Raw genomic sequence first — 115,343 nt, 5'->3', positions numbered from 1 at the left:
AATGAAGTGGCAGCTTATAAAGTAATGAAACATTTAATTAGGTTAGGGCATGAAAATATTGCGCTTATTAACTCAGATGAGAAGTTCTTATATGCGCGTCAACGTCGAAAAGGGTATGAACGAGCTTTAGAGGAGTTTGATTTACCTTTGAGGCAAGAGTACATATATAACACAAACAACTTGGATTTCCAGGATGGTGCACAAGCTATGAGGAAGTTGTTACAACTCGATGAAACACCTACAGCAGCTTTTGCTGTTTCAGACACACTAGCAATTGGTGCACTAAAAGAACTCAATGTGAAAGGTATGAACGTCCCAGGTGAGTTTGCGTTGGTTGGCTTTGATAATATTAGCTTTTCTAATATGACAAACCCCACGTTAACAACGGTAGCGCAACCTATGTATCAAATGGGAATAGCAGCTGCTAATATGCTAATTGACCAATTACAAGGGAAGCCAGTAGATAGTGTAATGTTAGATCATGAATTAATTATACGTGAGTCGACTCTAAATTGAGGAGGGGCTAAGTATGGGGCTGAAAGTAGGAATTGTAGGGTGCGGTTCAATAACGCGGTATAGGCACGCACCTGAGTATTATGCAAACCCATTAGTTGATGAAATAGTATTTTTTGATCGTAACCGACACCGAGCAGAAAGTCTGGCAAAAGAGTTTGAAGGCACTGTTGCTCATCGTTTCGAAGATCTAATTAATGATGAGACTATTGATGCTATTAGTGACTGTTCTTCGAATGAAGTTCACCATGTACATACAACTAAAGCCTTGTTAAGTGGCAAACATGTTTTATGCGAAAAACCTTTAGCTATTTCAAGTGAACATGCTAAAACAATTTTAGCTGCTCAAACGAAATCAGGTAAAAAATTAATGGTAGACCATAACCAACGTTTTACTAAGGTACACCAGAAAGCACGTGAAATTATTCTAAGTGGTGATTATGGTGACGTATTATCTTTTAAAACAACATTTGGTCATGGCGGGCCTGAGGATTGGGGTGTCACTAAGTCCAATGCTACATGGTTCTTTAAAAAAAGTCGTTCCCATTCAGGGGTAGTTGGAGATTTAGGAATCCATAAAATCGATTTAATTCATTACTTAATCGATGATGAGATAGAAGAAGTGAAGTCATTTGTTGGTTCCTTAGATAAAGTTGATGAAAATAACAAACCAATTGAAGTTTGCGACAACGCTGTATGTATCTTCAAGACGAAAAAAGGACGATTAGGCAACGGGAGTTTTTCATGGACTTATTATGGAGAAGAAGATAACTCAACGACGATTTATTTACAAAAAGGCATTTTGAAAATCTATCATGATCCAGAGAACCAATTAATTATAGAGCAGCCTGGTGGAGAGAAGATCAAATATGAACTTGAGCATATACAAACTAATGATAATCAAACTAATACAGGTGTAATCGACTCATTTGTCGACTGGATTGTATCGGGTGTTGAACCACCGGTCAGAGGGGAAGATGCATTAAGCTCTTTACAGATTGTTGAACATATAGTAAATGATTAGCTATAAAATGTAACGGTTTTCATTGGAGGTAATTGAAATGATTAATCAACTTGCTTTGAACACTAATACTTATCATGGTTTCTCACTTAATGAAGCACTTAAAGGGGCTTCAGAAGCTGGGTTTAAACAAGTAGAAATTGCAGCAGTGCGTGACCACACTGCACACGTGACAACAGATTTTACTGATGCTGATTTCAACGAAGTTCAATCCTTGTTAAGGAAGTATGATCTAACATGTGTTGGGATAAGTGGTCACAGCAATGTGATGTCTCAAGAAGGTGTAAAACAACTTGAGGAGAACATAGACTTAGCCAAAGTTTTTAACTGTGACTACGTCGTAACAGCAACAGGAGATTCACATGGAGACAGTGACGTTATTGATGATGTTTACAAACTAGTTAAAAATTTGGAACCTGTAGTTGAGAAGTGTGAGCGATTAAATAAAACGTTAGTAGTCGAAACTCATGGCAATAATTTTGCGACAGGAAAATCATTATTAAAGTTAGTGGAAGCATTTAACGATAGAATAAAAATTAATTATGATACGGCCAACGTGATTTTTTATGGTTATCAACAACCCTATGAGGATTTAAGTGAAAGTATTGAACATGTTGAATTTATTCATTTGAAAGATAAACAAGGTCCAGATTATGAATTTAACTTTCCGGCAATTGGTGATGGCTATTTAGATTACAATCGTTTATTCAACATTTTATCAAAAGCTAATTATAAGGGGCCGGTCAGCGTAGAGCTTGAGTTCACACCTGATGGTCCTGGTGGAATTGAAGATGTCAACAGTGCCGTAAAACGCTCCTATGACTATTTAAATCAATTGTTGAAATAAAAGGAGGGAGCCGATGTTAAACATCGCATTAGTTGGGTTAGGTTTTATTGGAGAAACACACTTACAAGCATACAACTCGGTTAAAGAAGCGAGAGTGCATACAGTTTGTACAACTCAGGTTACTAGTGAAAACAAAGTCAATAATTATAAAGTTGTTAAGGAGTTTGACTCTGTATTGGCTGACCCAGAAATAGACGTTGTAGACATCTGTCTTCCTACATTTCTTCATGAACAATATATCATAAGAGCTGCACGGGCCAAGAAGCACATTATTTGTGAGAAACCCTTAACTTTAACTGAAGAGTCAGTGAAAAGAATACTCCAAACTGTAAGTGATGAAGGAGTAAGACTTTTTGTTGGGCATGTTGTTCGTTTTTGGCCAGAATATCAAAAGTTAAAACATTACATTGACGAAGAAGTGCTGAGCAATGTTAATTGGTTCACTGCGAAAAGGTTAGGTCAGTTTCCTACCTGGAGTAATTGGTTTAAAGAACCTGAGAAAAGTGGCGGGGCATTATTTGACTTGCACATACATGATATCGATTTTGCTTACTATTTGTTCGGTAATGTGGAATCCGTTTACGCGATCGGTCAACAAAGTGAAGAAGGAGCATGGAGTCAAATGTTGACCAACATCCGTTTTAAAAATGGTGTTCAAGCAGCTATAGAATCCTCACACGAAATGCCAAATGGGTACCCATTCACAGCGGAGTATCGTGCACAGACTTCTAAACAAACTCTCTCCTATCAAATGAAAGCTGGTAGTAATATAGATGATTTGCAGAGTGCTTCACAAAGTTTTGACCTCTTTAATGATGAAGTAGTTAAACCTATTAGAGTCTCTAAACATGACCCTTTCACCTTAGAACTTCAATACTTCATAGATTGCATAAATGAAAATGCGAAAAACGAAGTTATTCCCTTGTCAGATGTAAAGTATGTGATTGGCTTAATTAATTCTATTAAGAAGTCTTTAGAAACTAAAGAAGTGGTTAGGTTGTAATGGTTGATATTAAAAATGTGGTCGAAGTCACATTGTTTAATATATGACTCACGATATGTGGGGGGCAATTAATAAACAGGAGGGTTCAATATGAGAAAGGTCGTTTATTTGTTGGCAGTACTCGTTCTTACTTCAATGTTTGTTTTAGTTGGTTGTGGAGAAGGAGATGAAAGTGGGGCTAGTGATGGCAATGGAGACTCTGATTCCGATGGTGAGAAACATAAAATTGGTATTTTAGCACCAGAAGTGACACACGGTTGGGTAGCGGCTGTTGCCTATCATGCGGAGCAACGTGCAGAGGAGCTTTCTGATCAAGTAGAATACCAGATTCAAACCAGTAGTGATGCAGGAGAAATGACTAGCCAGTTAGATGATCTAATGACTTGGGGTGCTGAAGCTATCGTTGCTTTCCCTCAATGGGAAGGGATGGAAGTTCCGATCCAAAATGCGTTAGATGAAGGTGTTGAGATCGTTAACTTTGATATTGTTATAGATGCTGATGGTGTTTACCGTGTGGCTGGAGACAATAAAGACATGGGTGTGCAAGGTGCACATTATATTGTAGATAAGATCGGTGACAATGGTCATGTAGTAGCTCTTGAAGTACCTTCTGCTGGTTCGGTTTCGGAATTAAGGATGGAAGGGTTTGAAGAAACAATTGCAGAAATAGCGCCAGATATGGAAATTAGCACTTATGCGTCAGAATTTACAAGAGAGGCTGGATTACAAGATTTCCAAGATATTTTAACTAGTAACAGTCATATTGATGCTGTATATTCATTGGATGATGAAACATCTGTAGGTGTTATTCAAGCAATTCAAGAATCCGGTCGTGATGACATACAAGTCGTGACTGGTGGCGGTGGTATGCAAGAGTATTTTGAGATGATGCCTGACTATGATGAGCTATGGGTTCAGTCAGCTTTATACAGCCCAGCAATGGTTCAAGATGCAGTTGATATGGCTGTTGATATCTTAAATGGAGAAGACGTGGTAGAGGACAAAATTATTCCTACAACTATCGTGGACCGTGAAAACTATGAAGAGTTCTTAGATGAGGATTCACCATACTAGATTGTTAGTTTATGTAAGCGTTTCGAATTAAAAGTATAGGAGAGATTATAGTTCACCTGTAATCTCTCCTTATCATTAATTATGGAAGTGATCTTATGCAGGTTGAAATGCTTAATGTTAATAAATCTTTTGGAAGTAACAAAGTCTTAGAAGATGTTTCAATTACAGTTAACGGTGGGGAAATCTATGCTTTACTTGGTGAGAATGGTGCCGGTAAATCCACCTTAATGAACATCTTAGGTGGAGTACTACCGCTGGACCGAGGCGAAATCTGTATTAATGGTGAAAGTGTGAGCTTTGAAAAACCAGCAGACTCTCAGAGTTCAGGGATTGCTTTTATTCACCAGGAGCTTAACTTAATTAATGATTTGCCAGTCTATGAAAACATGTTTATTGGTAGGGAACCGAAAAAGAGGTTTGGTCAGTTAGATCACAAAAAAATGATAAAAGAAACAGAGGACCTTTTCAAGAGAATGGATATTGACTTAGATCCTAAAGCGTTGGTGGGAGACCTTGATGCATCATATAAGCAGATAGTGGAAATTTGTCGAGCGATGTCAACGAATGCATCTATCATCATAATGGATGAGCCAACAACTTCATTGACAGACACAGAAATTAATCGTGTTTTTGGAATGATGAATACTTTACGTGAACAAGGGGTAGGGTTAATTTTCATTTCTCACAAATTAAAAGAGGTTAAGAGAATTTGTGATCGCTATGCTGTTTTACGTGATGGTGGATTAGTATCAGAAGGTTACGTTGAAGATGTTACGATCAATGATATTGCTAGGTTTATGGTTGGATATGATGTTAGAACTGAACCGCTTATACGTGAAAGACCCTTAGGAGAAGAAGTGTTACGTATTGAAAACCTTACATATGAGCAACAATTTAAAGATATTAACTTTTCAATCAAAGCGGGTGAAGTAGTGGGGTTTACAGGCCTTCTAGGGGATGGTAGAAGTGAACTTTTTCAATCGATTTTTGGTTCGAAAGGGGTAAGCTCTGGCGCCATATACGTTAATGATAAGAAAGTATCAACAAATAGCACAATGGATGCGATCAAAAATGGTATTGCTTACCTTCCACGAAACCGGAAGGAAAACGCCATTATTAGTGATATGGATATCCTTGAGAATAGTGCCATTGCTACATGGCCGCAGTACTCTAAGTTCGGAATTATAAATAAAGATATTCACAAACAACAATTTGAAAAACAACGAGACAAACTGAACATCAAAATGGATAAGTGGACAGATAATATTACTAAACTGTCAGGTGGGAACCAGCAAAAAGTTGTGCTTTCGAAATGGTTAAATACGGGTCCTAAAATACTAATTTTAGATAACCCAACTCAAGGTGTTGATGTAGGTGCTAAAGAGGATATATATGATATTATTTTAGACTTGGCTGACCAAAAGATTGCTGTTGTCGTTCTATCAAGTGAAGCCCAAGAAATTATTAGAGTTTGTGACCGAACAATGGTTATGTATCACGGGACAGTTCAAGGTGAATTAAAAGGGAAAGAAATGACTGACCATAACATCATGACTTTAGCGACAGGGGGAGAGTTAGAATTAGAAGGTGAGGGGAAACCGTTATGGAAGCAGGAGCAGTAAGTGTAAGGAGAGGCTTTGTCGAATGGTTTAAGGATAAGTGGCAAAATGACCCTTTGTTCAGTATCTTCATCGCTTTAATAATTATGGTTATATTACAAACGTTAACTCTTGGATTTGACTTTAACTCTTTTGGTGAATGGTTTCAGACGTGGGTTAATAACTGGATCAACATACTAAGAAATAACGCAGGAGTAGCTATTGTGGCTTTAGGTATGACGTTTGTAATCATGACGGGTGGAATTGATTTATCCGTAGGAGCGACTTTAGTTGCAACAGGTGCATTCGCCATGACTTTGATCGACATTGGCGAACGTGGTTTATTTGCAATGATAGGTATAACAGGAGTTCCTGCTATTATTTTCACTATGTTGTTAACCATGGCATTTGGTTATTTACTTGGTTCATTGATTGGTGTAACCGTGACAAAAGGATTGGTACCGCCATTTATTGCGACTTTAGGTGCTATGATGGTCTTCAGAAGTGTAACTCAGCACTTTATGCAGGGCTATAACCCTAGAGTTCCAACTGAGTTTTTGCAAATTGCTAGTTTAAAAATAGGTAATGTTATGATTATGCCAATTATATATTGGTTACTCATAGCGGCCATTATGTACTACGTTTCAAAAAGAACGACATTTGGAAGACAGATTATAGCTGTTGGCTCAAATGAAAAAGGTGCAAGGTTGTCTGGTATCAATGTAGATAAGGTGAAGTTACGTGTTTATGCTCTGATGGGACTACTAGTTTCTATAGCGGCAATTATTCAAGTATCTCGTGTAGGTTCAATGGACTTTGCTGGTGCTGGAAGAGGTTTAGAAATGGATGCTATTGCAGCTGCAGTTGTTGGTGGAACAAGTATGATGGGTGGAAGAGGTTTTATATTAGGAACTGTCTATGGTGTATTAATTATAGCTGTTCTTAACAATTTATTAAACTTATTTGGTGTCCCCCCATTATTAAGGGATGCGTTTAAAGGATTAATTGTCATTGCAGCAGTATTACTTCAACGTAAAAAGATTATTTAACTCTAACTCGTCGTTATGGCGAGTTTTTTTGTTTATTTTCACGTCAAATGGTTAATTCGTGTTAATACTTTGCTAAAATAAAGACATATGTAGAAAGATAAAGAGAAGTCCAACAAGTAAAAAGAGGTTATACATATGTTTAAAGATAACAAGCTCAAAACAATATTATTAATTATAGGGATCATATTTGTTGCTTTTAATTTAAGGCCATCAATTACAGCTGTTGGGCCGATTATTGGTGATATAAGGGCGGATATAGGGATCAGTAATAGTGTAGCGGGTTTACTAACTACATTGCCGTTACTCGCTTTTGCTGGATTATCTTTATTTGCCCCTAAGTTGTCTGCTCGTTACGGTAATGAGTGGACAATTTTCATTGGTTTAATTTTGCTTAGCATTGGAATCGTTATTCGTCCGACAGATGCTGTATCCTTATTGTTTATTGGAACTTTTTTAGTCGGCTCAGGTATTGCTATATGTAATGTTATTTTACCAAGTATCGTTAAGCATAAATTCGCTGCACAAGTTGGTCTAATGACTGGGGTGTATACGTTAGCAATGAGTGGAGCGGCGAGTATTGCTTCAGGTGTTAGTGTTCCAATAGCTCATGATTTGAATTTTGGATGGCAAGGAGCGTTGTTGTTTTGGGGAGCCATTACAATCGTTGCGATTATTTTTTGGATCCCACAACTTAAGCGAAATCAAAGTGACGCAAATAAACAAATAGCAAATCCGACAGGGAGCTTGGTTTGGTCATCTAAATTAGCTTGGCAAGTCACTATATTTATGGGCCTGCAGTCTTTTTTGTTTTACTGTTTAGTCACTTGGTTACCAGAGATTTTACATACTGGTGGTATGAGTTTAGCTCTATCAGGTTGGATGGTGTCAATTTTACAAATAGTAGGGTTACCATCAACGATGATTGCACCTTACTTAGCTGGCCGTTTAGTTAATCAAAAGCCAATTATGGTCGTCGTTGGTATTTTGTATTTGCCTGGTTTTATTTTACTTTTGATCGGTGGTCATTTATGGATCATTGTAACAAGTGTCGTATTATTAGGTGTTGCACAAGGGGCGACGATCGGCTTGTCCCTGACGTTTTTGAGCTTAAGAGCACGTAATGCAAAGCAAGCGGCTAATTTATCAGGCATGGCGCAATCAGTAGGTTATTTATTGGCGGCAGTTGGCCCGTTTGTGATTGGGTTTATGTTTGATTTAACAAACTCTTGGAATGGGCCGATCATAACTTTACTTATCGTATGTGTCGTCATGACGTTCTTTGGCATTAAGGCTAGTCGAAATGCTTATGTATAGAGGAAGGGGAAGGGTATGAGAAAGGAATTGAAAAATGTACTAGAAGTCATTCATTTAGCTGAGAAGTTAAAAAGCGAAATGCGTCATAGTTGGTTATCTGATGGAAGGCGAGAGAGTGTAGCTGAACATACGTGGCGGTTGTCGTTAATGGCCATTTTAATTGAGCCATTTTTAGAGCGAGAAGTTGATATGCTAAAATTGTTAAAGATGATTACAATTCATGATTTAGTAGAGATTGAAGCAGGCGATATCCCTGCCTTTGATACACTAACGAATGAAGAAATGAAAGCGGCTAAAGCACATAATGAACAAAAGGCGATTGAGAACTTTAGAACGAAACTAAATCATAAACTTGGCGAAGAAATTGAACAGCTATGGTATGAGTTTGAAGGGAAAGAAACATACGAAGCTAAAGTCGCCAATGCGCTAGATAAACTTGAAGCTCAAATTCAGCATAATGAAGCGGATCTAGATACATGGTTAGATATTGAGTACGAAATGAGTTACTTATTAGATCGACATGTTGGTTTTGATCAGGCTATGACAACGCTTAAAGACCTAATTGAAGAAGAAGCGGAACAAAAAATGACAGAAGCACATGTGGATGTTAATGAAATTAAAGCAAAGCTATAAGGAGAAAAGATGATGGATTCAAGTAAAGAATTAAGGTGGAAGCAACGATTTGATACATTTGAACAAAGCTTTCTAATGTTAGCTCAGTATAGTGAAGAAATTTTTGAAGACGATTTAGAAAAAGCAGGCTTTATTCATATGTTTGAAGTGGCGTTAGAGCATGGTTTAAATACAATCATTGATTATTTAGACGCAAAAAATGGAGTTGAAGTGTCTTCACATCGACAGGCTATAAAAGAGTCTGCTCAATATGAATTCATTGCAAATGAACAAGACTGGATGAAAGCATTAAATAGGCAAAACCTCACTCACTATATTCATACGAAGAAAGTCATTGAACAATTAGTTGTCGATATTCAAGGTCAATACTATGAGCAGTTAAAGCACTTTTATGTAACGTTAAAAGAAGAAAAAGCGTCATAAAAAAGAGTTGTTTTGAAAACTAATATGTTTCAAAACAACTCATGTTTTTCGTTTAGGAAATACAGTAATCATTTGATACAACAATACGTGCAATAGTATAAAAGGTAATGCTAATAACAGAAAAGAATCTAATTGAAACGCTCTTAGAATAATGGTTAACATAACAGGAATTGTCAGTGCGTAGGCTGTCATTTTCCAAAGTTGTTGAAAAGCAAGCTTACGTCTCATGAAAGATCTAGTTACATAAGCAATACCAGCGTGAAGTGACACACCTGCTACCATTAAAAAAGCTACTAAAAAAGGATAAATAATAATGAGTTGCGTAATAAATAAGTCAACAGGAATAGAACGTTCACCAATTATATAATTATACGTAATTCTAGTCGCATCAGGTAAACAAATTAAAAACATTAATACTAAAATGTAAATCATTGTATCCCGCATGCTTTCACGATTGAGAGAAAATAGAGCCTTCTTGCTCGGAAGCTTTAGGCTGCTTTTGAAAATTCTAACTAAACCCATGTTTTTCATCCTCTATTAGAAATCATTAAATGCTGCCAATTCTTCATCGATCGCTTTCTTAATCTTTTCTACGCATTGTTCAGGTGTTTTCCCGAAGATCCGTCTATTATTCACAAGGGCAAATGGGCGCACGGCACACATGCCACATTGATTTAAACATGTATTTTCAATAACGTCAGCTTCAGGGTATTCTGATTCAATAATCCCTTCAAGATCGACTTCAGTCATTAAGTTCCCATCACATATTTCAACTAAAACAATACCCATCTTAATACCTCCCAACTATATAGTGGGCCACTCCTCATTATATCGTCTTTTTTATTATTACCCAAAAGAAAAACTTAACAGTTATGTGGCGAAATAGTTGTCGATTAGTGTAGTATATTCATATATAAGTTTTTATAGGTATATCGAAGTGAACAAGTTTACCTATTATTTGTAACGGGTAATGGTAAAAAACCTTTTAAAAGGGGTTGTTAAATATGTCCAATAAAAGAGTACAACAATTAATTGAAGGTCAAAATTTCTATCATGTTTTTCAGCCGATTTATAATTTAATAGAAAACCGAATTATAGCCTATGAAGCGTTGTTCCGTTCACAGTTATTTGACGCACCTGAACAAGCATTTCGTTCAGCCGATTCGTATGATCAGTTATTTGAGTTAGACAAGTTATCGGTAACTAAGGCGGTCAAATACTTTTCTGACTATCGCTTAGAAGAAGACGAATTGTTATATATTAATGTCTTTCCTTCGACAGTTAGGCGATCAGAGTTTGTTCCTTTCATAATCGATTTAGTAGACAGTACAAGGTTGAATAAAGGTCAGGTCGTAATAGAATTAGTTGAACTAGAGGCTATCAAAACTTTGGATGATTTACATTATAATACGAGAAACTTAAAGGAGAACGGGTTTAAGTTTTCGATTGATGATGTTGGAAAAGGTTCCTCTTCTTTTCGGTTAATGATTGAATTAGAACCCCAAATTGTAAAGATGGATCAATATTTTACTAGGGAGTTACCTCATTCGACGTTAAAGCAAAAAATGATTGAGTCATTAGTTGGGTATTGCGATGAAACTGAAACGGATTTTATATTAGAGGGCATAGAAACGGTGCAGGAGTTGGATGTTGCCAAACAGCTTGGGGTACGAAAGGCCCAAGGTTTTTATTTAGGAAAGCCTGCACCGTTAAAAATAAAGATGTAGAGCTTTATGCTCTACATCTTTATTTTGATATCTCGTGTTAATAAGCGGTTAACGACTGTTAGTGCTATAATGAAAAATATTGTTACTAAGCTAGATAATAGTAACGGAAGGCTACCTAAATTTATACTTATACCGAAGATTTCAATCTCATCACCCCAGAACGCCCCTATCACCATTCCAGAAATGACAGCAATTAGAATGAACAATAAGCCACTAATCCAGTTGTAGCGGTAAAACCCAATTGTAATAAACCACCCAACCATGAAATAGAACAATATAATTAAAACATAACTCACAAACTCCTCTAATAAAGCAGAGCTAGAAAGGTTTGTGTATCCAAAATTGTAAGGAGTAAATGTATATAGTACCCACTCAATCGCTTCTAAGACTAAATAAATGCTTGGAATTGTCAAGGATAACCCAATGGCAGACATTAAAGTCCCATAATAGTAATCTCTTCTTGTAATACCACTTTGAACTAAGAAAGTTAGAAAGACATAAGTTGATAATAAGCCGACGATCAGCATAAATATTCTAGCTGGATTGGAAGTGAATGAGATGAACCCACTAAGTTCAGTTGAATCGAACCCTTCAATTAGGTCTCCAAACATATATAATCCGTACTTAACAATTACCGAACCAATAATTAACCATAAAGCCCATTTTAACTTTTCTGAATAGAGGTCTTTTGCAATTTCCCAGTGTCTACTCATCTTCATCCCCCTTTTCTTTCGTTAGATGTGTAAACAACTCTTGTAATGTGGCAGGGTTAAGCTGTAATCCGTCCTTTTTAGCTAATTCTCGATCTTGTTCTGTTAAGCTGCCATAAATAAGAGCAGATTTAGTCCCGCCCAATTTTTGTTCATGTATAACTTTATATCCTTGAATGAATTTATTAATGGAATTTTCGTTGCCCGTTATGTGAACCCCTTTCGAGATTAAATCTTCGTATTGTTCTTTAACGATTAACGAACCTTTATGGACCACTAAGACTTCATCAAATAGATGGTCCATTTCAGATACAAGGTGTGTTGAGAGTATTATAATTCGTGGATTTTCTCCTTGTTCTTTTAAGATTTCTTCATAGAAAATTTCTCGCGTTGGAACATCCATTCCTAGATACGATTCATCAAAAATGGTAATCGGTGAGCGGCTTGCTAAGCCTACTGTCACATTAAAAGCTGATTGCATCCCTTTGGATAAGTTTTTAACAGGTTTATTTAATGGAAGTTTAAATTTCTTAATTAGGTAATCAGCATACTCTTGATCAAAATATGGGCGGTACTTTTTAGTAGCTTCTAAAAGCTTTTTTACTTTTTCGGTCTCTTCACTATAATCTTGGTCATAAACAAAACTAATCTTTTGCATAGACTCCGGATTTTCAAAGACTGAAGCCTTATTAAGTTTGATTGTACCCTTTGTTTGTAATTGGAATGCGGCAATTAGCGATAGTATTGATGTTTTCCCTGCACCATTTCTTCCTAACAGACCGTATGTTTTGCCTTGTTCCAAAGTAAAAGTGAGGTCATCTATTGCTACAAAATCGTTATAAGTTAGGCCGACATTACGTACTTCTAACATATCCATTATTCATTACGCTCCTTTGTTTTCTTTATTAAATTGAATAACTCTTCTTCTGTAATGCGTAGTTTATGAGCTTCAGCGATCATGCCTTTAATGTAATCATCAACGAATGTTTCTTTCCTCTTTTGTACGAGTTTTTCCTTTGCTCCTTCATTGACGAACATGCCAACACCTCTTTTTTTGTATAAGATGCCTTCTTCTACAAGTTGGTTGACCCCTTTTGCTACGGTGAGGTGATTAACCTTATAGAAGTTTACGAGTTGATTGGTTGATGGAGCTTGATCATGCTCTAGCAGTTGGTTATCTAAAATTTGGTCCTCTATGATCTCGCGAATTTGTACAAATATTGGTTTATCGTTTTCAAATGCTGATGACAATAAAATCACCACCTTATGTTTAATGGTTATATAGCTATGTATATAAGTATATATCTTTAAGGTGGTTATGTGCAAGCGTATATTTTGTCAGTATTTGTTGCATTTTTTGTAAATTTATTTCGAAAGGCGTAGTTTTTTGTTGACATTTGTCCTACAAAAGGTTTAAAATTAGCCCTAGTTAAAATTTTTTGAATTTTGGGAGGGGTTTCAAGATGAAGAAATATCTTGCGTTTTTACTTGTAGCCATTATGGTTTTAGCAGCATGTAATGGTGATGACCAAGTAGAAGAACCAGAAGAGAATGAAGAAGAGACAGAAGAAACAGAAGGTGAGGAAAATGGTTCTGAAGAAGATGAAGAGGCTGCTTCAGAAGGTAGTGTAGAAGATATCGGCTTAGAAGCTGTGCGCACTTATAGTGAAGTAATCGGCGATATTTATGAGCCAGGTGCAGAAGCTGATTTCGGTTCTGTTGAAGAGGTTGCTGACTATTTAGTTGAGAATGCACCAATTTCTGAAAATCAAGCAAATGAAATTGCTGGTTTAGCATATGATGAAGATGGTACTTGGGCTGAGCTAGATCATGCATTAACGCTTGAAGAAGATGATGCATCAAGTTTCGATACTGTAGAGCTTATGGAAGGTAACATTCAAATTAGTAAAACAATTAGTGGTGATGTAGAAGAGAACCGTGGCCATTATGTTTATAACGTAAGAGATGTTGATGGTGAATGGTTATTTGATAACTTCCACTTCGGTTATTTAGATGGTGAACATCCTGATGATCAAGAAGAGGAAGAAGAAGAGGAAGAAGAGTAAGTAATGAAAAAGCTGTTCCTAAAGGGAACAGCTTTTTTATGGTTTGAAAGTTTGATTAACGATTCCTTTACCTTGTTGAACTTCCACTTCCGTCCAAGCCCCATTAATAAAAGTGATTTGAGGGGGCATGTGTCCACAGTCAATATCATAAGCGACTGGAACTCCACATTCAGCGGAAATCTCTTCGCACACATCTTCAGCTGCATAACCATCAACAGATGTGTTAGCATCACTTCGTCCAAATAAAATTCCACTACAATGGTCAAACCAACCAGCATAACGCATTTGTGTTAATGCCCTTTTTAAATCAGGTGTTGCAAGGTCACAGTTTTCTAAATACCAAATGATCGGTTCTTTATCGTCTAAGTATTTTTGTTTAAAGTGAGACACATCCCCGTATGGCGTTCCAACTAGGTGATGAATAACATCAATGCACCCACCAAGTAAACGCCCTTCCGCATGAAAGGAATCTCCATTAATGACTTTCCAGTTCGTTCTCTCAGTTAAATGGAAAATGTGGTCTGTTGGATTGTTGAAATCCCATTCTTTTTGGTATAGCTCGGAGCTGTATTGATTAATAGTTTCACCTTGCTTAGTCTTTAAGACGTCTTCCCATTTTGATGTGGTTGGATCGGAATATTTCCCGCGAATGTCTACAATGTTTGTGCCATGAGCTGTGGCAATACCAGTTTTAAGAGTGATTGATAAAAGTAATGCACTCGTATCTGAGTAACCTAATATCCACTTTTGAGGAATTCTACTAAAATCTATATGTTCTAGAACTTCAATTAAAAGCTCTCCACCCCAAGGCGGGATTATGGCATCAATAGACTCATCAAGAATCATTTCTTCAAACTCTTTAGCACGCTTAATAGCAGAAGCAGACTTTGACTTAGTTTGAGTCCAAGCTGTATCTCCAAAGGTTGTGCTGTACCCTTTTTGCTTCATACTTGCTTGTACTTCGTGTAGTAGATGGTGTAATGGCTCTGGAACACCAGAAGAAGGTGCAGTTACACCAATTGTAGCTTGATCAGGAAGATGTGGGTATTGGATCATTTTAGCGTCCCCCTTTTTGTTTTTAATATCATAACATAAATTAAAGTTTTATATAGGGGATTGTTTAGAAAAATGTTCCAGTTTAAGTAGGTATCATGTATAATGTTATTCACCGATATTTTTTCTTTGATGAAGGTAAAGATCTAAAGAATAACTCGAAGCTGGCCCAACATTTAATAGATGAATGGCGATTGCTAAGAGAGCTAAGTCAAATTCATACCCAGCAGAAGACCCATCCCCGAGAAACCCAGCACTTAGTTTGACTGAAACTAGAGCGCCGACTAACAGCAATATGAAAGCGCCTGAAAAAAAGCGTGTCTGAAATCCTATAATCAATGCAATTCCACCTAAGACTTCTAGCCAGGCCACTAAGTAAGCTAATACTCCAGGTAACCCTAAGCTGCTAAACCACATCGCAACTTGATCAAGACCTGTTTGGAACTTGTCCAATCCATGCACAAGAAAGATTAAACCTAACACAATTCTTAACATCATATTCGTTGTATTATGATTCATACTTGTCCCTCCAATCCTTTTGTTATAAGTGTATTCATGAAGGTGGGGTGAATATTATACTAGTTTATAAGTTTGGAGGTTATTATTATGGTTATTGAAGATCAGCTTTACGGTAGTTACGAATTAGAAAACGTATTACGAGACTTAATAGAAAGCAAGCCAGTGCAAAGGCTAAAAGGTATTCATCAAGGGGGAGCCAGTTATTTGGTGAATCCTAAGTGGAATGTTACGCGATATGAACATTCATTAGGCGTGATGTTACTAGTTAGAAAGCTTGGTGGTTCTTTAGAAGAACAGATTGCGGCACTTTTACATGATCTTTCTCATACAGCATTTTCTCATGTCGTTGATTATGTATTAGAACATGATGATGAAGATTACCATGAAAATATATACGAGCAGTTTGTTAAACACTCAGATATTCCAGTGATTTTAGAGAAGTATGGCTTTCATTTCGAAGAGATTTTGCTAGATGATTCGAGGTGGACTTTGCTAGAACAACCGGCACCTGAATTATGTGCAGATCGAGTCGATTATACGTTAAGAGATATGACACAATACGGGCACATTACGCTTCATGAATCTCACACGTTTTTAGAACACTTAACGGTAGTGGGTGGAAAGATGTATTTAAATGATCTAAGTGTAGCAGAGTGGTTTGTAGAAACGTACTACAAAGAAGTAATTGATTTTTTCATGGACCCTCTTAATATATATGGAAACGACCAGCTTGCAAAAGCATTAAAGCTTGCTCTGCAGAAAGAGATTATTAGTAGCGAAGATTTTTTGAAAGAAGATGAAGAGTTATTAGAACATGTTAGAAGTTCACGGGATTCAGAGGTTGTAAGTCTTATAGAAAAGTTGCAGCCTAGCGCTAACGTAATAAGTGATACAAAAAATTATGATATCCATAGAAAAGGCAAAGTTAGACTTATAGATCCGTCTATTTTTTACGAAGGGGAACTTATTAGAGCATCAAAACTGTCTAATAAAATTCAATTGATGAATAATGATGCATACAAAAAATCAATTACAGGAGCATACGTTAAAGTGCTTACAAAATAGAGGAGGAAAGTGAGTGGCTAGTATTGATCAAGGAAGGTATACAAATAATCAAGAACGTGAAGAAGTTGTTGTGTTTTTAATTGGCATGCATATTAAAAAGTGGTGGGCTATTCACAAATGGCTCCCTGTCTTATTAGCGATGCCTCCTATGTTAAAGGAGTTAACTCAACATAAAGAATTGGGTTGTTTAGCTTTTGAAAACTTTTGGCGTTTTAGAGAGACGTTATCAGTTCAGTATTGGAGGTCAGAAGAAGAGCTTTTAGCTTATTCAAGAAGTGAGGGGCACTTGAAGGCTTGGCAAAGATTTAATCAAAAAGCTCGAAATAATACTAGTGTTGGAATCTACCACGAAAATTATATTGTGACTGAAGGCAAGTTCGAATCAGCCTATGTCAATATGCCTCTCTTTGGTTTGGGTAAGGCGATTGGTAAAGAATCAATGGGTTCTAAAACAAATTCAGCTAAGCAAAGGATTGGTTTAAAATAATAGGAGGTTTTTGCAGTGTTAGTAAAAAATAAGATTAATAACTGTTTTATTCACCTTGTAGATTTTAAGTCTTCTAAAGAATGGTATAAACGCGTTTTTGGCTTTAAAGTAAAAAGCGAAGAGGATGACTTTTTAGAGTTTGACTTAGAGGGTACAACTTTAATTCTTTTGCCTGCGCAAGTGAAAGAGCTCAACCCATTACCATATTCAGTGTTTTTCTTTGAAACAAACGATATAGATCAGACGTATCAACAGTTAGTCGATATGGAAGTAGATGTCGATGACATAAGGGACTTCCCTGAAGGAATGAAGGGTTGTCATTTCTATGACCCAGAAGGAAACATTCTGTTAGCTTGTACGACACCAAATTAAGGAGTGTTAAATGAGTACACATATAAGAGTTAGAGCTGGAGCAATTATTATAGAAGATGAATCGATATTATTAGTAGAGTTTAATGATGAAACAGGTGTACACTTTAATTTTCCCGCGGGTGGTGTTGAGCCAAATGAATCGGTAGTTGAAGCAGTGAAAAGAGAAGCAATGGAAGAGGCCTCGGTTGATGTGGACGTTGGTTCATTAGCCTTTACTTATGAATACGCTCCACATTTATGTAACTATCGGTTTGGAGAATTGCATCAAGTTGGGATGTTTTTTAACTGTTCGATTAAAGAAGGTTCCTTTCCTAAGCTCCCAAAGGATCCTGATCCTTATCAAACGGATGTGAAATGGATTCCTTTAAAAGACTTACATAAAATAAGCTTATTTCCAAACATGAAACAACAATTATTAAGTTATGTAAATGACCCTAGTCGTGTGGCATTTATTGAAGAGCGTCTATTAGAAAAGAAGAACGTTTATTAGAAAAAAGTTAGCAGGTGTCGGAAAACGACACCTGCTTTTAATAGGCTAATTTCAATTAATTATCTGTTAGGTCCACCAGGTCCATGGCCATTACCGTTGCCCGGTCCGTTACCATTACCAGGACCGCCTGGGTTACCGTTACCTGGTCCACCAGGATTACCGTTACCCGGTCCACCTGGGTTACCGTTACCAGGACCTTGATCAGTTACAATCGTAATTTCACCATCAGCTTCAGCTGTGCTTTCGTTACCATAATCATCTACTGCGATGACTTGGATCACAGCACCGTCAGCTTCAATCCCTTGTGGAATTGTCCAATACCCAACGTAATGACCTTCCTCAGTTTCTTGCATAGGAAGTTCATTAGCATTTTGAACATTCGTTAGTGGCATATAAACCTTGAATGATGCGTCAAGGCCAGGCTCACTATCGAACGTAATCATGACTGTTTCACCAACTTCAACTGTTTGGTCTTCAGCTGGTGTTACATTTTCGATCTCAGGTGCTGTAAAGTTAACATCAACCGTTAACGACTCAACTGTTTCGTTACCAGCTTTGTCAGTTGCGACGACTTCGATGTTATTTTCACCTTCATCTAACATGATGCGGTGAGAATACTGGCCATCTTCAACTGAAGCGTCATCTCCGTTAACTTTTACAGTATTTAAGTTTTCATCTGAAACTTCACCTTCGACCGTTACAGTTTCAGTGTTTAATTTATCACCATCTTCTAGGTTATCAACTGTTAAATGAGGAGCTTCTGTATCAAGTGTTACTGTAACACTATCAGATTCGTTCACTAGCTCATCATTAAGATATGTGACAGCAGTTAATTCGTTATCGCCCTCAGAAAGTTCGATATCGAAGTCGAATAATCCATCATCTGCAACTTCTATTTGTCCTACTTCTTCACCATTGTTTTCAAGTGCAATGGTTGTTGTAGGTGAAGCATTACCTTCGACAGTCAGATCAGCTTCATTAGTATAGAAGTGTTCTGACGGTGAAGTGATTTCAGCTTCTTCAACCTCGTAAGCTACACGAGAACGGATCATGTAGTTACCTTCATCAGCTGGTGATTGAGACCATGTCCCATCAACTGATTGGAAACTTCTCTCCGCGTAAGGTCCGTCTTCATCTGTTGCTAGACCTGGAGCATTAGTGTTGTCAGTTGTTTGAACATAAACCATAAAGAAGTCACCTTCAACTTCAATGTTATGTTCGCGTAAATCAACAACTGTCCATTCATCAAGGCTTCGGATTGCTTCTGCTTCAACAGGGCCGGCAATTAGATCGCCTGGCATACCATCTTCACCAGCTTCCCAAACCTCTACTGCAAATTCAGTACCGCCTGGCTCAGGCCAGTCGTTATCATGGAACTGGAATACACCATCAGTAACAATCGCGCTGTCTTTGTCTTCAGGTAAAGACATTCTTACAGCCCATTTGTTGCCTGGGTCGAAGAAAGCACGAGCGTTTTCCGCTGTACCATCATCATATCCAATTTCTCCACCTGGGTAAGTGAATAATGGATCAAGCTCAATGTTAAGCTCTTGGTCTTGATCTAAAGATACTTCAACTTCTTTACTGCTGAAGTCAGGAGCGAAAATTCTTAACGTATAATCGCCTTCATAAGCAGTAAGTTCGTATTGACCGTTAGCGTCTGTCTCGACAGGGTCAATATTAGCATCTTCAATTAGTTGAATAGTAGCACCTTCAATAGGGTCACCAGAATTAGCACTTGTAACAGTACCATCTAATGTTGCTTCTGGTAGCTCTTCAAGTACAAAGTTAGCTGTAGCTGTTTCGTCCTCGTCTAAGTTAATAGATTGCTCATCTGAGTAAAAACCGTACGCTTCAGCTAAAACTGTAAATTCGCCAGAAGGATGAGTTAAAGAGTAACTACCGTCAACTGGACTCGTTGTGGTAGAACGTCCACTTTCTAACACTGATACTTGTGCATCTAGTGGAAGAAGTGAAGTTTCTTCTTCAACCATTGAGTCAGATTCTTTTGTCATAACTGGTTGAATTTCAGAAGGGTCCATTGGTTCACCTTCACGCTCATTTACATCAACGTCAATAGAGTGAGGTGTAATTGATAAGTCACCTTGTAAATCTAGTGACTCGTCAGATAATCCAACGTCATCAATGTACCAACCAGGGTAAGTGATGATAAAGTCGCTCGTCATGTTAAATCCGATATAAACACGTTCACCGGCATAATCTGATAAATCAACTTCAACAGGTTCCCAACCATCGTTAGAGCCTGTTAACTCTAACAGTTCAGTCCATTCTTCCATATCAGTTGAGATGAATACGTGAGCATAATCCCAACCACTTTCAATGTCATAGTAGTGTTGGAACTGCAAGTATGATTCACCTTCTGGAAGATCGATTGGTGGCATTACTAAAGTACCGTTTTCGTCGTTGTTATAATCACCAGAAAGGTTTGTTGCGTATACGTGATCTCCAGAGTATGCTTCACCTGGACCTGAAGTCGGTTCGCCATGCTCCCAAGATACGTTTTCGCCAAATGTATCCCAACCGACAGGGTCTGTTTCAAAGTCAGTGAAATATCCAACTGTAATACCACCAACAATTGAAATGGAGTATTCATCGCTTACGACTTCGTTCTCACCAAAGTCAACAACTGTAATTGAATAAGTTAAATCACCTTCAACTAAGTCTTCACCTGGGATTGTAGCAACGTACTCTCCAGATAAATGGTTACCAGACTGTTGTGAAGCTTCAACTGTATTCGTCTCACCGTCAGCATTTGTGTATTCAACTGACACTGACGTTACAGCTACATCGTCACTAGCATGAATTGTTAAGTCTAAATCCATGTCAGTGAATGCTTCTTCAGCTGGTACTTCATGTTCATATGTTGGAGGTTCAGTATCTTCACCTTCCATAGAAACATGACCTTCAATTGTACCTAATCCATCAGCAACTGCTGAAACAGCAGCATAAGCATCGATTAAGCCATGTCCAAATCCATTGTTAGGTGTTTCTGGATAGTCGTCGTTTGTAAGTGGGGTCGCTGTGTCCATAATGATGTCTTCTAAATCTTCAACGGCTAAGTTAGCGTTAGCTTGAAGAAGTAAAGCTACAAGGCCTGAAACTGCTGGTCCTGACATGGATGTACCATTCCATCCGCCTTCATATCCACCACCTGGAACTGCAGAGCGAATGTTAACACCAGGAGCTACAACTTCCGGCTTAATTTCATTATATGGTGAAGGGCCTTCTAAGGAGAAACTTGCAAGGTTGTTGTCGCTATCAGTTGCACCTGTAGCGAATGATTCAGGGTAGTTTGCTGGAACTGCAATTGAACCAGGTCCACCAGGGTTAGTAAGTGTTGTATTACCTGCAGAGAACTCAGGGAAAATACCAGCAGCTCTCCAAGCAATGACAACATCACGATACCATTCATCCAAACCAGGTCCGCCACCCCAAGAGTTGTTTACAACGTCTGGAGCTTTAGTAACGTCCCCACCAGGAGCTAGCATCCATTCACCAGCAGCTAAGATGTTGGCATCATTTCCTCCACCACTAGCATCAAAAGCTTTGGCTGCAATGTGTTTTGCTCCAGGTGCAACACCGACTTGGTTTGACCCATCCGGCTCAGCACCAACCATTGTACCTGCTACGTGAGTTCCGTGACCTTGGTCATCATAAGCTTCAGCTTGTCCGCCGACTGCATCAAAGAAGCTATATTGATGATCAACTTCACCTGTAGCTGCGTCATAGCCACGGTACTGTTCCATTAGTGCTGGGTGATCCCACTGAACACCAGTGTCAATAGCACCAACTACAACGCCAGCTCCGTCGATTCCCATGTCCCAAACGTCAGGGGCATTAACTTGCTCTATGTTCCATTCAACGTTTTGGATTTCAGAATCAACTGGCTCAGCTTCTGAATCAACTGTTACTTCGTTCAGTTGGCGCTCTTCGTTAGGAAGAAGCTTTTCAACTTCTGGAAATGCTGCAATTCTCTCAGCTATTTCTTTAGGAGCTGTAACAGCCATCCCGTTTACAATGTGATAAGAGTGGAAATTGTCTACATTACCATTTTCCATCTCTTGCTCTAAAAATGCTTTAACATTTTGTTGTGAAGTTTTTGAAACGTATTTAAGTTCATTGATTACAGCAGAGCGTTGTGTGTACTCTGCGCTTAATGCAGATAAGTTGTTGTCAGTAGCCTTTGCTTGAGATTCTTGAGCTACTTTCATAACATCTGCCACTTCATTGAACTTAACAAGGAAAGTGACGTGATCGTCCTCAGCAAACTCTGTGCTAAGTCGTTCACTAATCTTTTTTTCAGGGGCTTTGTCATGGAGAGCTTTTGATGCTGGTTGTGTCTGTGCGAAAGAAAAAGCGGGTGTCATAAGCGAGACAACCATGACAACTGAAACGATGATACTTAACCATCTAACCATAAAATCCTCCTCCCAATATTTAAAACTATTGTAGGATTCTGAGGTGGGGTGAAAATCAAAACGAGCCTCCTTTCATACGTTGAAATATTATCTGAATATTCTAGCTGTTAATTAAAGTTATTATCCAATCAACCTTGAAAAACCTCTAATTTATTTGATGTTTCTATAAAATGAACAGAACTAACTATGTGTAATTTGTCAGATGATGTAGACTGTGAATACAAGAGACTAGTATAAAAGATTGTAGACAAAAGAGTTCGTACTTTAACAATTGGATCCTTTTAAGTTAAAATAACAATGAATAGAAGGAGGGTTATAAGATGGCATTTGTAATTACAAGCCCTTGCGAAATGGAAAAGGCAGCTGAATGTGTCGATGTATGTCCGGTTGACTGTATAGAAGAGGGGGAAGATCAATTTTATATTGATCCTGATATATGTATTAATTGCGGTGCGTGTGTTTCTGTATGTCCAGTTGGCGCAATAGTTGAAGATTTAGAGATGCTTCCTGCAGATGAAAAGTATTTAGAGAAGGCAGAAGAATTCTTTAAGAATAAATAAAAGTTCTCTTCAATTTCGAAGAGAACTTTTCTGTTTAGAACATTGACATAATCCATCCAATAACAACAATCGCACCGATAATCATTAAAATGGTTCTAATCATAATGTTCACTCCTTGAAAGGCTTTGTACGTAAAATAACCTAAATGGATGAAGTTTAAACATTAGAGTGGTTATCTTGAATTCAAGATAATTGTTGTGGTATGATGAAGCTATCATTGTCGTATATAAAGGAGGCTTATAATAATGAAACATATATTTAAAAAAGGATCAGATCTATCTAATCCGACACTTTTACTATTACATGGAACTGGTGGGACGGAAGAAGATCTATTACCATTAGTTGATCATATCGACCCTGAAGTGAACGTTTTAAGTGTTCGAGGTAACGTTGAAGAGAATGGGATGCCACGATTCTTTAGACGTTTAGCAGAAGGTGTCTTTGATGAAGAGGACCTCATTTTTAGAACGAAAGAGTTATACGAGTTTCTAGATCAAGCTGCAAAAGACTATGGGTTTGATCGTGATAATATCATTGCAGTTGGGTATTCAAATGGTGCTAATATTGCTGGGAGCTTAATGTTCCATTATCAAGATGCGTTAAAAGCGGCAAGTTTACATCACCCAATGGTTCCTCGTCGTGGAGTCGAATTACCGGATTTGACAGGTAAAAAAGTCTTTATCGCTGCAGGGACAAATGATCCGATTTGCCCGGCCCAAGAATCTGAAGATCTTAAAGAATTGCTTGATGGGGCTGGGGCTAATGTTCAATTACACTGGGAAAACCAGGGACACCAATTAAACTTAGGTGAAGTTAAAGCAGCGGCTGATTGGTATAAAAGCTTATAATTATAAAGCCTGAAGCGGAATAGCTTCAGGCTTTTTTTAATCCATATGAGCAAATGGAAGGTCGGTATCAACTTCACCTTCAATTTTGCTAATGTTAAGGTCGCTTCCGTTTAACCATTTATCAAAGTTAATTTTGACGGGTTCTTTGTCACCGCCTAGAGCAAACCAAGCTTCGCGTTGTTTCGGTAAGTACGCAGACGTGTGAATAGTGCCAGCCCAGCTTTTGTATTTGTCAGAGAAGATACCGCGATCGCTGTCGTTCATTAATCTGAAGGCGTCATTTACACTCATGCTTGTTTTTCTTTGTGATTTAATGGCGTCCATTCGTTTATATGAGTCTTCTAAATGGTGACGGTTTTCTTTCGTTAAATGTTCGAAATGATTGGTACAGACGTTTGATTGGCGGACATGGACACCACGTGGGCTCGTTTCGACAACATACGTTTGACCATTTGGATCAAGTAATATGTAACTAAATGCATTGCGATGTGGAATGTCTTTTAACAATTGGACAGCTTCATCGACATTGGCACACGTATCTAAAATAATTCTACCAATCATATAGCAGACGAACCCATCCTTTGGGGTTTTCCGGTGTGTGAAGTTGTACGCCATAACTAAACCTTTTTCATTCATGCCATCCATACGTCCTGTAACACGTGAGGTAGGTCCTAATACAGCATAACCTCCGTCATTTGGTTGAAACAAACTGTACCTTCCTTCATAAGTTTGTGGCTGATAATCGTAATTTCGAATCATGTAATCTTCTTCAGTCATAATGGAGCAGCCAAATTTTTTAATTTCAGTACGGTAACCTCCGAAATCACGTAACACTTCTTCCATCGGTAGCTCTAAACCTTCACGCAACCCTTCTAACTCTTTCCACATGTTAGGGGCATACTGCATAAACTTGTCCTTAGCTTCATATACATCAATTGAAAAACGTGGTCTTCTTATTTTCCAATGTTTAAGGCGGTTTTGGATCGTTAACGTGCCTTTTAGTTGCTTTCCTTGTTCATAGCCAAAGTCATAATGGCCACCTCTAAATTGGATGATTTCACTATATATTTGCTTCATCTTAGTTCAATCCTTTTTAAAAATAGTTCTTATTATTATACAAGAAATGGTCGAAATAGGCGAAAGTTTGAACAAGTGGTTGATGAACTGAAATAAATTCAAGCCCTTAAAGTGAGTAAGGCCACTTTAAGGGCTTATTATTTTGCATGTATACGTCAAACTGTTTCCATAAAATCACTTAGTTTAGATAATTGAATAAAAGATAATGTTATTGTATAATACAGTGTTGATTTGTCTTATATAAAATAAACTATAAAATATATTAAAGCAAGGTGGTCAATATGTCTAATAAGGATTACAGAGTATTGCTTTATTACAAATACGTTCATATTGAAGATCCAGAAACGTTTCGTGATGAGCATTTACAATTCTGCCAAGACCTTGACTTAAAAGGTCGAATCATTGTCGCTGAAGAAGGTTTGAACGGAACTGTTTCAGGGACAGTTGAACAAACGAATCAATATATGGAAGCTCTTCAAGCTGATCCTCGTTTTGAAGATATGACATTCAAAATTGATGAAGCGGATGAACATGCATTTAAGAAAATGCACGTCCGTCATAAAGATGAAATCGTTAATTTAAGCTTAGGTGATGATGACATTAACCCTAATGAACAAACGGGTGAGTATTTAGATCCTAAAGATTTCTACGAAGAGATGAAAAAGGAAGATACAATCGTCTTAGATGCACGTAATGATTATGAGTATGATATAGGACATTTCCGTGGTGCGATTCGTCCAGATATTCGCAACTTCCGTGAGCTCCCTGAATGGATTAAAGATAATAAAGAGCTATTAGAAGGTAAGCGTGTGTTAACGTATTGCACAGGTGGAATTCGTTGTGAGAAGTTTTCAGGTTGGTTGAAAGAAGAAGGTTTTGATGATGTTGGTCAGCTACACGGTGGTATTGTCAGTTATGGTAAAGACCCTGAAGTTAAAGGTGAATTATGGGATGGACAATGTTATGTGTTTGATGAGCGAATTAGTGTACCAATCAACCAAGTGGAGCACAAAGTTGTAGGCCGTGACTATTTCACGGGTGAGCCTTGTGAACGTTATATTAATTGTGCGAACCCAGATTGTAACGAGCAAATTCTTTCTTCAGAAGAAAACGAACATTTCTTTTTAAGAAGTTGTTCACATGAATGCCGTGTACACCCTCGCAACCGTTATATTGAAGAACATGGTTTATCAGAAGAGGAAGTACAAGCGAAAATGGAAGCAATTGAAGGTTACGAAAAACAGAAAGTATAAATTTTGTTGACATAGTTATAAATGCCATGGTAATATGCATATAATTTAATATTAATAATTGAATAACAATTTTGACTCTTATCAAGAGTGGCAGAGGGACTGGCCCGATGAAGCCCGGCAACCTTCAAACAACGGTTTGAAAGGTGCTAATTCCTGCAAAGCATATGCTTTGGGAGATGAGAGAGACAAATAGCTTGAATATTTGACCTCTCTATCTCAAAGGTAGGGAGGTTTTTTGCGTTTTAAAAGTTATGTAAAGGAGGAGGTGATGACAATTAGCAACAATGAAAAGAAAGTTGTCATCCCTAATTTCACTTTAGAATCAGGTTTTACGTTTAAAGAAGTTGAGTTGGTTTATGAAAAGGCAGGAAACAAAGAAGGACCAGTAATTTTGGTGTGCCACGCTTTAACAGGAAACCATAAAACGATTGGTACAGACGAGGACCCTGGTTGGTGGCGTGGTTTAATCCATGAGGGCGGTTATGTTGATTTAAATCATTATCAAGTGATCACGTTTAACGTGTTAGGAGGGTGTGATGGTTCAACAGGGCCGAAGTCGATTGATCCTCAGACAGATGAACCGTTTGGGGCAACTTTTCCAAATGTCACGGTACGTGATTTAGTTGAGGTTCAATTTCTAGCGCTGAAAAAGTTAGGGGTTAATCATTTACGTGCTGTGATTGGCGGTTCTTTAGGTGGGATGCAAGTGTTGGAGTGGGGGTTGATGTATGCCAACTTTGTTGACGCGATGATCCCGATCGCTGTGACCCCTCAGTTTAGTGATTACGCTATAGCTTTTAACCACATTTCTGCAAAGGCGATTAAGCAAGACCCTAGTTGGCAGCGGGGTGAAGTCCCAGAAGAAGGATTAGGATTAGCGCGAGAAATTGGTATGATTACGTATCGCTCAGCACCTTTATTTCAGGAAAGGTTCAACCGAAAGAAAACAAATGGTGAATATGACGTTCAGTCTTACTTAGATTATCAAGCTGACAAAATCGTTGAACGTTTTGATGCGAATAGTTATTTAACATTGTTAAATGCAATGAATAACCATGATGTTGCCTGTGGAAGAGGGAGTTATGAAGCGGCATTAGAACAGTTAGAAGTGTCTGTTGTTGCTCTTGGTTTTCAACACGACTTACTGTACCCACCGCAAGAAATTAAGTTATTTGTTGATGACGTTAATATGCTAGGTGGTTCAGCTAACTATTATGAAGTTGAAACGATCTTTGGTCATGACGGGTTTTTAGTAGAGTTTGATAAGTGGGGGCACGTCATTGAAACAGCTTTAAAAAAGTTAACATTTAAAATTAATAAATAGGAGTGGTGAATGATGAGTCAAAAAGATTACCGTTTAGAGACAATTGGAGTACATGGTGGATTAGAGGCTGATCCGACTACAGGTGCAAGAGCGCTACCGATCTATCAAACGAACTCGTACAAATTTGATAGTACAGAACATGCAGCTAATTTATTTTCATTGCAAGAGGAAGGGTTTATATATTCTCGTATCGGTAACCCGACAGTTGGTGCTTTAGAAGAGCGTGTCGCACAGTTGGAAGGTGGAATTGGTGCCTTGGCGTTCTCAAGTGGTATGGCTGCGATCTCAGCTGCGATTTTTAACATCGCTGAGGCGGGTGATGAAATTGTTGCTGCATCAACGTTATATGGTGGAACTTATAACTTGTTTTCAACTACGTTACCGAAACATGGTATTACGACACATTTCGTTGACCCAACAAAACCAGACAATTTCCGCCAAGCGATTACACCAAAAACGAAAGCGGTTTTTGCTGAAACGATCGGAAACCCTGGCTTACACGTATTAGATATTGAACGAGTTGCAGAAATTGCTCATGAAGCAGGCGTGCCGTTAATTGTTGATAACACATTCCCATCACCATATTTGTTACGCCCTATAGAATATGGAGCGGATATCGTTGTTCATTCAGCGACAAAATGGTTAGGTGGTAATGGAACGACATTAGGTGGTGTGCTCGTTGATGCTGGTCAGTTCGATTGGAATTCCTCGAAATTCCCTGGCTTCACTCAACCTGACCCAAGCTATCACGGCATTGTTTATGCTGAAGCATTACCTGAAGCAGCATTCATTACGAAAGCACGTGTTCAAGTGTTACGTGACACAGGGGCTTCATTAAGTCCGTACAATGCGTTTCAAATAGCATTAGGTTTAGAGACGTTACACGTTCGTATGAAAGAGCACGTTGCAAATGCTCGTCGTATTGTTGAGTACCTAGAAAAACATCCAGGTGTAGAGTGGGTGTTGTACCCAGAAAAAGACGACCATCCTTCAAATGAGTTAGCGCAAAAGTATTTACCAAAAGGTGCTGGTTCGATTGTTGTATTCGGTATTAAAGGTGGTAAAGAAGCAGGTTCTGAAGTGATTAATCAAGTGGAATTGTGGTCTCATCTAGCTAACGTAGGAGATGCGAAAAGTTTAATTATTCACCCAGCGAGTACGACTCATCAACAGTTAAGTGAGGAAGAAGTGGCTCAAACAGGTGTGACTAATGATCTTATTCGCTTATCAGTTGGAATCGAAAATGTTGACGATCTAATTGAAGACTTAGAGCAAGCAATTAAAGCTGCAACTGGTGAGTCATCACAAGTCGAACATGTGAATTCATAAAAAGGAGGCAACAAATGGGTTCGGTTAACGTAGCTTTGTTAGGTTTCGGCACAGTAGGAAGTGGTGTGTATGAGTTAATTGAACGAGAGCAAGAAAGGTTGTCTGAATCGCTAAATGGCTCTGTTAATGTTGTCGCTGTTTTAGTTAAAGATGACTCGATTAAGCGAGATGTATCTAGCGATGTCTTAGTAACGTCTAATATTGATGATGTTTTAGCACAACCTGTTGATGTTATAGTCGATGCGATTGTTGGTGTTGAACCTGCCTTTACTTATTTGTGTAAGGCGATTGACCAAGGGTGTCATATCATTACAGCTAACAAAGAAATGTTCGCTTATAAAGGGTTTGAACTTAAAGAAAAAGCAAAAGAACAAGGTGTAGCTGTTCATTATGAAGCGACTGTTGCAGGTGGTGTGCCTGTCATTCGAACGCTCAGTCAGTTGGTTTCGGTAAATGAAGTGGTTCGTATTGAAGCAATTTTAAATGGAACATCTAACTATATTTTAAGTGAAATGAGAAATAAGCAGATTGATCTCAATACAGCCTTACAAGAAGCACAACGTCTAGGTTATGCAGAAGCTGATCCAACTAATGATATTGAAGGGTTCGATGCCTTTTATAAAGCTGTTATTTTAGCAGAGCTAGTAACAGAAGAGCGGGTTAGTTTTAATCAGGTTTTCCGTCAAGGTATTACAGGCTTAAGACAAGAAGATGTGGTTAACCAACAATTGAAAGGGCATCGCGCAAAACATATTGTTACTTTAACGATTAAGCAAGGAGAAGTAAATGGTGTCGTTGAACCTAAATGGGTTACGGCAAAGCACCCTTTATATGATGTAGAAGGGGTTAATAATGGTGTTGTCGTCACTAGTCAATACAATGGCCAACTTAAACTTGAAGGTCCAGGTGCAGGGAAGGGACCAACCGCTAGTGTAATTGTTGAAGACTTAGTTCACATTTATAAGCATGAACAAAAAATAGTCGTTCATTAGTTGCGAATGACAAGCGTTCTTCCTCATAGGATTTGTGTTAGAATAGTGAAGGATTTCCCTATGAGAAAGGACGTTTTCAATGAGCACAACATATAAAACACCACTTTCCCCTCAATATGACCCTTGGGAAGCATATATGGATGTTGAAGAACATGGTGAAATAGTGTTATCGAACATTGAATTTACAACGACTCATTTATGTAATATGCGTTGTCGTCACTGTGCAGTAGGTGACACGTTGATGAAAAAAGACCCAGATGCTTTGCCAATTGATCTATTACTTAAAAGGCTCGATGAAGTGCCACATCTTAGAACGTTAAGTATTACAGGTGGCGAACCGATGTTATCGAAAAAGTCAGTAGATGAATACGTTGTTCCTTTATTGAAATATGCACACGAACGAGGCGTACGAACGCAAATCAATTCTAACTTGACTTTACCATACAATCGTTACGAAGCGATTATTCCTTATTTGGACGTATTACACATTTCGCATAACTGGGGAACAGTAGAAGAGTTCGCAGAGACAGGTTTCGCATTAATGGACCGCAAACCTTCTTATGAAAACCGCGAAATGTATTTTCATAGAATGGTAGAAAACAGTCAGAAGTTATCAGAAGCGGGTGTCATGGTTTCAGCTGAAACGATGTTAAATAAACGTACTTTCCCTTACTTAGAAAAAATACATGACCATGTTCTTGAAATGGGATGTGCCCGTCATGAAATTCACCCGATGTACCCAGTAGACTTCGCTAGCGACTTGCAAACGTTGTCGCTTGATGAAATGCAAGAAGCGATTAACCGTCTGCTAGATCATCGTGACGAAAATGTATGGATGTTGTTTGGTACAATGCCGTTTTATCCTTGTAACAAGTCAGAGGAAGACTTGAAGCTTTTAAAGCGGTTAGACCGAGCCAACAATGTGACGGTCCGTAATGATCCAGATGGGCGCTCACGGTTAAATGTTAATATATTTACGGGTGATGTGACAGTTACAGACTTTGGAGATGAGCCTTCTTTAGGTAATGTTCAAGATACTAAACTTCTAGATTCATATCATCAATGGTTAGACACAAAGACAGCTCAATCTTTAAATTGTCATTGCCCGATCGCTAAATGTTTAGGTCCTAATGTGTTAGTGAAAAACACGTATTATCAAGAAGTTGACTTTCAACAACGTCAAGCAAAAATAGAAATAGTAAAACGTTAAAACTCGGTCTAAGTGGCCGAGTTTTTTATAATATAAATTTGATAATTCTGATTATTTAAAATAGCATTGTACATTTCGACATTAAACAGTAAGATAAGAGTTATTATTCATAAAATTGTCACGAAAGAGAAAGGGGCAACAGGAAATGAAGTTAATCGTCAAATTAATTGCTGGTATTATACTAGGTATTGTTGTTGGGCTTATAGGAATTGAGTGGTTAACAAGGTCGTTAATTACATTTAGTGACTTATTTGGACAGTTTATTGAATTCATGATTCCATTAATTATATTGTTCTTTATTGCATCAGGTGTATCAAAGCTTGGACAGGGTTCTGGTAGGCTAGTAGGTTTAACAGTTGGTACAGCTTACACGTCAACTATTCTAGCAGGTATCGCTGCTTTCTTTATTGCAACATTAATTATGCCAATGGTGGCTTCAGAACGTTCTGCACCAGAAGAAGGAAGTGCGTTAGAAGGTTATATTGATTTAGCTATTGATCCTTTAATGGGAGTTATTACAGCATTAGTACTAGCCTTTACGTTCGGTATTGCGATGGCTAAGTTAAATAGTGAAACGTTAATTCGTGTGTTCGATGAAGGTAAATCAGTCGTGGAGTTAGTTATTGTTAAAGTAATTATTCCTTTACTTCCATTCTTCATTGCTGGAATCTTTGCTGAGCTTGCCTCAGAAGGAACAGTCTTTGATACGTTAAGAGTGTTCGGTGTTGTTTTAGTTGTAGCGATAGCAACACATTGGGCTTGGATTATTCTGCAATATACAGCAGCAGGTTTGTATATCGGTCGTAACCCATTTAGTTTACTGAAAACGATGATCCCTGCATATTTTACAGGTTTAGGTACAATGAGTAGTGCTGCGACAATTCCGGTTACTTTAAGACAATCAAAACAGAACAATGTACGTGAGGAAGTTGCGAACTTTAGTGTTCCGTTAAGTGCGACCATTCATTTATCAGGTAGTGTTATTACCATTGTCAGCTGTACAGTAGCAGTAATGGCTGTATTAGATGGCTACACGGTACCAAGCTTCTTCGAGATGTTACCAGTCATTGCAATGTTAGGTATCATTATGATTGCAGCTCCAGGGGTTCCAGGTGGAGCGATTATGGCGGCGATTGGTATTTTAGGTTCAATGTTAGGGTTTACTGAAGCAGCTATTGCGTTAATGATCGCGTTATACATGGCGCAAGATAGCTTCGGAACAGCAGCTAACGTTACAGGTGATGGTGCCATTGCACTGTTCGTTGATAAATTTACAAGTAAGTTTAAAGGATAAAAACAAGGCAACCTCTTTAAGTAGAGGTTGCCTTATTTTAATACGTCAATAATCCGATTATAATCATCAAGACTAATAATGTTGCATTGGGCGAGCTTATGAGTAGAAGTCTTTTAATCCATGTATCTCTACTATAGCGATCTTGTTGTGTTTCAGTATGATAATTAGCTCTTACACGATCACCGCGATTGAGAGCACCTGTTAAGATACCTGCTATAAGCAGTGGAACAATTGCACCTACACTAATGATGGTCAGTGGTACATTCCAATCACCAGTGAAAGCCCCAACTAATAAAGCGACAACTGTAATTGCTAACCCATAGCCAACGTATGAAAACTTCTTGATAATAAATCTCCCCTTATAATTAATTAATCCTCATCTACAGGGTAGACGCCATTTTCATCATGAACTTCTTTACCTGATAGAGGCGGGTTGAATACGCAAACAACGCGCATGTCTTCACTACCACCACGTAATAAATGTTCATCATGTTCATCTAAAGAGTAAACTGTGCCTGGTGTAATTTTGTATACTTTACCGTCTTTTAATGTCTCAACCTCACCGTCACCTTCAATACAGTAAACAGCTTCTAAGTGGTTTTTATACCAAATATGAGTTTCAGTTCCTGCTTTAATTACAGTGTCATGGAGTGAGAAGCCCATACCATCTTTCTTTAAAAGTAAGCGACGGCTATCCCAATTTTCACCCTTAACTTCGTTTTCTGATCCGATTACATCTTGTAATTTTACAATTTTCATTAGTAGATTTCTCCCTTCGAATATGTTTGTTATAGAATTTTACTTAAAAACTCTTGTGTACGTGGGTTTTGTGGATCTTCGAAAATTTGTTGTGGGTCGCCTTCTTCCATCACAACACCTTCATCCATAAACATAACGCGGTCACCAACTTCACGCGCAAATCCCATTTCGTGTGTTACGACGACCATCGTCATACCTTCTCTTGCTAAATCTTTCATAACTTCTAACACGTCACCAACCAACTCTGGGTCTAATGCAGATGTTGGTTCGTCAAAAAGCATGACTTTAGGCTCCATAGCTAATGAACGCGCTATAGCTGCACGTTGTTTTTGCCCGCCTGATAGACTTTCAGGGTAGGCATCTGCTTTGTCGGATAACCCAACTTTTTCTAAAAGTTGTAAAGCTATCTCCTTAGCTGCCTCTTCTTTCATACCTTTTACTTTAACAGGTCCAATAGTAATATTTTCTAGCACCGTCTTATGTGGGAACAAATTAAAGTGCTGAAATACCATTCCCACTTGTGAACGGACTTGGTTAATGTTAGTTTTGGGGTCATTAATTACATCTTGATCGATTGTAACTTCGCCTGATGTAATGTCTTCTAAAAGGTTGATACACCTTAGAAATGTACTTTTACCAGAACCTGAAGGCCCGATTACACAGACTACTTCACTTTCTTTAACTTCAGCACTTATTCCTTTTAGGACTTCAAGGTCCCCAAACGACTTGTGTAAATCTTTAACAGTAATCATCTATACATCTAACTTCCTTTCTACACGACGTAAAATTACCGAAGTTGGAATTGTAATCATAAGGTATATGATACAAACCATAACGAGAGTCTCAAAAACTTCGAATGTTGCATTGTAGTATTGTCTACCTTGGTATACTAATTCTCCAACTGCAATGACGGAGAATAAGGAAGTATCTTTCAAACTAATGATAAATTGATTACCTAGTGGTGGAATCATCCGTTTAAAAGCTTGAGGCCAAATGATGTAGCGCATCGTTTGTCTTTCGGTTAACCCTACAGCACGCCCAGCTTCATATTGTCCTTTATCAATTGAATGGACAGCTCCACGGACAATTTCAGCGATATATGCACCTGCGTTTATAGTAATTGCAATTATAGCAGCTGTTAAAGCGCTGATGTTAACACCAATTAAGTCTTCTGAGATTCCGAAATATATGAATAAGACTTGTACTAAAATAGGTGTACCTCTAACTACTTCAACGAAAATGGTACTTATTCCTCGAATGAATCCATTTTTAGATAACCTTCCAAGTCCTGTAAATGCACCTAGAATAAAACCTAAAAATAAACCGACTATAGTAATTAGTAAAGTTAGCTTTAAACCTTCATATAAAAAGGGTAACGATTTAATATAGGCTGAGTCCATTAGTGAATCAAGCATGCTGTTAAGTGCATCTATCATTCTATTAATCTCTCCTTCTATGAAGTCGCGTTACAGCCGCGACTCAGTATGGAAAAAAGCGTAACAAGCATGTACTTGTTACGCTTGAATATAGTAGTGTCCGTGTTGTTATTTAATTTTTACTCTGGTGATTCGCCAAACCATTTTTCGTAAATTTCATCATAAGTCCCGTCTTCTTTTACTGTAGCTAAAGCTTCATTAACAGGTTCAACTAGTTCAGAGTCTTTAGGGAAAGCAATCCCGTATGGTTGACCTTCTAAAACGTCACCTACCGTTTTAAGTTCATCTTCTGCATTTTCCATAATGTAGTATTGAACGTTAGGTAAGTCATACAGAACAGCATCTAAACGACCTGCTTCTAAGTCCATATAAGCTGTTACGATTTCTGGGAATGCTGTTACTTCAGCATCTGTATTGTTTAATAGAAATTCCTCACTTGTAGAACCTTGACGAGCACCGACTTCAAGTCCGCCGACATCATCAATCGATTCAATATCTGAATCCATCGGAACTGCTAAAATCAAACCTGAATCGTAATAAGCATCTGAGAAGTCAATTGTTTCTTGTCTATCTTCAGTAATTGAAATACCAGCTATACCGATATCGTTACGACCTGATCTCATTGAAGCTAACAAGCCGTCAAATTCCATAGTTTCATACTCAACTTGGAACCCTGCTTCTTCAGCGATTGCGTTAAGTAAATCAATGTCGAAACCTTCCATTTCGCCTGTGTCAGGATTTAAGTACTCAAAAGGCTGGAAGTTTGCATCTGTAGCAACTGAGTATGTTTCCATATCTCCGTCTCCACTCTCACCATCTGTGCCGCAAGCTGCAAGTAATCCAATTAATAGCATCGCAGCAAGTAAAATAGTTAACTTTTTCATTTCAGTATGTACCCCCTACCAAATTTTGTTTACCAATTTTATTTTCTCATGGTTTTCATAGTTTTGGAAAATGACATTAAACAACATTATTATGAATTATCTGATATCTGAGCTGATTTTTCGTAGTAGAACTCAATCACTTATAAAATAACTGTCGTTTTTTAAATATTACTTTCGTTTAATCTACATTTCCCTTTAACAATAAATATGGTAGTTGTACAAAAAATATGATAGAAAAAAGCTTTGTACGTTTTCATTACGTACAAAGCTTATGTTCAAAATTAATATGGATCTGATGGATGTCCCATCTGTTCAGCATCGTGAACGGCTTCTTCCATTTTGTCATCTTTCGGCATTGAATTAAGCCCTTCCGCCACACGTTTTCCATACTCTTCGTCGGCTTTTGTGAAGTTCTCAATCATTTGGTTTTGAATATCTTTATGACATTGGGATAAAGCGCCAACTAAATTGTTAATTAAGTCGTCACGCTCCCAGTCATTAAGACGACGATATGTCTCACCAGCTTGCCCGAAGTTGTTCTGTCGGTCAATTGTCTCTCTTACAATGTTCCCTTCGACGTACGGTTCATGTTCTTGACCATTGTTCTGATCTTCTGTGTATCCACCAAGAAGTGAAGGTTCATAGTTAATATGTGGGTTTTTATCTTCACCGTAATCTGTTCGGTAATCCATTTGCCCGCCGTTTTGGTTCGTGCGTATGCCTTTAAGTGGACTGTTAATAGGCAGTTGTAAGTAGTTAGGTCCTACGCGATAACGTTGTGTGTCTGAGTATGAGTACGTACGCCCTTGAAGTAGTTTATCATCTGAGAAGTCTAGTCCATCTACTAATACCCCCGTACCAAATGCGGCCTGTTCTACCTCCGCATGGAAGTTCTTCGGGTTTTCGTTAAGTACCATTTTCCCGACTTTGTGCCACGGAAATTGATCGCGATACCATAGCTTAGTTGGATCCAGTGGGTCAAAGTCTAACTCAGGGTGTTCGCCTTCTTCCATAATTTGAACGTAAAGCTCCCACTCAGGGTAATTACCTTCTTCGATTGCTTCATATAAATCTTGGGTTGAGTGGTTAAAGTTCATGCCTTGGATTTTGTCAGCTTCTTGTTGTGTTAAGTTTTTAATGCCCTGTACAGGCTCCCAATGATACTTCACTAACACAGCTTTTCCTTCTTTGTTGACCCACCTGTAGGCATGAACACCTGAACCTTGCATTTGTCTATAGTTAGCAGGTATACCCCAAGGTGAGAATAAAAATGTAATCATATGTGTTGCTTCTGGTGATTGACTAATAAAGTCAAAGATTCTTTCAGGGTCTTGAATGTTTGTTACAGGATCTGGTTGAAATGCGTGTACGAAGTCAGGGAATTTAATTGGATCACGAATGAAGAAGATTTTTAAATTATTACCGACTAAATCCCAGTTACCATCTTCTGTGTAAAACTTAATTGCGAAACCACGTGGGTCCCGTAACGTTTCGGGTGAATGTTTTCCGTGGTTAACTGTCGAGAATCTTGCAAAAACAGGTGTGCGCTTTCCTTTCTCAAACACTTTCGCGCGCGTGTATTTTGAAATAGGTTCACCGTTTACTTCGCCGTATGATTCAAAATAACCGTGTGCACCAGCTCCGCGGGCGTGAACGATTCGCTCTGGGATTTTTTCTCGGTCGAAGTGGCTAATTTTCTCGAGAAAATCGTAGTTTTCAAGAACGGTAGGGCCACGTTTTCCAACTGTTCTAGTGTTTTGGTTGTCTGTGACTGGGTGCCCTTGTTGGTTCGTTAGTTTTGATTTTTGATTTTCATCTTTGCTGACTTTATTTTTCATATAACAATTCCTCCTTTCAAATTCACATTTATTGTGTGCAAAAAGAGGAAATTTAGTATAAAAACAACAAAACACCTCTTTTATGTTTGTACATAAAAGAGGTGTTAACGTTATTGTTCATCTTTAAAAGAGCTTGAAAAGCGCTTCACCGCTTCGTCATCTGCATCAAGGTAAAGTGAACGAGAAGGGAAGGCGATTGACACATCTTCTTCTTCTAAAATGTCCATAATCTTGAAGTTAATATCTTCTTTAATTTCTAAATATTCTTCCCATGCCGTTGTCTTCGTGAAGAAGTAGAGCATAATATCCAAGCTACTGTCGTTATAGTTGTCAAAGCGTACAAAAATTGTTTCTGGATGAATGTCCTCGTGGTTTTCTAACAATTCACGGATGCGTTTAACAACTGACTCAAGCTTATCTTTCGGTGTACTATATTCAACACCTAAATTGAAGAATATACGACGTTTGCCCATTTCACTCCAGTTCGTAATGGGTTCATTTGAAAGGGTCGAGTTCGGGATCGTGACAAGTGATTCCGAAAATGTTCTAATACGTGTACTTCTAAAGGTAATATCTTCAACGACACCTTCAACGCTAGGGGTTTCAACCCAATCCCCCATTGTGAATGGTTTTTCAGTAATGATGACGACCCCGCCAAATAAGTTTCTAATCACTTCTTGGGCAGCTAAAGCGAAAGCTAGACCACCAAGACCTAAACCAGCGACAAAACCGCTGACGTCATAGCCAAATTCTTGTGCAATAATACTTAAGCTGATGGCAACGACGATAAAGCGGACAGCTTTTGATATAAACGGAATTAGTATTTGATCAATTTCTAAATTAACTTTATCACTGACTTTCATTAGTAATAAAGATGAACTGGATGCTAAGTTAAACAGTCCCCAAGTGATGATTAAAATAACCGAAGACCTAATTAAGCTTTCAAATAGGTCACCTTGTTGGTTAATGAATGGTACATAATCAACAGCGATATAAATACCAATAATGACAAAGAGTAACCTCACAGGTCGTTCATACGACTTCACAACGAAATTAAGTAGATCTGACCCGGACTTATTTGTCAGTTTTAAGATGAAATAAAAAACATACTTAGCAAATAGTTTTCTTAGCAAAAGAAAGACTAATAGAATTCCTAAAGCAATACCTAGATTAATCCATAAGTCGTAATCGTTTATGTATTCCCAAAATCGCCAGTTCATATTATTTCTCCTTCATCTTTAACGCCTCTTTAAAACTATTATTATCATACTATACACATCTTAAAACATAAAGAAGCTGAATATGTAAAAACCTCGAGCTAATATGCCCGAGGTCGTCTGTTAAACGGCAGAAGCTTCAATAGCACGGATGACGCGATCTGCTGTGCTGCCACTTGATTGAGGGTTTTGTCCTGTCACAATGTTGTGATCACGTACGGAGAAGTCTGACCACTTTTCACCTCGTTCAAAGTTGGCCCCTTGTTCTCGAAGCTTTTCCTCTAACATAAATGGCATATGCTGATCTAATTGCATTTCTTTTTCTTCTTCGTCAGTAAATGCCGTTACTTTTCTATCTTTAACAATTGGAGTACCGTCTTCATAAGTGACGTTAACAAGTCCGGCTGGTCCGTGACAGACAGAGCCGATCACTTTTTCTTTTTCAGCAAATTGTTGTAAAACATATTGAAGTGTTTCGTGATCTGGGAAGTCGAACATCGTACCGTGTCCGCCTGGTAAAAATATTGCATCGAATTCACCAGCATCACCTTTTGTTAGCTTTTCTGTATCTTTTAGTTCAGACTCAGCAGCTTTCCACTCTGGATTATCTTCAATACTATTCGGGTCTAGTGGTACTTCGCCACCTTCAATGCTCGTTACCTTCACTTCATAGCCTTGCTCTTTAAATTTAACATATGGTAGTGCGAACTCTTCTAACCATAAACCTGTTTTGTGATCATCTGTAATTTTCGTATGATTGGTTAAAACCATTAAAACTTTCTTTGTCATGTTTATACCTCCTTCTGTGATAGTATTTATAACATTTATGAAAAATATGACGCAAAACAGATGCTCATAAAAAGAAAAATCCCTAAAAAGGGATTTAACATAATTGAGGTGGAATATTAAAGTTCGTATCAAATGTGTATGGAGGTGCCGGTTCAAGTACTGGGATTGAGCCATAAGCTGGTGGATGTTGAACGTAATGGAAGTAAGAGCAGCTATCCATACTCGGTCCATGAGCCCAACGCCCCTCTGCGCTCGCATCTCCACGTGAAAAGTTATAAAAATCATAAGCGACTTCTTTTAATTCTTGGTCTGATGGGAAAGTTGATGGTACAACAATGCCTTCTTTTTCTTCAAGCTCACAAATAGCAGCTAACCACATATTTTGGTGCATACGATCACGTGCAATTAAGAAAGATAACATTTCTTTAACACCAGGGTCATCAGTCATTTCATACAATCTTGCTGCTTGTAAACGCCCTTGTGATTCGGCTGTTAAATTGGCTCTAAAATCAGCAAGTAAGTTACCACTAGCACCGATGTAATCAGCAGTCCAACTGTTACCATTACTGTCTTGAGGCATCGCACCAAGTCCTGAAACGATTGCGTGTTGTGGGTTCATTCCGCCAATAATGGCTGCCATTGCAGGGTCTTGTGACGCTTCTTCCAAAGTTCCTACTGGTGCATCATCTAGTAAGCGTGCAATCATCGTTGCTAACATCTCAACGTGCGCTAATTCTTCTGTTCCGACGTCGTAAAGCAAATCTTTGTACTTGCCTTCCATACGTAAATTAAAACCTTGGAATAGGTACTGCATGGCAACAGAGATCTCACCATATTGTCCGCCTAATATTTCTTGTAGTTTTCGTGCGAATAGTGGATCTGGTCTTTCTGGCTTGGCTTCAAATTGAAGTTCCTTAATGTGATAAAACAAGAGTTTCACTTCCTTATTTTTTTCTTTTAGGTATCTGTGTATAGTTATGCATTTGCCTTGGCTAATGTCTCGTAAATAAGTAAAAATAGGCATTTAACTCATAACAATGGACAATCTAATAACAACACGAGTGAAGGTGGCTAAATTAATGGAACGGTATGATGTCATTATTGTTGGTGGCGGATTAGCTGGTATAACGTGTGGGATTGAACTCGCCAAAGCCCGGTATAACGTATTAATATTGGAGAAAGCATCGCACATGGGAGGGCGTACTTCTTCGTGGGATTTTAACGGTATGGCAGTAGATGCGGGTTTTCACAGAGTTATTGGTTATTATAAACATTTTCCAAAGTTGCTCCACCAAGCAGGCATTAACTTAAATGATATCGTCGTCTGGGAAGAGAAATTGGATGTCCTATCACCAAAGCATAAGCACGTTACGACTTTTGGAGTCGCGCCTTTTCATGGACCGATTAAAATATTAAGGGCCATGCTAGGTAATAACAAATCAATCTCACCTAAAGCGAAACTATCGCTTATGCCATTTTTCAAAAATGGTCTTCACGAATTTAAGGTTGATCCGAAGAAATTAGATCAGACTAGCATATTAGACTTCGCACGTGAACATGGCGTCCATGAAGATGCGATTCACTTATTTATCGAAGCGATGTGCCGGGGGATTTTTTTCACGCCTTCAAAGGACTTTTCAGCTTATGTCTTTTTTGGAATTCTAGCACCTGCTCCACAAAGGTTTTATAAAATGCGGATCGGTAGTTACTTAGGTGGAATGAGTGATGTAATGATTGGCCCACTCGTTGATTATTTAGAAAATCTAGGTGGGGAGGTAGCATTAAATCAAGGTGTTGAAAGGTTGTTAGTTGAAGGAGAGGAAGTGGTAGGAGTTGATCTTGGGCATGATAAGTTCTATGCAGAGCAAGTCGTATTATCGACAGATATAGGAGCTGCTCAAAATATCATTAGTCAGTCACCCCTAGACCAAATAAACTTTTATTCGTTATTAAAGTTACCGACTTTGCCTGCCATTTCAGTTCAAATAGAATTAACAGAGCCAGTGTTAGAGCATGATCGAACTACTTTTGCTCCAGGAACAGTTTTAGGAAGCTTCTCTGAACAGTCGAGGTCAACATTTAGACAATCAAAAGGCCGTTTGTCAGTGATGCTCGTATCAACTGAAGAACTAGAGGTGCTTACAGATAAAGAGTTAATTGAATTAATTTATAAAGAAGCTGATGAAATTGGGATTAGTATGAGAAATAAAGTGATCGATTATCGGGTTGTTAGGCATAGTGACAAATTTTACTCAGTTGCACCTGGACACGATTTATTAAGACCAAGTCAAAATACTGTTGTTCCTGGTTTAACGCTAGCTGGAGACTATACAAAGCAGCCTTATTTATCAACGATGGAAGGGGCGGTTTTATCAGGAGAGATAGCAAGTGAAAATGTAATAAATGCGCTTCGTGAAAGCCAATAAAAAACTGCTCATAACATAGTGAGCAGTTTTTTCGTTTATAATATTCTTCTTTTCGGGGGTTGTCTTGTATTATCTTTAGTATTTAGAATGCTAGGTCGTTTATCGTTAAATGGCAATGGTGATCGCACTAATGTTAGGAAGAATGCTCTTGGGTTAAACGGTAGTAATGGCCACATGTACGGAACGTTTAGTGTTTTTGTTTTAATTAATGCGAGTAGCCAAATCGTAACAGCAACAATAAATCCGACAACGCCAAACGCAGCTGCGACCGTTAAGAACGCTAGACGGGCGATTCGATTAGCTAAACTTAATTCGTAACTTGGTGTGGCGTAGTTTCCAATAACGGCAGCTGCAATGTATAAAATAACTTCATTCGTAAATAACCCTACCTCTACAGCTATTTCCCCAATTAATATGGCAGCTACTAGACCTAATGCGGTAGCTAAAGCATTAGGCGTGTGAATGGCCGCCATCCTTAATATATCGACCCCAATTTCTGCGAGTAAAAACTGCACGTATAATGGAATAGTACCCGGGTCATCAGGTCCTAAAAAGGCTAAATGTTCACCGCCTAAGTGAGGATTTGTTGCAAGTAAGTACCACATCGGTAAAATAAATAAAGCAATTAATACTGAAATGAAGCGAATCCAACGTAAGAACATGCCTACAGCAGGTGCTTGGCGGTATTCTTCTGCATGTTGCAAATGGTGCCAAAAGGTTGTAGGGCAAATCATGACACTAGGTGAACCATCTACTAAAATTAGAACATGCCCTTCCATGAGATGAATACTTGATGTATCTCCTCGTTCAGTGTAGCGAACGAGTGGGTAAGGGCTTAACCGTTTGCCGAAAATATACTCTTCTAACGTTTTCTCGCCCATAGGTAACCCATCTACATCGATATATTCTAATTCTTTTTTGATTCGATCCACTAATTCTTTGTCTGCAATGCTGTCAATATAAGCCAGTGCAACGTCTTTCTTTGAGCGTTTACCAATTTGTAAGTATTCCATAACTAAAGAGCGATCGCGGACGTGTCTTCGCATTAATGCGGCATTAAAAACTAATGTTTCGACAAAACCATCTCTTGGACCACGCACGACTCTTTCTAAATCGGGTTCTTCAGGTGAACGAATTGGATATTCACGTGTGTCAACCATCACGACTGTATTACAGTTCTCGATAATTAGAGCTGTTTGTCCTGCTAATACTTGTCCTATGACTTCTTCTAGATCCTCTGAAGTTTCTACTTCTTGGTGTGGAATAATCGACTGAGTAAGAGTATCAATTGGGTTTTTCTTTAAGTCTTCGATTTCTAGGTCGTTTAAGCTTTTTAACGTCTCGATCATCGATAAATCATTAGCAAAGCCATCAACAAAAAACATCGCCATTCTTCTACCACCATGAACGAGTTTGTGGTGAATAACGTCGAAGTTTTCTTCAATTCTTAATTCTTTAGTTAAGTATTCGACATTCTTTTTGAAGTTTTTAGATACAGGGACTTGGTTACCAGGTTTACCCATTGTCCACCCTCCAATCAGTCTAAAAGTGACTAACCTTATTATTAATAAGTCACTGAAAGTTATGCGGTGTTAATAGCTCATTTAAGTTTGGTATATTATATAAAAAGGATTAGAGGAGTTTTTATAATGAATTTGCTGCTGAAGTGGTGTTACATAATCGGTTTATTGTTGTTTATGCAACCTGCAATTTTTAGTTTTGGTTTAGAAGGGAGAACTGGAGAAGGCTCCTTCGTGTTAGTGTATTTGCTTATAATTAGCTTAAGTTTAATTCAAGTTGGTTTAGTCTATTGGCTGAAAAAATACTCTGAGGACCAGTTAATGCAAGGTGCTTTGATCATTACTATAATCGGTGTTCCTTTCTTAATGATCAGTCAGTTTATCTCCTTGTTAAACTTAGTTGGGGAAACGACATCAAATGTTCTTTCAGTTCATGTCGAGCTAACATTTGTAGGTGTTATGTCATTACTTTTTCCTTTGGGGTTAATTAGTTTTGGATATGTCCTATTTAAACGTTATATGAGAATAGGAATTATAATGTCGATATCTGCTTTTGTTATGATGGTTGGTCTAGTTGTATTTCCGTGGATTCATCACTTAGGTATGATTTCTGTATCAGTTTTTGGGCTGGTTATGGTCAAGAATTTGTAAAAAAGTATTACAATTAGGTCACGTTTTTACATGTATAATGGATGGAGGGGAAGTTATTTTGAAATAGGTTTAAAGGTGAGTGGATATGAAAACAGTCTGGGATATATTCAAGCAAGATATAGCCAATATAAAGCGAGTTCCGCTCGTTGGAATATTATTAATCGGTTTAGCAATTCTTCCTTCACTTTATGCATGGTTTAATTTAGCAGCATCTTGGGACCCATATGACAATACTGATGATGTCAAAGTTGCGGTCGTTAATGAAGATGAAGGCACTGAAGTAGAAGGTGATTTTGTACATGTAGGAGATGAAGTAGAAGCTAATCTTCAAGAAGAAGGTGGGCTTGGTTGGACATTTGTTTCAAGAGAGAAAGCTGAAGAAGGGGTGTATTATGGTGATTATTATGCAGCCATATATATTCCTGAAGATTTCTCTGAAGGCCTTGTAAGTGTAATTGATGGCTCACCAAATCCTGCGGAGATTCAATATGATGTTAACGAAAAACTGAACGCGATTGCACCGAAAATGACAGAAACAGGTACGTCCACTATAGTCAATGAAGTATCATCTCAATTCATACAAGAATCGAGTGAAGCTCTTTTTACTGAGTTTGATCGTCTTGGAATTGCATTAGAAGAGGAATTACCTACTATTAGGGCACTTAAACAACAGGTCTACACACTAGAAGAAAGTACGCCTTTATTGATGGATATTGGGGACATGGTTATATCGATTGATGAACAGTGGGGTGATGTTGAGAGTCAAGTAGAGCAGTTTGAATCGTTAGATGAGCTCCGACCACAAATTACAGAAGGGGTAGAGTATTTTCTTCAGTTAGAAGAAAATTTATCTGAGATTGAGGCGTTAGGTGAAAGAATCGTTGAAGTTCAATCGTATTTGCCTCAGATTAATCAGTCTTTAGAAGAATTCCGAGCTTTTTCTAAGCAAATGGAAGTGATTGAAGACGAAATTAACGAGGTTGTATTAGTAGCCTTACAGTTACAAGAAGGTATAAGTATAGTTGATGATAATTTACCTAGCGTACTAGACCAAATTCAAACGATGGAAGAGCATACAAGTACTTTAGTTGATCTATTAGCTAACTTGAATGAAGACCTTGATCAATATATTAATCGCCTCAACGAAATGACAGACGACACCATTCTATTATTAGAGGAGATAGAGCAAGCTTTAAATCAATCAGATATAGGTGAAGTAGAAGCGAGGTTACATGACTTAAATGATCAGCTGCAATCTTATGATTTATTGTTAGGAGATGTTATATCCCAATTAGAACAATGGGAGTCAGTAGACCCTGATATTTCAGAAACGGTTGAGCAATTACAAACGATTCAACAGCATGTTCAATCTACCCAACAACGAATTGATCAAACTATTGAAGGACTTGAACAAAATGAGGAAGTTACTGAAGATTGGATTGATGGTATAAATCAAACCATTGGAACGCTAAATAATAACTTAGTTGATTTTCAATATTTCATGACAACCGAAGGCGAAGACCAAATTCATTCAGTGTTTGAGAAAGCTTATCAACAAGTGTATGAGACAAATGAACAGTTAACTAACATATTAGAAGTGCTTCCGGAGCTAGAAGATCATATAGATGAGATGGATCGACTCTTTCAAATAGATGAACAAGAGTTAGAAACATTTTTAAACGAGACAAATGTTAGTGATGATCTTGTTGATTTAATCGATCAAATCGAAGAGACTCTCCCTAAGGTTGAAAATACTCTTTCGGATGTTGCATATTTTATGGAACATCAATTTGGTGATTTGCAAGAGAGGATAGAGGGAGTCGCACTTTTCATTCGTAGTGATTTGCCAGAAGTGGAAGCGCAGTATTTGTCATTACTTGATTTAATCGATGAACACTTTCCTCAAGTGGAAGAAACTGTACAACAGTTAGCGCAATTCGCAGATGAAGACCTCGAAGACCTGAATACCCAACTTAGTGAAGTCACTGAACGAATGCGAGAGATAGAAGAAGAGGGAGCTTTAAATGAATTAATAGTTCTTTTAAGAAATGATGTAGAGGAAGAAAGTGATTTCTTTAGGGAGCCTGTTGTTTTAAGTGAAAACCAACTGTTCTCCGTTCCTAACTATGGTTCTGCGAATGCACCTTTTTATACAGCTTTAAGTTTATGGATTGGTGCTTTATTGCTATGTAATCTACTTAGTACTGAAGTCCACCGAAAAGATCGTCAACCGCATTACAAAATGCACCATATGTATTTAGGGAGAATGATTTTATTTCTCATTGTGGCTGTATTACAAGGTATCGTCCTTAGTGTAGGTAACATTATGATGCTAGGAGTTCATACGCAATCGCCGTGGTGGTTTACGATTTTTACAGTGTTAATTGCTGTTGTATTCATGTTGATGGTTTACACGCTTACTTCAGTGTTTGGGAATATTGGTAAAGCTCTAGCCATTGTCCTTCTCGTCTTACAGCTAGCTGGTGGGGGAGGAATGTTCCCGATTGAAGTCGCACCAAACTTTTTCCAAGCGATCCACCCTTACTTACCATTCACGTATGCTGTTGATTTGTTAAGAGAAGCGGTAGGAGGAATTATACCGTCTATTGCTTGGTTTAACACAATCATGCTTGTAGTATTTGGGGTTGGAACGATTGTATTTGGATTACTTTTAAAAGAAAAGTTAGCCGCGCGAATTGCTGAAACATCAGAGAAATCGAAGTCTAGTCGGTTAATTGATTAAAAAAAGCTGTCGAGTGATTACTCGACAGCTTTTAAATTAATTCTAAAATCCTTGCATCATCGCTTCCATCATCATTTGTTCTAACTCTTCAAAGTCTAGAATCTCTTCATTGTCAGGATCGATTGTAAATTCGACATCTTCATTGAAGTTACTGTAAGTCGTATGTCCAGCTAAATAAATCTTAACTGACTCATCACTGTCAGGGTCTTCTAATAACAGATCCATTACGAACGAATCTTGCTCAAGTTGATCTCCATCAACAACAACAGAAAAGTCTAGCTGCTCAATGTTCATTACTTCAGAAAGCTCAGCAACTGCTTCATCTAAATCTTGTTCTACCATTGCAAGCTCTTCATCAGTAATTAGGTCATCAAACTCATTCATGAAAGCTTCTACTAAATATACAAAGTCATCTTCGTTAAACGAAACAGTGTATTCATCTCCATCGCTAGAGAAATCACTTTCGTCCTTCTGTTCAAAGAAATCAGCTAGAAGTTGTTGCATTCTTTGTTCCATTTCTTGTTGGTCAAACTCTGGTGCTTCACCTTCAAGATCTTCAAGGTCTTCTAAGTTAATTTCAAGTAACTTCCCTGCTGCCTCCTCAGGAAGTGGGAAGAACATACCTAAGTTCTCAACAATGCTATCTGTTTGGATATACATCGTTTGTGTCTCTAGGTTTTGTAAAAAAGGTACTTCAACATCAAGAGTTAGTGGTGGCATACTACCACTAAAATGGATAACCGCCTCTTGTAATTGTTGATTCGCATCATAAACTTGATCCACTTTGAACTCAAAATCATTCAGCATAGCTGAAGCTTGATCGAACATTGGGTCATTCATATCACCATTCAATTCAAAGTCTAACTCTGAAGTTGACTCATAACTTTCGGCTTCTAACAATGAGTCAAACGCGTCAACGACAACCTCTTTGTCACTACGGTCGTCTCCACAAGCTGCAAGTATTGTAACTGCAGCTAATACGGCCGCTAGTATAAGTTTTTTATACATGGATATTCCCCTCTCCTAAATAATTACAGTAACTATCTTATCACATACTACTAGTCTATGGTGACACATATTGTGAAAATTCTATAATATTAATATTCAGAATATTGTTGACCACGGTGGTCTACGTAGTTATAATTTAATTAGACCGAAGTGGTCGATTGTTATTGAGGAGGAAGTAAAAGTGACAAATACATTTGAAAACCTAGGGAAAGAAAAACGCCAAAGAATTATAAATGCTGCATTAGAGGAGTTTGCGCAACATGGCTTTGAAGAAGCCTCAACTAATCGAATCGTCAAAAAGGCCGGGATCGGTAAAGGAATGTTGTTCTATTACTTTAATAATAAGCAGGACTTATATTATTACTTAGTTAATTATTGCTTCGACTTACTACATAACAAATACTTACCGCAAATAAACTTAAATGAACCCGACCTTATTGAACGATACAGGAAAGCTACTGTTAGTAAGTTTTCTTTTTATAAAGAACACCCTAATGTATTTAACTTTTTAGGGACAATTATGTTAGCTGATGGTGACCTATTAACAGAAGATGTGCAAGAGAAATTGGACCACTTGAGAAAAGTTGGATATGACCTAGTTTATAACAATTTAGATTATAGTCGTTTTCGTGCAGATATTGACTCTGAGAAAGCGATGGAGTTAATAAAATGGGCGTTGGAAGGCTACCAGCAACAAGTGTTGGCCAATTTTAAGGGTGAAAAGATGATGGATATTGATTTGGATCAATTAAGTAATGATTTTGGTGATTACTTAGATGTGTTAAAAACGGCATTTTATAAATAATGGGAGGGGATTTGTGTGTCGGTATTAGAAACACAAGGTATAACGAAACGTTTTGGGGAAGTTGAAGCATTAAAAGGTGTTGATTTAAATGTTGGGAAAGGTGAAGTGCTCGGTTTTATAGGCCCAAACGGTGCTGGTAAATCGACGACTATTCGTGTACTACTCGGTATTATTAAGGCAAATTCAGGTGAAGCGAAAATTTTTGGTCAAGATGTATGGAAGGATGCCGTTGAACTTCATAAACGAATGGCATATGTACCAGGTGATGTTAATTTGTGGCCTAACTTAACAGGTGGGCAAGTGATTGATTACTTCATTAGTTTAAGAGGTGCTCAAGTAAATAAAGAAAGAAAGCTGGAGCTTGTCGAACGGTTTCAGCTTGATCCGACGAAGAAGTGTGGAACATATTCAAAAGGTAACCGTCAAAAAGTTGCTTTAATTGCCGCTTTTGCCGCAGAGGCTGACTTGTATATTTTAGATGAACCAACTTCAGGTTTAGACCCGCTAATGGAAAGAGTGTTTCAACAATGTGTCATAGAGGCGAAAGAGCGTGGTAGTAGTGTGCTACTGTCGAGCCATATTTTATCAGAAGTTGAAAAGCTATGTGATCACGTCGCCATTATTCGCGACGGTGCTGTCATCGAATCTGGTTCATTAACTGAACTGCGTCACTTAACGAGAACACACCTTTATATTGAGACTAAAGCTTCAGTAGACTTATCAGATGAATTAGGGGTATTTGAGTGGAAACAAGAAAAAGATGGGTACAGTTTTCAGGTGGATTCAGACTCTTTATCAAGTGTCATGAAAAAGGTTAGCGAACATGGGTTGTTAAAAGTTGAAAGTGCGCCTCCAACACTAGAAGACCTGTTTATGCGTCATTATGAAACTGGAGGTGACAATTCGTGACCAACCATTGGTTTAGAAGAGTTTTGCCCATTGCATTATGGCAATTGAAACAAGACCGTGTTCGTATTCCGGTATGGATCATGTCATTTCTAGCTGTAACGCTCACAACTGTAACATTGTTTGAATCTTTGTACCCGTCTGCAGAAGATCGAATGCAATTAGCGCATTCTGTTGTTAACCCTGCGATTACAGCACTGTTAGGCCCGGCTTACGGTGTGGACAATTACGACGTTGGTGCAATTTTGGCCCACCAAATGTTGTTGTTCACTGCTGTTGTCGTTGCAGTAATGAGTATTTTAATTGTCACAAGACATACACGTGAAGGTGAAGAAGAAGGGCGAGCTGAATTAATTAGTTCTTTGCCTGTAGGTAGGTTATCCAATCTTGTATCTACGTTGTTAGTTCAATTCATTGTATATGCAATTTTGAGTTTGTTTATTGGACTCGCGTTAGTGAGTATCAATATCCCATCTGTTACAATTGAAGGCTCCTTCCTCTACGGTGCTGCACTAGGAGTGACAGGTTTCTTTTTTGCCGCGGTTACAGCTGTTATGGCTCAGTTGTCCGAAACGGCAAGGGGTACAATGGGGTTGAGTTTTGCTGTATTGTTAACGTTTTATTTAATCCGTGCCATTGGGGATGTTTCGTATGAACCATTATCTTGGTTTTCGCCATTAGGTTGGATGTTAGAGTCCCGAGTTTTTGTCGAAAATAACTGGTGGATGATTGTATTAGTATTTGGTGTTGCAGTTTTAATTGGTATGTTTGCGATGTATTTAAACGCTATTCGTGATATCGGTGCTGGTTTGCTCCCTTCAAAATCAGGAAAGCCACACGCATCCAAATGGTTAAAGTCTCCTTTAGGCTTTACGATTCGAATGCAACGTACATCAATTATTGCTTGGAGTATAGGTATGTTTGTTTTTGGAGCGACTTACGGTTCTGTTCTAGTTGAAACAGATACTTACGTAGCTGAAATTGAAATTATGGCACAAATGCTAGGTGAAGACTTAGGGACAGGGATTGAGTTGATTGAACAGTTCATTGTCATGCTCGGAGTGATTATTTCAATTGCTGCTACAATTCCAATGATTTTATCGGTTTATCGACTGTCTAAAGAAGAGAAAAACAACCGTATTGAACAGGTCGCAGCAACAGCATTATCTAGGAGAAAACTTTTAGGATCCTATGTTGTAACTGCTTTGATCGTCAGCTTACTGGTCATGGGGTCAGCAGCTTTTGGAATGGCATTGGCTGGAACATTGACGTTGGATGAGTTAGCTTTTAGTACAGCTTTTAATGCGATTATTGTTTACTTACCTGCTACTTGGATCATGATTGGACTTGCGGCTTTATTTGTAGGCTTAGGTAAATTTAAAGGACTTACGTGGCTATATTTAGGTTATGCTTTCATCGTCGTTTACTTAGGAGGCATATTAGAGTTTCCTTCATGGATGAAATCATTATCACCTTATGAGCTTGTACCTGGTTTACCAGTAGAAGAAATGAACTGGAGTGCACTGTTTAGCTTACTAATGATTTTCGTAGCATTGATCATTATGTCGTTACAAGTTTATAGTAAAAGGGATTTAAAAGGATAAAGAAGAGGAGCTGATTTTACTCAGCTCCTTTAATATTAGTTATGAAGTACAGCATCCAATTAGCATGTCGTAATTCATCAGCTGCGATTCGTTTAAAACGGTCTTTGAAATAAGGATTTTTAATCCTGTCTGCGATGTCCAAGTATGTTTTCGCGGACTGTTGTTCTTGTTGAAAAGCGGTATGAATGGCATCAGATAAATTTGTAAGCCCTAGCTCTGTTTGTTTCGGTTGGTAAACTTGGTTCGTTAATTTGAAATAAAAATTAGAGAATTCATTTAAGTGTAGTTGCTCTTCGTTTCTAATTAAAATGACTTGCTCTTGAATCTCGATGTCCGTCGATAAAAGAGCTAATTCGTTGTAAAAACAGATTGTTTCATATTCACGGTCAATTGCTTCTTTTAAGTCTTGATGTACAGGGTTGGACTGGTCTTGTAAGTACTTACTCTTAAGTTGATGATCATGAAAATGGTGTTGATACATATACTTTCTTCCCTTCTAAAAGACATAGTTGTGTATTTTATGCGGGAAGAGATATTGGCATGATTTTAATATGAATATTTTTGAAGCCCAAGTACACGATAAGAGTAAAAGGAGTGATATAAGTAATGGAAAATGCTATTAAAAATTTAATGAGTTCAAACATTGTATCTGTTACATCAGAACAAACTGTACAAGAAGCTGCTGCTTTAATGGAACAGAATGATATTGGGGCTATTCCAGTTATTGAAAATGGTCAACTTCGCGGAATTATTACTGACCGTGACATTACTCTACGTGCAACAGCTAAAAATCAACAAGGGGATTGTCCAATTGGCCAATGTATGAGTAGTGAAATTGTTTCAGCGGATGCAAGTATGGATGTTCATCAGGCTGCACAACTAATGGCAGAAAAACAAATTAGACGTTTACCAGTAACTGAAAATGGTCAAACAGTAGGTATGTTATCAATCGGTGATTTAGCACAACAAAACATATATCGCAATGAAGCGGGAGATGCACTGTCAAACATCTCAGTCCCGCAAGCATTAAGACAGGCTGCTCAACAAGGTAATGCACAAGCAGCACAACAGCAAAATGCTCAAATGGCGCAACAACAAAACACACAGATGGCACAGCAGCAAAATAACCAAATGAATCAACAAAACAACCAAGGTATGCAATAAAAAAAGACGGCCGTTAAAGTTTAACGGCTGTCTTTTCACATTTTAGTATTCAAATACCTCACCAATATGTTCGTGTAAGTCATCATTTTCAATATGGATGATGACATGGTGTTCTCCAGTTGTATCCTCATCGAATTCTGCTTGGTAAACACCTGGTGCAGACTCACTCGCAGAGATCCATGCTCTTTGTTCCTCGTTGTCAATATGCCACACTTCAAACGTGACATCAGCATTTTCTAGTTCATGCCCTTCAAATAATACTTCAGTTGTCATATGATCATCTACCATTTCGAAATCAACAGATAACCGCTCATCAGCATCTTCTGTATGACTATGGTGATCATGTTCGTGTGGGTGACCATCAGATGTCGCTGTTTCGACATCGGAATCTCCAACAACAAGGTCATGTTGCGGCATATGGTGCTGATCACGAGCTGTAACGTGAGGCACTAAGTAAAACACACCTTCTTCTTCAAATGTGTAGCTTACTTCATAGAGCCCTTCTTCAACATGATTTCCTTCAATCATGTCACTCGACTCTTTTTGACCCTCTTGCCAGACTTCAAACATAACTTCACTAGCATCCTCAACAGGTTGTCCGTCTTGAGTTACACGAGTTGATAGTATGTTTTCACCTGTATCGATTTGTTCGTCCATTAACACTTCTACTTCAAGTGGAGCTAAAGAGTCAACTTCTTGCTCTTCTGTTGTCTCCTCATCTTGACCTCCACAGGCAGCGACTGTCACTAATAAGACAGTAACTAAAGCTAAAAGCCATTTATTCATATAAAATCCACTCCTTCCATCAGCCATTCTAACCATATAATTCAACTTTAACACGCAATTTGTCAAAAAAATCGACACGTTTTTGACGCTTTTAAGAAATATGTATGGCGAATTAGTGAAACAAGCTATGTGACAAATGTCATATTAAAGTCCTGACGTTCATGACTGTTTAATAAGAGGGGCAAAAGCGTATTATAAGAGTAAAGATGAGCGACGAGGTGAAGATATGGCAAATGCAAAATTATCAGAGCTAAGAAAGAAAATTCGTCCTTTTGAGGATGCAGATGACAAAGCAAGTTCAAAACAAATGGTTAACACTTTACCACCTTTCTTTGCATTGTGGGTACTAGCATACTTAAGTTTATCAATTTCAGTTTGGATCACGATTCCGATTGCTATTATTGCAGCTGGATTTTTAGTGCGAGTATTTATTATTTTTCATGATTGTTGTCATGGCTCTTTCTTCAAAAACCGTAAGTTAAACAACTTTGTTGGAACAGTGACCGGTATATTAACGATGTTTCCATATTCAAAGTGGAAGAGAGAACATGCGATTCACCACGCTACGAGTAGTAACCTAAACAAACGTGGCACTGGTGATGTATGGATTATGACAGTGGATGAGTATTTAAATTCATCAGCATTACAGCGATTGCAATACCGCTTGTATCGTAACCCGATAGTTATGTTCGGGTTAGGTCCAATATATATGTTGTTTATTACGAACCGTATGAATCGTAAAGATGCCAAAAAAGCTGAAAGACGAAACACATATTTAACGAATGTATCAATCCTAGGTGTTTCATTATTGTTAATTTGGTTAATAGGATTTTATGCTTTCTTCGTTATTCAATTTACGATTATGTTTGTTGCTGGTATGGCAGGTATTTGGTTGTTCTACGTTCAACACCAGTTCGAGGATTCTTATTTTGAGGATGAATCAGAATGGGATTACGTAAAAGCAGCGATTGATGGAAGTTCTTATTATAAGTTGCCACGAGTTTTACAATGGTTAACTGGCAATATTGGCTACCATCACGTTCACCATTTAAGCCCGAAAGTACCTAATTATCACTTAGAAACAGTGCATGAACAAACACCTCCATTACAGCAAGCAACAACGATTACGTTACGGTCAAGCTTGAAGTCAATTAAGTTTAGACTATATGATGAACGTAAGAAAACGTTCGTAAGCTTTAAGGAAATTAAGCAAATCATGCGCCAAAATCAAACAGTCAATTACTAAAGATTAACCACCCTAATATTTTTGGGGTGGTTATTTTTACATAACATCATTAAGTCAGTTATATATGGCAGAAATCAATGGTACAAAATGGTATGATGAAATAAAGAAGAATGAAGCAGGTGACCTAGTAGATGCAAAATTGGTTCAATATTATACCGCGCAATTTAAGTTTAAATATATATGTATGGGTGATTTTTAGCTTTTTACCGTTTTTCTTCATTTTTAGATCAAATTCATTAGTAGAAATCATTTTAGGAATAGTATCCATTTTAACTTTCTTTTTGGCTTATCGTCTGTCATTTATGTCTGACGGTTGGCCAGTATATGTATGGGTTTCAATTAAAATTGTTATTAGTGTAGGAATGACGTTGTTTTACGGTTATGTTTACGTTTCGTTGTTTTTAGCTTATTTCATCGGGAACATTCAACAGAAAGCGGGATTCTTAACGTTATATATCATTCACTTAGTAACGACATTGGCAGCTGTTTATGGAAGCTTCTTCACTCAAACGGAGCTGTTCTTTACCCAATTACCGTTTATCATTATTACAGTGATCGGAGTTGTACTACTTCCCTTTAATACATACAACCGAATTAAACGTGAGAAATTGGAAGGTGAATTAGAAGATGCTAATCAGAAGATTTCTCAGTTAATCGTTTTTGAAGAAAGACAACGAATTGCCCGTGATCTACATGACACATTAGGACAAAAGCTGTCATTAATAGGTTTGAAAAGTGACTTAGCTGGAAAGTTGGTCACCGTGGATCAAAATAAAGCGATTGAGGAGATGCAAGATATAAACCAAACGGCTAGAACCGCTCTAAAAGAAGTGCGAGATATGGTAAGTGATATGAGGGGGATTAAGCTTGAGGAAGAAATTGAACACGTTAAACAATTGTTAGATGCAGCAGAGATTGAGTACAAAATAGAAGGTGACCACAGTTTAAAAGATACCCCATTATTAATAGAAGATGTGGCAAGCATGTGCTTGAAAGAAGCGGTAACTAATGTAGTGAAACATAGTCAGGCAACTTTTTGCCAAATTAAAATTGTTGAGAAAGTTGAACAGCTAGAAATAGTCATTGAGGATAATGGAGTGGGGATCCCTGATGAAGTGTTAGAGTCGTCTAATAGTGGTATTCGTGGAATGCGTGAACGTTTAGAATTTGTGAATGGTGTGCTTGAAGTTAATGGAAAACAAGGTGCAATGTTAAAGATCTTGATTCCGAAAGCAGTTAAACAAGATGATACTGGGGTGGTTAGATGATCCGAATAGTATTAGCTGAAGACCAAGGAATGCTCCTTGGTGCATTAGGGTCGTTATTAGATTTAGAGTCTGATATGGAAGTTGTAGGAAAAGCACATAATGGTGAAGAAGCAGTGCAAATGGTTAAAGAACTTAAACCAGATATTTGTATTATGGACATTGAAATGCCTGTGAAGACCGGGCTTGATGCTGCAGAAGAGTTAGTTGAAGAAAATTGCAAAGTTATTATATTAACGACTTTCGCAAGAGCTGGTTACTTTGAAAGGGCGCGTCAGGCTAGTGTTTCAGGATACTTGTTGAAAGATGGTCCGAGTGAAGAATTAGCAAGTTCGATTAGAACAATTATGAACGGGCGAAAAGTGTATGCCCCAGAGCTAATCGATTTGGCTTATGACCAAGTGAATCCACTTACAGAAAGAGAAGTGCAAGTGGTTAAGTTAATAGCAGAAGGTAAAAGCACTAAAGAAATTGCCCAAGAGTTATATTTAACGCATGGTACGGTTAGAAATTATATTTCAATCGTTTTTGATAAGCTTGAAGTAAGCAACCGGATCGAGGCTATTTCAAAGGTAAAAGAAAAAGGATGGCTATCATCATGAAAAGAATCCGAGATTACGGTATTAATATAGGAACACTTCCGACTGGCAAACGAAATGAAATTACAGATGTAGAAGGTGTGAAAGTTGGCCATGAAACGATTAGTTCTGGTGAAGTTCAAACAGGTGTAACAGCCATAATTCCGGCTAATGATAACTTGTTTCAAAACAAACTGATCGCAGCAAGCCATGTTTTTAACGGTTTTGGAAAGACGACAGGCCTTGTTCAATTGAATGAATTAGGTACGTTAGAGACGCCAATTTTACTAACGAATACGTTAAGTGTAGGGACGTGTACGACAGCACTTGTGCGTTATATGTTAGAACAAGACGAAACAATTGGGAATACAACAGGTACAGTGAACCCAGTTGTTGGCGAGTGTAATGATATGGTATTAAATAACATTCGAAGCCTTCAACTATCAGAGGAAGATGCGTTCAAGGCGCTACAAAGTGCACAAGAAGAGGTTGTCGAAGGTAGTGTCGGTGCAGGTCGTGGCATGAAATGTTTCGGATTGAAAGGTGGAATTGGTACATCCTCTCGTAAGCTTACATATGAACATGGTGATTACACCTTTGGGATCTTAGTTTTATCTAATTTTGGGAAGTTAGAAGAATTCCGGCTAAATGGTAAACAAGTGGGGATGCAATTAAAAGATCAGTTTAACAGTGAAATTGATGAGACTGACAAAGGATCCATAATGATGATTGTAGCAACCGATTTACCTGTTACTTCTCAGCAATTAAAAAGAATAGTTAAGCGAACAGGTAATGGTTTAAGTAGGACGGGTTCATTTATGGGGAATGGTAGTGGTGATGTCGCTATAGGATACTCAACAGCTAATCGTGTTCCACATTCCTCTAGTGTAACCCAAATGTCAGTTGTCCACGAGAATGATTTGGACCAAGCTTTTCAAGCAGTCGCTGATGCAACTGAAGAAGCAATTTTAAATTCAATGGTTATGGCTGAGGCAGTAACTGGACGAAATGAAATAACGCTCCATTCGTTATCTAATTATATAGAAGGTATCATTTAAGGAGGGAGCATTGAATGGGGATGAAGTTTAAAGGTAAGGAAAAGAGAACAAGGTCCAGGTTTACGGAGTTTCTCTTAACGTCCATTGATGTGTTGTTAGTTATTCCGAGGTTAATCATAGCACTAGTTCGAAGCATTTTTTGAAGTGGGGTGTATTTATGGAGGACTTAAACGAATTAAATAAATGTGATGCTTTAGCACAAAAAGAATTAATTAATCGTGGTGAAGTATCAGTGAGTGAAATGACAAGCTACTACATAGATCGTATTAAGATGTTAAATCCGATACTCAATGCTGTTGTTCACCCGATGTTTGACCAAGCTATCTCGCAATCTAATGAAAAGCAAAATGTCGATCATCCATTAGCCGGTCTTCCTTTGTTAATTAAAGACCTTAATCCAATTGCTAATGAACCTTTCACGAATGGATCAAAGCTCCAAGAAGGTTTTGTTGCTAAAGAAGATGACGTCTTTGTTCAAAGGTACCGTGAAGCGGGCTTGAACTTTCTTGGAAAAACGAATACACCTGAGTTTGGCTTTTTGCCTATTACTGAACCTGAATTGCACGGCCCTGCTCACAACCCTTGGGAATTAACTCGTTCACCAGGTGGGTCGAGTGGTGGTTCGGCAGCGGCTGTGGCAGCAGGAATGGTCCCTTTTGCACATGCTAATGATGGTGGCGGTTCAATAAGAATGCCAGCATCAACTTGTGGCTTATTTGGCTTTAAACCATCACGAGGGCAAATACCAATTTCACCATATATTAATCAAATATCCGTCAATCATGCTGTCACACGTTCTGTTCGTGATAGTGCAGCTTTATTAGATGTTATTAAGGGTGGGACAGACTTAGAACTTTACCCGACTTATGAAACGAGTAAGACGTTTTTAAGCTCAACACAAAAGGAGCCTAGAGTGTTGAGAATTGGGGTTACTCCTGATTGGAATGGACAAGTCACCATCGATGAGGAAACAAAAAAAGCATTCGATCAGATGGTTAAATTACTTTCTGACTTAGGACATGAAGTTGAAGAGGTAACAGTACCAATGAGTTTTAATTCTTATACAGAAAACTTTATCAAAATATGGGCAGGTTCAGGCGCTGTCGCAATAGATCATTTAAGTAAAATGACAGGACAAGAGCCTTCAATGGATAAATTAGAAGCTTTATCATATGAGATTTATAAAGCAGGAAAACAGATGACAGCTTTTGACTATGAAGAAGCACGTGTCATGCTACAGCTAGAATCGAAGAAATTCTTGTCACTGTATGGACAGTACGACCTTCTTCTTACACCTGTATTGAATAGAGTTCCTGTTAAAACAGGGGAGTTAAAGCAAGAATCAATTGAAGCTTTAACGAATAATATGGTTAGCTATTGTAGTTTCACACCGATTGCTAATGCAACAGGACAACCTGCTATGAGTGTGCCTGGCTATTGGACAGATGACAATGTACCGATTGGGATGCAGTTCAAAGCTAATGTAGGTGAAGATCATCTTCTCTTTCAACTTGCGAGCCAAATTGAGCAAGCTAAACCTTGGTTTTACAAATATGAGGAACTAAATGCACAGTTAATGCAAAGTGCCAATTAAAAAGGATGCCGCAAGTGGTGCGGCATCCTTTATATATTTTAATGGACCATCGCGTCGTAGGCTTGAATTAATCCGTTACCGTAATGGTTTCCACTACCTAAAGGTTTAGCTGTTTGGTTTAGAACACTTCTTAGTTGAGCGTTCGAATAATGAGGTCTATAGTGCCATACAAGTGCAGCAACACCAGCAACATGAGGTGATGCCATTGAAGTACCGTTTAAAGATGAGTAGTTGTTGTTAGGATATGTGCTTAAAACGTCAACACCAGGTGCTGAGATTTCGACGGCAGGTCCAGTACTTGAGAATGAAGCGCGATTTTCATTTTGGTCAACGGCTGCAACAGCCATAACTGAATCATATTGTGCTGGATATCCTACGTTATCGCCAGATCCCCAAGCGTTACCGCTATTACCCGCAGCAGCTACGACTAAAATACCTTGGTTGTAAGCATAATCACTGTATGCCTGTAAGATTGATGAATGAGTTGGTCCACCTAAAGACATGTTAATAATGTCCATGTTATTTATGATTGACCATTCAATCCCTTGGGCAATGCCAGAGTATGAACCGCCACCGTTACTATCTAATACTTTAACCGCATATAAATTAGCTTGTGGTGCAACGCCTAGAACGCCAAGGTTATTATCTAAAGCGGCAACTGTCCCAGCAACATGTGTACCGTGACCACTCCCATCATAATACGGATCACTTTCTGGCCAGTTACTAAAGACAGAGTGTCCACCAGAAACATTTAAATCTTCATGGCTAGCATCAATTCCTGTATCTAAAATCGCAACATCAACACCTTGACCATAGTAACCAAAGGGGTGAACGTCAGTTGCTTGAACAGATTGAATGCCATACGGTACATCTTGATAGTAAGCCTCAGCCTCAGCATTTTCCTCTATATGCTTAATTTGTGGGTGATTATCAACTAATCTAGCTTGTTTTTCTGTTAACTCAATATGATAGACTGGCAAAATCTCTGACTTAAATAGAATATCGTCTTCCTCAACATCAAAAGACTGCAAGATTCCTTTTTCTGCTGGACCATCAAACATGATTAAATAATCGTCTTTTTCATTCGAACTATCAGCTGAAACAGTAACTTGTAGCGCGAATAAAATCGCTACAGTCAAAAACGCAATTAAAAACTTCTTCATTTAAACACTCCTAATTTAAGATTTATAGATTATGTTTAAGTCTAGTGAGAGATTGCTTCAAAAGACTGAACTAACCCATGACCGTAACGGTGTGAAGGTCCAAGGTTTTGAGCAGTTTGTTGCAGTAATTCACGCAGTTCAGTATTAGATAAATGAGGTTTTGCATCCCAAACTTGTGCTGCAACACCTGCTACATGGGGTGCAGCCATTGATGTACCATTATAAGAGTCATAGTTGTCTCCAGGAACAGTACTTAAAACGTTCACACCAGGTGCAGAAAGCTCTACAGCTGGTCCTGTACTAGAGAATGTGGCGCGGTTGTTGTTTTGATCTATTGCTGCAACAGCAATAGCTGAGTCATATTTTGCAGGATAGCCCACTGAGTCATTGTTTCCACCGCGGTTGCCACTATTACCTGCAGCTGCTACAACTAATACGCCTTCATCATTTGCTAAGTCTGTGTATGCCTCTAAAATTGATGAACTTTGAGAGCCACCTAAACTCATATTTACAATGTCCATATCATTTTGAATGGACCACTCTAGACCTTCAGCAATACCAGCGTAAGAACCGCTACCACTATTATTTAGTACTTTAACAGCATATAGGTCAGATTGAGGTGCTACACCTAGAACACCGACATTGTTGTCTAAAGCCGCGACTGTACCAGCTACATGTGTACCGTGACCACTGCCATCATAGAATGGGTCGTTGTTAGCACTGTCATCAAAAACAGAATAACCACCAACAACGTTTAAATCTTCATGAGAAGCATCAATCCCAGTATCTAAAATGGCTACTTTAACACCATTCCCAGTATAACCAGCATCTTGGGCAGTAGTCCCTTGTACGTGTGGGACACCCCAAGGAACAGTTTGACTAAACGCCTTAGCATCAGCGTTACTTTCGACATGCTCAATGTGAGGGTGGTTTTGTAGACCGTTTGCTTGCCCGTCAGTTAAGTTGAGGTGATAAACAGGAAGTAAATCAAAGCTGTGTAAAACATCTTCGTCATCTACACCGAACGCTTTTAAAATTCCTGATTTAGCAGGTCCGTCGAACATCACCAGGTAATCAGATTTCTCTTCTTGCGTTTCAGCTGCAAACACGTGTTGGAAGGGGATGAACAATAATAGAATGGTACTTAAAACAATAAGAAGCTTTTTCATGAGATCCTCCTCTAAAATTGGTATGCTCTGCATAACCAAATTTTCTGTTGAAGAGAATGCAGGAAATTAAGTAGGGTGAAAGGGTGTATATAAATAGAAGAATAACAGAGCTCTTTAGGTAAAACTTATAACGCTTCTTTTTGCACCTCCTAATTCAAAATCATCTAAATATTAGCATAAATAACTGTGTCGCGTTAATGGTTAAAAAGGATGAAATGGAGAATGGGAAGGTTTGTGTCCAGCCGTATAAGTGAAACTATTAACCTACAAAATTATTCCATAATGTGGTAATTATAATTTGTGAAAGTAATTGGATATTAACGAGGGAATGTGTACTGTGTGTATAATTTTAGTCATTTTAAATGGATTTATTGTAGAACGAGTGTTTGCGAGGAATTAATTATAATTTAGTAAATATGTAACTAAAAAAACTATTTTACATTTTAAAGGATAGATACATTGTAGTGTTTCGGTAAATATATCGGTTTAAGTAGACAGACTAAAAGGTTTGTAGGTTAAAACATAGGTCATTTAGTAGGTAAACTGTAAAATAATGTATAACATAACTAAGTATACTACTAGGACATTTTATGAAAAAAACCTACCCTTATAAAAAGGGTAGGTGGGGAAGGGTTAATCAAAATTACTCTTGAATAGCATCTAACGATTGGACAAGGCCATGACCATATTGGTGTGCTGGTCCTAAATCCAATGCAGTATCGTTAAGGAGGGAGCGTAATTCTTCATTTGTAAGTTCAGGTTTTGTTTGCCAAACTTGAGCTGCAACACCTGCAACGTGAGGGGCAGCCATTGATGTACCGCTAAATGAGTCATACCCATCACCAGGTACTGTACTTAGGACATCAACACCTGGTGCTGCAATTTCAACAGCATCACCAGTGCTTGAGAATGTAGCGCGATCATTGTTTTCATCAACTGCAGCAACGGCCATAGCTGATTCATAATTTGCAGGATAACCTACAGTTTCGTTGTTACCACCACGGTTACCATCATTTCCAGCTGCTGCAACGACTAAGCTACCTTCATCATAAGCTAGGTCGGTATAATCTTCTAATATATCAGAGCTTTGAGATCCACCTAGGCTCATGTTAATAATGTCCATATCATTTTGGATTGCCCATTCAATACCTTCAGCAATACCAGCGTAAGAACCACTACCGTTATTGTCTAACACTTTCACAGCGTATACGTCCGTTTCCGGTGCTACGCCAATAACGCCAAGGTCGTTGTCTAGGGCTGCTACCGTTCCAGCTACGTGTGTTCCGTGACCATTAGCGTCATAATACGGGTCACTATTTTCTGCATCGTCAAAAACGGAATAACCACCAGCTACATTAAGGTCTTCATGAGTGTTGTCAATACCAGTGTCTAATACAGCAACGCTGACACCTTCACCTGTATGCCCTTCTTCTTGGGCATCATTACCTTGAACGTGAGGAACACCCCAAGGTTCTGTTTGTGATAATGCTTCAGCTTCAGCATTTTCTTCAACGAACTCAACTTGCGGATGATTTTCTAAACCGTTAGCTTGGTTTTCAGATAAGTTAATATGATATACGGGGAGTAACTCATAAGCATGTAAAACATCTTCATCCTCAACACCAAACGCTTCTAATAATCCTTGCTCAGCTGGTCCGTTGAATTTAACTAAGTAGTCCTCACTTTTTTGTTCACTCTCTGCTGCAAATCCTGTTTGTAAGGGTGCTGTAAGTAGTGCTAACGTTCCGACTGCTGCGACTAATTTCTTCATAAAATCCTCCTTTAAAGTATAAAAACTTTATGACAGTCTTGGTGCAGTAGAGTGAAAAAATCGTTAACTATTCGAGTATTTTCGACAACACCTCCCAAAATTCGAATTGTTAAAATATTAGCACATATTGGTTTGGTATGTTAATGGTGAAAAAGGATGAATTATAATAACCATTGTAAGTCATTAAGTAGTTTGAAAACGCTAATCATTTACCTTTTTATTCCACTTAGGTAAATTAAAAAGCCTTCCAATAAAGGAAGACTAAGAAAGTAGGTTATTTATAACGGCTTGTAGTTTTTCTGCGTAATGCTTCCGATCTTCGACTGTAAAAGCTTTTGGCCCTTTTGTTCGCTGTCCGCTTTTTCTTGCCATGGCATTCACATAGCGTGATTGTAAAAGTTGATCGATGTTTTTCTCTGAGTATAAGAATCCTTTTTGATGGATAACTGTACACCCTTTCGGAAGTGTGAGAGAAGCAAGTCCGTAATCTTGTGTAACGATTAAATCGCCACTTTTAGCTTGCTGCATAATTTTATAATCGGCAGCTTCTGCTTCAGAGTCAACGTATATTGTTTCAACACCATCTTGTTGATCAAAAGGTGAGAAGTGGGCGAAGCTTTTAACTAACAAGACAGGTATATTGTATTTCTTTGCTTCGGTAATGGTCTCTTCAGTAACAGGACATGCATCAGCATCAATGATGATTTTCATAGGTCAACTCCTAACAAATAATTTAATTTTTATAGGTGAAAAGTTGTGTTTTCTAGTCGAAATAACAAGTATAATGTAATTTAAGATTAACGTCTTAAATTAAAGGGGGATATTATAATGTCTGATGTGTCAAAGTATATTATATTTCAACTTAATCATGAACGATTCGCCATTAATATTCAACAAGTAAGGTCCATTGAGAAAATGCCAGAACTAACAACGATGCCACAGATGCCTCAAGCAATGAAAGGAATCTTTGAACTAAGAGGTGCAATTACACCTGTCATTGATCTAAAAGAAAAGTTAGAAATGGGACTAGCTGAACAAACGGAGGAAACTCGTCTTTTAGTGTTAACTATTGATGGGAAACAGTTAGGTGTTATCGTTGATAAGGCTACTGAAGTGGTTGATCTAAATGAAGAAACAATTGAACCACCACCTGAAATGGTTGCAAACGTTGAGCGTGAGTATATTACTGGAGTAGCTAATCAAGAAGGTCAGTTGATCGTAATATTAGATTTAGATCGTGTTTTAGACTATGAAGAGTTTAATGTGAAGTCGTAAAGCAAGCTTTTATAGTACAGAGAACTTATTTAGATAGCTGGAGAACCTAGTATGTAAATCAGTCAGTGTAAAGGATCGTCGAATTCTATAATTTGGCGATTTTTTATGTTTAAAAAGTTAGCACAATAACCATTATAAGAGTTAATTGTCAAAAAATACAAACTATGTATTAGTAGTCATTTAATCTACATAATAAAAGTATATGAACTTAACTTGAAGGTGGTTGGAATAAAGATGCAGGACTTAACAGCATCAGAAATTACAAATTTAATAGCATCATTTACAACAAATACTATGGCTTCTGTTGTAACATCAGATGTGTTAAAGAAAGCTGAATCTGACGATGTACGCTCTATGTTAGAGTTAGGTGTACAAATTGCGAAGGCTGAAGTGGAAGGTGCTGAGTATTTCATGAATCAGGCAGGGCGTGTACTACCAGTTCCTTTTACAGAGCAAGATATTTTGTTACCTAACGATAAGTACTATTCAGACAACTTTGTTATTTTATTAAAGTATAAACTTGGTCAGGATGCGTTGAATTTATATGTTACGTCGTTATCTACTTCGACAAACCCAGAGGTGCGAGCATTTTACAAAAAATTATCACAAGATACAGCTGAATTGGTGGAAAAATGCATAGAATTAATGGTTAAAAGAGGACTTCATCAACCAGTAATTCATATCCCGAAAAGTGATGAAGTAGAACGAGCACAAACGAAAAAAGTCTTAGGTAAATTCATAGGGGAAAAACGACCTTTAAGTGCTCCTGAAGTGTTGCAAATCCAAAATAACTTTGTGTCTACAGAAGTATTAAAAGAGATTTTACGTTCATTTAGTAAAACAGAAACTTCGGAAATTCGAGAACACTTTGAACGTGGGAAAGATATGTGCTCTAAACACTTAGAGATGATGCAAGCTAAGTTTGAGAAAGAAGAACTTCCTCAAATGCCAACGTGGGAATCAGAAGTTGATACAGAAGGACAGCCTCATTTTTCCGACAGGTTAATGATGTTTAAAGTGTCTTTGATGGTTGGAGCAATTGGCGCTCGTTATGGTGTGACAGCAACTGCTACACTTAGAAAAGATATCGGTGCAACTTTTAGTAAGATGATGGGAGAGGTAGTCTTATATGCAGAAGACTCTGCGGCCCTCATGATCAAGAATAATATGTTTGACGAACCTCCCCTTGTGAAGCTAAATAATAATATCTAAAACATTGTATAGTTAGTTGAGCTAACAGCGCTAGGTTATGTAAATAATCTGGCGTTTTATTTTGTGATTTTTTTATATTTTTATTGAATTATTTCTAAATAAAGTTAAAATACAGTTAGTGCATTACATCACTAATGCACTAGGTTTCTTCGTGAAGAGGTGAGGGAAACGTTGATATTAAACCATGAAAGTATGAAACCAATATATATTCAAATTGCAGAGTGGTTAGAAACGGAAATTATTAAAGGCAGTTTGGAAGTAGATGACAAGATCTACTCGCAGTATCAACTCGCGGACTTGTTGAATATTAATCCGGCAACAGCAGGTAAAGGTTTAACTAAGTTATTAGACGATGGGATCGTTTATAAAAGGCGAGGGTTAGGTATGTTTGTGACTGAAAATGCGCGCGAGCAAATTTTACTTAAACGAAAAAATGAAACGTTAAAAGTGATGGTTGAAGACCTTGTAAAAGAAGCAAATTACTTACAAGTTAGCAATGAGGAGTTGTTACGCATGATTGAAGCTACACGAAATAAAAGGGGGAGTGACTGATGGGTGTTATTACGAGTCGTCAGTTAACGAAGTCTTACCGAAACACTGAAGCTGTTAACCAGTTAACAGTTCAATTTAATGAAGGTGTAATAACTGGATTGATCGGTCGTAACGGTGCAGGTAAAACAACATTGTTGAAAATGATTGCAGGTTTAGTGAAGAAGTCAGGTGGTGATTTATCGGTTTTCGGTGAAGACCCATTAAATAGTTTGAAAGTTTCAGCTAATTCGATTTTTGTTGACGATCAATTGCCACTTCCACTCGAATTTAAAGTGAAAGATGTATTAAAAGAGTTTGAGCGTTTTTATCCTAATTGGGACATTGAACTGGCCGAGCGGTTAATCCGTCACTTTTCAATTGATCTCGACGCACTACCAATTAATTTTTCAAAAGGGAAGCGAAGTACATTTAATGCAATTGTTGGTTTAGCGGCTCATGCACCGCTTACCATTTTTGATGAGCCGACTACAGGGATGGACTACTCTGCAAGGCAGGACTTTTATCGTGCTTTATTAAAAGACTATTTGGAACACCCTAGAACGATCATCTTGTCTAGTCATCTATTAAATGAATTGGAGGATGTATTAGAGGACATCGTTCTTATACATGATGGTCAACTGTACCTCCATGAAACTGTTACGAGTTTAAAAGAGTTTGCGGTTGGACTAACGGGTGATTCTTCTGAATTAAGTTCAGTAACATCGAAGTATGAAGTGTTACATAAGAAAGATGTTGGCTTGAATCAGCAATATGTTGTTATTGAAACTCAGTTAGAAGAAAAAGATGAAGAACATCTTAAAAAAATGGGTGTACAAATTACACCTGTCTCACCAGCGGATGTTTGTGTATACGTAACGAACCGTGAGAATGGAGGGATTGACGATGTCTTTAACCGAAGTAAGCACGTATGATGTAGTGAAAAAGCAGTTTATGCTTAAATTCAAAGCTTTTTCGAAAGTGTTCACAGCCTTAATTATTGCGCAAATCATTGCTATGTTGTTCTCGGCTGGTAGTTCCAGCTCATCAGGAGGATCGTTTGGTTCTGGTCATCAATTGTTTCAATTTTATTATGTCACAGGGGATATTGTTTTTACATTTACATTAATTTGGGCTGTAGCTATACCGTATGGCTTAGTAAAACGAGAGCAAAGGACAATTGATTTTACGTTTGTTTCTAACCGAATTACGAACCACTTATCCAACTTTGTCTTCTTAACTGTAATGAGTTTGGTCGGGGCATTAATGGCATTCGGTTCTTCATTATTACTAAGAACATTGCAGTATTTATTTCATACTAACGTTTATGTACAATCGTCTCTTACTTTTGTAGAGGTTCTTACTATAATTAGTGTTATGTTTTTATATATTTTGTTACTAGCTATTATAGGATACACAATGGCTCTTTTAATGAACTTACATGCTGTTATGAAAGTGGTTGTTCCAGTGACAGTACTAGGGTTCGCCATTTTTACAGCTGTCTCGCCTATTTATTTTCTTGAATCGTCATTGTTCTTGTTGTTTGTGAAAGTATTGTTTACCGTGTTAGCGCTATTGGGTGCAATATTAATGTTTTCAGACCGATGGGAGGTTAGGTGATGATTGAATTATTAATGACCTTTTTACCGCTGATACTTATCATGTTCGTTATTTCAGTATTGGTTCTTATATTTAAAGGAGGCTCGATTTTACCTAACCGCCTAACAAAACACCAAAATCGAATTGTAATAGGTGGTTATACTTTAGTTTTATTTGTAGGTAGTATATTTTACTTTGTCGTCGTTAATGATGGGCGAGAATTAGCTGATGGAGAAGAAGTAGAAAATGAGGTTTCACAAATATATTCAGAGTTATCTAGTGGGGCTTTTGATGACTTTGACCGTTTGACTGCAAGGGAGTCTTTAAGTTTGGAAGTATTAGATGAGGTCACTATTGAATGGAGGAGCTCTAGCCTACCAAACTATAATACTGTTGTATATATAAAAGAAAACGAAACACTTGATCATTCTATGGAGGTGACAGTTTACACGCCAGAACATATACTCGTAAGTGGTGTAGCTATTGATGGCCAATATATCGCTCCAACGGTTAATGGTCAGCAAGGTTCAGTTCAAATTGGGGTGCCAAAAGAGGTTAGGCTTGAGAAGCGGGTGATTTCACATGAGCAAGCCGTTGCTCGTTTTCTTAATTCTGACTATGACGTAAGGGATCGACTAACTCGAGGGAGAAATGAAGATACTTTTAGTGCGTTAGTCATTGAGTTACCCCCTGGTGTAGAGATGAATAGTGAAGTTGATCAGTTGTTTGATCAGAGAGAAAGCTGAATCTCAAAAGAGGTTCAGCTTTCTTAATTGATATGAGATTAGAAGTTTGTCATCGAAATCGGCTTATGTCGAGTATAAAAAATTTCATTAATCGTGCTTACATGTTCTTCGTTAGAAATGGCGACTTTGTCGTATAAATGAAGTTTCTTAAAATCAATTACTCCTAGAACTAAACTAGACAAGTCTGATATATCAATTGTGACAGTTGAGTCAGCTTTAGCACCTTGGATCACAGTTGGCTTTCCGTTTGTGAACTTAACTGTTACATCACCAGCATTATTAGAGTACATCGAGTCAGTCACTTGAAAAGTAATTGTATAATTCGCGTTGTTAAAGTTATGTTTTGATAATTGTTCAAAGAATCGTTTCACATTGATGATTCTATACATTAACCCAAGTCCTGACCGATTCGTCTGGTGGTATACGAAGTTAATGAGCTCATCAGATCCATCCCTTGCATCAGTGAAGAAATGGTGAATCGTTTCATCTTGTGTTGGGAAAGAGATTCGATGTACTTGGTCTTTTTGTGAATGGAAAAAGGTTGATAATTGTTGTAAAGCATCTTTATCGGTATAAACGAACTCATGGACGATGATGTTGCTTGATAAGAAATTGTTCGTTTCTTGACGTGCCCTAAAAGAAAAGATCGCATATCCAGTTAATTTGTCTTTTTTCTTAACACCGACAACTTTAATGTCAAACTTCTCAAATGCTCGTTTGTATTGGAAAAAGCTCTTCTTCATTAGCCCGTGCTTTTGTGCTGCGAAAGAATTATAACAGTCGACTATTGTTTGTCCTTCTTCTTGTGTTATAAATTCAAGATTTTCTTTATGTTTGAAGTTTGGAAAAGCATGCGGTGCAACAGTGTAAACATCTTTTTTAAGTCCGTAGCCAAAACCCATTTGATAATAAAAGTCTGGTCTAAACGCATATAATGCAGCTAACGCATAACCTCTTTGATCAAAGTAATCTAAATAAAAATCAACGAGCGATTTTGCGACACGTTCTTTCTTGTGTAATAAGTCGACCCCTACTGAGCTTAACCCACCCGTTGGAAGGAATTGCCCAAACACATTCATCTCGAAATCAAATAATTTCATAGAGCCAATTAGTTTGTTGTTTTTAAAAACACCATAAGGTACAACACCTTCAGCTTGACTGAGAAATTCTTTTTCTTGTTTAACTAACTTCTCAATTTCTTCTTCACTACTAGCTGGGTTTGATGTGTAAGCTTGTTCGTGCAATATGACATTATCTCGGTATTCTTCTTCACGTATTTGTCTTACTTCGTGCATGTTGACGCCTCCTTAATAGCTTTATTATAGAACTGTTGGGACAATTATCCAAGAGAATGTAAATTGTTTAATAACTTAGTCGTTTATTTTAAATGTTGATTTTAACAACTATTTAACTTGATTTATAGGTAAAAAATACTAATCGTTTAATTTTTCTGGCAATTCAGTCTAATTATTTGTATAATGATTATTGATAAAAATAATGGAGGGTTGTGGATGAGAAAGCAAGTTAAAAAGGCGGGTCTGGTTTTAATAACCTTTTCAATATTAATGTTGTTAATGGTAGCGTCTAATTATAATCAGTCTAACGCCTCAATATTAGGACTGACAGAAAAAATATCGGACAAGTTAATCGAAACATTAGAGTCAGTTGATGATGCACTATATCATGATGTTGTTGTCGTATTTGATGATTTAGAGAATGTAGAAAAGCTTGATCAATTCAATCGTAATTATCACGAATATGAACACTTGCCTTTTGCAAGAGTTTATTTAAACCAGGACGAAATTGTTGAAGTATCTCAATGGGATGAAGTTAAGTTTATCGAACCTAACCAAGAATTGTCCCTATTTAATGCTGAAGGTCGGGAAATGACACAAGTAGATACTATGCAAGAAGAGTACGGATATACTGGTGATGGAGTAGAAATAGCTATTATTGATACAGGGTTGGATGGTTTACATCCTGATGTACAACACAATCAGTTGAGAAACTGGCAAGTAGCGGGTACCGTTTTAACAGATGACCATCTATATGTAAGTACAACACCAGATGGTACAAACATTGAAACAAGTGTATATGATGCTGAATTAGAAGTAGGAGCACCTGTTAACAATGATGAATATGGTCATGGTACCCATGTTTATGGAACCATTGCGGGTAGTGGAGAAGCTTCTGATGGCCATTTACGCGGGATGGCACCAGATGCAGACGTGCATAGTTATAGCACATCAACTGGTATGTTATTAGTCTATACATTGGAAGCGTATGATCATATCATTGATTTAGTAAAGAATGAAGAAGCTGATATACGGTTGATTTCAAATAGTTGGGGTTCTGATGGGTGTGAATTTAACCCTAATAACGCCACGAATGTAGCAGCAAAAGAGGCTTTTGATTTAGGGATATTAAGTGTCTTTGCATATGGAAACTCTGGTCCAGACAGTGATACATGTAATCCGTATGCCGCATCACCATATGTTTTAGGTATTGGTGCGACTGATAAGTCTTTTGATGTAACCGGCTTCTCGTCTAGAGGAAAAGAAGATGCAAATTATGATCGTGAATTAGCATTACAGAATGCAGAAGCTTACTATAACGCTACTGTTGAAGAACAAGAAAATTGGGATTATGAAAGTGATCCAATAGGTTTATATCGACCATCTGTAGTAGCCCCAGGTGCTGACATCGTTTCAGCGCAAAACCCACTACATGCTATGACATTAAGTGGTACTTACTACGGTTCAGCAAGTGGTACATCAATGGCTACACCAATGGTTACAGGTGTATTAGCATTAGTAATTGAGGCATATGAACAAAATCATGAGGGAACTTTAAGTCCTGCACAATTAATTCGTTTAGTGGAAGTGACTGCTGATCAAGATGTTATGCACGGATACCATGAGTATGAAGCTGGTGCTGGTTTTGTTGATGCTTACTTAGCAGTTGCAAGTGCTGTAAATGGTGATATTCCAGACGAAGTGACTGGAGATGATTTAGTAACTTATGAAAAACCTGAAGATGTTGTTGTTGAAAGTGGTTCTTATGAAGGGCAAGTTGCGATAAATTCATGGGAGACAAACGAAGGATATGAAACGCATACTTTTGAAGTAGAAGAAGGAGCGCTAAACGCAACGGCTAATATAGATTGGGGATTGGCACTTGAAAACATTTACATTTCATTATATGGACCTAATGGAGATGTGACAGATGTTGATGCTGCGGATGCACAGTCTGCAGGGTTACTAGATTTAGAGAGTGAGCGTTCTGTTTCCGTGAACTTCCCTGAACCAGGTACTTGGACAGTTCGTGTCGATGGAAGAGCGAATACGCTTACGAGTTACGAAGGTGAATGGCATGTGGAGTATCCTGAGGATTTGAACTATGATCCTGAAACAGTTTTACAAGTAAGTCCAGAAGTTGTTTCTGGAAATGAAGGTGTGGATGTGTATGCTGAAGTGTCCGATCCAGATGGTCTATCTGATCTTGAGTCGGTTGATTTAATAGTCGAATCCGCCAATGGTAACACATTGCACCATTTTAAGAAAAAGGATTTCAGTGAAAAGGATAGCACTTTAGAGTTAGAGAAATCGGATTTGAAACTAACGGCTAAAGCACCTTGGTTTGTTAAATTAATTGCTGAAGATTCAGCAGGTAATGTAACTTATGAGCAAGCTCTGGTTGGAAGAGAATAGTAAGAAGGAAAATCGCCGGAATGTGTTCTGGCGATTTTTTTGGTAATGTAGGGAGTTAACAGTGAATGGAAGAAATTAGTGTCATTATGTGTTAAATTAAATGGAGGGGAGTGATTAAATGCGAAAGCGCGTTATACTTGCAGGCGGATCCGGTTTTTTAGGAACATCTTTAGCTGATTATTTAGTTGAAGAGGGTTATGATGTTATTATTTTAACGAGAAATGGTTCTAAGGTTTCTGAGAATGGAGTTCGCTATGTCCAGTGGGATGGTGCAACTTTAGGTGATTGGGCTACTGAAGTGGATGGTAGCTTCGCGGTTGTTAATTTTACAGGTAAAAGTGTAAATTGTATTTATACTAAGGCGAACAAAGAAGAAATTGTCTCATCAAGATTGAATTCAGTTCATGTTGTAAGTGATGCGATCAATCAGGCTGAGAATCCTCCATCAGCTCTTATTCAAGCAGGTTCTTTAGCTATTTACGGTGATACTCGTGAAGAGTGTGATGAAAACGCCCCTCATGGTGATGGGTTTTCTGTAGAAGTTTGTGAGAAATGGGAAGAGGCGTTTTTTGATCAAACGTTTGATGAAACACGACAAGTCTTGTTTAGAATAGGCTTTGTCCTCGGTCAAAATGGTGGTGCACTAGAACCGTTAGAAAAGCTTGCACGTTTAGGGCTAGGAGGCACTGTTGGCTCAGGTAAACAATACATAAGTTGGCTTCATATTGATGATTTAAATAAAATGTTTCATGAGGCAATTGAAGATGAACGTTATAACGGTATATACAATGCGACAGGTCCAAATCCTGTAACTAATCAAACGTTTATGCGTGAATTAAGGCAAGCGATGGGGAAAGGCTGGGCTCCACCAGCGCCTACACCTTTTGTTTGGCTTGGAGCCTATACGGTGATGCGAACTGAACCAAGCCTTGCTTTAACAGGAAGGAATTGTGTTCCAAGAAAGTTAGAAGAAGAAGGGTTTCAATTTCAATATACGAATTTAAGAGAAACCTTAAAAGAGTTGGTATAACGTAATAAAAAGGTCCACTCACTTTGTGAATGGACCTTATTTTATTATTTATTATTTAATTTAAACTCATTGATCAACTCATTTAAATGTTCGCTAGAAGAGTTAAGTTCTTCAGCGGAGTTGGCTAATGATTGTAAGGCGTTTGTCTGCTCATCAATTGTTGCGCTAATCTCTTCATTAGAAGCGGCTGTTTCCTGAATATTAGAAGAGATGGTTTCTACTGATGAAACAACATGATCTTTATATTGGCTCATATCTTGAATGGCTTGAACGTTTTGCTCAACACTTTTCGTAATGTTTTGTACGGAACTACCGATATCGTTAAAGACTTGTACAGTCGTTTCAACGATTTCGTTTTGTGAATCAGTTGTTGCTTTAGCTTCATTCATTTGGTTAATCGCCTGGTTGGATTGACCTTTTACATTTTCTATTATTTTACGGATCTCTTCAGTTGACTGAGATGATTGTTCGGCAAGTTTTCGAACTTCATCAGCAACTACGGCAAACCCTTTACCATCTTCACCAGCACGGGCAGCTTCGATTGAAGCATTTAATGCAAGTAAGTTTGTTTGCTCTGAGATATCATTAATCGTATAAATAAAGTCGCTAATTTTTTGAATTTGATTATTAAGCTCTTGTACAACACTTTCTGCTTGTTCAAATTGTTGTTTAGACTCTGTAGAGTACTCAGATAGTTGATTCATCTGGCTAAGCCCTTTTTGATTAACGGTATTTGCTTCGTCAGCCAATTGATTCATCGTTACACTGCTATTAGAGATAGACTCAATCTGTTCACTCAATTGATTGATTTGTTCAGTCATTGTGTCTAAGCTTTCCGCAGATTGTTGTGCACCGTTTGCAATTTCATCCATTGTTCCTTGTATTTCTTCATTAGAAGCCGTCGTTTCTTCAGATACAGCACTGAAGTTTTCAGCTGATGAACGAATGACTTCGGCAGATTCATTTGTGCGTTGAATTAAATTCTTCATGTTATAAACCATTTTATTAAAATGTTCATATAAAAAGCCGATCTCATCCTTCGAATTGTGTTCAGCTTGCACGGTTAAATTACCATTGGCTACTTCATCCATTTTCTCTCGTAAAGTCGTAATAGGCTTTGCAATCCGGTTAGCAAAAATGTAAATACCTAAAGCTAGTAGTGAAATAACGATCACACCAATAATTATTTGTTGGAATAACATTTCATTTAATGATGCATATACTTCACTTTCAGGTACAGCAATTCCAATTGTCCAACCTGTACTAGGGATTGTTGTGTAATAAACACGGTTTGTTCCGTTATTCAGTTCAGCTGCAAATTGACCTTCATCATCGTCTAATAGCTGTTCGCTATAATTAGCGAAAGCATCAACTTCTTCTATTGAACTGTTCATGACGATCGAATCATCAACGTGTGCAATCATTTGGCCAGTATTATCAAAACTAAACGCCCAACCTGTATCATAGACTTGTATTTCTGAGATGATATTTTGGATTTGAGTTAAATCAATGTCAGCTGTTACAACACCATTGAAGTTGCCGAAACGATCTTCAAAAGGCACAGTAGTCGTAACCATTGTGATGTCTGATGCTTCATCGAAATATGGATCTCCCCATACAGCACCTTCAGCACCTTCAGCTTGTTCGTACCATTCCCAGCTTGGATAGTCATATTCTGGATCTTCATATACGTCAGTGTATACGGTAGAGCCTCCATCTTTGTATACGTAAGGTCCGACGTATTCAGTATCTTCGTCATAAGCATAAGGCTCAAACCATATTCCAGAACCGAATGTGTCAGTATTGGTTATGATGTTACGTTCTAGCAGTTCTATGTATGCACCTTCGTTAACTGAATCTCCAGTAGCTGAAACTGTTCCAGCAATTGATTCAGCTAATTGTTCGTGACTTGCAAAACGTTCTTCAATCTGATTAACAGAGCTGTTTTGTAAGTTTGTAATTCGGTGTTCAATTTCTTCATCTAATTGGGTTTTGGATATGTTGTATGAAAAGAGCATGAACATTGCTAACCCAACAACTGTCAGTGGGATAAAGATAAGTAATAACTTTCGTTTTAAGCTCGAAGTCCCGTTCATAATTAACCTCCAGTTAAATTTATTCAAAATAAATTTAACACTTTAGACTTATCGTGTCAAAAAAACAAGAAATTTGTCGTAAAACGAAAGACTTATATTGAGAAGTGTGTAGCGAATAAAAAACCACTTGTCATACGACAAGTGGTTGGTGGATTATTGATCTTTTTTCATTTTAGTCATTTCAGTCATCTGTTTCCAAATAGACCCTTGTGCTGCTTCACCTTCTTGAATGCGTGATAGTGCCATTTTTGCTTGCATACGTACTTCGAATTCAGGGTCTTCTAAAGCCTTTTCTAATGCTGGGATTGCTGTCTCATCACCATACTCATATAGAAACATCGCCGCTCGCCAACGAATGATTCGGCTTTTGTCTTCTAATCCTTCAATCATAATTGGAATAGCTTCAGTGAATCCTAAGTCTGAAAGGCAATCACCAGCTGTTCGTCTAACTGTCACTGTTTTATCTTCTAAAGCTTTATATAAATAAGATAGTGTTTGACGGTCTTCCACCATACCTAAATACGCAGTCGCTAAACGGCGAATAGACATTTTAGGGTCGTCTAATGCTTGGCCTAACAATGGTAAATCATCAATTGTAGGGTCAGGCATACGATCGAGTGCAGCGTAACGCGCTTTCCAATCATCTTGTTGTAGCTTATCTTCAGTTAGTGGCTCTAATACTTTCGCTTGGCTTGCATCAGCTTGTTGATCTGATGTTGCCAGTTTCACTAACGTATTTAACCGTTTTTCATCATAAGTTGCTTCAATCTCATCGACGATATCTTGCCCAACCTCATTGGGGTCTCCGTATCGCGGGTCCTGTTCAACCCATTTACGCTCCATTAACATGTTTGTCGACTCTTTTGATGCTTGCATGGCCGCGTCGGTAAAGCGCTGTGATAGTCCAAACCTTTTCTCGTCTTCGTTTTCTTCAAGCTTAACTTGCATCGGTATGCCTCTAAACATTTGAATGGAAATTTTCACTTCACCAAAATCCTCATCTTCTGGTTGAGGCTGAGTACCAGATGCTTCTTGATCGTTATCAGTTGCTCCTAATGCTTCTTTAACTGATGGGAGAATAGCTTCCCATTCAACTTTAGGGTCACGTTCTAAAGCGATAAAATCAATCACTCGATAAAGTTCTTTTACACCTTCAACCTTAAACAATTGACGAACGTATTCGGGAGCAGATGATAAATCATCGTCTCTTTTGAAAGTCTCTGTTTGCATATCGGGTAATGTTTTATCAACATTAATCTTCATAGAATAAGGGCTAGGAGTTGGTTCGATTGAGATGATCTTCATATAGTTCCCCCTCACAAAATTAGTTACCCCTATTTTATCACAATCAACATTTTACTGACGAAACTCCCACAAATGTCATCATACAATCGAAATAAATAAACATATAATATTAGTAGAACGGGTAAAGTATTTAAAAAGTTAGTGGAGGAGTAGACGATGAACCAACCCTATCCATTTAATTCAATCACAAATATAGTCATAGTTGTGTTGTTGACGATTTATCTTTTCTTCATGTTTTTCTTCTCAACACATTGGTTTTGGGTCATGATTTTTGTTGGTGGTTTTGCTTATGCGATTTATGAGTTGAGAATGTGGATTAAAGAACCGAAAGAAGAAAGGGATTTATATTTAATATATGGTTTACTTATATTTAGTTTAGCTTTGTTTGGATATGCTTTTTTCAATTTGCTTTTATCTAGCATTTTAGGGTAGTTGAGTTAAAATAAACCAATATCTCAACAAATTTATGCCAGTTGCACAATAGTATTGTGTGGCTGATTTTTTCTGTGGTATGATTACCTAGTTGTTTATCATACTAAAGGAAAAAGGTGTTTTTTGATGAAGGGCTTAATATATTCAATAATGTTTTACGTACTAGGCATGATCACACTTTCATTTGGTGTTACAATGCTGATTTTGTCTGATTTAGGAGTTGGTGCATGGGATGCGCTATTTGTAGGACTATCAGATTTAATTGGTTTTACAGTTGGTACGTGGATTTTTACAGTTGGTATTTTGTTAATTATTATAAATAAATTTTTATTAAGAAGTAAGTTCGATTACTCAGCAATTCTTACGATCTTCTTAATAGGTGTATTTATTGATTTTTGGCTTTTAGTTGTTTTTGATGGTGTGATTATTACTGAAATGGCAGCACGTATTGGTCTATTAGGACTAGGTGTTCTTGGAATGGGTGCAGGTATTGGTATGTATTTACAACTTAACTTTGCACGTAATCCAATCGATAACTTAATGATGGCAGTACATTATCGCACAGGGTTAAGTTTAGCTGTTTCTAAATCTGGATTAGAAATTATTGTACTCATTATCGCGTTTGTAATAGGTGGACCGATTGGTATTGGTACTATTATCGTAGCGTTCGGTATTGGACCATTAGTGCAGTTGTTCTTTAAACAGTTTGGCAAAATAAAATCAATCCTAGCAGGAGAAGCTGAACCTAATACTTAGGTGGTATTAGTCCTTTAGGATTAAGACGTTTAAACTAGTTATTTAAAGGTAATTAAATAACTAGTTTTTTCTATGTTAATTTATGATCTGAGGTTTTGGGGGTAAATATGAGTCAAAGACAAATGACACAGTATAAAATAGGTTCCAAATTTCTAATTATACTTGCACTTTTATTAGTTGGTCAGTTTGCTGATCGAATTGTTGAGTTGTTGTTTGGCGAACAACAATGGAGTGGAAGTGATTGGCCAGTTTTATTTGATTTAATGTATGTCTTGTTTATAGTAGCGCCGGTCGTATTTGTTTTTTTAAAACAGATTCAGAGACATTTAAAAGAATTAGAGAAAAAAGAAGCGTTTATGGAAAATATTTTTGAAAATATGTATGAAGGTGTTTCTGTTGTTGATGGACAAGGGAACTTAACGAAAAAGAATAACATCATTAATGACTATATTGATTTAGATTATAATCACTACATTCCATTTGAAGAATGGACATCTTATGTGACATATTTGGATCCGCAATCTGAAGTGAGTATTGAACCTAAACAACTACCACTTATGCGTGCTTTAAGAGGCGAGAAAGTGCAAGACCAACAATTATATGTTATGTCTAAAAATGGTGTGAAGAAATACTTATCAGTTAACGCAAAATGTCTATTAGATGATAAAGGGCATACTGTAGGTGCAGTTTCTGTGGCTCGTGATATTACGAAGCGAAAACAAATGGAGCAGGCGTTAGCTGAAACGAATCGAAAATATGAAATGATTGCTAAAAATATGAGTGACTTAATTGTTATTATTGATAAGGTGGGCCGTTTAACTTATGTTTCACCTTCGCATGAAACCGTTTTAGGCTATCCGCAAGAAATGTTTACTAAGGAGGAAGCGCTAAGCTTTGTCCATCCTGATGATCAAAAAATAATGCAACACTTATATGATGATATTCTCTTAACGGGAGAGACAAAAGAGGCGGAGTACCGCGTGAAGCATCGAGAGCGCGGCTGGATATGGATTGAAGTATTAGGTTCACCGATCGAACAACAAACTTCCAATTCAGCGTTAGTACCAGATGAAATTTTACTCGTATCGAGAGAAATTACCGAAAGAAAACAGCTGGAAGACCAGTTAAAACAAATGGCCTATTATGATGAGCTGACAGATTTACCTAATCGTAAATTGTTAGATATGCATTTAAAGAAAGCAATGGCGCGTGCAAGCCGTAAGGGCGAAGTGTTGGCTGTTATGTTTATTGATTTAGACGGTTTTAAAGAGGTTAATGATCAATTAGGTCATGAATCTGGTGATGAGTTATTGAAAGTGGTTGCCACACGTTTTGTTAGCTGCTTGAGAGAAGAAGATTTCGTATCACGATATGGTGGGGATGAGTTTGTCGTTATTTTAGAAAATATAGGTGAAGAAGGGGCTAAAGATGTTGCAGAGCGTATTATTGAACAACTCTCAAGACCGATTGCTATAAAAGGTGAGGAAGTACTTGTATCACCAAGTATTGGAGTTAGTCATTATCCACATGATAATGAGGTCCTTGATGTGTTGTTAGATCAAGCCGATCACGCAATGTATTATGCCAAAAGTAAAGGGAAAAACACATATCAGTTGTATCATGAAGATCTTCCAGAAGTGAAGTCGATCACCAACAATCCAATAAGTAAACTTATTAATCAATTTAAAAGTTAGAAATACCCCCGCTTACCATATCTGTTGGTTTGTGGGGGTGTTGTTCTTTTTAAAACCGGTCGATTAAAGTGGAAAATATATAGCCAGCACCAAGACCAATGGCTGAGTAGATCGCCATTATTTGACCAACAGGGAAAAATACATCACGGTTTAAGTCTACTAGTGCAAAAAAGAGCATAATGACACTCATTGCTAGAAGTGGTCCAAAAACGAATATATAAATTTCAATACGAGTAAAACTGCGAATCTGGACAACTCGCAAAATGAGAGCTAACAGCGCTGTAACAAGAAGCAGTATGAAGTAGTGTTGAAAGCCCAAACAATCAGCCCCTAAACATCTAGCGTAAGTGACACTATTAAATCATACGCTACTGCAGACTAATTTATTATTAATTTACCATTTCGCTTCATGGTCTTCAGCCCAACCGAGAAGGTTTGTAATTTCTATTTCGTCTCCTTCGTGTAGCTGAACGGTTCCCGAATAGTAGCCGATTAATTGATTTACGCTTGATTTAACTACCCCTGAATTTGTTCGTGCTTTTCGTTCAAACAATGGTTCAAACAATAGCTTGATCCGTCTTGATTGAGGTGTTTGGATGATCCACGGTTTCATATAATTATGGTGGTCATAAATCCAGTCAAGTTGTTCATCCACTTTATGAAGGCGTCCATCAATAATTAATCCATTTTCAGTTTGTCCGGTCCCATCAGTCCATTGCCCTCCAAGGTTAATGCCAATTCGTGTATCCCCAGTAAAACCAGAAGCAGCACCCCAGTTCCATTTTGAATGATAAGGCCATTTTCCTCTTCCGAAATCGAGAGTGGCAAAGGCGTAAGTAGGTTGAAAAGAATAAGTACCAGCGTACCATTTAACTTCACCCCGAACAGGCAAGGCAACTTGTTTGGATGTGAATTGGAATCGTTTATCACTCCAAGGGATCACAACGTTTAATGTGTCAAATTCACACGCTCGGTCAACGACTAAATGAGCTTGTAATGATTTCCCTTCATGAAAATCCTCCCATTGAACGTCAATTTTCGCTAAATCGTCTGTTTCGACAAATTCAACAGTAATGCCGTCTTTTTCAAAATACGCTGAGTCCCAAACGTTATCCGACATAATTGTTCCTTTAGCAAATGGCATGACAACTGTTTGCTCTTTGAAATTTAAAGTCTCTAAGTCAAGAACATAAGCAAAAATAACAGCTGCATAATCTAAATGAGAGATTGTAACCGAGAATAAAGCTTCGTCACTTGTGAAGCACCAGTAATTCCATTTCTTTTTACGAAGAAAGCTTCCAGATAAATTACAGGAAGTGAGCGGTGTTCGAGACCACCCAATTGCTTCATTGTTTAATGTTCCATTACGGTCACATAATTGAACAGGGGTTAATATTTCTTCACTGACCATGACATATTCCTCCATAAAACTATTTATGTAGTTATACGATTTTTGGGTTGCGAATTCCTCTAAGTATAGTAATTTTATGTTAAGATGGTGGAAATTAGTGGTTGTAGGGGGAAGAACAGTGTCTTTATGGAAGTTAATTGTTGTGCTGTTATCTATTACGATCCTTATGGCGATACCAGTTGAATCACAGATTCATGCACCAGTTATTTATTATCTCATTATTATTCCTTTGTCTATTATTGTATTAGCTTTTGCAGTATTTGAAAGGCGTATTGAGAAGTCGAGAAAAAAGCGGTGGGATCGAATACGTAAGTGGAAAAGGTGGCAAGGGATTAGTTATTACATTACTATACAATTTGTATGGATTAATATGTATATGGTGTTTTTAGCGTATGTAATTTATGGTCTAAATCCGATCTTATGGTTAGCTGAGCTTTCTATTAATATAAAAATATTTTTAACATTAGTTTTCGTACTTATGTCTACTCTTGGTGGGTCAGTGACCTACTATGACAGAGGCAAAAAGTATGGTTTTAAAAAGTTAAGTGAAATTATGAAGTAGGAGGGGTTATGTTGTCACAGCAAAATCAGGGAAACCAAGAAATAAGTGGGCTAGCTATTGCATCATTGATCTTAGGAATATTAGCGGTCATTGGCTTACTAACTTACTCAACCATGACGATCTTATTTAGTATTATTGGGACATTGATGGGGATTGTAACTATTGGCTTAATTCGTAAAAACGGTAAATCAGGATTAGGTTTAGCAAGAGCGGGCTTAATATGTAGCTTAGTATCTTTAGTGGTTACTGTTAGTTTTTTAATTTACGTACTTCTAATTACATAGGATTATAATACTTTCCTCTCATTGCGGAGAAGCCTTGATACTGGTGTAATAGAGGGTGGATAATATAAGAGAGGAAGATGGCATGAGGGTAGTTGTTGGAGCAGCTTTAATATCGGCTCTACTAGTTTTAGCAGCATGTGATGATCCAGTTGAGCAAACCGATTCGTCTAAGGAAGAAACGATCGATGAGGCGGAAAAGGTTGAACAGGATGAGGATGAAGAAGCAACTGAAGAAGAGAATTCTAACAAACAAGAGACGGAACAATCCACCAACCAAGAACAAGAAGTACAAGGTGAGCTAGAAGTGTTTTATTTCGATGTCGGTCAGGCGGACTCTACATTGATACGACATGATTTTGAAGGTGAGACTTATAAGGTTTTAATTGATACAGGGGATTGGCAAAGTAGTGATGTCACGCATTATTTAAACGATTTAAATGTTGAAGTGATTGATCTAGTCATTGGCACTCATATTCACGCTGATCACATTGGACAGATGGATGAAGTAATAGAGAATTTTAATGTAGATGAAGTGTGGATGACAGGTAATGAAGGCTCTTCGGAAACATATGAGAGTGCTATAAATGCAATTGAAACAAGTGACGTCAATTATCATGAACCGCGTGCTGGTGAAGAGTATGAAGTTGGTTCACTAAATGTGGATGTTGTACACCCAAATGTTTTAACGGGCGATTATAATGACGATTCCATTTCAGCACATATGACATATGGTAATGTGTCATTCTTATTTACAGGGGATGCTGAAGAACGTGGAGAAGCGACAATGCTTGAAGGTGACTATGAATTAAGTGCTGACGTTTTAAAACTTGGACACCACGGGTCAAGTTCTTCAACCAATCCAACATTTTTAGAGACTGTCGACCCGCAAGTGGCAGTCTACTCTGCTGGTGCTAACAACAGTTATGGTCACCCGCATAAAGAAGTTGTAGAAAGAGTGTTGAATGAAAATATTGATTTGTATGGAACTGATGTTAACGGTACAGTGACGATTACGACAGATGGTGAATCTATTAATGTTGCGACTCAACATTCAGGGGAAGTTGAAGCTCAAGATCAAGAGGTAGAACAACAAGAAGGCCCACCAACCAGTACTTCTGAATGTATTAATCTTAATACAGCATCAAGTGAAGAGCTTCAGTCGATTGTTCACATTGGTCCTGATCGAGCAGCTGATATTATTGATTTACGTCCATTTGATGCAGTTTCAGAGCTGACTCAAGTATATGGAATTGGCGATGGTCGCTTAGGTGATATTAAATCAGAAGATGAAGCATGTGTAGGAGGTTCATAATGGGGCAAGTTCAAGGTGTATTAGATGAAATTGTTGATGGTCAAACTGCCGTCATTTTAGTTGAAACGACTAAACAAACATTCCATTTGCCGATCTCACAATTGCCAGAAGGAAGCCAAGAAGGTATATGGTATGATATAAGAATCGAAAGTAATCAAATTGTAAAGCTAACTATTAATGAAGAGAAAACTAAGGAACAAGAAGAATCCATTAGTAACCGCCTAAATAGACTAAGGAAAAACAGTAAAGGAAGCAAGTTTAAAAAGAACTAGGAGTTGGAGCAATGTACGGATTTTATAATAAGTTGTCGACTGAAGTATATGATCTTGATAAACCGATTGGCCATTCGTTTGGAGATATTGAGTATTACTCAGACCGATTGAAAGGTGTGGAAGGTAGAATATTAGAGCCTGCAGTCGGGACAGGGAGAGTAATGATCCCGTTAATAGAATCTGGTTATCAAGTTGATGGGATGGACCTTTCTGCTGATATGCTTGAATTATGTAAAGACCACTGTGAAGCTCGAGGAATTCCAACAAGGCTATTTCAAGGAAGTATGCATACAATGTCCATTGATGAGCGGTACGAAGCTATTATTTTACCGGCAGGATCTTTCTTATTAATTGAAAATCGTGAACAAGCGATGCAAGCTTTAAGTAATTTCTATAAACATCTTGAATCAGGTGGCAAGTTAATTCTTGATACCTTTTTAACGACTGATTTTGAACAGGGGCGTATTGACACGAGTGAATGGATGACATTAGATGGAGATGTTATTACTTTGGATCGAAAGCTAGTTGAGGTTGATTTTGTAAACCAGTTTACAGTAGCTCACCATAAATATGAAAAATGGCATCGTCAACAGTTTGTTGAAGCGGAGTTAGAACGATTTCCACTCAAATGGTATGGCGTTGAAGAGTTTAAGTTAATGCTAAAAGAAGTCGGGTTTGAAGATATTGTTATAAGTGCTGATTATCAATATAGTGTTGAGCCAACGAACTCCGAGCAAACAATAACGTATGAAGCATATAAGAGATAACTTTTTTTGAATTGTCATAACGATTATAATGTAATCAATATGATTGATGTGGGGGCGATGTCTTTGAAAATGAAAGGTAAAACGATGGTTTGGATTTTAATCGGCATTGTCGTCGTAATGGCCTTTGTCATTTACTTCTTGTTTACTTTTATCCAAAACAGAGGCTTAATTGATGAATCGATGGCTTTGGTTAATATGATGTGATTAAGAAAACCGCTAGATTTAATCTAGTGGTTTATTTTATAATGAGCGACTTAACAGTTCTGTTACTTCGCAAACCGAAGTTTTTCTGTTAATATTAAATATTAGTAGATCTACATATGAAAGAAGGAATAAGATGTCGATAGAAGACCAACAACAAAAGGAGAACATAAAACGTGTTCCTCTTATGATTGTCCTTATATCAGGAGCTTTTGTTGCTATTTTAAACCAAACTTTGCTAGGCACAGCCTTGCCACATATAATGACAGACTTACAAATTGATGAAGCTACAGCGCAGTGGCTTCAATCGATTTTTATGCTCGTTAATGGTGTTATGATACCAGTTACTGCTTTTTTAATAGGACGGTTTACGACGAGGGCTTTATTTTTAACAGCGATTGGCTCATTTACTGTCGGTACACTCGTCTGCGCAATTGCACCTAACTTTGAAGTGCTATTAGGTGGAAGAGTACTTCAAGCAGCAGGTGCAGGTATTATATTACCTTTAATGCAAACAATTATCTTTCTGATCTTCCCAATAGAAAAACGTGGTTCAATTATGGGGATTTTCGGTTTAGTTATTTCATTTGCTCCTGCGATTGGACCAACGTTATCAGGGTGGTTAGTTGAGCAATTTGTATGGAGAAGTTTATTCTGGGTTGTTTTACCGATTGCTATTATTGATATTATTGTTGCTTACTTTATTCTTAAAAATGTAACGAAGCGTGATTTCCCGAAAATTGATGTATTATCCATTATTTTATCAACACTTGGGTTCGGTGGTTTATTATACGGATTTAGTGTTGCAGGAAATGTCGGTTGGACACATCCAGAAGTTTACGTCTCAATGGCGGTAGGTGTTGTAACCTTATTAATCTTTATTAGTCGTCAATTGAAACTTGAACAACCGATCTTAGAGTTTCGTATCTTTAAGTATAAAATATTTACGATCTCTACAGCTATTGGAATGACAGCATTTTTCTCAATGATTGGTGGAGCAATTGTCCTTCCGATCATGATGCAAAATACGTTAGGGTTTACTGCATTTGAAGCAGGTCTCATGTTGTTACCAGGTGCAATCCTTATGGGGATTATGAACCCTATTACAGGGCGAATGTTCGATAAGTTTGGACCGAAGTGGTTACTTTATGTGGGGTTAACATTAACGACCGTTTCAACATTTATGTTCTCAGTTTTGACACCTGATACATCATTTACTTATTTAGCGACTGTGAATGCTTTTAGAATGCTCGGGATCGCCATGGTATTAATGCCTGTTACGACAGCAGGTTTAAATGTCTTACCAGAAAAGTTAATATCACACGGTTCAGCGATGAACAATACGTTAAGACAAATGTCAGGTGCGATTAGTACAGCTTTAATGGTAACGATCATGGTGACCTTAGCTGTACCAGGTGAAGGGGTCCAAGGGGAGTTGCAAGGGGTTAACGCCTCGTTCTTCTTAGCAGGAATCTTTTCATTATTAGGTTTAGTCTTAGCTTACTTTATGACGAGAATTAGTAAAAAAGAAAATCAAGAGTTAGTAAAATAAAAGTTGGGCGCATCTTTGCGCCCAACTTTTATTTAATGAAATGTTTGTTTATATATGATTCAACCTCGTTGTTAGTTCTCTTATTTAATATGTCTTCAACTGTACGGTCAATCTCTTCATAATTTAAGTTTCTAATCTGATGGCGAGCTTCCAGAATAGTTGAAGCGCTCATGCTAAATTCATCTAATCCTAGCCCTAATAAAATAGGAATTGCAACTTCGTCACCGGCCATTTCGCCACACATACCAGTCCATTTGTTCTCTTCGTGAGCAGCATCAATAACTTGCTTAATAAGGCGTAAAACCGCGGGATGATATGGTTGGTATAAATGGCTTACGTTTTCGTTCATACGGTCAGCTGCTAAAGTATACTGGATTAAGTCATTTGTCCCAATGCTAAAGAAATCGACTTCTTTAGCAAATTGATCAGCAAGAACGGCTGTTGATGGAATTTCGACCATGATTCCAACTTCAATATCCTCATTTACAGCTATTTCCTCAGCTAATAAGTTTTCTTTTTCTTCTAACAAAATCTTTTTAGCTTCACGAAATTCTTCAAGTGTTGCAACCATTGGGAACATAACTTTTAAGTTACCATAAACACTTGCTCGTAATAGAGCTCGAAGTTGTACACGGAATATATCATCACGCTCTAAACATAAACGGATAGCACGGAATCCTAAAAATGGATTTAGTTCTTCTGGTAGATTTAGGTAAGGCAAATCTTTATCCCCGCCAACATCTAGTGTACGAATAACGACAGGCTTATCGTCCAATGTTGACAATACTTCTTTATAAGCTTCGAACTGTTCTTCCTCAGTTGGTAATCGATCACGGTCCATGTATAAGAATTCTGTTCGGAAAAGACCGACTCCTTCTGCATCATTTTCTAAGACTGTATCCAAATCTTTAGGTGATCCTATATTAGCAGCCAATTCAACTTGGTGACCGTCAGATGATACAGATGGCTGGTTAATTAACTGTTTTAATTGTTCTTCTCGCTCTTGCTCTTCCTCCATCTTTCCTTTAAAGTATTCAATTTCTTCCTCGCTAGGTTCAACAATTACCGTTCCGTTTTGACCATCTAGGATAACAGTTGTCCCCGCTTTAATGGTTTCGGTTGCATTAGTGGTACCAACAACAGAAGGTATTCCCATAGAGCGAGACATAATGGCAGAGTGTGAAGTTCGACCACCAATATCTGTAATGATTCCTTTAGTGTAATTACGGTTTAATTGGGCTGTATCAGAAGGAAGAAGATCATGGGCAATCAGAATAACTTCATCTGTGATATCGCTTGTTGTCACTAATGGTTCACCTAACAGATAGGAGATAACACGCTTTGAAACATCACGAATGTCAGCAGCGCGTTCTTTCATATACTCGTTATCCATACTTTCGAAGATAGTAATAAATTGATTTGCTGAATCTTGTAAGGCTTTTTCAGCATTCATTTGTTCTAATTTAATTTTATCTTTAACAGTATTTAGAAGTTCAGGGTCTTGCAAAACGAGTAAGTGAGCGCTAAATATTTTTGCATGTTCTTCGCCAATTTCTTTTTCTACATGATCTTTAATTTTTTCTAGGTCATTAACAGCATGGTTAATTGATTCCTCGAAACGAACTAATTCCTCATCAATATCATTAACTTTATACTCTTTTACACTTAGATTAGGACTTTGTAGTACGAATGCTTTTCCAATTTGAATTCCCTTGGAAGCACCAATACCTCTTAAATCGGTCATATTCATTCATCTCCTTATAATAAAAAATCATAAACATTCAATAATAATTATATAATTTCTCTTTATAACTCTTTGACACCGCTTACACTATCTATTATAATCATAATCAATCACATTCAGTCAATAATAATCAAAAACAATCAAATGAAAATGAATAGGTGGTGCTTCGCCATGCTATATAGTGAAGAACGAAAAAATAAAATTCATGCATACGTTGAGAAGCATAAGCGTGCATCAGTACAACATTTATGCGATGCATTTAATGTTTCAGAGTCAACTATTCGAAGAGATTTAAGTGAATTAGAACAAGACCATTTGTTGAGACGCACACACGGTGGTGCTATTGCATTTGAAAGCGTTAACTTTGAACCAACTGTCACTGAAAAAGCAGACCGCTTTCAAAAGGAAAAACAAATAATTGCTACTCGTGCAGCAAGTTATATTCAAGAAGGTGACACAATCTTAATTGATGCCGGAACAACAACATTACCTTTAATTTATGAGATTAAACATTTTTCTTCGTTAACAGTTGTCACTAACTCTGTTGTTCATTCAGAACTATTAAAGGATTCTCCGCAGATCGAAGTGGTTGTTCCTGGTGGAAGGTTAAGGCATGAGACACAAGCATTAGTTGGACCGATTACAGATCAAACGTTAAGTCTTTTACATGTTGATAAAGCGTTCATCGGCACGAATGGTATAGATTTAAGTGACGGTTTAACGACACCAAACTTAATAGAGGCATCTACTAAACGTACGATGATTAGTCAATCATCAGAGGTGATTGTGTTGGCTGATCATAGTAAGTTTGAAAAAGTAACTTTTGCGAAATTTGGTGACATTGACGATATAGATCGATTTATAACTGATGAACAAGTCGACCAATCTTTCGTATCGGAGTTTCATCAACGAGGTGTCAAACTAGATATTGTATTACTTCAGGAGGATTGAGCATGACACAACCGCTAACGATGACACTTAACCCAGCAATTGATAAGACAATAACTTTGCCAACGTTCGAATTAGGTGGCTTAAACCGTTTGACACACAAGCCAGTTATCGATCCTGGAGGTAAAGGTGTTAACGTAGCAAAAGTTCTTAATCAACTAAATACACCAGTAACAGCAACTGGTTATATAGCAGGTCAATCTGGGCAAAAGTTTGTCGAAGAATTAACAAGTTTAGGAATTAATACAGCTTTCCAGAATATTCAGGGAGATATTAGAACTAATTTAAAAATTGTTGATCAATCGAGAGAACAAACGACTGAGATAAATGAACCAGGCTTTTCAGTTGAAGATAAAGATATTCTAAAATTCAATCAAACATTTGATGAATTATTGAATGACACATCTTACCTTGTATTGGGAGGGAGTACCCCAAAAGGAATTGGCGATGATCAGTATAGACGCTATATTGAATTAGCTAAACAAAAAGGTGTTAAAACGATATTAGATGCAAGTGGAAGCGCGCTTAGAGAAGGTTTGAAAGCGAATCCATATGCAATCAAACCTAATATTCACGAACTAGAGGAACTTTATGACACAAGTTTTGAAACAAAAGACGATGTTCTGAAAGCTTCCCATCAGCTAGTAGAGGGTGGTGTCCAATTAGTTATTGTTTCTCTAGGGGCGGATGGAGCTCTGTTTGTAGGTAGGGAAGAAAGTTATGAAGTGAATCCATTTAAGATAGTCCCAAAAAGCACTGTTGGCGCAGGGGATTCGATGGTAGGTGCAATTGTATATGCACTTAATCATAATTTTTCATTAAAGCAATTATCAAAGTGGTCAACGACTGCAGGGACAATTACAGCATCAAAAGCAGGTACAAATGTCTGTACCTTAGCTGAAATAGAAGAGTTAGTTGATCAGGTTCATGTTCAAGCTATTAAATAATTTGGGGAGGTTAGAAACATGAAGAAGTTATTAGCTGTAACGGCTTGTCCGACTGGTATTGCTCACACATTTATGGCTGCAGAGGCTCTTGACCAAGCAGCGAAAGCGAAAGATGTGAGTCTGAAAGTTGAAACAAGAGGTAGTGTCGGTGCTGAAAATGAATTAACAGAAGAAGAAATACTTGAAGCACATGCTATTATTTTAGCAGTTGATACGAATGTGGATGAAGATCGATTTGAAGGGAAAAACGTCATTCGTGTAGGGGTTAGTGAAGCGATTAAAGATCCGAGTGGCTTAATAGATCGCGTTTTAGAAATGGAAGAGAAGTCAGCAGACGAATATGTTGAACAAGTTCAAAACAAGAAAAAAGAAAAAGGTGCTGAGCGACAAGGGTTTTATAAACATTTAATGAATGGTGTATCCTTTATGATCCCGCTTGTTGTAGCAGGGGGCCTATTAATTGCATTATCTTTTGTGTTTGGAATTGATGCCGCTGAAAATGAGGGGTCTCTTGCCTATTATTTAATGGAAACTGGAGGAGCAGCTTTTAGTCTAATGGTTCCTATTCTTGCTGGTTATATTGCTTATTCCATAGCAGATAAACCAGGATTGGCTCCAGGTTTAGTTGGTGGTATGCTCGCAGAACAAGTAGAAGCAGGCTTTTTAGGTGGTATTATTGCAGGTTTCTTAGCAGGTTATGTGGCTTTATTAATTAAGAAATATTTCAAAGTTCCAAGAAACTTAGAAGGCATTATGCCAGTACTCGTTATTCCTTTCTTTGCAACGTTAATTACTGGGTTGTTAATGTTTTATATAATTAATGATCCTGTTGCAGGCATTATGGGTGGTTTAGAAAATTGGCTTCAATCAATGACAGGTGCCAATGCCTTTATTTTAGGCCTAGTACTAGGTGGTATGATGGCGATTGATATGGGTGGTCCTGTAAATAAGACAGCTTATGCATTTGCTGTAGGATTATTAGCAAGTGAAATTTATGGACCAATGGCAGCTGTTATGGCAGCAGGTATGACTCCACCACTTGGTTTATGGTTAGCAACAGTTATTGCTAAGAAGAGATTTACAAATGAGGAGCAAGAAGCAGGTAAGGCAGCGAGTGTTCTTGGAATCTCCTTCATTACTGAAGGTGCGATTCCGTTTGCAGCTGCAGACCCACTACGTGTAATCCCATCTTTAGTTGCTGGTTCAGCAGTTGCTGGTTCACTAGCTATGATATTTGAAGCAGCCTTACGCGTACCTCATGGCGGTGTGTTTGTGCTATTCATTCCAAACGCAGTAACAAATGTTTTACTTTATGCACTAGCGATTGCAATTGGTACAGTTGTTACAGCATTATTTGTTGTACTATTAAAGAGGAATTCACCTCAAGCAAAAGCAGCACAAGCTAACGAGTAAATAGCGAACAACCAGCGTCACTTGACTACCACGCTGGTTGTTATGAACTTCTCAAATTTTGGGAAACGTATGGACATCATGAATTAATAAAGGAGTAATAGATATGCAACTATCAGAAATTCTAAAAAACGAACATGTATTGTTAGATGTAAATGTTGATTCAAGAGAGACTTGTATTGACGAGTTAACAAAATTAATGGAGAAAACGGGAGTAGTATCAGACTCAGCCGTTTATAAAGATGCAGTATTGAAGCGTGAGGAAGAAGGTTCAACGGGTATTGGTTTTGGTGTAGCAATTCCTCATGGTAAATCTTCAGGTGTTGAAGAAGCTGGACTCGCGTTTGCTCGTTTGTCCGATGAAATTGATTGGCAGTCACTTGATGGCAAGCCTGTTAAATCGGTATTCTTAATTGCAATTCCAGAAGAAAAAGCAGGTAATGAGCATCTGCAAATTTTATCTCAACTTTCGCGTAAATTAATGCACGAAGATTTTAGAAATAAACTATTACAAGCAACGTCAAGCGACGAGTTAATTGCAGCATTAGATGAGTAGGAGGCACTTTTATGAAACAAGTTGAAGTTCAAATTCAAAATGAAACTGGACTACATGCTCGTCCAGCACAACAGTTCGTTCAAGAAGCAAGTAAGTACAGCTCAGATATCAAAATCGTAACAGGTGATAAGGAAACAGAAGCGAAAAGTATTTTAGGTATCATGACACTTGGTATTGAAAAAGGGACGACAATTGGAATTAAAGCAGAAGGTGATGATGAAGAAGAAGCAGTTAATGCTTTAGTGCAGCTAGTAGAAAGTAATTTTGAAGGCTAATAGTGAAAGGGGGTGCATAAAATTGCACCCCCTTTCTACTACTTTAAGGTTAGTTTGCAAATAGACATTTTACACTAAAGTCCAGCTTGACGTTGCAGTCGTTTAGAGATTTCTTCAAAGTCTTCGCGAGAGATGCCAGGTGCGAAAGTCTCTGGAGCTGGTGGATAGTCTGGTACAGGAACCCCTTCTGGTGCACCTTGAATAACTTCAAGAGGCATGCCAGTTTCAGGGTCGTCACCTTTCCAAATTTGTCTAATTTCACCGTAATCTCGACGGCTAAACGTATAAAGTTTGTTCCCTTCGCCAGCATCCTCCCATTTTCGTGCGTAATCAAATTGTCGGTTGCTTAAATTAGGGACAGGAAGCATTTTAGTCATGTCAGTTCCAGTTAGGGCATAAAGGGCTTTAGCGTAAGCTTTAATGTGTACACCACCACGCACAAGTAGATACCCGATCATTTCACGCGCAATTGGACTACTCGTCATTTCATAGACGCGCATTTTATGTGTTCGCGCTCCAATTTCTAAAAAGTAGTTGTGCAACAAGTCTTCAACTAAATTACCGCTTTTAAATGTGTAATCACCGGTCCATGGAGCCCCCATAGAGTCAAAAGGTTTTGCCATTTGATCTGTGTCGATAAAATGATATGAAATCCGTTTATCAACCCCATCTCTCATTGGTGTTTGGTCTGGGTCTTCCGCGTAAGTAGCACCTTCTAACATTGAATTAATGGCATGTGAAACTAACTCGACATGACCAAATTCCTCACCAGATATACTACATATTAAGTCATAAAATGGTTTTAACTTCTTTTGTTGTCTAAAACCGAATGACTGAAACATGTAGTTATTTAGTGTAGACATTTCTCCAAAGCGTCCACCAAGTAATTCTTGGACAGCGGCGGCTGCATTTGGATCAGGGTCATCTGTTTTAGGTAATTCAATGGCGATGCGATTAAACCGTTCAATCATGATGTTCCCTCCAACTGTTTGACGTCATTACTATGTGTATGACGTTGGAAGGTTGTATTATCCATTAAATATGATCGGGTTCATAGTTTGTCGGCATGACCCATACAACTTCTTGCATACGAATAAAGTAGTAGTTCCCGCTTACTTCCATTGTGATGTGGTCTGGAGTTGCCTCAACTAATTTACCACGTTCGGCTCCTTGTGTTGTCTGAACAACAACATTTGAACCGTTAAGCCCTTGTAAGTTATAAAACATAAATGGCTCAATGATCGATAATGATAAAAGCCCAACTTCTTGCTCATCTTGGCGTGGCATTTGTGGATACCCATATTGCGTGTAATTTGGGTTGTTATAATACATAAAAAAATCCCCCTTAAACATGTGCTGATTTAGTTTATGACAGCACACGCCTAAGGGTGAAATATTTTCTTACCATAAAGGCTCTTCCTCGTTGGATAACGTCAGGAATTTTGGAGATATGAGAGTGTAAAAGATCAGTAATGGTGTGATCGCAAGAAAACCTATGAGAAACCCGACATTAAAAACAATACTTACTAAAGGAATAATGATAAAATAAGCAGGAAGAAAAGCCATTTGACTAACCCAATAGCTCCGTTGAGTAGAATATTGTTGCTCATTGCAGTGCTCACAAGTCATTTTCCTTCTCAAATTTAAAAGTTGTTTTAGTGATTCTTTATAAGACCATGTTCCTCCACAATGCTGGCAAACTGGCATAAAATCACCTCATAATTTTTATTCAAATTCAATATCTGGATTAATCGACATAAGTTGTTTAACAAATAAATTTTTATCAGCCGGCGAAATTCTAATTACACGATGGTCGTAACCGTATGTGATTTCTAAGCGAGTAACAGAAAGTGCAGGAGATAATTTTAGGCTGCGTACTAACCTAATTTGCTCAATGTCTAGAATGTCGATTTTCTTTGTGAATGGTCCAAACTTTATCATCAATTGTCCTTCATCTACCTTATACCTGACTGTAAACCAAAACCAAACGACAGCAATTAAAAGAATGACACCTATGATCATGAAGAATGTATCGGATTGAATAAACGAGTATGTAACGATAAAGCCTGTAATACCAAATAATAATATGGCTACCCAGACGTCTTTTTTAGTTTGATAATTCATAGTAATTCCTCCTCCCGTATACAATTTTACAGTATTATGTAAGTTGTTTCACCTATTTTATACAGCGGGTTTGTTTTACAAAGAAATGTATTCATTATAATATAAGTGTGTAAAATATATGAGGTGATAATATGACATGTCATAAATGTGGAAATCAATTGTTTGTAAACGATCAATATTGCTCTAAGTGTGGTGAGCGCGTTAAGCCAAACGTAAGCCAACATGAAAGCACGGTTATAAATGATGAACAACAACCAAGTAAAGGAAAGAGTCCGATACTGGCCTTGATTCTTTCAGCATTGGTTGTTGGGTTAGGTCAATTATATGCTGGACAAGGCTTGAAAGGGATTGTTCTGTTTGGTGTGTGGGTTTTAGCGACAATTGCTACAGCCGGAATGGCAACGTTCGTCATTTGGATCATTAATTTAATCGACGCATACCGAATCGCGAAGAAAGTCAATCAAGGTAAGCATGTTGAGGAGTGGGAATTTTTCTAACGAGACTCTACCAAAATGGTGGAGTTTTTTTATTTTCGTTTCTTCTGTTTAGTTACAATTTATGGTATTATTCCTGTAATAGTTTTAACAAGTGTGGTCGTTTAATCAAACGTTTGATTAAAAGGAAAGGAGCAACAAGAAATGCTTGAATTAATCGTTATTATATTATCCTTTTTTATTTTTATGGTGTTGTTACAACGGACAGTTCGAAAGTTTATGGGATTAGACACGAGTTGGCAAGCGATTTTTCAAGGAAGAGACCCGTATGTAAATGACCGACATCGTAAGTTAAACCAAATTTTCGTGCTTATTGGTATTACGTTACTTATTGGTCATTACATGGTATTTAATTTTGATAACTTAACCTACGTCATCTTAATTACATTTGTTTTAATTTTTAGAGGGTTAGATATATTTATGTTTTGGAAGCACCGTCCCCAGGAGAAAGTTCATTGGATCATGTTAATTAATACGGTTGTCATATTATCTTTCTTTGGGTTTTTATTAGCTTTATCTAACTCGATAGCAGTATAGGTAGTGCTGTTATGTATGCGGAAGAGATTGTGTTTTTAATTATGGCCTTTTTACTGCTCATGTTATTCATGCAATATGGCATGAGGAAGTTGTTAGGGGTTGATGCTAGCACGAAGGCTGTTTTTGAGAGTGATGGAAGACACGTTAATGACGTTCATCGTTATATAAATAAGTTACTGGCTATAATATTAATTTCAGTTATTTTAGTTAACAACTTCTACATTACAATTGAACATTGGGGATTAATTGTAGTTGGTGTAGTGGTTTTATTTAGAGTTGTAGATATTGTGATGAATTGGATCTTTCAACCGGAAGAGAAGCTTCATTGGATTATGCTTATTAATTCATTTGTAATTGTAGGGTTTGTCTATTTACTGATTGAACTGGTTAGTCGTGGGAGTTAGGGAGAGGATTACATGACGGAATTAGTGCCTTTATTTCTCATATTATTAAACCTACTTGCAATAGCATATATTGTTGAGAAGGTTATTCGTCATAATTTACATATTCCAAAGGAAAAGAAATCGTTTGAAGAGCGTTTTTATAACTTTTCACATGGATTTCTAATAATTGCTGTTTCGATGGTTGGAACGATTGTGGTTACACTTTTTGCTGAGGGTTTAACAAATTTGTTGCTTTGGGTGATCGTTTTATATACGGGGATTTATGTCATCGAAGGCATTATGGAATGGGTCCATGCACGAGATAAGCGAGAGTATATCGTTATTTGGGCTGTATCAGCAACTATGCTTGCTTTAGTAATCGTTTTTTATTACACCGAATTTTTCGGAGTTGTGCCTGACCACATTTAGTTTTGTTCTTATCACCTAGACTTACAGATTTAGTGATGTAGTAAAGGGGTGGGTTTACATGGAAGAACAAATTGAATGGAAGCAACCACGGTGGTTTTGGTTTTCGATCATTGGGTTAATTTTAGTGAAGTATTTATTCACATTTATCTTAGTATGGTCCGGCCTAAGAACTGGTGAAATTCTCCAATATGGGATGACCTTTTCAGTTATAACGTTTGTCGTATATGCATGTGTCGTTATGTATCTTTTGCCTAAAGAAGCAAGAAAAGATGTTAATACGCTTTTTTATCTTTTTCTCCCTCTCATATTTTACTTACCAAACTGGGGAATGCTAGCGGAAATTTTGTAGTGCGTCTAGATTTAGGCGTGCTTTTTTTGTTTTGTGTAACTATTTTACCTAGACTTTTATACTGTTTTATCCTTTAGAGGAATAATTTACAGAAATTTAACACAAAAGTGACAATATTTTGTTTATAATGAAACTGATTTTGACAATATGGGAGGTTAAACAGTGCAAAGGTTAAAAAGTGTCTTACTAAGTGTGTTTTTTGTTGTTTTAATTAGTAGTATGTTGGTAACACCCGTTAGTGCAGATGACTTCGAGGACTTAATCATCTCTGAATATGTTGAAGGTAGTGGATTTAATAAAGCATTAGAGCTTTATAATGGCACAGGTGATTCTATTAATCTAGAAGACTATACGTTAGTTAATTTTACAAATGGAGCAAGTCAAGAACCTGATGATGGCTTTGCGAGTCCGTTAGATCTTACAGGTGAATTAGCATCTGGAGAGACATTAGTTGTCGCTCATGCTAATGGGTCTGATGAGTTGTTAGAAAAAGCTGATGTGACTGGGTCATCATATTTTTATGGCTTTAATGGGAATGATGCCATTGTTTTATTTAAGGATTATGATGATTCGGTAAGAGATGGTGAAGTAATCGACTCAATTGGACGAGTTGGTGAAGACCCTGGTCAGTATTGGGGTGATGAACAAACGAGAACAGCTGATCAAACGTTAGTAAGAGATTACGATGTGAAAATCGGCGATCGAAACATTCACGATGAGTTTCATCCAGAAGATGAGTGGATTCCATTCTTTGCTGATACATTTGAGCACTTAGGACAGCACGAACCAGTTGAACCTCCAGAGATTGAAGATGAATACATTGCAACAGTTGACCGTGTCGTTGATGGCGATACGATTCATATAACGAGTCCGGTTCTAGGAACAACGAACATTAGGTATTTAAATATGGATACGGCTGAAACTTATCATCAAGATGATTATGATGAAGATTTAATTTTAGAAGACCCGAACCATTCACAAAAGTATCACGGTGAGAGAGCAACGGAGTATTTGCAAGAGTTGCTACAACCGGGTGATGAAGTAATTTTAAAGTTGGGTGAAGAACCGTTAGATGCTTACGGTCGGTTATTAGCTGAAGTAATTCGAGCTGAAGATGATTTAAATACGGGATTAGAGTTAGTGCGTGAAGGGCATGCACCTTCTTACTTCATATGGCCAATTGGTGATGAAGAGACTTATTTAGAGTATCAAGAAGCGGCTCGTCAAGCTGAAGAGGACAAGCTTGGTGTTTGGTCCGAGGAAAAACCTTTAATGGAATTACCGTTTGAATTCCGTTCACGATATGATGACAGACCACTACATCGCATGGTTGGTAATTCAAGTACGATGCAGTATTACTTGCCGGATGATTATGAAGAAGTTCCTCATTATGAACGTATTTTCTTCCCAGATGAAATGACAGCGTTAGCAGAAGGTTATGAGCCCGCGTTTGAACGTGATCCAGTTATTGCTGATGCAAGAGTGGCTGACCTTGGCACTAATGTCATGGTTGAGGGTACTGTAACGCATAAAGTTGAGGCGAGTGGCATGATTAACTATTATGTACAAGACCATACTGCTGCTATTGTAGTACGTACCGGCGACTTAGATGCTGAAGTTGGTGATGAAATACGTGCTGCTGGGACTACAGAAGAGTTTTACGGAATGTTACAAATTATGGCTAGCAATGCTGAAGTGATTGAAGAAGCGCAGGATGTTGTTGACCCACAAGTGATTAGTTCGAATGATTTAGGAGGAGAGCTAGAAGCACAACTTGTGACATTGGAAGATGTAGAGATTTTATCAGTAGATCAATACAACGATTATACAGCACGCGATGCAGATGGTGAATTTATTATTGATAATGATGCTGGTTTTCTTGAAGTTGGTGAAACTTACGATGCCATTACAGGTGTGATTGATTACAACTTTGGAGAGTACAAGCTGATGCCAAGAAGTGAGGATGATCTCCAAGTTGAACTGCCAATGGTTTCACTTGAGGAAGTTCGAAATGCTGAGCTTGGCACGCGCGTTCATTTTACAGGTGTTATAACAGCAGGGTTCTTTCAAGGCGGGATGTATAATTATTATGTACAAGATGAAACAGGTGGTATCGTCGTTCGTGCCAATGATTTTGGAGCAGAATTAGGTGACGAAATCCAAGTGAAAGCACGAACAGAAGAGTATTTTGGATTACTTCAAGTCATACCAAGCGATGCCAATGTCGAAGTAATTAGTGAAAGTGTCGGCATACCTGAACCGAAACTAGTTGCATCCACGGAGATCGGTGAAGCGCTAGAAGGGCAATTAGTCACAGTAACTAATGTGACAGTGGAACCTGGTAATCAGTTTGGTGATTACCCAGCTTTTGATGATTATGGTGAGTTTGTTATTGACGCTTTAATTGGTGACATTGACACAACAGTTACTTACGAATCGATTACAGGTGTTGTAACTTACAACTATAATGAGTATAAGTTAATGCCGAGGTTTGAAGAAGATTTTGTCGTGGAAGAATCGTTGTTAAGTGGGTACGTTGAAGGCGAGGACACGTTAAGTGACGTCACTACTAACCTAGTTGAACGAGCAGATGATGATTTAGAAGAAACGTTACTGTTACTAGAAGAAGAGTTGAACGAATTGATTGAAACAAAAGGAAATACAGATCAACATATTGCTTCGGGCTTACAACACATTGAAAAGTCGTTAGACAAATACTTTGATCGCGGTAAACAAGTTGAATTAAATAAGATCGAAAATGAGTTGGACAAACTGTTTTCACGTCCATAATAAAAGAGCAGAGGCTTAGTCCTCTGCTCTATCTTTTTAGACGTTCTTCATGTTTTAAAAACTCATGAAAAGTATGGAATAGTTGGTTCGGGTTGTAATCGATGGTTTTTAAATAACGTTTTACAGCTTGTTCAGGAACGATTTCACTTTTCGCAATTCGCTCTCTTATATAATTGATACTTGTTTGGTGAAGTGATTTGTTATGATGTAGTGATTCTCTAAACAAAGCCATACCAAATGCACCGATTAAGGCTAAAACACCAATTGCTAACAAAACTTCGCTAGAATACGGCATTGATGTTAATACGAAAAATAAATTAAAGATCGAAACGGCCATAAGTGGAAATGCGATGAATGAATAAATTAAACTTCGCTTCATAAAAGGTGAAATTTTTGACTGCATTTCATCGAACTCTTCTTTAACATAACTGGAAGCATCTTTTGGTGTAAATAGATTCATATGAGACACTCCTTTATCTTCGACTTTTCGCAATTAAGATGAATTTAATTAACTGAAGAACAGCCATTAAAGTACTGGCAACGTAAGTTAAAGCTGCAGCGTTTAACACTTTACTTACACCGCGAACTTCATTGTTTGAAATCATACCAAGTTCAACTAATTTATCTTTGGCACGACTACTAGCATTGTACTCCACTGGAAGAGTAACTAGCTGGAAGAGTACTGCTAATGAAAACAGAACGATCCCTACAGTAATTAAATTGAACATATCTAGAATAAAGCCACCAATTAATAAAATTGGAGCTAATTGTGAACCGAAATTCGCTACCGGAAACACTTTATGTCGTACGACTAACATCGAATAATTAGTCGCATCTTGAATCGCATGCCCCACTTCATGAGCGGCGACTGATAACGAAGAGATCGAATTCCCGTTATAGACCGGATCTGATAATCGCACCACTTTCTTAGACGGATCATAATGATCGGATAACGTACCTTTGTTCGAGCGCTCAAGCTTCACATTGTGTAAGCCTTCTTCGTCTAAAATCCTTCTTGCGACTTGTGCTCCACTCATGCCAGCAGAGGCTTGCACTTTCGACCATTTTTCAAAATTACCTTTCACTTTCGACTGTGCCCACATTGCTAAACCAAGTGCTGCAAAAATTAATATATCCATTGGGTGGAAAAACATTGAGTTTACGTCCTTTCATTGTTAACCTTCACTTTTATTTTATAGGGCCACAGTGCGCTATACAATTTAGAAGCTCTAAAAACATTATGACAATTTAAGCGAACATTTAACCATTTTTTTGAAAAAATTATGTTAAGATGAGGCAAAAGGTTGGTAAAGGGGAGCTTTTAATGTGGTATATAATTGGCGGCATTATGTTCATTACCATTTTTGTTTTAGTCATATCGATTAATTCCAAAGTTAACTACATTATGAAACACCTTGGCATACATAAGAAGTACCATAACTTAGAAGAGGAATCGTTTGATGAAAAAGTGGAGCGTGAGTTAGGTGGGGGAGAAGGAGAACACAATAAATAACCAAATTAGTAGAGAATATGTGGGAGCTTTATCAGCGTTCGTAATTGGTTTATCAGCGTTCACGCAAATCTATCGGCGTTCGCTATATTTTATCAGCGCTCACGAAAATTTATCAGCGTTCGCTATATTTTATCAGCGCTCACAAGAATTTATCAGCGAACGCCATTATATCATGCTAGAATAATAGAGGAGTTGTATTTAGAAGGAGTTCTATCATGAATCTACATCCATTTTTACATAGAAAACAGCACGAACTTGGGATCGCTTTGAATGAAGTCCAGCAACAGGCCGTTCTAACAACAGAAGGGCCTCTACTTCTATTAGCTTCGCCTGGTTCAGGTAAGACGACGACGATCATTATGCGGATAGGTTATTTAATAGAAGAAAAAGGTATTAGGCCTGAACGGATTAAAGCTGTAACCTTTAGTCGTGCGTCAGCAGCTGATATGAAAGAGCGTTACCAAGCCTTTTTCCCGAACTTAGAAGCAGTGGATTTTTCAACAATTCATAGTTTGGCGTTTCAAGTCGTGCGTGAATATTTACGTAAACAATGCGTTACATATGAATTGATTGAAGGAGAAGTTGACCGGCCGCAGTATCATAAAAGAATGTTGCTTCGTGATTTATACAGTCAGCTAAATGAAGAGTCTATTACAGATGATCAGTTAGAAGAGCTATCAACTTATATTAGTCTAGTAAAAAATAAACTTTTACCTAACGAACAATGGCAAGAGGTTGAATGTGATGTGACGAATGCGTACGAGATTTTGAAGCAATACGAATCGTTCAAACAGCAGACGGCCTCTCATTTGTTAGTCGACTATGATGATATGTTAACGATCGCTCATGAAGCTTTCGAAAATGACAATGATCTTCTATTAAAGTATCAAAACCAATTTGACTATATTCTCACAGATGAGAGCCAAGATACGTCGAGGGTTCAGCATGCGATTATCGAAAAGTTAGTTAATAACCATCAAAACTTGTGTGTTGTAGCTGATGATGATCAGTCGATCTATACGTGGCGTGCTGCTGAGCCAAAGTATTTATTAGACTTTCAAAAAGTCTATCCAAATGCACAAATATTAAAGATGGAACAAAATTACCGTTCATCTCAAGAAATTGTACAAACAGCGAACCGGTTTATTAAACAGAATAAAAACCGTTATGACAAAAACATGTTTACAGAGAACTCAACCCATGAGCAAGTCCAGTTAAAGTCGTTTCATTCAGATCGTGAGCAAATTGAGTACGTCATAGAGGAGTTGCAAAAGGCCAAAGGTTATCAAAATATTGCTCTGTTGTACCGTAATAATAGCTCATCAATTGTTCTTGCTGATGCATTAAATGAAGCGGGGATCCCTTTTTATATGAAAGATTCAGATCATCGTTTCTTCAATCACTGGGTTGTACAAGATATATTAAACTTTATGCGTTTAGCGTATGACCCGACTCGAATGGATATTTTTGAAAAAGTCTTTTCTAAGTTTCACGGCTATCTGTCGAAATATCAGGTTGAACAAGCGAGAAGAGTGTCGACAAACCAGTCCGTTTTTGAAAAGTTAATCACTTATGGTCAGTTAAAGGACTTTCAACTAAAAAAGTTCAAACACTATCAGTCAGTTTATCAAAAGATGCACGAATACTCGCCGAAAGAAGTCATTCGTCAAATCCGAAAAGAACTTGGCTATGAGAGAGTCGTTAAAGATATGTGTAAACGTTTAGGATTTAATGAAGAGGGGTTAATGGAAACGTTAAACTTACTCGAAGTCATTGCTGAGAAAGCGGATGATATGGTTAGTTTTGCGAAACGTCTTCAACATTTAGAGACGTTAATGAAAGAATCGAAGTTTAATAAACATCAAGATGCAGTTACTTTGTCGACGTTTCATAGTGCGAAGGGGCTTGAGTTTCCGACTGTATTCATGGTCGATTTAATTCAAGGCGTTATTCCAGCCCGGTCAGACATTGAAGCTTACAAAGAAGGTGACAAAGAACCAATGGAGGAAGCGGTACGCCTTTTTTATGTTGGGATGACTAGGGCTGAGACAAGATTAGAGTTATTAACTTATGAGAAGAAATTTAATGCAAAAGTTCAACCATCTAAGCTTTATTTCGATGTTAATCGTATAGTTAACCCGTCTAAACAAAAGCCAAAGCCTGAAGTGAAAAAGAAGCAGCATAATCCTAATGCCATCCAATCTGAAGAAGAGGTTTCAGTTGGTTTGAAAGTCAAGCATCGTGTGTTTGGTGAGGGTGAGATTGTTGATCACATGAGTGATTACATTATGGTTCAGTTTGAAGGAGACATGAAAGAGTTAGCTTTAAAAACGTGTGTTGAGTTCGGGCTGATAGAAATATTAGACCAAAGTGTATAACTATATAAAGTCACTGACTATGTTAGTGGCTTTTTATTTACTCTTAAAATAGGGCTATATACCTAATACTTTTAGACTGAATTGTTGTAATTTAGCAAAAATTATCAAAAATACTGTTGACTTTAGGTTTTTAGTCTTATAACATTTGGGTTGTTTCGACCACCATAAGAAAAAATATCCAAGAAAATATGCTTTTATGGGCAAACTCATTGAAAAATGAGGACGCAAAACCACAGGTCTAAAGGCAAGAAATTGCTACGACGGCTGGGTTGCACTTAGCATTGGTTAAGTATGCACTCCAAGTCTGTTTGATTTGGGGTGCTTTTATTATGTTTGAGAGGATGGTTTTTTGTGTTTAAGAAGGTAAAAGGGACTGCTAAAAAAGTTCTAATTGTTTTATTAATTATCTTATTAGTATTTAGCAGTTTCCCTGTATCGCCACTAACTATTGGCGGTAATCAAATTGTTCAAGGAGAAGAAGGTGATGTCTCTCCGGATTTAATGAACCCTAACTCTATTATGGATTTCGCGCCGGAGACAGAACAGGATCCAATTCCTGCTCCAAGAGTATCACAGCAATCACAGCCTTCACTACCACCAGCGGCTCAAGGGGATATGGAGCCATTAGTTGCACCAAATCAAAGAGACAGTTCTAATGCAAATGAAAATGTATCAACACCAGAAAACGAAAACCCTGTTGATTTGGTTACTGGGAATGTAAAGCAATCATCTACAGATTTACAGCTTCCTGGTATTGGTCTTGATTACATGTTCGAGCGTACATATCATGATGCTGCTGAAGATGCCGGATATTTAGGTTATGGATGGACTGCTAACATAGAATCACAGCTTCAGATTTTCGCAGAATATGACATGGCAGAAACGCGAATTGATGGAAGTGTTCATTCATATGACTTTGTTGAAGAAGATGAAGATGCATATGTAACTAGTTATGATGGTGACGAATTAATCAACTATGAATTACATAAAGGGTACTTTGAAGAATCTGAATCAGAATCTTCGTTAGAACGTATTAGTCAAACAGAATACGTTGTGACAAATCCTGATGGTTCAAACATTACTTATAATGGTTATTATGCCCCTTGGCGCGAGGATCAAGATCCTGCTGCAGGGAAAATGACGCGTTATGAAGACCGTTATGGTAATACATTTAACTATAGCTATGACGGTAATGGTAATATTGGTGAAATAACAGATACAACAGGTAGGGTCATTTCTTTTGAGTGGCAAGGTAGTACTTTGAAATCAATTGAAGACCCTTTTGGTAGAGTTGTAGATTTTGGCTACGATAGCGAACAAAGGTTGGATCAAGTTAATCGAGCGGATGGAACGACGATTAATTATTCTTATAACTCTAACAATCAAATTAGCTCGATTACAGAAGATGGCCGAACAATTGATTTATCATACAACTCAGATGGTAAAGTATCGACTGTAAGCATGTACGGAGAAGTTGTTTACCAAATTAGCTATAGTGGTAATCAAACGACTGTAGTTGATGCAGATAACAACACATGGGTTTATGAACATAATGAAGAAAATGTCACAAAAGTCATAAATCCATTGGATGAAGTGACAGAGTACCAATATGATGATGGTAATTTAACACAGATTAAAAGTAATCAAGGAACTATTGAATATAAATATGATGATGATGGAAATAGAGAAGAAGAAACAAATTTAGCTGGAGGAACAACGGTTTATGAATACCATGATGTATGGCAACAACCAGAAAGAATTGTTGACCCATTAGGTGGAGAAACAATTTTTGAGTATGACGAAGATGGTAATTTAGAAAGAAGAATAGATGCGACAGGTGTTGAAGTTGAGTTTGATTATGATGATCAAGGCCAACTAACGCACATTAAAGATGGTGATGGTAATGTCACTGAAATGGTTTATAACGATCAAGGCTTGGTTGAAGAAGTCATTGATCCTTATGAAGAAGTTGAGACGTATGTATATGATGACTTTGGAAGGTTAGAAGAAGAGCACTTGCCTAATGGTCAAACAATTAAGTATACGTATGACGATCGAGGCAATCTTTTAACGAGAGATGAAGGTGACGGTGTCAAAACGTCTTATGTATATGATGATGACGGTAAAATTGAACACATTTCAGACCCCATTGATCGTGAAACAACATTTTCTTATAACGGCAAGGGTCAAGTAGAATACATTATTGATTCATCTGGTAAAACATCTTACACTTACGACAATTTAGGTAATGTTAAGACTATTACTAACCCGAATGATGAAGTGACGACATTTGAAAGAGATGCTTTAGGAAAAGTGAGAAAAGTTGAAAGGCCAAATGAGACAGCTGATTATGATTATGGTCCTTTTGGCGTAACAGAAGCTATCATTAAGTCAGGCACGACTGAGAAGGAATTTTATTATGATTATGATGACCGAGGCAACTTAAAAGAAGTCAAAGATCATCATGGTCGTACGATGTCCTTTGATTATGACATTGAAGGAAATCGCACTGAGGCAATTGACCCAATTGGAAGGGTCAATGAGTGGACTTATGATGATGCAGGTAGACAAGATACATGGACTGACCACGATGGGAATGTAACCGATTATATTTACAACCATTTAGGTGAATTAGAAGAAGTTAAACACCCAAATGGTACAACTACCACTTACGAATATGATCATAATCAAAGACTAGTTAAGAAAACTTTAGCTGATGGTTCGGTTGAGCGATTTGGTTACGATGAAGTTGGGCTTTTAACTTCTAAAACTAACGGTGAAGGTGAAACAACTACGTACCAGTATGATAATCAAGGAAGAATGTTTAAATTAACCGACCCATTAGGAGGTGTGTTTGAGTATAATTATGATGATGCAGGTAGGTTAGTTGAGGAGCTTAACCCTAAAGGTGAAACAACAGTCTATCACTATGATGATTTAAACCGTATTGAAGAACGCATAGGGACTGATAATAGGTCAGTAGAGTTTGAATATGATTCATTTAATAGATTGACAGATTTTATTGATGAGGCAGGTCTCACACATCAATGGAAGTATGATGAAGAGAGTAATGAAGTCGTTTATCGTGCTCCAGATGATTATGAGACACTTTATCAATATGATGAAGATAACCAGCTAACATCGATTGTTGACCCTGAAGGCTATGAGACAACGTTTGAATATGATGATCGAGGTCGTTTAATTGAAAGAACTAATGAACTAGGTGAGTCAGCGACATGGTCATATAATAATTTAGATCAACTTGAAGAAGAGACAGATCTAGCAGGGAACACGACTGTTTATAATTATGATCAGTTAGGTCGAATGGATACAGTAACAAACGAATTAGGTTTAACGACAGATTATCGTTATAACGAGTATGGACAATTAGCTGAAATTGAAGATGCTCGAGGGGCGATTACTTCTTTCGGTTATGACGCGATGGGAAGAGAATCGTCAATTGTTGATGCTAAAGGTCATGAAACGACTCGACAATATGATGGTGTAGGTCGCATTAAGCAAGAGACAGATCAATTAGGTCATGTGACGAAATATGACTATCACCATAGTGGACAAGTGAGTCGAATTGTTGATCCAAATAATGGTGAATGGTCCTTTAAGTATGATGAGCTCGGTCGCTTAGTAGAAGAAGTCGATGCTAATGGAGAACGTACTCAGTATGCTTATGATGCTGCTGGACGTTTAACATATGAAAAGGATCCTGAAGGTAATGAGCGAAGCTGGGAGTATAATAACCTTGATTTAGTTGAGAAGGTAATTGACCCAGCAGGCAATGAAACGAATTACGATTACTCGGATACAGGTCTTTTAGAAGTCATAACAGACCCATTAGGTCATGAAACAAAGTATGATTACGATACTTTAGGTCGACCTAATGAGGTTGAAGGTCCAAATGGGGGTACGACTGAGTATGAATATGATGCATTAAACCGAATTGTTGAGGTGAAGGACCCGAATGGAGAAGTAGAGTCATTTGAATACGATGAACTTGGTAATATCACGCGCTATGAAGATGTTCTAGGAAATGAGGCCTTATATAGTTATGACCCATTAGGACGTACGACTAGTGAAACAGACTTCAGAGGTTATACAACTACTTTAGAGTATGATGATGAGAACGGCATAAACACCGTTACAGATCCAATGGGCAATACGGAAACGATTAAATATGATGTGTTAGGTCATGTTGATGAGATGACGGATGCACGTGGTTATACGACATCTTTTGATTATGATGCCAATGGGCGAATGGTACAAGAAGTTGACCCATTAGGAAACGAGTATAAATATAATTATGACGCTTTAAATAACTTAACAGCATTCATCGATGCAAACGGTAACGAAAGTGAATTTAAATATGATGCTGTTGGTAATTTAGTAGAAGAAATCGATTCGTTAGGCCATGTAACATCATATCAATACGATGAAAATAACCGAATTCAATCGATTGTAGACCCTCGAGAAGGGGAAACGCGTTTTACTTATGATGAACTCGGTAATGTTTTAAGTGAAGAAGGTCCTGAAGGGGGTAAATGGCAATACGCATATGATGAATTAAGTCGTATGACAACGATGACGAACCCATTAGGTCACGAGCGAAAAATGGAGTATGATTCAGTCGGCAATGTCGTTAAAGAAATCGATGAGCTAAACTATGTCACAACATTTGATTACGATTTATTAGGGAACATGACAGAACAGACTGATGAGGATGGCGCTACTTGGGAGTATGAATATAACCCACAAGGTTGGGTTACAAGTATTGAAGACCCATTAGAAGGGACATATTCTTACACTTATGATGAAAATGGAAACTTAATCAAAGAAACAGACCCACTAGATCATGAACAACAATATGTATACAATGCTAACAACCAAGTAGAAAGACAGATTGATCCTGAAGGCTATGAATTAGCCTTTGATTATGATGCAGTTGGTAATTTAGTTGAAGAGACTAACGCGTTAGGTGAAACAACTACTTACGAATATGATGCATTATCGCGACTCGTACAAGAGCAGGTACCAAGTGGTTCTGAATGGGAATATGAATATGACCCAGTCGGTAACCTTGTTAGTGAAACAGATCCACTTGGTCATACAACGGATTTTCAATATAATGAGTTAAATCAATTAGTTGAAGTGACTGATGCTCTAGATGGCGTGACACAGTACAACTATGATGAGACGGGTAATTTAATTGAACAAATTGATGCCAATGAAAATACGCGTCAGTGGGAGTATGACTTAAACCATCGTGTCACTAAAGAAATAGATGGCCTAGGGAATGCTCATGAGTATGAGTATGACAAAGCAGGTCAATTATCTAAAGAAGTTAACCGTAATGACCAAGAGATTGAATATTCGTATACGGAAAGAGGACAAGTAGAACAAATTGATTTAGACGGCGATAAACAAAATTACGAGTATGATTATGCTGGAAGGTTAACTGCAATGAGTTCACCTGATTCAGAAGATATTTTTGAATATGACGAATTGGGGCGTATAACTCATCAACATAATCAAACAGTGGAGAAGACGCTAGACTTCACATATGATGCTGTTGGTAATGTGCTTGAAATGACTAACAGTGAAGATCGTACGATTAGTTATGAATATGATTCAAGAAACTTAATGACAAGTATGACGGATCCAGATGAGCATAGAAATACATTTGAATACGATGCTCTTGGACGTTTAGAACAGCAAGATCTAGCAAACGGGAATACGATTAACCAAAGCTATACAGAAGATGGTTATCTAGAAACTGTTGAGAATTTAATGGAAGATGCTGTTATTTCATCATTTACTTATGAGTATGATGATGCTGGTAAAAGAACTAAACAAATAGAGGAAGACGGTGCAGTTACATCATATGAGTACGATGAGTTAAGCCGTCTGACGGATGTTCATTACCCTGTTGAGAAGTTAAAGAACTTAACAACAGAACCTTATTTTCCAGAACAAAGGAAACATCATCGAAATGAAGAAGATGACGATGAACAACAGCCTGATACTGAAGTCGTACAACAAGAATCTGATGAGGGTGATAGCCAATCACCTGAGTCTGAAGTCGACTTAACTTCTAATGAAGAAGAAGGTCCTTCATCTGTTGAAACTGAAACAAGTTCATATGATGAATCTCATGATGAGAGTTTAGACAACATGGAAGACGAGCAAGTGAACTTGTTTAACACACCTTTAGATGATTTTCACAGTCAGGAGTTTGAGTTATTGATTGAAGAACCATCTAATGAACAAACGAATGACCAAGCAGATGAACAAGACCAAAGCGAATCACAAAATCAAGCTGATGAGTTAGCGTCAGAAGATGAAGAGTCGCAAGGTGTATTTAGTCGATCGGTTCAAGCTATATCGAACTTCTTCCAAGGAGTTGGAAATACTGTTCAAGATGTGTTCAATTGGTTCTTTAATTTATTTACTATTCAATTAGTAGAAGCAACAGAAGAAGAAACAGTCGAGACATTTAATGAGCCGAATTACCATAGAGCGCCAGCAGAGCATGTCAGCTATACTTATGATTCTGTTGGAAACAGGTTAACAGAAGAAGTTGACGGTGAATTAACAGAGTATGAGTATAATGACAATAACCAATTAACGCAAGCAGGCGAATACAACTTTGAATATGATGATAATGGTAATATGATTCGTGAGGAAGGACCTGAAGAGGAGAGAGATTATACGTACGATGCTGCTAATCGTCTACGTGCAGTCATGTTCGGCGATGAAAGCTATGTCAGTTACGGCTATGATGCGTTAGATCGAAAAGTAACGCGAGAAAGTGGTATGTGGCGTTCACTAGATCCAACGCATAACGACACTTTACCTGCACCGAATCAAGGTCATGACCCATTTACGAATCATCCAGGTCAAGGAAATGGACCGAACTTTGATGGTCACCCAGGACAAGGTAAAGGCCCTAACTTCGACGAACACCCAGGGCGAGGTAACGCTTGGGGACTTCATAAACGCGGAGAAGGTAAACAGAAGAAAGAAGTCGTCGAAAGCCATTACTTCTATGAAGGTAAATCACACGTCGTTCATAAGGAATACAGCCCATCCGGCTCACCTTATGCGGAATATTACACAGGACCTAACAACCGAGTTGTCTCACAGAAAATGTTTGGGTATCATGGAAGAAGCATCCCAGGACATGACCCAAGCTTAAAGACAACAGGCGGAATGCTGTATCACCAATACGATGGCATGTCATCAGTCAGCGAACTCACAGACCGTCATGGTGACATCGTTGAACGCTATCGTTACGATGCATTTGGTGGTGTTGTAACTGGCCTAACTGCACCGTACAACACGAATAGCTATACGGGCCATCACTACGACCAAGACGCAGGTCTTATTGATATGCAGGCGAGGTTTTATGATGCGAAAATCGGACGCTTCCTCCAAGAGGATACGTACCCAGGCACCTTAGACAACCCGTTATCACAAAACCGTTATGCGTACGTCATGAACGACCCTATGAACTACTGGGATCCGACAGGGCGCATTCCTGAAGAAGTTTTTGATGAGAAGAACTTTAGTGATAATACTGATACGGAGATGTGGTACTATGAATTCCAAAGCCACACATCAATAACGACGGAAGAGAATCACCGAACGGATGATACAGGTACAGAGATCGTTGAGAAATGGGATGTCGTGACTTGGGACCATTGGTACTATGAAGCCACTTTAACGGGGCAAATTGAGGATAGTAATGGTGAAAAGATTGTTAAACCTATACAGAACGGACCGACAGAAGATCATGTGTTTAGACTCCGTACAAGTTACGTAGAAAGCGATACGACGACTGCAGAAGAGTTAGCTGGTCTCAACCAAGCCATTCTAGCAGGGTATGGAAATTTGCCAGGTGATCAAAGTCAGCCACAGTTCGAGTACACAAGCTGGCATAATGGTGAAATGCAGAGTAGTAGTTTGTTTACGACAGGGCATTTTGAGCCTAGTAGATTAATATCTGAGAGGCTCCAAACTAGTTCAGGTAGTCAAACAAAGACAGCCACTAATGTCTATACAGATCCTGTGATTTTCATGCATGGTTGGACAAGTGAGGCATCTGTTTGGCATAGAGAACATGGTGGTAGAGCATCCATCATTGACTCTTTAGGAGGTTATGGTGAGTATGCTGGAACTATTTCAGCAATAGACATAGATAATGATATAAGGCTTGAACTGGATTATAGTGACGAGTGGGTTGAAAAGGGCAAAAGTCCATTGGTATTATTAGACCTTCAACCTAATGCAGAAACTGTATCAGTCCAAGAACAAGCATTATCACAAACAGTGGAACTGGTGATGGAGGAGTTTAATGCAGATTCGGTATCAATAATTGGCCACAGTATGGCAGGGTTAACAACAACAAGTTATCTGCAGAATAATAGTGATGCTAATAATGTGGATTATTTTGTTACAGTAAATTCACCTATAGAGGGGGCCTGGGGAGGATTAATCGGATTCTGGGGTTATCCAGGCAATTTAGACCTAATTCCACACAGTGGTGCGGTAAGAGACATTCGTCAAGACACAACTTTAAAATATGATGGTGGAAATACACATTCACACTATTCTCCGGGTTCACTAAAAATTGAGGTAGAGACGCCAAGTTTTCCAAAACAAACTGAAGTACTCTCAATAGGGACAACGCAACTTCATGAAAATTGTACTGAAAATGGTTTGCATTGTTACAACATAAGTATAAAAAATGATGGTGTAGTCTCATTAAGAAGCCAAAAAGGGTTAAGTGAAATAGTTCCGAGTAACCAGTTTAAGTTTAAACAAGTAGAATATAAAGGAAGAGGATATGGTGTCCATACTGAATCAATCAATCATAATTCAACAGTTGAATCTATTAGGAAATTTATCTGGGAATAAATAGGTAGGTGTAAAATTGAAAATTAAGTATAAGGTTTTGTTATTATTATTGATGAGTATGTTTTTATTAGTAGCGATTTGGATTATATTAAATAGTAAAGAGAATGCAACATACGAATATTCATTAGAAGAGAAGGCTATATTACTTCAGCCTTCTCCTGATGGCCAGTTTTATATTACAACAACCAAAGAATCAGGTTTCTACCAGTTATCCGTCTGGCATGTTGCTCAAAATAAGAAGGTAGGGGAGTTTAATAGTCGTTCTAAATCGTTAGGGAGTGTTGAGTGGTCTAGTGATTCTAAACACTTTTTATTCTCCTCTCAAGACAGTTCATTATTCTTATTTGATATCAATCAAGCTAATGTTGAGAGCGTTTGGGATACAGGTAATAGTAAACAATTCAGTCCTGATGAAGAGAATGTAACAGTAGTGGATGGGAAACAATTGGTTGTTATTGATTTGAAGACACTAGAACCAGTTTCTCAAATTCAGTTTCAAGGTCAAAGACCCCATAAAGTAGTTGGGTGGAGTGAAGATGGTATTCCTAGATATGTGATTGGTTCACAAGAAGAGCAAGGCCATGCATTGATGGACATAACCGAAGATAGTGGAGTTAGTTTAATAGAAAACAACCTGGCTGGGAACACACACTATATTAGTAGTAGTGTTGCGGTTAATAACCATGAATCCATTTATTTTAGAGACAGTGAACTAAGGTTATATGAATTTAATTTACAATCAGAGGATATTACTAGAAAAACTAATCACCCGGTATCTTTGGTTTCTTTAAGTCCTGATGGCACTAAAGTAGGGAGTTATAATAATGGGGTTAACGTATTTAACTTAGATGATGATCTTGAAGAAGAGTATAGTCAACTTAAATCTGAGTCTTATTTAAAATTATGGGAATGGCTTAATAACAATGAATTCATTACAGTAGAGCGTCGTGTAAAGTTTGCTGGATTCTTGGGCGAGTCATATCATACTGAAATACATGATATATCAACAGGTGAAAAGAAAATGTCAATGAGAATACCTAAACCTTTGATGGATAATGTGTATTGGGCTGAGAAAGCTCAACAAATATTTATACAGACTGAAGATCGTGAATTGTATGTGTATGACATTGAGCATTAGATATTTTTGAGTAGAAACAGAAATTGATAATATAACTTAGTTAACTATAATTGATAGTTAATAGATAAGAGAAACCTTGATTGGCCACCACACACCTTTCAAGGTTTCTTTTTTGTGGGGCTACCTTATTCCTAATGGAAAAATCGAGCCAGTTCATTAACTATATCAATCACAATAATTATTCAACCATGTGTTATATATTTTATCGACACAATGAAAGATCATGGTGGAGGAATTAGCTCGAGGCTTGTCGAATTGAATTATTACAAGACGCAGGTCTTATTGATATGCAGGCGAGGTTTTATGATGCGAAAATCGGACGCTTCCTCCAAGAGGATACGTACCCAGGCACATTAGACAACCCGCTATCACAAAACCGCTATGCGTACGTGATGAACGACCCTATGAACTACTGGGATCCGACAGGGCGCATTCCTGAATGGGTTCAGAAGCGTAACGACCATGATAAGTTTTCGGACAATGATAGCATTGGTGAGTTTTGGGTTTATGATGGAGAAGTACGTGAATATACATCAGGCTCAAGGGTAACCGGTTCAGAGACCCATGAAAGATATATAGACGTTGAATATGAAAGAGATGTACAAGATACCTTAACGTATAATTACTCGAAGTATACGGTTGTTAATGATACTCCCAACCACCTTCTTGAAGAGGATATAATCAAGTTCACGTTGGATGGAACGGTAACATGGACCGATACTATTACAGCGGAAGAAATCGCAGAACAAAACGCGTCGTATTTGAATCGTAACTTCGCCATGCCGGGTGATATCGACCACTTTGTCACAACACCATTATGGGCAGAAGCGTCTTATGATACCCTTCATGACACCGGGCATATGTCTACTGATGGTATGGTGCGACAAATCCATGAACAATCGATTGACGCTAGAAATCAAAGTGGATTACAGCAACAGTTCAACATTTCGTCCTATTTAATGAGTTCGAAAAATGATTATCTATATAACGACTTATTAGCTCCTCTAATAGGAGATTATCAGAACCATGCTAATAGACTGAATAGACTCCAGTCTTGTAATACTGATGCGGAGTGCAGACAGGCTCAACTTTCAATTGAGTTTTTATTGAATGAGCTTGAAGGTATAGAGAATCAAGCTGAAGAAGTAATCAAATCGCATTATGATGAATTTATTGAACAAAGTATACATGAAGACACTTTGAATAGAGTTTACTTTATAAATGGAATTGGTAATAGAAGTGGCCCTGATGAGTCACCAAGATATGCAAGAGATTTTAGAAATGCACTTGAAGATCTTGATTTAGAAGTTGTATTAATTCCTATTTATGAAGAAAACAAGTTTCGAGGTGTTACAAACGTCTTGAGTGAGGAGTATGTAGCTTATAGTTCAATAATGATCGAATACGACTTGAATGCAAACCCTTTACCTGAAGGGGGAAGTATTTCAATCATTGGATACAGTGGGGGAGGACCTGTTGCTATAGGGGTAGCTAATAACTTTAGGAATTCTAATATAAACATTGACACTATTGGCTTTATTGGCACTGGAAGAGTAATAAATAAAGTTAATCCACTCTCTGTAAATTACGGTTTAAATAATGTGAATCAAGTATTAAATGTATACTCTTACGGCGACCTACTGTCTAGTAGAATAAACAGTAATCCGTTAAATCCGTTTACCCCACCAGTGAGAAATAGGATGACATACACTGATCATTATAATTATTTTGATGAGCCTTATATTGATCCGATTGCTGAATTTTTTAGTGAGAATATTTCTAATTAATATAGTACAAAAGATTGTCTTCCGCTTTTTACCTGAATACTTAACCCGTATACTCAATGGTGATTTTTCGTTGAGTATACGGGGTGTAAATAATTCCTAAAGTAAGGAGACCTTATTATGAATAAACCCGTGATAATAACCTTGGTAGTAATAGCTTTACTTTTGATAACAATAAATTTACCTATCACCAATAAAACAGATGATAACAGTGAATTTAAACATAAAGAGGCGATTGATCTTAATTCTTTAATAATAAGAGGATCAAAGTGGATGATAGGTCTTAATACTGATTTAGAAAGAGATTTTCTTATAAAGACAAGAGGGTATCCAACAAGTTCTCAAATTAACCATGAAAGACGTTCCCTTATTAGTAATTACGGTTTAGATGCAAAGTTTCATGGTGATGCTCACTTCATTGGTTTTATCGAGGTTAATGAGCAGGGTGAAGATTCTATATACAGGATTTCGAGAGAGTTTGATTTCGCTCCAGGAGACCACTTTTATTCATACGGTGATTTAATCTTAACCATACCGAGCTCTCAAGATAAAGTGGGAATATATAATCTAGAAACCCATAACTTTATTGACACATTGCATTTAGAAGAACGCTGTCATCATTTGAATATAACGGGAAAAGACGAGATCGCTTATATAGCATGTGGGAAGTTCAATCCAGATGATCGAGATATAATTGATACAACAATTTTTAAAATGGATCTAGAAAAAATGGAGTTCGAAGAACAAGTTCAAATGGATAATATCATTGTGTCTGATCTTGCGTATTCTGAAAATCATGGATTACTTGTAGCGATGGAGCAATATGATACGTATACACTAGCTAGAGTAGACGACCAAATGCATATTCTAAAGCGCATAGATAAAGTGGATGAAGTACGGTTGAAAACAATCACAGTACATCAAGATCACGTTTATCTACTGAAAAACGAGTTAAATAATAATATCGATTATGTAGGATTGTATGATATTAAACATGATGATTATCAAGTTACAAATCTATCAGAAGGAGAAAATGCATTAGATATACTAGCAAACCAAGATGACATATATGTTCTTGTCTTCAATCGCGATAATATGCAGAGATACTTATTAATGTTTAATAAACATTTACAACACACGAATACTTATGACTTAACAAATATGGTAACTGATTTAACGTCTTATAGAGAACTGATTTTTTT

At 37.7% G+C, this 115,343-nt stretch carries 109 protein-coding genes and 2 riboswitches (1 of these 111 running past the window's edge); of the genes, 71 read left to right on the top strand and 38 right to left on the bottom strand.

The window, feature by feature from the left end; translation table 11 throughout:
• From AHA02nite_RS10685 to AHA02nite_RS10640, 10 genes are all read left to right on the top strand, one after another.
• Nucleotides 1-516 carry the 3' portion of a LacI family DNA-binding transcriptional regulator gene (locus AHA02nite_RS10685; RefSeq protein ID WP_146817166.1) on the top strand. Its footprint begins 474 nt before the window's first position, so 516 of the gene's 990 nt are visible here — the last part of the coding sequence; the start codon falls outside the window, past its left edge; the stop codon is at nucleotides 514-516.
• A 13-nt stretch (nucleotides 517-529) separates the two neighbouring features.
• Nucleotides 530-1,537 (top strand): Gfo/Idh/MocA family protein, encoded by a 1,008-nt coding sequence (locus tag AHA02nite_RS10680; protein ID WP_146817164.1) that lies wholly within the window; start codon nucleotides 530-532, stop codon nucleotides 1,535-1,537.
• A 37-nt stretch (nucleotides 1,538-1,574) separates the two neighbouring features.
• Entirely contained in the window at nucleotides 1,575-2,381 is an 807-nt protein-coding gene (locus AHA02nite_RS10675; protein ID WP_146817162.1) for a sugar phosphate isomerase/epimerase family protein, read from the top strand.
• Nucleotides 2,382-2,394: 13 nt separating this feature from the next.
• Nucleotides 2,395-3,384 carry a Gfo/Idh/MocA family protein gene (locus tag AHA02nite_RS10670; protein WP_146817160.1) on the top strand — a complete coding sequence of 330 codons (990 nt, stop codon included), beginning with the start codon at nucleotides 2,395-2,397 and terminating at the stop codon, nucleotides 3,382-3,384.
• A 90-nt stretch (nucleotides 3,385-3,474) separates the two neighbouring features.
• On the top strand, nucleotides 3,475-4,458 hold the full coding sequence (locus AHA02nite_RS10665) for an ABC transporter substrate-binding protein (RefSeq protein ID WP_146817158.1): 984 nt from the start codon (nucleotides 3,475-3,477) through the stop codon (nucleotides 4,456-4,458).
• Between the two features lie 95 nt (nucleotides 4,459-4,553).
• Complete coding sequence (locus tag AHA02nite_RS10660) at nucleotides 4,554-6,080, top strand: sugar ABC transporter ATP-binding protein (RefSeq protein WP_146817156.1); 1,527 nt, start codon at nucleotides 4,554-4,556, stop codon at nucleotides 6,078-6,080.
• Nucleotides 6,062-7,105, top strand: a complete 1,044-nt coding sequence (locus AHA02nite_RS10655; protein WP_146817154.1) for an ABC transporter permease — start codon at nucleotides 6,062-6,064, stop codon at nucleotides 7,103-7,105. The genes AHA02nite_RS10660 and AHA02nite_RS10655 overlap by 19 nt, the downstream gene beginning before the upstream one ends.
• 135 nt (nucleotides 7,106-7,240) lie before the next feature.
• Nucleotides 7,241-8,419, top strand: a complete 1,179-nt coding sequence (locus AHA02nite_RS10650) for a CynX/NimT family MFS transporter (protein WP_146817152.1) — start codon at nucleotides 7,241-7,243, stop codon at nucleotides 8,417-8,419.
• 15 nt (nucleotides 8,420-8,434) lie between these two features.
• Nucleotides 8,435-9,052 (top strand): HD domain-containing protein, encoded by a 618-nt coding sequence (locus AHA02nite_RS10645; protein ID WP_146817150.1) that lies wholly within the window; start codon nucleotides 8,435-8,437, stop codon nucleotides 9,050-9,052.
• Nucleotides 9,053-9,064: 12 nt separating this feature from the next.
• On the top strand, nucleotides 9,065-9,475 hold the full coding sequence (locus AHA02nite_RS10640) for a nucleotidyltransferase substrate binding protein (protein WP_170236071.1): 411 nt from the start codon (nucleotides 9,065-9,067) through the stop codon (nucleotides 9,473-9,475).
• Nucleotides 9,476-9,514: 39 nt separating this feature from the next.
• Here the strand turns inward: AHA02nite_RS10640 and AHA02nite_RS10635 are convergent, their stop codons facing one another.
• Both AHA02nite_RS10635 and AHA02nite_RS10630 read right to left on the bottom strand, forming a co-directional pair.
• Complete coding sequence (locus tag AHA02nite_RS10635; RefSeq protein WP_170236070.1) at nucleotides 9,515-9,907, bottom strand: DUF1189 family protein; 393 nt, start codon at nucleotides 9,905-9,907, stop codon at nucleotides 9,515-9,517.
• A gap of 105 nt (nucleotides 9,908-10,012) precedes the next feature.
• Nucleotides 10,013-10,264 carry a DUF1450 domain-containing protein gene (locus AHA02nite_RS10630; protein ID WP_146817144.1) on the bottom strand — a complete coding sequence of 84 codons (252 nt, stop codon included), beginning with the start codon at nucleotides 10,262-10,264 and terminating at the stop codon, nucleotides 10,013-10,015.
• A gap of 215 nt (nucleotides 10,265-10,479) precedes the next feature.
• On the opposite strand from AHA02nite_RS10630, the gene AHA02nite_RS10625 reads away from it, so the two are divergent.
• Nucleotides 10,480-11,202 carry an EAL domain-containing protein gene (locus AHA02nite_RS10625; protein WP_146817142.1) on the top strand — a complete coding sequence of 241 codons (723 nt, stop codon included), beginning with the start codon at nucleotides 10,480-10,482 and terminating at the stop codon, nucleotides 11,200-11,202.
• An 11-nt stretch (nucleotides 11,203-11,213) separates the two neighbouring features.
• Here AHA02nite_RS10625 and AHA02nite_RS10620 read toward each other — a convergent pair whose 3' ends face one another.
• From AHA02nite_RS10620 to AHA02nite_RS10610, 3 genes are read right to left on the bottom strand one after another with little or no spacing between them, the layout of a single operon-like run.
• Nucleotides 11,214-11,915, bottom strand: coding sequence for a hypothetical protein (locus tag AHA02nite_RS10620; RefSeq protein ID WP_146817140.1), 702 nt, complete (start codon nucleotides 11,913-11,915; stop codon nucleotides 11,214-11,216).
• Nucleotides 11,908-12,789, bottom strand: coding sequence for an ATP-binding cassette domain-containing protein (locus AHA02nite_RS10615; protein ID WP_146817138.1), 882 nt, complete (start codon nucleotides 12,787-12,789; stop codon nucleotides 11,908-11,910). The genes AHA02nite_RS10620 and AHA02nite_RS10615 overlap by 8 nt, the downstream gene beginning before the upstream one ends.
• Nucleotides 12,789-13,163 carry a GntR family transcriptional regulator gene (locus tag AHA02nite_RS10610; protein WP_146817136.1) on the bottom strand — a complete coding sequence of 125 codons (375 nt, stop codon included), beginning with the start codon at nucleotides 13,161-13,163 and terminating at the stop codon, nucleotides 12,789-12,791. The genes AHA02nite_RS10615 and AHA02nite_RS10610 overlap by 1 nt, the downstream gene beginning before the upstream one ends.
• Nucleotides 13,164-13,375: 212 nt before the next feature.
• On the opposite strand from AHA02nite_RS10610, the gene AHA02nite_RS10605 reads away from it, so the two are divergent.
• On the top strand, nucleotides 13,376-13,978 hold the full coding sequence (locus tag AHA02nite_RS10605) for a hypothetical protein (protein ID WP_146817134.1): 603 nt from the start codon (nucleotides 13,376-13,378) through the stop codon (nucleotides 13,976-13,978).
• A 36-nt stretch (nucleotides 13,979-14,014) separates the two neighbouring features.
• On the opposite strand, the gene AHA02nite_RS10600 is transcribed toward AHA02nite_RS10605, so the two are convergent.
• Entirely contained in the window at nucleotides 14,015-15,034 is a 1,020-nt protein-coding gene (locus AHA02nite_RS10600; RefSeq protein ID WP_146817132.1) for a S66 family peptidase, read from the bottom strand.
• Between the two features lie 105 nt (nucleotides 15,035-15,139).
• Entirely contained in the window at nucleotides 15,140-15,550 is a 411-nt protein-coding gene (locus tag AHA02nite_RS10595; RefSeq protein ID WP_146817130.1) for a DoxX family protein, read from the bottom strand.
• Nucleotides 15,551-15,637: 87 nt separating this feature from the next.
• Here AHA02nite_RS10595 and AHA02nite_RS10590 point away from each other — a divergent pair, with 87 nt between their 5' ends.
• From AHA02nite_RS10590 to AHA02nite_RS10575, 4 genes are read left to right on the top strand one after another with little or no spacing between them, the layout of a single operon-like run.
• On the top strand, nucleotides 15,638-16,615 hold the full coding sequence (locus tag AHA02nite_RS10590) for an HD domain-containing protein (RefSeq protein ID WP_146817128.1): 978 nt from the start codon (nucleotides 15,638-15,640) through the stop codon (nucleotides 16,613-16,615).
• Nucleotides 16,616-16,637: 22 nt separating this feature from the next.
• Entirely contained in the window at nucleotides 16,638-17,102 is a 465-nt protein-coding gene (locus AHA02nite_RS10585) for a DUF4188 domain-containing protein (protein WP_407642741.1), read from the top strand.
• Nucleotides 17,103-17,117: 15 nt separating this feature from the next.
• Nucleotides 17,118-17,474 carry a VOC family protein gene (locus AHA02nite_RS10580; RefSeq protein WP_146817124.1) on the top strand — a complete coding sequence of 119 codons (357 nt, stop codon included), beginning with the start codon at nucleotides 17,118-17,120 and terminating at the stop codon, nucleotides 17,472-17,474.
• A gap of 10 nt (nucleotides 17,475-17,484) precedes the next feature.
• On the top strand, nucleotides 17,485-17,964 hold the full coding sequence (locus tag AHA02nite_RS10575; RefSeq protein ID WP_146817122.1) for an NUDIX domain-containing protein: 480 nt from the start codon (nucleotides 17,485-17,487) through the stop codon (nucleotides 17,962-17,964).
• A gap of 59 nt (nucleotides 17,965-18,023) precedes the next feature.
• On the opposite strand, the gene AHA02nite_RS10570 is transcribed toward AHA02nite_RS10575, so the two are convergent.
• Entirely contained in the window at nucleotides 18,024-22,403 is a 4,380-nt protein-coding gene (locus AHA02nite_RS10570) for a S8 family serine peptidase (protein WP_146817120.1), read from the bottom strand.
• A 320-nt stretch (nucleotides 22,404-22,723) separates the two neighbouring features.
• Between AHA02nite_RS10570 and AHA02nite_RS10565 the strand changes: the two genes are divergently transcribed.
• Together AHA02nite_RS10565 and AHA02nite_RS10560 are read left to right on the top strand one after the other, a co-directional pair.
• Nucleotides 22,724-22,963 (top strand): indolepyruvate ferredoxin oxidoreductase subunit alpha, encoded by a 240-nt coding sequence (locus AHA02nite_RS10565; protein ID WP_146817118.1) that lies wholly within the window; start codon nucleotides 22,724-22,726, stop codon nucleotides 22,961-22,963.
• Nucleotides 22,964-23,205: 242 nt separating this feature from the next.
• Nucleotides 23,206-23,811 (top strand): alpha/beta hydrolase, encoded by a 606-nt coding sequence (locus AHA02nite_RS10560; protein WP_174758191.1) that lies wholly within the window; start codon nucleotides 23,206-23,208, stop codon nucleotides 23,809-23,811.
• A gap of 36 nt (nucleotides 23,812-23,847) precedes the next feature.
• On the opposite strand, the gene AHA02nite_RS10555 is transcribed toward AHA02nite_RS10560, so the two are convergent.
• Nucleotides 23,848-24,888, bottom strand: a complete 1,041-nt coding sequence (locus AHA02nite_RS10555) for a C45 family autoproteolytic acyltransferase/hydolase (protein WP_146817114.1) — start codon at nucleotides 24,886-24,888, stop codon at nucleotides 23,848-23,850.
• A gap of 281 nt (nucleotides 24,889-25,169) precedes the next feature.
• Here AHA02nite_RS10555 and trhO point away from each other — a divergent pair, with 281 nt between their 5' ends.
• The 6 genes from trhO to AHA02nite_RS10525 all read left to right on the top strand — a co-directional run bounded on the left by trhO (nucleotide 25,170) and on the right by AHA02nite_RS10525 (nucleotide 32,290).
• Nucleotides 25,170-26,141 carry an oxygen-dependent tRNA uridine(34) hydroxylase TrhO gene (trhO, locus tag AHA02nite_RS10550; protein ID WP_146817112.1) on the top strand — a complete coding sequence of 324 codons (972 nt, stop codon included), beginning with the start codon at nucleotides 25,170-25,172 and terminating at the stop codon, nucleotides 26,139-26,141.
• Between the two features lie 75 nt (nucleotides 26,142-26,216).
• A riboswitch (SAM riboswitch) is annotated at nucleotides 26,217-26,324 on the top strand.
• 85 nt (nucleotides 26,325-26,409) lie between these two features.
• Complete coding sequence (gene metX, locus AHA02nite_RS10545) at nucleotides 26,410-27,465, top strand: homoserine O-acetyltransferase MetX (protein WP_146817110.1); 1,056 nt, start codon at nucleotides 26,410-26,412, stop codon at nucleotides 27,463-27,465.
• 12 nt (nucleotides 27,466-27,477) lie between these two features.
• Nucleotides 27,478-28,794: an O-acetylhomoserine aminocarboxypropyltransferase/cysteine synthase family protein gene (locus tag AHA02nite_RS10540; RefSeq protein ID WP_146817108.1), complete on the top strand. Its 1,317-nt coding sequence runs from the start codon at nucleotides 27,478-27,480 to the stop codon at nucleotides 28,792-28,794.
• Nucleotides 28,795-28,808: 14 nt separating this feature from the next.
• The gene (locus AHA02nite_RS10535) at nucleotides 28,809-29,786 is read left to right on the top strand and encodes a homoserine dehydrogenase (protein ID WP_146817106.1); all 978 of its coding nucleotides are present in this window, start codon (nucleotides 28,809-28,811) and stop codon (nucleotides 29,784-29,786) included.
• A gap of 79 nt (nucleotides 29,787-29,865) precedes the next feature.
• Nucleotides 29,866-30,996 (top strand): radical SAM/CxCxxxxC motif protein YfkAB, encoded by a 1,131-nt coding sequence (gene yfkAB / locus AHA02nite_RS10530; RefSeq protein ID WP_146817104.1) that lies wholly within the window; start codon nucleotides 29,866-29,868, stop codon nucleotides 30,994-30,996.
• A gap of 145 nt (nucleotides 30,997-31,141) precedes the next feature.
• Entirely contained in the window at nucleotides 31,142-32,290 is a 1,149-nt protein-coding gene (locus tag AHA02nite_RS10525; RefSeq protein WP_146817102.1) for a dicarboxylate/amino acid:cation symporter, read from the top strand.
• 37 nt (nucleotides 32,291-32,327) lie between these two features.
• Here the strand turns inward: AHA02nite_RS10525 and AHA02nite_RS15470 are convergent, their stop codons facing one another.
• The 9 genes from AHA02nite_RS15470 to AHA02nite_RS10485 form a co-directional block, all read right to left on the bottom strand.
• Nucleotides 32,328-32,600, bottom strand: a complete 273-nt coding sequence (locus AHA02nite_RS15470) for a DUF5316 family protein (protein WP_407642740.1) — start codon at nucleotides 32,598-32,600, stop codon at nucleotides 32,328-32,330.
• A 59-nt stretch (nucleotides 32,601-32,659) separates the two neighbouring features.
• Nucleotides 32,660-33,049 (bottom strand): ectoine synthase, encoded by a 390-nt coding sequence (locus AHA02nite_RS10520; RefSeq protein WP_146817100.1) that lies wholly within the window; start codon nucleotides 33,047-33,049, stop codon nucleotides 32,660-32,662.
• 29 nt (nucleotides 33,050-33,078) lie between these two features.
• Entirely contained in the window at nucleotides 33,079-33,801 is a 723-nt protein-coding gene (locus AHA02nite_RS10515) for an amino acid ABC transporter ATP-binding protein (RefSeq protein ID WP_146817098.1), read from the bottom strand.
• Nucleotides 33,802-34,485: an amino acid ABC transporter permease gene (locus AHA02nite_RS10510; RefSeq protein WP_246118848.1), complete on the bottom strand. Its 684-nt coding sequence runs from the start codon at nucleotides 34,483-34,485 to the stop codon at nucleotides 33,802-33,804. It lies immediately after the preceding gene.
• Nucleotides 34,486-34,604: 119 nt separating this feature from the next.
• Nucleotides 34,605-35,369, bottom strand: a complete 765-nt coding sequence (locus AHA02nite_RS10505; RefSeq protein WP_146817096.1) for a transporter substrate-binding domain-containing protein — start codon at nucleotides 35,367-35,369, stop codon at nucleotides 34,605-34,607.
• Between the two features lie 281 nt (nucleotides 35,370-35,650).
• Nucleotides 35,651-37,207 (bottom strand): catalase, encoded by a 1,557-nt coding sequence (locus tag AHA02nite_RS10500; RefSeq protein ID WP_146817094.1) that lies wholly within the window; start codon nucleotides 37,205-37,207, stop codon nucleotides 35,651-35,653.
• A gap of 110 nt (nucleotides 37,208-37,317) precedes the next feature.
• Complete coding sequence (locus AHA02nite_RS10495) at nucleotides 37,318-38,427, bottom strand: mechanosensitive ion channel family protein (RefSeq protein WP_146817092.1); 1,110 nt, start codon at nucleotides 38,425-38,427, stop codon at nucleotides 37,318-37,320.
• A gap of 120 nt (nucleotides 38,428-38,547) precedes the next feature.
• Nucleotides 38,548-39,213, bottom strand: coding sequence for a type 1 glutamine amidotransferase domain-containing protein (locus AHA02nite_RS10490; RefSeq protein WP_146817091.1), 666 nt, complete (start codon nucleotides 39,211-39,213; stop codon nucleotides 38,548-38,550).
• Between the two features lie 94 nt (nucleotides 39,214-39,307).
• Nucleotides 39,308-40,144 carry a manganese catalase family protein gene (locus AHA02nite_RS10485; protein ID WP_146817089.1) on the bottom strand — a complete coding sequence of 279 codons (837 nt, stop codon included), beginning with the start codon at nucleotides 40,142-40,144 and terminating at the stop codon, nucleotides 39,308-39,310.
• 148 nt (nucleotides 40,145-40,292) lie between these two features.
• Here AHA02nite_RS10485 and AHA02nite_RS10480 point away from each other — a divergent pair, with 148 nt between their 5' ends.
• Nucleotides 40,293-41,639, top strand: a complete 1,347-nt coding sequence (locus AHA02nite_RS10480; protein WP_170236069.1) for a hydroxysqualene dehydroxylase — start codon at nucleotides 40,293-40,295, stop codon at nucleotides 41,637-41,639.
• A gap of 35 nt (nucleotides 41,640-41,674) precedes the next feature.
• On the opposite strand, the gene AHA02nite_RS10475 is transcribed toward AHA02nite_RS10480, so the two are convergent.
• Nucleotides 41,675-43,162, bottom strand: coding sequence for a spore germination protein (locus tag AHA02nite_RS10475; protein ID WP_146817085.1), 1,488 nt, complete (start codon nucleotides 43,160-43,162; stop codon nucleotides 41,675-41,677).
• 126 nt (nucleotides 43,163-43,288) lie between these two features.
• On the opposite strand from AHA02nite_RS10475, the gene AHA02nite_RS10470 reads away from it, so the two are divergent.
• On the top strand, nucleotides 43,289-43,810 hold the full coding sequence (locus tag AHA02nite_RS10470; protein ID WP_170236068.1) for a hypothetical protein: 522 nt from the start codon (nucleotides 43,289-43,291) through the stop codon (nucleotides 43,808-43,810).
• An 85-nt stretch (nucleotides 43,811-43,895) separates the two neighbouring features.
• Nucleotides 43,896-46,553 carry a YhgE/Pip domain-containing protein gene (locus AHA02nite_RS10465; RefSeq protein ID WP_146817077.1) on the top strand — a complete coding sequence of 886 codons (2,658 nt, stop codon included), beginning with the start codon at nucleotides 43,896-43,898 and terminating at the stop codon, nucleotides 46,551-46,553.
• Between the two features lie 42 nt (nucleotides 46,554-46,595).
• On the opposite strand, the gene AHA02nite_RS10460 is transcribed toward AHA02nite_RS10465, so the two are convergent.
• Complete coding sequence (locus AHA02nite_RS10460; protein WP_146817075.1) at nucleotides 46,596-47,561, bottom strand: DUF6612 family protein; 966 nt, start codon at nucleotides 47,559-47,561, stop codon at nucleotides 46,596-46,598.
• A gap of 181 nt (nucleotides 47,562-47,742) precedes the next feature.
• On the opposite strand from AHA02nite_RS10460, the gene AHA02nite_RS10455 reads away from it, so the two are divergent.
• From AHA02nite_RS10455 to AHA02nite_RS10445, 3 genes are read left to right on the top strand one after another with little or no spacing between them, the layout of a single operon-like run.
• Complete coding sequence (locus tag AHA02nite_RS10455) at nucleotides 47,743-48,366, top strand: TetR/AcrR family transcriptional regulator (protein ID WP_146817073.1); 624 nt, start codon at nucleotides 47,743-47,745, stop codon at nucleotides 48,364-48,366.
• A 15-nt stretch (nucleotides 48,367-48,381) separates the two neighbouring features.
• On the top strand, nucleotides 48,382-49,275 hold the full coding sequence (locus AHA02nite_RS10450; RefSeq protein WP_146817071.1) for an ABC transporter ATP-binding protein: 894 nt from the start codon (nucleotides 48,382-48,384) through the stop codon (nucleotides 49,273-49,275).
• Nucleotides 49,272-50,876 (top strand): ABC transporter permease, encoded by a 1,605-nt coding sequence (locus AHA02nite_RS10445; RefSeq protein ID WP_146817069.1) that lies wholly within the window; start codon nucleotides 49,272-49,274, stop codon nucleotides 50,874-50,876. Before AHA02nite_RS10450 ends, AHA02nite_RS10445 begins: the two co-directional genes overlap by 4 nt.
• A 16-nt stretch (nucleotides 50,877-50,892) precedes the next feature.
• Here the strand turns inward: AHA02nite_RS10445 and AHA02nite_RS10440 are convergent, their stop codons facing one another.
• Nucleotides 50,893-51,357, bottom strand: a complete 465-nt coding sequence (locus AHA02nite_RS10440) for a ferritin family protein (protein ID WP_146817067.1) — start codon at nucleotides 51,355-51,357, stop codon at nucleotides 50,893-50,895.
• A 125-nt stretch (nucleotides 51,358-51,482) separates the two neighbouring features.
• Between AHA02nite_RS10440 and AHA02nite_RS10435 the strand changes: the two genes are divergently transcribed.
• Nucleotides 51,483-52,040 (top strand): CBS domain-containing protein, encoded by a 558-nt coding sequence (locus tag AHA02nite_RS10435; protein WP_146817065.1) that lies wholly within the window; start codon nucleotides 51,483-51,485, stop codon nucleotides 52,038-52,040.
• 42 nt (nucleotides 52,041-52,082) lie between these two features.
• On the opposite strand, the gene AHA02nite_RS10430 is transcribed toward AHA02nite_RS10435, so the two are convergent.
• Entirely contained in the window at nucleotides 52,083-52,826 is a 744-nt protein-coding gene (locus AHA02nite_RS10430; RefSeq protein WP_170236067.1) for a FixH family protein, read from the bottom strand.
• A gap of 226 nt (nucleotides 52,827-53,052) precedes the next feature.
• Between AHA02nite_RS10430 and AHA02nite_RS10425 the strand changes: the two genes are divergently transcribed.
• From AHA02nite_RS10425 to AHA02nite_RS10405, 5 genes are all read left to right on the top strand, one after another.
• Nucleotides 53,053-54,072 (top strand): fatty acid desaturase, encoded by a 1,020-nt coding sequence (locus AHA02nite_RS10425; RefSeq protein ID WP_146817062.1) that lies wholly within the window; start codon nucleotides 53,053-53,055, stop codon nucleotides 54,070-54,072.
• Nucleotides 54,073-54,203: 131 nt separating this feature from the next.
• Nucleotides 54,204-55,340: a sensor histidine kinase gene (locus AHA02nite_RS10420; protein ID WP_146817060.1), complete on the top strand. Its 1,137-nt coding sequence runs from the start codon at nucleotides 54,204-54,206 to the stop codon at nucleotides 55,338-55,340.
• Nucleotides 55,337-55,939, top strand: coding sequence for a response regulator transcription factor (locus AHA02nite_RS10415; protein WP_146817058.1), 603 nt, complete (start codon nucleotides 55,337-55,339; stop codon nucleotides 55,937-55,939). Before AHA02nite_RS10420 ends, AHA02nite_RS10415 begins: the two co-directional genes overlap by 4 nt.
• Nucleotides 55,936-56,973, top strand: coding sequence for a DmpA family aminopeptidase (locus AHA02nite_RS10410; protein ID WP_146817056.1), 1,038 nt, complete (start codon nucleotides 55,936-55,938; stop codon nucleotides 56,971-56,973). Before AHA02nite_RS10415 ends, AHA02nite_RS10410 begins: the two co-directional genes overlap by 4 nt.
• 157 nt (nucleotides 56,974-57,130) lie before the next feature.
• The gene (locus AHA02nite_RS10405) at nucleotides 57,131-58,567 is read left to right on the top strand and encodes an amidase (RefSeq protein WP_146817054.1); all 1,437 of its coding nucleotides are present in this window, start codon (nucleotides 57,131-57,133) and stop codon (nucleotides 58,565-58,567) included.
• A gap of 38 nt (nucleotides 58,568-58,605) precedes the next feature.
• On the opposite strand, the gene AHA02nite_RS10400 is transcribed toward AHA02nite_RS10405, so the two are convergent.
• The 4 genes from AHA02nite_RS10400 to AHA02nite_RS10385 all read right to left on the bottom strand — a co-directional run bounded on the left by AHA02nite_RS10400 (nucleotide 58,606) and on the right by AHA02nite_RS10385 (nucleotide 63,381).
• Entirely contained in the window at nucleotides 58,606-59,730 is a 1,125-nt protein-coding gene (locus AHA02nite_RS10400) for a S8 family peptidase (protein ID WP_146817052.1), read from the bottom strand.
• Between the two features lie 41 nt (nucleotides 59,731-59,771).
• Nucleotides 59,772-60,899, bottom strand: coding sequence for a S8 family peptidase (locus AHA02nite_RS10395; protein WP_146817050.1), 1,128 nt, complete (start codon nucleotides 60,897-60,899; stop codon nucleotides 59,772-59,774).
• A 643-nt stretch (nucleotides 60,900-61,542) separates the two neighbouring features.
• Nucleotides 61,543-62,670 (bottom strand): S8 family peptidase, encoded by a 1,128-nt coding sequence (locus tag AHA02nite_RS10390; protein WP_146817048.1) that lies wholly within the window; start codon nucleotides 62,668-62,670, stop codon nucleotides 61,543-61,545.
• Nucleotides 62,671-62,931: 261 nt separating this feature from the next.
• Nucleotides 62,932-63,381, bottom strand: coding sequence for a YaiI/YqxD family protein (locus AHA02nite_RS10385; RefSeq protein ID WP_146817046.1), 450 nt, complete (start codon nucleotides 63,379-63,381; stop codon nucleotides 62,932-62,934).
• A 117-nt stretch (nucleotides 63,382-63,498) separates the two neighbouring features.
• Here AHA02nite_RS10385 and AHA02nite_RS10380 point away from each other — a divergent pair, with 117 nt between their 5' ends.
• The 6 genes from AHA02nite_RS10380 (at nucleotide 63,499) to AHA02nite_RS10355 (ending at nucleotide 68,030) form a co-directional block, all read left to right on the top strand.
• Complete coding sequence (locus AHA02nite_RS10380; RefSeq protein ID WP_146817045.1) at nucleotides 63,499-63,945, top strand: chemotaxis protein CheW; 447 nt, start codon at nucleotides 63,499-63,501, stop codon at nucleotides 63,943-63,945.
• Nucleotides 63,946-64,179: 234 nt separating this feature from the next.
• Nucleotides 64,180-65,157: a DUF3231 family protein gene (locus AHA02nite_RS10375; RefSeq protein ID WP_146817043.1), complete on the top strand. Its 978-nt coding sequence runs from the start codon at nucleotides 64,180-64,182 to the stop codon at nucleotides 65,155-65,157.
• Nucleotides 65,158-65,328: 171 nt separating this feature from the next.
• Complete coding sequence (locus AHA02nite_RS10370) at nucleotides 65,329-65,709, top strand: GntR family transcriptional regulator (protein WP_174758190.1); 381 nt, start codon at nucleotides 65,329-65,331, stop codon at nucleotides 65,707-65,709.
• Nucleotides 65,709-66,620 carry an ABC transporter ATP-binding protein gene (locus AHA02nite_RS10365; protein ID WP_146817039.1) on the top strand — a complete coding sequence of 304 codons (912 nt, stop codon included), beginning with the start codon at nucleotides 65,709-65,711 and terminating at the stop codon, nucleotides 66,618-66,620. The genes AHA02nite_RS10370 and AHA02nite_RS10365 overlap by 1 nt, the downstream gene beginning before the upstream one ends.
• The gene (locus AHA02nite_RS10360; protein ID WP_146817037.1) at nucleotides 66,592-67,305 is read left to right on the top strand and encodes a hypothetical protein; all 714 of its coding nucleotides are present in this window, start codon (nucleotides 66,592-66,594) and stop codon (nucleotides 67,303-67,305) included. Before AHA02nite_RS10365 ends, AHA02nite_RS10360 begins: the two co-directional genes overlap by 29 nt.
• Nucleotides 67,305-68,030: a hypothetical protein gene (locus AHA02nite_RS10355; RefSeq protein ID WP_146817035.1), complete on the top strand. Its 726-nt coding sequence runs from the start codon at nucleotides 67,305-67,307 to the stop codon at nucleotides 68,028-68,030. The genes AHA02nite_RS10360 and AHA02nite_RS10355 overlap by 1 nt, the downstream gene beginning before the upstream one ends.
• 38 nt (nucleotides 68,031-68,068) lie before the next feature.
• Here the strand turns inward: AHA02nite_RS10355 and AHA02nite_RS10350 are convergent, their stop codons facing one another.
• Nucleotides 68,069-69,325, bottom strand: a complete 1,257-nt coding sequence (locus tag AHA02nite_RS10350) for a GNAT family N-acetyltransferase (RefSeq protein WP_146817033.1) — start codon at nucleotides 69,323-69,325, stop codon at nucleotides 68,069-68,071.
• A 216-nt stretch (nucleotides 69,326-69,541) separates the two neighbouring features.
• Here AHA02nite_RS10350 and AHA02nite_RS10345 point away from each other — a divergent pair, with 216 nt between their 5' ends.
• Nucleotides 69,542-71,740, top strand: coding sequence for a S8 family peptidase (locus AHA02nite_RS10345; RefSeq protein WP_146817031.1), 2,199 nt, complete (start codon nucleotides 69,542-69,544; stop codon nucleotides 71,738-71,740).
• A 118-nt stretch (nucleotides 71,741-71,858) separates the two neighbouring features.
• A complete protein-coding gene (locus tag AHA02nite_RS10340) occupies nucleotides 71,859-72,770 on the top strand; it encodes a TIGR01777 family oxidoreductase (RefSeq protein WP_146817029.1) in 912 nt (303 codons plus the stop codon).
• Between the two features lie 44 nt (nucleotides 72,771-72,814).
• On the opposite strand, the gene AHA02nite_RS10335 is transcribed toward AHA02nite_RS10340, so the two are convergent.
• The gene (locus AHA02nite_RS10335; RefSeq protein ID WP_146817027.1) at nucleotides 72,815-74,866 is read right to left on the bottom strand and encodes a methyl-accepting chemotaxis protein; all 2,052 of its coding nucleotides are present in this window, start codon (nucleotides 74,864-74,866) and stop codon (nucleotides 72,815-72,817) included.
• Nucleotides 74,867-75,019: 153 nt separating this feature from the next.
• The gene (locus tag AHA02nite_RS10330) at nucleotides 75,020-76,171 is read right to left on the bottom strand and encodes a conserved virulence factor C family protein (protein WP_146817025.1); all 1,152 of its coding nucleotides are present in this window, start codon (nucleotides 76,169-76,171) and stop codon (nucleotides 75,020-75,022) included.
• A 156-nt stretch (nucleotides 76,172-76,327) separates the two neighbouring features.
• Here AHA02nite_RS10330 and AHA02nite_RS10325 point away from each other — a divergent pair, with 156 nt between their 5' ends.
• The 3 genes from AHA02nite_RS10325 to AHA02nite_RS10315 all read left to right on the top strand — a co-directional run bounded on the left by AHA02nite_RS10325 (nucleotide 76,328) and on the right by AHA02nite_RS10315 (nucleotide 79,053).
• Nucleotides 76,328-76,603 (top strand): hypothetical protein, encoded by a 276-nt coding sequence (locus AHA02nite_RS10325; protein ID WP_146817023.1) that lies wholly within the window; start codon nucleotides 76,328-76,330, stop codon nucleotides 76,601-76,603.
• 126 nt (nucleotides 76,604-76,729) lie between these two features.
• A complete protein-coding gene (locus AHA02nite_RS10320; protein ID WP_146817021.1) occupies nucleotides 76,730-77,359 on the top strand; it encodes a YczE/YyaS/YitT family protein in 630 nt (209 codons plus the stop codon).
• Nucleotides 77,360-77,466: 107 nt separating this feature from the next.
• Nucleotides 77,467-79,053, top strand: coding sequence for a sensor domain-containing diguanylate cyclase (locus AHA02nite_RS10315; RefSeq protein WP_146817019.1), 1,587 nt, complete (start codon nucleotides 77,467-77,469; stop codon nucleotides 79,051-79,053).
• Between the two features lie 49 nt (nucleotides 79,054-79,102).
• Here the strand turns inward: AHA02nite_RS10315 and AHA02nite_RS10310 are convergent, their stop codons facing one another.
• Nucleotides 79,103-79,372: a hypothetical protein gene (locus tag AHA02nite_RS10310; protein WP_146817017.1), complete on the bottom strand. Its 270-nt coding sequence runs from the start codon at nucleotides 79,370-79,372 to the stop codon at nucleotides 79,103-79,105.
• A gap of 75 nt (nucleotides 79,373-79,447) precedes the next feature.
• A complete protein-coding gene (locus tag AHA02nite_RS10305) occupies nucleotides 79,448-80,464 on the bottom strand; it encodes a DUF2804 domain-containing protein (protein WP_146817015.1) in 1,017 nt (338 codons plus the stop codon).
• Between the two features lie 118 nt (nucleotides 80,465-80,582).
• On the opposite strand from AHA02nite_RS10305, the gene AHA02nite_RS10300 reads away from it, so the two are divergent.
• The 7 genes from AHA02nite_RS10300 to AHA02nite_RS10275 all read left to right on the top strand — a co-directional run bounded on the left by AHA02nite_RS10300 (nucleotide 80,583) and on the right by AHA02nite_RS10275 (nucleotide 85,414).
• The gene (locus AHA02nite_RS10300) at nucleotides 80,583-81,026 is read left to right on the top strand and encodes a hypothetical protein (RefSeq protein ID WP_146817013.1); all 444 of its coding nucleotides are present in this window, start codon (nucleotides 80,583-80,585) and stop codon (nucleotides 81,024-81,026) included.
• 11 nt (nucleotides 81,027-81,037) lie between these two features.
• Entirely contained in the window at nucleotides 81,038-81,310 is a 273-nt protein-coding gene (locus tag AHA02nite_RS10295) for a DUF4190 domain-containing protein (RefSeq protein WP_170236066.1), read from the top strand.
• A 55-nt stretch (nucleotides 81,311-81,365) separates the two neighbouring features.
• Nucleotides 81,366-82,622, top strand: a complete 1,257-nt coding sequence (locus AHA02nite_RS10290; protein WP_246118847.1) for an MBL fold metallo-hydrolase — start codon at nucleotides 81,366-81,368, stop codon at nucleotides 82,620-82,622.
• Entirely contained in the window at nucleotides 82,622-82,894 is a 273-nt protein-coding gene (locus tag AHA02nite_RS10285) for a DUF3006 domain-containing protein (RefSeq protein WP_170236065.1), read from the top strand. The genes AHA02nite_RS10290 and AHA02nite_RS10285 overlap by 1 nt, the downstream gene beginning before the upstream one ends.
• An 11-nt stretch (nucleotides 82,895-82,905) precedes the next feature.
• On the top strand, nucleotides 82,906-83,661 hold the full coding sequence (locus AHA02nite_RS10280) for a class I SAM-dependent methyltransferase (protein WP_146817007.1): 756 nt from the start codon (nucleotides 82,906-82,908) through the stop codon (nucleotides 83,659-83,661).
• A 63-nt stretch (nucleotides 83,662-83,724) separates the two neighbouring features.
• Nucleotides 83,725-83,865, top strand: coding sequence for a hypothetical protein (locus AHA02nite_RS15150; protein WP_218025418.1), 141 nt, complete (start codon nucleotides 83,725-83,727; stop codon nucleotides 83,863-83,865).
• 133 nt (nucleotides 83,866-83,998) lie between these two features.
• Entirely contained in the window at nucleotides 83,999-85,414 is a 1,416-nt protein-coding gene (locus tag AHA02nite_RS10275; RefSeq protein WP_146817005.1) for a DHA2 family efflux MFS transporter permease subunit, read from the top strand.
• Between the two features lie 28 nt (nucleotides 85,415-85,442).
• On the opposite strand, the gene ptsP is transcribed toward AHA02nite_RS10275, so the two are convergent.
• Complete coding sequence (gene ptsP, locus AHA02nite_RS10270; protein WP_146817003.1) at nucleotides 85,443-87,158, bottom strand: phosphoenolpyruvate--protein phosphotransferase; 1,716 nt, start codon at nucleotides 87,156-87,158, stop codon at nucleotides 85,443-85,445.
• A 171-nt stretch (nucleotides 87,159-87,329) separates the two neighbouring features.
• On the opposite strand from ptsP, the gene AHA02nite_RS10265 reads away from it, so the two are divergent.
• The 5 genes from AHA02nite_RS10265 to AHA02nite_RS10245 all read left to right on the top strand — a co-directional run bounded on the left by AHA02nite_RS10265 (nucleotide 87,330) and on the right by AHA02nite_RS10245 (nucleotide 91,294).
• Nucleotides 87,330-88,109 (top strand): DeoR/GlpR family DNA-binding transcription regulator, encoded by a 780-nt coding sequence (locus AHA02nite_RS10265; RefSeq protein ID WP_146817001.1) that lies wholly within the window; start codon nucleotides 87,330-87,332, stop codon nucleotides 88,107-88,109.
• 2 nt (nucleotides 88,110-88,111) lie between these two features.
• Nucleotides 88,112-89,053 carry a 1-phosphofructokinase gene (pfkB, locus tag AHA02nite_RS10260; RefSeq protein ID WP_146816999.1) on the top strand — a complete coding sequence of 314 codons (942 nt, stop codon included), beginning with the start codon at nucleotides 88,112-88,114 and terminating at the stop codon, nucleotides 89,051-89,053.
• Nucleotides 89,054-89,071: 18 nt separating this feature from the next.
• Entirely contained in the window at nucleotides 89,072-90,466 is a 1,395-nt protein-coding gene (locus AHA02nite_RS10255; protein WP_146816997.1) for a PTS fructose transporter subunit IIC, read from the top strand.
• Between the two features lie 103 nt (nucleotides 90,467-90,569).
• Complete coding sequence (locus tag AHA02nite_RS10250) at nucleotides 90,570-91,019, top strand: PTS sugar transporter subunit IIA (protein WP_146816995.1); 450 nt, start codon at nucleotides 90,570-90,572, stop codon at nucleotides 91,017-91,019.
• A gap of 11 nt (nucleotides 91,020-91,030) precedes the next feature.
• Nucleotides 91,031-91,294 (top strand): HPr family phosphocarrier protein, encoded by a 264-nt coding sequence (locus AHA02nite_RS10245; RefSeq protein ID WP_146816993.1) that lies wholly within the window; start codon nucleotides 91,031-91,033, stop codon nucleotides 91,292-91,294.
• Between the two features lie 74 nt (nucleotides 91,295-91,368).
• On the opposite strand, the gene AHA02nite_RS10240 is transcribed toward AHA02nite_RS10245, so the two are convergent.
• The 4 genes from AHA02nite_RS10240 to AHA02nite_RS10225 form a co-directional block, all read right to left on the bottom strand.
• Nucleotides 91,369-92,265, bottom strand: a complete 897-nt coding sequence (locus AHA02nite_RS10240; protein WP_146816991.1) for a manganese catalase family protein — start codon at nucleotides 92,263-92,265, stop codon at nucleotides 91,369-91,371.
• A 64-nt stretch (nucleotides 92,266-92,329) separates the two neighbouring features.
• On the bottom strand, nucleotides 92,330-92,626 hold the full coding sequence (locus tag AHA02nite_RS10235; RefSeq protein ID WP_170236062.1) for a DUF2642 domain-containing protein: 297 nt from the start codon (nucleotides 92,624-92,626) through the stop codon (nucleotides 92,330-92,332).
• A 69-nt stretch (nucleotides 92,627-92,695) separates the two neighbouring features.
• Nucleotides 92,696-93,001 (bottom strand): TIGR04104 family putative zinc finger protein, encoded by a 306-nt coding sequence (locus AHA02nite_RS15465; protein WP_146816987.1) that lies wholly within the window; start codon nucleotides 92,999-93,001, stop codon nucleotides 92,696-92,698.
• A gap of 18 nt (nucleotides 93,002-93,019) precedes the next feature.
• Entirely contained in the window at nucleotides 93,020-93,418 is a 399-nt protein-coding gene (locus tag AHA02nite_RS10225; protein ID WP_146816985.1) for a PH domain-containing protein, read from the bottom strand.
• A 131-nt stretch (nucleotides 93,419-93,549) separates the two neighbouring features.
• Here AHA02nite_RS10225 and AHA02nite_RS10220 point away from each other — a divergent pair, with 131 nt between their 5' ends.
• From AHA02nite_RS10220 to AHA02nite_RS10195, 6 genes are all read left to right on the top strand, one after another.
• On the top strand, nucleotides 93,550-93,915 hold the full coding sequence (locus AHA02nite_RS10220) for a zinc ribbon domain-containing protein (RefSeq protein ID WP_146816983.1): 366 nt from the start codon (nucleotides 93,550-93,552) through the stop codon (nucleotides 93,913-93,915).
• Between the two features lie 141 nt (nucleotides 93,916-94,056).
• Complete coding sequence (locus tag AHA02nite_RS10215; protein WP_146816981.1) at nucleotides 94,057-94,449, top strand: hypothetical protein; 393 nt, start codon at nucleotides 94,057-94,059, stop codon at nucleotides 94,447-94,449.
• Between the two features lie 11 nt (nucleotides 94,450-94,460).
• Entirely contained in the window at nucleotides 94,461-94,853 is a 393-nt protein-coding gene (locus tag AHA02nite_RS10210; protein ID WP_146816979.1) for a DUF4181 domain-containing protein, read from the top strand.
• 12 nt (nucleotides 94,854-94,865) lie between these two features.
• Nucleotides 94,866-95,261: a DUF4181 domain-containing protein gene (locus AHA02nite_RS10205; RefSeq protein ID WP_146816977.1), complete on the top strand. Its 396-nt coding sequence runs from the start codon at nucleotides 94,866-94,868 to the stop codon at nucleotides 95,259-95,261.
• 58 nt (nucleotides 95,262-95,319) lie between these two features.
• Nucleotides 95,320-95,610, top strand: coding sequence for a hypothetical protein (locus tag AHA02nite_RS10200; protein ID WP_146816975.1), 291 nt, complete (start codon nucleotides 95,320-95,322; stop codon nucleotides 95,608-95,610).
• Nucleotides 95,611-95,772: 162 nt separating this feature from the next.
• Nucleotides 95,773-98,400, top strand: coding sequence for a thermonuclease family protein (locus AHA02nite_RS10195; RefSeq protein WP_146816973.1), 2,628 nt, complete (start codon nucleotides 95,773-95,775; stop codon nucleotides 98,398-98,400).
• 28 nt (nucleotides 98,401-98,428) lie between these two features.
• On the opposite strand, the gene AHA02nite_RS10190 is transcribed toward AHA02nite_RS10195, so the two are convergent.
• Together AHA02nite_RS10190 and AHA02nite_RS10185 are read right to left on the bottom strand one after the other, a co-directional pair.
• The gene (locus AHA02nite_RS10190; RefSeq protein ID WP_146816971.1) at nucleotides 98,429-98,860 is read right to left on the bottom strand and encodes a DUF5392 family protein; all 432 of its coding nucleotides are present in this window, start codon (nucleotides 98,858-98,860) and stop codon (nucleotides 98,429-98,431) included.
• A 13-nt stretch (nucleotides 98,861-98,873) separates the two neighbouring features.
• A complete protein-coding gene (locus AHA02nite_RS10185) occupies nucleotides 98,874-99,554 on the bottom strand; it encodes a zinc metallopeptidase (RefSeq protein WP_146816969.1) in 681 nt (226 codons plus the stop codon).
• 170 nt (nucleotides 99,555-99,724) lie between these two features.
• Between AHA02nite_RS10185 and AHA02nite_RS10180 the strand changes: the two genes are divergently transcribed.
• From AHA02nite_RS10180 to AHA02nite_RS10155, 6 genes are all read left to right on the top strand, one after another.
• The gene (locus tag AHA02nite_RS10180; RefSeq protein WP_146816968.1) at nucleotides 99,725-99,913 is read left to right on the top strand and encodes a hypothetical protein; all 189 of its coding nucleotides are present in this window, start codon (nucleotides 99,725-99,727) and stop codon (nucleotides 99,911-99,913) included.
• A 215-nt stretch (nucleotides 99,914-100,128) separates the two neighbouring features.
• A complete protein-coding gene (locus AHA02nite_RS10175; RefSeq protein ID WP_146816966.1) occupies nucleotides 100,129-102,291 on the top strand; it encodes an ATP-dependent helicase in 2,163 nt (720 codons plus the stop codon).
• A gap of 189 nt (nucleotides 102,292-102,480) precedes the next feature.
• Nucleotides 102,481-102,568, top strand: a riboswitch (cyclic di-GMP riboswitch).
• 74 nt (nucleotides 102,569-102,642) lie between these two features.
• A complete protein-coding gene (locus AHA02nite_RS10170; RefSeq protein ID WP_146816964.1) occupies nucleotides 102,643-111,219 on the top strand; it encodes an RHS repeat-associated core domain-containing protein in 8,577 nt (2,858 codons plus the stop codon).
• 16 nt (nucleotides 111,220-111,235) lie between these two features.
• Nucleotides 111,236-112,357: a WD40 repeat domain-containing protein gene (locus AHA02nite_RS10165; protein WP_218025417.1), complete on the top strand. Its 1,122-nt coding sequence runs from the start codon at nucleotides 111,236-111,238 to the stop codon at nucleotides 112,355-112,357.
• Nucleotides 112,358-112,644: 287 nt separating this feature from the next.
• Entirely contained in the window at nucleotides 112,645-114,144 is a 1,500-nt protein-coding gene (locus AHA02nite_RS10160) for an RHS repeat-associated core domain-containing protein (protein WP_146816961.1), read from the top strand.
• A gap of 270 nt (nucleotides 114,145-114,414) precedes the next feature.
• Nucleotides 114,415-115,343 (top strand): hypothetical protein (locus tag AHA02nite_RS10155; RefSeq protein WP_146816959.1); only part of this gene is annotated, 929 nt, incomplete at its 3' end.

The sequence above is a fragment of the Alkalibacillus haloalkaliphilus genome, assembly GCF_007991275.1.
GTDB classification, from domain to species: Bacteria; Bacillota; Bacilli; order Bacillales; family Alkalibacillaceae; genus Alkalibacillus; species Alkalibacillus haloalkaliphilus.
The sequence above is the reverse complement of the archived record's forward strand: the minus strand, read 5'-3'. Positions and strand labels throughout refer to the sequence as shown.

Coding starts and splice junctions, on each gene's coding strand:
- AHA02nite_RS10680 (WP_146817164.1), top strand. CDS start 530: ATGGGGCTGAAAGTAGGAATTGTAGGGTGCGGTTCAATAACGCGGTAT.
- AHA02nite_RS10675 (WP_146817162.1), top strand. CDS start 1,575: ATGATTAATCAACTTGCTTTGAACACTAATACTTATCATGGTTTCTCA.
- AHA02nite_RS10670 (WP_146817160.1), top strand. CDS start 2,395: ATGTTAAACATCGCATTAGTTGGGTTAGGTTTTATTGGAGAAACACAC.
- AHA02nite_RS10665 (WP_146817158.1), top strand. CDS start 3,475: ATGAGAAAGGTCGTTTATTTGTTGGCAGTACTCGTTCTTACTTCAATG.
- AHA02nite_RS10660 (WP_146817156.1), top strand. CDS start 4,554: ATGCAGGTTGAAATGCTTAATGTTAATAAATCTTTTGGAAGTAACAAA.
- AHA02nite_RS10655 (WP_146817154.1), top strand. CDS start 6,062: ATGGAAGCAGGAGCAGTAAGTGTAAGGAGAGGCTTTGTCGAATGGTTT.
- AHA02nite_RS10650 (WP_146817152.1), top strand. CDS start 7,241: ATGTTTAAAGATAACAAGCTCAAAACAATATTATTAATTATAGGGATC.
- AHA02nite_RS10645 (WP_146817150.1), top strand. CDS start 8,435: ATGAGAAAGGAATTGAAAAATGTACTAGAAGTCATTCATTTAGCTGAG.
- AHA02nite_RS10640 (WP_170236071.1), top strand. CDS start 9,065: ATGGATTCAAGTAAAGAATTAAGGTGGAAGCAACGATTTGATACATTT.
- AHA02nite_RS10635 (WP_170236070.1), bottom strand. CDS start 9,907: ATGATTTACATTTTAGTATTAATGTTTTTAATTTGTTTACCTGATGCG.
- AHA02nite_RS10630 (WP_146817144.1), bottom strand. CDS start 10,264: ATGGGTATTGTTTTAGTTGAAATATGTGATGGGAACTTAATGACTGAA.
- AHA02nite_RS10625 (WP_146817142.1), top strand. CDS start 10,480: ATGTCCAATAAAAGAGTACAACAATTAATTGAAGGTCAAAATTTCTAT.
- AHA02nite_RS10620 (WP_146817140.1), bottom strand. CDS start 11,915: ATGAGTAGACACTGGGAAATTGCAAAAGACCTCTATTCAGAAAAGTTA.
- AHA02nite_RS10615 (WP_146817138.1), bottom strand. CDS start 12,789: ATGGATATGTTAGAAGTACGTAATGTCGGCCTAACTTATAACGATTTT.
- AHA02nite_RS10605 (WP_146817134.1), top strand. CDS start 13,376: ATGAAGAAATATCTTGCGTTTTTACTTGTAGCCATTATGGTTTTAGCA.
- AHA02nite_RS10600 (WP_146817132.1), bottom strand. CDS start 15,034: ATGATCCAATACCCACATCTTCCTGATCAAGCTACAATTGGTGTAACT.
- AHA02nite_RS10595 (WP_146817130.1), bottom strand. CDS start 15,550: ATGAATCATAATACAACGAATATGATGTTAAGAATTGTGTTAGGTTTA.
- AHA02nite_RS10590 (WP_146817128.1), top strand. CDS start 15,638: ATGGTTATTGAAGATCAGCTTTACGGTAGTTACGAATTAGAAAACGTA.
- AHA02nite_RS10575 (WP_146817122.1), top strand. CDS start 17,485: ATGAGTACACATATAAGAGTTAGAGCTGGAGCAATTATTATAGAAGAT.
- AHA02nite_RS10570 (WP_146817120.1), bottom strand. CDS start 22,403: ATGGTTAGATGGTTAAGTATCATCGTTTCAGTTGTCATGGTTGTCTCG.
- AHA02nite_RS10565 (WP_146817118.1), top strand. CDS start 22,724: ATGGCATTTGTAATTACAAGCCCTTGCGAAATGGAAAAGGCAGCTGAA.
- AHA02nite_RS10555 (WP_146817114.1), bottom strand. CDS start 24,888: ATGAAGCAAATATATAGTGAAATCATCCAATTTAGAGGTGGCCATTAT.
- trhO (WP_146817112.1), top strand. CDS start 25,170: ATGTCTAATAAGGATTACAGAGTATTGCTTTATTACAAATACGTTCAT.
- metX (WP_146817110.1), top strand. CDS start 26,410: ATGACAATTAGCAACAATGAAAAGAAAGTTGTCATCCCTAATTTCACT.
- AHA02nite_RS10540 (WP_146817108.1), top strand. CDS start 27,478: ATGAGTCAAAAAGATTACCGTTTAGAGACAATTGGAGTACATGGTGGA.
- AHA02nite_RS10535 (WP_146817106.1), top strand. CDS start 28,809: ATGGGTTCGGTTAACGTAGCTTTGTTAGGTTTCGGCACAGTAGGAAGT.
- yfkAB (WP_146817104.1), top strand. CDS start 29,866: ATGAGCACAACATATAAAACACCACTTTCCCCTCAATATGACCCTTGG.
- AHA02nite_RS10525 (WP_146817102.1), top strand. CDS start 31,142: ATGAAGTTAATCGTCAAATTAATTGCTGGTATTATACTAGGTATTGTT.
- AHA02nite_RS10520 (WP_146817100.1), bottom strand. CDS start 33,049: ATGAAAATTGTAAAATTACAAGATGTAATCGGATCAGAAAACGAAGTT.
- AHA02nite_RS10515 (WP_146817098.1), bottom strand. CDS start 33,801: ATGATTACTGTTAAAGATTTACACAAGTCGTTTGGGGACCTTGAAGTC.
- AHA02nite_RS10510 (WP_246118848.1), bottom strand. CDS start 34,485: ATGATAGATGCACTTAACAGCATGCTTGATTCACTAATGGACTCAGCC.
- AHA02nite_RS10505 (WP_146817096.1), bottom strand. CDS start 35,369: ATGAAAAAGTTAACTATTTTACTTGCTGCGATGCTATTAATTGGATTA.
- AHA02nite_RS10500 (WP_146817094.1), bottom strand. CDS start 37,207: ATGAAAAATAAAGTCAGCAAAGATGAAAATCAAAAATCAAAACTAACG.
- AHA02nite_RS10495 (WP_146817092.1), bottom strand. CDS start 38,427: ATGAACTGGCGATTTTGGGAATACATAAACGATTACGACTTATGGATT.
- AHA02nite_RS10490 (WP_146817091.1), bottom strand. CDS start 39,213: ATGACAAAGAAAGTTTTAATGGTTTTAACCAATCATACGAAAATTACA.
- AHA02nite_RS10480 (WP_170236069.1), top strand. CDS start 40,293: ATGGAACGGTATGATGTCATTATTGTTGGTGGCGGATTAGCTGGTATA.
- AHA02nite_RS10475 (WP_146817085.1), bottom strand. CDS start 43,162: ATGGGTAAACCTGGTAACCAAGTCCCTGTATCTAAAAACTTCAAAAAG.
- AHA02nite_RS10470 (WP_170236068.1), top strand. CDS start 43,289: ATGAATTTGCTGCTGAAGTGGTGTTACATAATCGGTTTATTGTTGTTT.
- AHA02nite_RS10465 (WP_146817077.1), top strand. CDS start 43,896: ATGAAAACAGTCTGGGATATATTCAAGCAAGATATAGCCAATATAAAG.
- AHA02nite_RS10460 (WP_146817075.1), bottom strand. CDS start 47,561: ATGTATAAAAAACTTATACTAGCGGCCGTATTAGCTGCAGTTACAATA.
- AHA02nite_RS10440 (WP_146817067.1), bottom strand. CDS start 51,357: ATGTATCAACACCATTTTCATGATCATCAACTTAAGAGTAAGTACTTA.
- AHA02nite_RS10435 (WP_146817065.1), top strand. CDS start 51,483: ATGGAAAATGCTATTAAAAATTTAATGAGTTCAAACATTGTATCTGTT.
- AHA02nite_RS10430 (WP_170236067.1), bottom strand. CDS start 52,826: ATGAATAAATGGCTTTTAGCTTTAGTTACTGTCTTATTAGTGACAGTC.
- AHA02nite_RS10425 (WP_146817062.1), top strand. CDS start 53,053: ATGGCAAATGCAAAATTATCAGAGCTAAGAAAGAAAATTCGTCCTTTT.
- AHA02nite_RS10420 (WP_146817060.1), top strand. CDS start 54,204: ATGCAAAATTGGTTCAATATTATACCGCGCAATTTAAGTTTAAATATA.
- AHA02nite_RS10415 (WP_146817058.1), top strand. CDS start 55,337: ATGATCCGAATAGTATTAGCTGAAGACCAAGGAATGCTCCTTGGTGCA.
- AHA02nite_RS10410 (WP_146817056.1), top strand. CDS start 55,936: ATGAAAAGAATCCGAGATTACGGTATTAATATAGGAACACTTCCGACT.
- AHA02nite_RS10405 (WP_146817054.1), top strand. CDS start 57,131: ATGGAGGACTTAAACGAATTAAATAAATGTGATGCTTTAGCACAAAAA.
- AHA02nite_RS10400 (WP_146817052.1), bottom strand. CDS start 59,730: ATGAAGAAGTTTTTAATTGCGTTTTTGACTGTAGCGATTTTATTCGCG.
- AHA02nite_RS10395 (WP_146817050.1), bottom strand. CDS start 60,899: ATGAAAAAGCTTCTTATTGTTTTAAGTACCATTCTATTATTGTTCATC.
- AHA02nite_RS10390 (WP_146817048.1), bottom strand. CDS start 62,670: ATGAAGAAATTAGTCGCAGCAGTCGGAACGTTAGCACTACTTACAGCA.
- AHA02nite_RS10385 (WP_146817046.1), bottom strand. CDS start 63,381: ATGAAAATCATCATTGATGCTGATGCATGTCCTGTTACTGAAGAGACC.
- AHA02nite_RS10380 (WP_146817045.1), top strand. CDS start 63,499: ATGTCTGATGTGTCAAAGTATATTATATTTCAACTTAATCATGAACGA.
- AHA02nite_RS10375 (WP_146817043.1), top strand. CDS start 64,180: ATGCAGGACTTAACAGCATCAGAAATTACAAATTTAATAGCATCATTT.
- AHA02nite_RS10365 (WP_146817039.1), top strand. CDS start 65,709: ATGGGTGTTATTACGAGTCGTCAGTTAACGAAGTCTTACCGAAACACT.
- AHA02nite_RS10360 (WP_146817037.1), top strand. CDS start 66,592: ATGTCTTTAACCGAAGTAAGCACGTATGATGTAGTGAAAAAGCAGTTT.
- AHA02nite_RS10355 (WP_146817035.1), top strand. CDS start 67,305: ATGATTGAATTATTAATGACCTTTTTACCGCTGATACTTATCATGTTC.
- AHA02nite_RS10350 (WP_146817033.1), bottom strand. CDS start 69,325: ATGCACGAAGTAAGACAAATACGTGAAGAAGAATACCGAGATAATGTC.
- AHA02nite_RS10345 (WP_146817031.1), top strand. CDS start 69,542: ATGAGAAAGCAAGTTAAAAAGGCGGGTCTGGTTTTAATAACCTTTTCA.
- AHA02nite_RS10340 (WP_146817029.1), top strand. CDS start 71,859: ATGCGAAAGCGCGTTATACTTGCAGGCGGATCCGGTTTTTTAGGAACA.
- AHA02nite_RS10335 (WP_146817027.1), bottom strand. CDS start 74,866: ATGAACGGGACTTCGAGCTTAAAACGAAAGTTATTACTTATCTTTATC.
- AHA02nite_RS10330 (WP_146817025.1), bottom strand. CDS start 76,171: ATGAAGATCATCTCAATCGAACCAACTCCTAGCCCTTATTCTATGAAG.
- AHA02nite_RS10325 (WP_146817023.1), top strand. CDS start 76,328: ATGAACCAACCCTATCCATTTAATTCAATCACAAATATAGTCATAGTT.
- AHA02nite_RS10320 (WP_146817021.1), top strand. CDS start 76,730: ATGAAGGGCTTAATATATTCAATAATGTTTTACGTACTAGGCATGATC.
- AHA02nite_RS10315 (WP_146817019.1), top strand. CDS start 77,467: ATGAGTCAAAGACAAATGACACAGTATAAAATAGGTTCCAAATTTCTA.
- AHA02nite_RS10305 (WP_146817015.1), bottom strand. CDS start 80,464: ATGGTCAGTGAAGAAATATTAACCCCTGTTCAATTATGTGACCGTAAT.
- AHA02nite_RS10285 (WP_170236065.1), top strand. CDS start 82,622: ATGGGGCAAGTTCAAGGTGTATTAGATGAAATTGTTGATGGTCAAACT.
- AHA02nite_RS10280 (WP_146817007.1), top strand. CDS start 82,906: ATGTACGGATTTTATAATAAGTTGTCGACTGAAGTATATGATCTTGAT.
- AHA02nite_RS10275 (WP_146817005.1), top strand. CDS start 83,999: ATGTCGATAGAAGACCAACAACAAAAGGAGAACATAAAACGTGTTCCT.
- ptsP (WP_146817003.1), bottom strand. CDS start 87,158: ATGACCGATTTAAGAGGTATTGGTGCTTCCAAGGGAATTCAAATTGGA.
- AHA02nite_RS10265 (WP_146817001.1), top strand. CDS start 87,330: ATGCTATATAGTGAAGAACGAAAAAATAAAATTCATGCATACGTTGAG.
- pfkB (WP_146816999.1), top strand. CDS start 88,112: ATGACACAACCGCTAACGATGACACTTAACCCAGCAATTGATAAGACA.
- AHA02nite_RS10255 (WP_146816997.1), top strand. CDS start 89,072: ATGAAGAAGTTATTAGCTGTAACGGCTTGTCCGACTGGTATTGCTCAC.
- AHA02nite_RS10250 (WP_146816995.1), top strand. CDS start 90,570: ATGCAACTATCAGAAATTCTAAAAAACGAACATGTATTGTTAGATGTA.
- AHA02nite_RS10245 (WP_146816993.1), top strand. CDS start 91,031: ATGAAACAAGTTGAAGTTCAAATTCAAAATGAAACTGGACTACATGCT.
- AHA02nite_RS10240 (WP_146816991.1), bottom strand. CDS start 92,265: ATGATTGAACGGTTTAATCGCATCGCCATTGAATTACCTAAAACAGAT.
- AHA02nite_RS10235 (WP_170236062.1), bottom strand. CDS start 92,626: ATGTATTATAACAACCCAAATTACACGCAATATGGGTATCCACAAATG.
- AHA02nite_RS15465 (WP_146816987.1), bottom strand. CDS start 93,001: ATGCCAGTTTGCCAGCATTGTGGAGGAACATGGTCTTATAAAGAATCA.
- AHA02nite_RS10225 (WP_146816985.1), bottom strand. CDS start 93,418: ATGAATTATCAAACTAAAAAAGACGTCTGGGTAGCCATATTATTATTT.
- AHA02nite_RS10220 (WP_146816983.1), top strand. CDS start 93,550: ATGACATGTCATAAATGTGGAAATCAATTGTTTGTAAACGATCAATAT.
- AHA02nite_RS10215 (WP_146816981.1), top strand. CDS start 94,057: ATGCTTGAATTAATCGTTATTATATTATCCTTTTTTATTTTTATGGTG.
- AHA02nite_RS10210 (WP_146816979.1), top strand. CDS start 94,461: ATGTATGCGGAAGAGATTGTGTTTTTAATTATGGCCTTTTTACTGCTC.
- AHA02nite_RS10205 (WP_146816977.1), top strand. CDS start 94,866: ATGACGGAATTAGTGCCTTTATTTCTCATATTATTAAACCTACTTGCA.
- AHA02nite_RS10200 (WP_146816975.1), top strand. CDS start 95,320: ATGGAAGAACAAATTGAATGGAAGCAACCACGGTGGTTTTGGTTTTCG.
- AHA02nite_RS10190 (WP_146816971.1), bottom strand. CDS start 98,860: ATGAATCTATTTACACCAAAAGATGCTTCCAGTTATGTTAAAGAAGAG.
- AHA02nite_RS10185 (WP_146816969.1), bottom strand. CDS start 99,554: ATGTTTTTCCACCCAATGGATATATTAATTTTTGCAGCACTTGGTTTA.
- AHA02nite_RS10180 (WP_146816968.1), top strand. CDS start 99,725: ATGTGGTATATAATTGGCGGCATTATGTTCATTACCATTTTTGTTTTA.
- AHA02nite_RS10175 (WP_146816966.1), top strand. CDS start 100,129: ATGAATCTACATCCATTTTTACATAGAAAACAGCACGAACTTGGGATC.
- AHA02nite_RS10160 (WP_146816961.1), top strand. CDS start 112,645: ATGCAGGCGAGGTTTTATGATGCGAAAATCGGACGCTTCCTCCAAGAG.